The sequence below is a fragment of the Ideonella benzenivorans genome, from assembly GCF_020387415.1.
In the GTDB taxonomy this organism is placed as follows: Bacteria; Pseudomonadota; Gammaproteobacteria; order Burkholderiales; family Burkholderiaceae_C; genus Ideonella; species Ideonella benzenivorans.
The window spans coordinates 111,632-224,429 of sequence record NZ_JAGWCB010000018.1; the positions used below are offsets into that span (position 1 = coordinate 111,632).

General features: G+C 68.9%; 97 protein-coding genes and 1 pseudogene (2 of these 98 cut by a window edge). 54 read left to right on the forward strand and 44 right to left on the reverse strand.

Going from position 1 to position 112,798, the window contains the following annotated elements; genetic code table 11:
• Positions 1 to 237, forward strand: partial view of a hypothetical protein gene (locus tag KGA65_RS16950; RefSeq protein WP_225864305.1) — the 3' portion only. It extends 33 nt beyond the left edge of the window; 237 of the gene's 270 nt are visible here — the last part of the coding sequence; its start codon lies beyond the left edge, outside the window; the stop codon is at positions 235 to 237.
• Between the two features lie 12 nt (positions 238 to 249).
• Here the strand turns inward: KGA65_RS16950 and KGA65_RS16955 are convergent, their stop codons facing one another.
• From KGA65_RS16955 to KGA65_RS16970, 4 genes are all read right to left on the reverse strand, one after another.
• Positions 250 to 1,725, reverse strand: a complete 1,476-nt coding sequence (locus tag KGA65_RS16955; protein ID WP_225864306.1) for an efflux transporter outer membrane subunit — start codon at positions 1,723 to 1,725, stop codon at positions 250 to 252.
• A 19-nt stretch (positions 1,726 to 1,744) separates the two neighbouring features.
• Positions 1,745 to 4,993 (reverse strand): efflux RND transporter permease subunit, encoded by a 3,249-nt coding sequence (locus KGA65_RS16960; RefSeq protein WP_225864307.1) that lies wholly within the window; start codon positions 4,991 to 4,993, stop codon positions 1,745 to 1,747.
• A gap of 53 nt (positions 4,994 to 5,046) precedes the next feature.
• Positions 5,047 to 6,276: an efflux RND transporter periplasmic adaptor subunit gene (locus KGA65_RS16965; protein ID WP_225864308.1), complete on the reverse strand. Its 1,230-nt coding sequence runs from the start codon at positions 6,274 to 6,276 to the stop codon at positions 5,047 to 5,049.
• 122 nt (positions 6,277 to 6,398) lie between these two features.
• A complete protein-coding gene (locus tag KGA65_RS16970) occupies positions 6,399 to 7,292 on the reverse strand; it encodes an alpha/beta hydrolase fold domain-containing protein (RefSeq protein ID WP_225864309.1) in 894 nt (297 codons plus the stop codon).
• A 154-nt stretch (positions 7,293 to 7,446) separates the two neighbouring features.
• Between KGA65_RS16970 and KGA65_RS16975 the strand changes: the two genes are divergently transcribed.
• Positions 7,447 to 8,529 (forward strand): LysR family transcriptional regulator, encoded by a 1,083-nt coding sequence (locus KGA65_RS16975; RefSeq protein WP_310740983.1) that lies wholly within the window; start codon positions 7,447 to 7,449, stop codon positions 8,527 to 8,529.
• 12 nt (positions 8,530 to 8,541) lie between these two features.
• Here KGA65_RS16975 and arfB read toward each other — a convergent pair whose 3' ends face one another.
• The 4 genes from arfB to alr are packed head-to-tail and all read right to left on the reverse strand — an operon-like array spanning position 8,542 to position 11,276.
• On the reverse strand, positions 8,542 to 8,940 hold the full coding sequence (arfB, locus tag KGA65_RS16980; RefSeq protein WP_225864310.1) for an alternative ribosome rescue aminoacyl-tRNA hydrolase ArfB: 399 nt from the start codon (positions 8,938 to 8,940) through the stop codon (positions 8,542 to 8,544).
• A gap of 7 nt (positions 8,941 to 8,947) precedes the next feature.
• Complete coding sequence (locus tag KGA65_RS16985) at positions 8,948 to 9,463, reverse strand: acyl-CoA thioesterase (protein WP_225864311.1); 516 nt, start codon at positions 9,461 to 9,463, stop codon at positions 8,948 to 8,950.
• 46 nt (positions 9,464 to 9,509) lie between these two features.
• A complete protein-coding gene (locus KGA65_RS16990) occupies positions 9,510 to 10,154 on the reverse strand; it encodes a hypothetical protein (RefSeq protein WP_225864312.1) in 645 nt (214 codons plus the stop codon).
• A gap of 3 nt (positions 10,155 to 10,157) precedes the next feature.
• Positions 10,158 to 11,276: an alanine racemase gene (gene alr, locus KGA65_RS16995; RefSeq protein WP_225864313.1), complete on the reverse strand. Its 1,119-nt coding sequence runs from the start codon at positions 11,274 to 11,276 to the stop codon at positions 10,158 to 10,160.
• A gap of 165 nt (positions 11,277 to 11,441) precedes the next feature.
• Between alr and lplT the strand changes: the two genes are divergently transcribed.
• Both lplT and KGA65_RS17005 read left to right on the forward strand, forming a co-directional pair.
• Positions 11,442 to 12,719 (forward strand): lysophospholipid transporter LplT, encoded by a 1,278-nt coding sequence (lplT, locus tag KGA65_RS17000; protein WP_225864314.1) that lies wholly within the window; start codon positions 11,442 to 11,444, stop codon positions 12,717 to 12,719.
• 12 nt (positions 12,720 to 12,731) lie between these two features.
• Positions 12,732 to 13,607 (forward strand): DMT family transporter, encoded by an 876-nt coding sequence (locus KGA65_RS17005; RefSeq protein WP_225864315.1) that lies wholly within the window; start codon positions 12,732 to 12,734, stop codon positions 13,605 to 13,607.
• Here KGA65_RS17005 and KGA65_RS17010 read toward each other — a convergent pair.
• Complete coding sequence (locus tag KGA65_RS17010) at positions 13,597 to 14,301, reverse strand: Crp/Fnr family transcriptional regulator (RefSeq protein ID WP_225864316.1); 705 nt, start codon at positions 14,299 to 14,301, stop codon at positions 13,597 to 13,599. The two genes, KGA65_RS17005 and KGA65_RS17010, sit on opposite strands and share 11 nt — an antisense overlap.
• Before the next feature lie 59 nt (positions 14,302 to 14,360).
• Here KGA65_RS17010 and KGA65_RS17015 point away from each other — a divergent pair, with 59 nt between their 5' ends.
• Entirely contained in the window at positions 14,361 to 15,542 is a 1,182-nt protein-coding gene (locus tag KGA65_RS17015; RefSeq protein ID WP_225864317.1) for a DUF2332 domain-containing protein, read from the forward strand.
• A 40-nt stretch (positions 15,543 to 15,582) separates the two neighbouring features.
• A complete protein-coding gene (locus tag KGA65_RS17020) occupies positions 15,583 to 16,779 on the forward strand; it encodes an amino acid aminotransferase (protein ID WP_225864318.1) in 1,197 nt (398 codons plus the stop codon).
• A gap of 32 nt (positions 16,780 to 16,811) precedes the next feature.
• Here the strand turns inward: KGA65_RS17020 and KGA65_RS17025 are convergent, their stop codons facing one another.
• On the reverse strand, positions 16,812 to 17,006 hold the full coding sequence (locus tag KGA65_RS17025) for a hypothetical protein (RefSeq protein ID WP_225864319.1): 195 nt from the start codon (positions 17,004 to 17,006) through the stop codon (positions 16,812 to 16,814).
• A gap of 141 nt (positions 17,007 to 17,147) precedes the next feature.
• Here KGA65_RS17025 and KGA65_RS17030 point away from each other — a divergent pair, with 141 nt between their 5' ends.
• The 14 genes from KGA65_RS17030 (at position 17,148) to KGA65_RS17100 (ending at position 30,833) form a co-directional block, all read left to right on the forward strand.
• A complete protein-coding gene (locus KGA65_RS17030) occupies positions 17,148 to 17,558 on the forward strand; it encodes a DUF1924 domain-containing protein (protein ID WP_225864320.1) in 411 nt (136 codons plus the stop codon).
• Positions 17,559 to 17,569: 11 nt separating this feature from the next.
• Positions 17,570 to 18,049 carry a diheme cytochrome c gene (locus KGA65_RS17035; protein ID WP_225864321.1) on the forward strand — a complete coding sequence of 160 codons (480 nt, stop codon included), beginning with the start codon at positions 17,570 to 17,572 and terminating at the stop codon, positions 18,047 to 18,049.
• 9 nt (positions 18,050 to 18,058) lie between these two features.
• Positions 18,059 to 18,829: a cytochrome b/b6 domain-containing protein gene (locus KGA65_RS17040; protein ID WP_225864322.1), complete on the forward strand. Its 771-nt coding sequence runs from the start codon at positions 18,059 to 18,061 to the stop codon at positions 18,827 to 18,829.
• A gap of 8 nt (positions 18,830 to 18,837) precedes the next feature.
• Complete coding sequence (locus KGA65_RS17045) at positions 18,838 to 19,509, forward strand: winged helix-turn-helix domain-containing protein (protein WP_225864323.1); 672 nt, start codon at positions 18,838 to 18,840, stop codon at positions 19,507 to 19,509.
• Positions 19,506 to 20,918, forward strand: a complete 1,413-nt coding sequence (locus KGA65_RS17050; RefSeq protein WP_310740984.1) for an ATP-binding protein — start codon at positions 19,506 to 19,508, stop codon at positions 20,916 to 20,918. The genes KGA65_RS17045 and KGA65_RS17050 overlap by 4 nt, the downstream gene beginning before the upstream one ends.
• Before the next feature lie 187 nt (positions 20,919 to 21,105).
• Entirely contained in the window at positions 21,106 to 21,987 is an 882-nt protein-coding gene (epsE, locus tag KGA65_RS17060; protein WP_310740985.1) for a polysaccharide export protein EpsE, read from the forward strand.
• A 26-nt stretch (positions 21,988 to 22,013) separates the two neighbouring features.
• Positions 22,014 to 23,144, forward strand: a complete 1,131-nt coding sequence (gmd, locus tag KGA65_RS17065; RefSeq protein ID WP_225864324.1) for a GDP-mannose 4,6-dehydratase — start codon at positions 22,014 to 22,016, stop codon at positions 23,142 to 23,144.
• Between the two features lie 23 nt (positions 23,145 to 23,167).
• The gene (locus tag KGA65_RS17070) at positions 23,168 to 24,448 is read left to right on the forward strand and encodes a lipopolysaccharide biosynthesis protein (protein WP_225864325.1); all 1,281 of its coding nucleotides are present in this window, start codon (positions 23,168 to 23,170) and stop codon (positions 24,446 to 24,448) included.
• Between the two features lie 164 nt (positions 24,449 to 24,612).
• The gene (locus tag KGA65_RS17075) at positions 24,613 to 25,056 is read left to right on the forward strand and encodes an LbetaH domain-containing protein (RefSeq protein ID WP_225864326.1); all 444 of its coding nucleotides are present in this window, start codon (positions 24,613 to 24,615) and stop codon (positions 25,054 to 25,056) included.
• Complete coding sequence (locus tag KGA65_RS17080) at positions 25,053 to 26,330, forward strand: hypothetical protein (RefSeq protein WP_225864327.1); 1,278 nt, start codon at positions 25,053 to 25,055, stop codon at positions 26,328 to 26,330. The genes KGA65_RS17075 and KGA65_RS17080 overlap by 4 nt, the downstream gene beginning before the upstream one ends.
• A complete protein-coding gene (locus KGA65_RS17085; RefSeq protein ID WP_225864328.1) occupies positions 26,318 to 27,601 on the forward strand; it encodes a glycosyltransferase family 4 protein in 1,284 nt (427 codons plus the stop codon). Before KGA65_RS17080 ends, KGA65_RS17085 begins: the two co-directional genes overlap by 13 nt.
• A gap of 11 nt (positions 27,602 to 27,612) precedes the next feature.
• The gene (locus KGA65_RS17090; protein WP_225864329.1) at positions 27,613 to 28,356 is read left to right on the forward strand and encodes a hypothetical protein; all 744 of its coding nucleotides are present in this window, start codon (positions 27,613 to 27,615) and stop codon (positions 28,354 to 28,356) included.
• A gap of 327 nt (positions 28,357 to 28,683) precedes the next feature.
• Positions 28,684 to 29,433: a glycosyltransferase family 4 protein gene (locus tag KGA65_RS17095; RefSeq protein ID WP_225864330.1), complete on the forward strand. Its 750-nt coding sequence runs from the start codon at positions 28,684 to 28,686 to the stop codon at positions 29,431 to 29,433.
• Positions 29,434 to 29,471: 38 nt separating this feature from the next.
• Positions 29,472 to 30,833 (forward strand): endo-1,3-alpha-glucanase family glycosylhydrolase, encoded by a 1,362-nt coding sequence (locus KGA65_RS17100; protein ID WP_225864331.1) that lies wholly within the window; start codon positions 29,472 to 29,474, stop codon positions 30,831 to 30,833.
• A 15-nt stretch (positions 30,834 to 30,848) separates the two neighbouring features.
• On the opposite strand, the gene KGA65_RS17105 is transcribed toward KGA65_RS17100, so the two are convergent.
• A complete protein-coding gene (locus KGA65_RS17105; protein WP_375142651.1) occupies positions 30,849 to 31,790 on the reverse strand; it encodes a GDP-L-fucose synthase family protein in 942 nt (313 codons plus the stop codon).
• Positions 31,787 to 33,052: a glycosyltransferase WbuB gene (locus tag KGA65_RS17110; protein ID WP_225864332.1), complete on the reverse strand. Its 1,266-nt coding sequence runs from the start codon at positions 33,050 to 33,052 to the stop codon at positions 31,787 to 31,789. The genes KGA65_RS17105 and KGA65_RS17110 overlap by 4 nt, the downstream gene beginning before the upstream one ends.
• Positions 33,053 to 33,361: 309 nt before the next feature.
• Here KGA65_RS17110 and KGA65_RS17115 point away from each other — a divergent pair, with 309 nt between their 5' ends.
• From KGA65_RS17115 to KGA65_RS17150, 8 genes are all read left to right on the forward strand, one after another.
• Positions 33,362 to 33,619 (forward strand): hypothetical protein, encoded by a 258-nt coding sequence (locus tag KGA65_RS17115; protein WP_225864333.1) that lies wholly within the window; start codon positions 33,362 to 33,364, stop codon positions 33,617 to 33,619.
• Positions 33,620 to 33,782: 163 nt separating this feature from the next.
• Positions 33,783 to 35,249: an O-antigen ligase family protein gene (locus KGA65_RS17120; RefSeq protein WP_225864334.1), complete on the forward strand. Its 1,467-nt coding sequence runs from the start codon at positions 33,783 to 33,785 to the stop codon at positions 35,247 to 35,249.
• A gap of 9 nt (positions 35,250 to 35,258) precedes the next feature.
• Positions 35,259 to 37,592, forward strand: coding sequence for a GumC family protein (locus KGA65_RS17125; RefSeq protein ID WP_225864335.1), 2,334 nt, complete (start codon positions 35,259 to 35,261; stop codon positions 37,590 to 37,592).
• The gene (locus KGA65_RS17130; RefSeq protein ID WP_225864336.1) at positions 37,589 to 38,359 is read left to right on the forward strand and encodes a tyrosine-protein phosphatase; all 771 of its coding nucleotides are present in this window, start codon (positions 37,589 to 37,591) and stop codon (positions 38,357 to 38,359) included. The genes KGA65_RS17125 and KGA65_RS17130 overlap by 4 nt, the downstream gene beginning before the upstream one ends.
• Entirely contained in the window at positions 38,352 to 39,146 is a 795-nt protein-coding gene (locus KGA65_RS21105; protein WP_310740986.1) for a hypothetical protein, read from the forward strand. The genes KGA65_RS17130 and KGA65_RS21105 overlap by 8 nt, the downstream gene beginning before the upstream one ends.
• 68 nt (positions 39,147 to 39,214) lie before the next feature.
• Entirely contained in the window at positions 39,215 to 40,609 is a 1,395-nt protein-coding gene (locus tag KGA65_RS17140; RefSeq protein WP_225864337.1) for an undecaprenyl-phosphate glucose phosphotransferase, read from the forward strand.
• A gap of 2 nt (positions 40,610 to 40,611) precedes the next feature.
• Positions 40,612 to 41,868 (forward strand): porin family protein, encoded by a 1,257-nt coding sequence (locus KGA65_RS17145; RefSeq protein WP_225864338.1) that lies wholly within the window; start codon positions 40,612 to 40,614, stop codon positions 41,866 to 41,868.
• Positions 41,869 to 42,301: 433 nt separating this feature from the next.
• Positions 42,302 to 43,669: a tetratricopeptide repeat protein gene (locus KGA65_RS17150; RefSeq protein ID WP_225864339.1), complete on the forward strand. Its 1,368-nt coding sequence runs from the start codon at positions 42,302 to 42,304 to the stop codon at positions 43,667 to 43,669.
• Positions 43,670 to 43,675: 6 nt separating this feature from the next.
• Here the strand turns inward: KGA65_RS17150 and KGA65_RS17155 are convergent, their stop codons facing one another.
• From KGA65_RS17155 to KGA65_RS17170, 4 genes are all read right to left on the reverse strand, one after another.
• Positions 43,676 to 43,960, reverse strand: coding sequence for a hypothetical protein (locus KGA65_RS17155; protein ID WP_225864340.1), 285 nt, complete (start codon positions 43,958 to 43,960; stop codon positions 43,676 to 43,678).
• 63 nt (positions 43,961 to 44,023) lie between these two features.
• Complete coding sequence (locus KGA65_RS17160) at positions 44,024 to 44,905, reverse strand: EamA family transporter (protein ID WP_225864341.1); 882 nt, start codon at positions 44,903 to 44,905, stop codon at positions 44,024 to 44,026.
• 25 nt (positions 44,906 to 44,930) lie between these two features.
• Complete coding sequence (locus KGA65_RS17165) at positions 44,931 to 45,638, reverse strand: helix-turn-helix transcriptional regulator (RefSeq protein ID WP_225864342.1); 708 nt, start codon at positions 45,636 to 45,638, stop codon at positions 44,931 to 44,933.
• Positions 45,639 to 45,652: 14 nt separating this feature from the next.
• Positions 45,653 to 46,033, reverse strand: a complete 381-nt coding sequence (locus KGA65_RS17170; protein WP_225864343.1) for a VOC family protein — start codon at positions 46,031 to 46,033, stop codon at positions 45,653 to 45,655.
• A 168-nt stretch (positions 46,034 to 46,201) separates the two neighbouring features.
• On the opposite strand from KGA65_RS17170, the gene KGA65_RS17175 reads away from it, so the two are divergent.
• Entirely contained in the window at positions 46,202 to 47,566 is a 1,365-nt protein-coding gene (locus KGA65_RS17175) for a M16 family metallopeptidase (protein WP_225864344.1), read from the forward strand.
• A gap of 26 nt (positions 47,567 to 47,592) precedes the next feature.
• Positions 47,593 to 49,077: a M16 family metallopeptidase gene (locus KGA65_RS17180; protein WP_225864345.1), complete on the forward strand. Its 1,485-nt coding sequence runs from the start codon at positions 47,593 to 47,595 to the stop codon at positions 49,075 to 49,077.
• Positions 49,078 to 49,177: 100 nt separating this feature from the next.
• Here the strand turns inward: KGA65_RS17180 and KGA65_RS17185 are convergent, their stop codons facing one another.
• From KGA65_RS17185 to KGA65_RS17225, 9 genes are all read right to left on the reverse strand, one after another.
• Entirely contained in the window at positions 49,178 to 49,678 is a 501-nt protein-coding gene (locus KGA65_RS17185; RefSeq protein ID WP_225864346.1) for a hypothetical protein, read from the reverse strand.
• 267 nt (positions 49,679 to 49,945) lie between these two features.
• Complete coding sequence (locus tag KGA65_RS17190) at positions 49,946 to 50,359, reverse strand: hypothetical protein (RefSeq protein ID WP_225864347.1); 414 nt, start codon at positions 50,357 to 50,359, stop codon at positions 49,946 to 49,948.
• On the reverse strand, positions 50,352 to 52,424 hold the full coding sequence (locus KGA65_RS17195) for a M23 family metallopeptidase (protein WP_225864348.1): 2,073 nt from the start codon (positions 52,422 to 52,424) through the stop codon (positions 50,352 to 50,354). Before KGA65_RS17195 ends, KGA65_RS17190 begins: the two co-directional genes overlap by 8 nt.
• A gap of 137 nt (positions 52,425 to 52,561) precedes the next feature.
• Positions 52,562 to 55,459, reverse strand: a complete 2,898-nt coding sequence (locus tag KGA65_RS17200; protein ID WP_225864349.1) for a type VI secretion system Vgr family protein — start codon at positions 55,457 to 55,459, stop codon at positions 52,562 to 52,564.
• 207 nt (positions 55,460 to 55,666) lie between these two features.
• Positions 55,667 to 57,841 (reverse strand): glucans biosynthesis glucosyltransferase MdoH, encoded by a 2,175-nt coding sequence (mdoH, locus tag KGA65_RS17205; RefSeq protein WP_225864350.1) that lies wholly within the window; start codon positions 57,839 to 57,841, stop codon positions 55,667 to 55,669.
• A gap of 2 nt (positions 57,842 to 57,843) precedes the next feature.
• A complete protein-coding gene (locus KGA65_RS17210; RefSeq protein WP_225864351.1) occupies positions 57,844 to 59,502 on the reverse strand; it encodes a glucan biosynthesis protein G in 1,659 nt (552 codons plus the stop codon).
• Between the two features lie 168 nt (positions 59,503 to 59,670).
• The gene (locus tag KGA65_RS17215; protein WP_225864352.1) at positions 59,671 to 61,080 is read right to left on the reverse strand and encodes a sigma 54-interacting transcriptional regulator; all 1,410 of its coding nucleotides are present in this window, start codon (positions 61,078 to 61,080) and stop codon (positions 59,671 to 59,673) included.
• A gap of 12 nt (positions 61,081 to 61,092) precedes the next feature.
• Positions 61,093 to 61,710, reverse strand: a complete 618-nt coding sequence (locus KGA65_RS17220) for a hypothetical protein (protein ID WP_225864353.1) — start codon at positions 61,708 to 61,710, stop codon at positions 61,093 to 61,095.
• Entirely contained in the window at positions 61,703 to 63,130 is a 1,428-nt protein-coding gene (locus KGA65_RS17225) for a HAMP domain-containing sensor histidine kinase (protein ID WP_225864354.1), read from the reverse strand. The genes KGA65_RS17220 and KGA65_RS17225 overlap by 8 nt, the downstream gene beginning before the upstream one ends.
• 116 nt (positions 63,131 to 63,246) lie before the next feature.
• On the opposite strand from KGA65_RS17225, the gene KGA65_RS17230 reads away from it, so the two are divergent.
• The 4 genes from KGA65_RS17230 to KGA65_RS17245 all read left to right on the forward strand — a co-directional run bounded on the left by KGA65_RS17230 (position 63,247) and on the right by KGA65_RS17245 (position 68,237).
• Complete coding sequence (locus tag KGA65_RS17230) at positions 63,247 to 64,551, forward strand: tryptophan--tRNA ligase (RefSeq protein WP_225864355.1); 1,305 nt, start codon at positions 63,247 to 63,249, stop codon at positions 64,549 to 64,551.
• A 91-nt stretch (positions 64,552 to 64,642) separates the two neighbouring features.
• Positions 64,643 to 65,881, forward strand: coding sequence for a DUF805 domain-containing protein (locus KGA65_RS17235; protein WP_225864356.1), 1,239 nt, complete (start codon positions 64,643 to 64,645; stop codon positions 65,879 to 65,881).
• A gap of 48 nt (positions 65,882 to 65,929) precedes the next feature.
• Entirely contained in the window at positions 65,930 to 67,768 is a 1,839-nt protein-coding gene (locus KGA65_RS17240) for an AMP-dependent synthetase/ligase (RefSeq protein WP_225864357.1), read from the forward strand.
• Positions 67,769 to 67,787: 19 nt separating this feature from the next.
• On the forward strand, positions 67,788 to 68,237 hold the full coding sequence (locus KGA65_RS17245) for a potassium channel family protein (RefSeq protein ID WP_225864358.1): 450 nt from the start codon (positions 67,788 to 67,790) through the stop codon (positions 68,235 to 68,237).
• Between the two features lie 16 nt (positions 68,238 to 68,253).
• Here KGA65_RS17245 and glpK read toward each other — a convergent pair whose 3' ends face one another.
• From glpK to KGA65_RS17265, 4 genes are all read right to left on the reverse strand, one after another.
• The gene (glpK, locus tag KGA65_RS17250; protein WP_225864359.1) at positions 68,254 to 69,750 is read right to left on the reverse strand and encodes a glycerol kinase GlpK; all 1,497 of its coding nucleotides are present in this window, start codon (positions 69,748 to 69,750) and stop codon (positions 68,254 to 68,256) included.
• A gap of 40 nt (positions 69,751 to 69,790) precedes the next feature.
• The gene (trhA, locus tag KGA65_RS17255) at positions 69,791 to 70,450 is read right to left on the reverse strand and encodes a PAQR family membrane homeostasis protein TrhA (protein ID WP_225864360.1); all 660 of its coding nucleotides are present in this window, start codon (positions 70,448 to 70,450) and stop codon (positions 69,791 to 69,793) included.
• A gap of 43 nt (positions 70,451 to 70,493) precedes the next feature.
• A complete protein-coding gene (locus KGA65_RS17260; RefSeq protein WP_225864361.1) occupies positions 70,494 to 71,180 on the reverse strand; it encodes a class I SAM-dependent methyltransferase in 687 nt (228 codons plus the stop codon).
• A 108-nt stretch (positions 71,181 to 71,288) separates the two neighbouring features.
• Positions 71,289 to 72,809: a CoA-acylating methylmalonate-semialdehyde dehydrogenase gene (locus KGA65_RS17265; RefSeq protein WP_225864362.1), complete on the reverse strand. Its 1,521-nt coding sequence runs from the start codon at positions 72,807 to 72,809 to the stop codon at positions 71,289 to 71,291.
• Positions 72,810 to 72,917: 108 nt separating this feature from the next.
• On the opposite strand from KGA65_RS17265, the gene KGA65_RS17270 reads away from it, so the two are divergent.
• Positions 72,918 to 73,880, forward strand: coding sequence for a LysR family transcriptional regulator (locus KGA65_RS17270; RefSeq protein ID WP_225864363.1), 963 nt, complete (start codon positions 72,918 to 72,920; stop codon positions 73,878 to 73,880).
• A 199-nt stretch (positions 73,881 to 74,079) separates the two neighbouring features.
• Positions 74,080 to 74,784: a YecA/YgfB family protein gene (locus KGA65_RS17275; protein WP_225864364.1), complete on the forward strand. Its 705-nt coding sequence runs from the start codon at positions 74,080 to 74,082 to the stop codon at positions 74,782 to 74,784.
• Between the two features lie 40 nt (positions 74,785 to 74,824).
• Here the strand turns inward: KGA65_RS17275 and KGA65_RS17280 are convergent, their stop codons facing one another.
• The 5 genes from KGA65_RS17280 to KGA65_RS17300 all read right to left on the reverse strand — a co-directional run bounded on the left by KGA65_RS17280 (position 74,825) and on the right by KGA65_RS17300 (position 80,868).
• A complete protein-coding gene (locus tag KGA65_RS17280) occupies positions 74,825 to 76,141 on the reverse strand; it encodes an Hsp70 family protein (RefSeq protein WP_225864365.1) in 1,317 nt (438 codons plus the stop codon).
• Between the two features lie 93 nt (positions 76,142 to 76,234).
• A complete protein-coding gene (locus tag KGA65_RS17285; protein WP_225864366.1) occupies positions 76,235 to 77,545 on the reverse strand; it encodes a D-amino acid dehydrogenase in 1,311 nt (436 codons plus the stop codon).
• A 134-nt stretch (positions 77,546 to 77,679) separates the two neighbouring features.
• Positions 77,680 to 78,102, reverse strand: coding sequence for a universal stress protein (locus KGA65_RS17290; protein WP_225864367.1), 423 nt, complete (start codon positions 78,100 to 78,102; stop codon positions 77,680 to 77,682).
• Positions 78,103 to 78,187: 85 nt separating this feature from the next.
• A complete protein-coding gene (locus KGA65_RS17295) occupies positions 78,188 to 78,964 on the reverse strand; it encodes a metallophosphoesterase (protein ID WP_225864368.1) in 777 nt (258 codons plus the stop codon).
• 38 nt (positions 78,965 to 79,002) lie between these two features.
• Positions 79,003 to 80,868, reverse strand: coding sequence for a phosphoenolpyruvate carboxykinase (GTP) (locus tag KGA65_RS17300; RefSeq protein WP_225864369.1), 1,866 nt, complete (start codon positions 80,866 to 80,868; stop codon positions 79,003 to 79,005).
• A gap of 205 nt (positions 80,869 to 81,073) precedes the next feature.
• On the opposite strand from KGA65_RS17300, the gene KGA65_RS17305 reads away from it, so the two are divergent.
• From KGA65_RS17305 to KGA65_RS17330, 6 genes are all read left to right on the forward strand, one after another.
• Positions 81,074 to 81,322, forward strand: a complete 249-nt coding sequence (locus KGA65_RS17305) for a FeoA family protein (RefSeq protein ID WP_225864370.1) — start codon at positions 81,074 to 81,076, stop codon at positions 81,320 to 81,322.
• Positions 81,323 to 81,333: 11 nt separating this feature from the next.
• Entirely contained in the window at positions 81,334 to 83,238 is a 1,905-nt protein-coding gene (gene feoB, locus KGA65_RS17310; protein WP_225864371.1) for a ferrous iron transporter B, read from the forward strand.
• 21 nt (positions 83,239 to 83,259) lie between these two features.
• Positions 83,260 to 83,508: a DUF6587 family protein gene (locus KGA65_RS17315; protein WP_225864372.1), complete on the forward strand. Its 249-nt coding sequence runs from the start codon at positions 83,260 to 83,262 to the stop codon at positions 83,506 to 83,508.
• A gap of 210 nt (positions 83,509 to 83,718) precedes the next feature.
• On the forward strand, positions 83,719 to 84,558 hold the full coding sequence (locus KGA65_RS17320; protein ID WP_225864373.1) for a hypothetical protein: 840 nt from the start codon (positions 83,719 to 83,721) through the stop codon (positions 84,556 to 84,558).
• Between the two features lie 18 nt (positions 84,559 to 84,576).
• Positions 84,577 to 85,767: a hypothetical protein gene (locus tag KGA65_RS17325; RefSeq protein ID WP_225864374.1), complete on the forward strand. Its 1,191-nt coding sequence runs from the start codon at positions 84,577 to 84,579 to the stop codon at positions 85,765 to 85,767.
• A gap of 46 nt (positions 85,768 to 85,813) precedes the next feature.
• A complete protein-coding gene (locus KGA65_RS17330) occupies positions 85,814 to 86,407 on the forward strand; it encodes an MOSC domain-containing protein (protein WP_225864375.1) in 594 nt (197 codons plus the stop codon).
• A 12-nt stretch (positions 86,408 to 86,419) separates the two neighbouring features.
• Here KGA65_RS17330 and KGA65_RS17335 read toward each other — a convergent pair whose 3' ends face one another.
• Positions 86,420 to 87,520 (reverse strand): alkene reductase, encoded by a 1,101-nt coding sequence (locus KGA65_RS17335; RefSeq protein WP_225864376.1) that lies wholly within the window; start codon positions 87,518 to 87,520, stop codon positions 86,420 to 86,422.
• A 62-nt stretch (positions 87,521 to 87,582) separates the two neighbouring features.
• On the opposite strand from KGA65_RS17335, the gene KGA65_RS17340 reads away from it, so the two are divergent.
• Positions 87,583 to 88,470 carry a 23S rRNA (adenine(2030)-N(6))-methyltransferase RlmJ gene (locus KGA65_RS17340; protein ID WP_225864377.1) on the forward strand — a complete coding sequence of 296 codons (888 nt, stop codon included), beginning with the start codon at positions 87,583 to 87,585 and terminating at the stop codon, positions 88,468 to 88,470.
• A 16-nt stretch (positions 88,471 to 88,486) separates the two neighbouring features.
• On the opposite strand, the gene KGA65_RS17345 is transcribed toward KGA65_RS17340, so the two are convergent.
• A complete protein-coding gene (locus KGA65_RS17345) occupies positions 88,487 to 89,260 on the reverse strand; it encodes a hypothetical protein (protein ID WP_225864378.1) in 774 nt (257 codons plus the stop codon).
• Between the two features lie 8 nt (positions 89,261 to 89,268).
• Positions 89,269 to 89,967, reverse strand: coding sequence for an aquaporin Z (gene aqpZ / locus KGA65_RS17350; protein ID WP_225864379.1), 699 nt, complete (start codon positions 89,965 to 89,967; stop codon positions 89,269 to 89,271).
• Positions 89,968 to 90,099: 132 nt separating this feature from the next.
• Here aqpZ and KGA65_RS17355 point away from each other — a divergent pair, with 132 nt between their 5' ends.
• The 5 genes from KGA65_RS17355 (at position 90,100) to KGA65_RS17375 (ending at position 96,588) form a co-directional block, all read left to right on the forward strand.
• Positions 90,100 to 91,299, forward strand: coding sequence for a CaiB/BaiF CoA transferase family protein (locus KGA65_RS17355; protein WP_225864380.1), 1,200 nt, complete (start codon positions 90,100 to 90,102; stop codon positions 91,297 to 91,299).
• Between the two features lie 209 nt (positions 91,300 to 91,508).
• Positions 91,509 to 92,702: a ligand-binding sensor domain-containing protein gene (locus KGA65_RS17360; protein WP_225864381.1), complete on the forward strand. Its 1,194-nt coding sequence runs from the start codon at positions 91,509 to 91,511 to the stop codon at positions 92,700 to 92,702.
• A gap of 48 nt (positions 92,703 to 92,750) precedes the next feature.
• Entirely contained in the window at positions 92,751 to 94,736 is a 1,986-nt protein-coding gene (locus tag KGA65_RS17365; protein ID WP_225864382.1) for a M61 family metallopeptidase, read from the forward strand.
• Positions 94,737 to 94,756: 20 nt separating this feature from the next.
• Positions 94,757 to 95,845: a GSCFA domain-containing protein gene (locus tag KGA65_RS17370; RefSeq protein ID WP_225864383.1), complete on the forward strand. Its 1,089-nt coding sequence runs from the start codon at positions 94,757 to 94,759 to the stop codon at positions 95,843 to 95,845.
• Positions 95,842 to 96,588: a hypothetical protein gene (locus KGA65_RS17375; RefSeq protein WP_225864384.1), complete on the forward strand. Its 747-nt coding sequence runs from the start codon at positions 95,842 to 95,844 to the stop codon at positions 96,586 to 96,588. The genes KGA65_RS17370 and KGA65_RS17375 overlap by 4 nt, the downstream gene beginning before the upstream one ends.
• Positions 96,589 to 96,616: 28 nt before the next feature.
• On the opposite strand, the gene KGA65_RS17380 is transcribed toward KGA65_RS17375, so the two are convergent.
• Positions 96,617 to 98,770 (reverse strand): phosphocholine-specific phospholipase C, encoded by a 2,154-nt coding sequence (locus tag KGA65_RS17380; protein WP_225864385.1) that lies wholly within the window; start codon positions 98,768 to 98,770, stop codon positions 96,617 to 96,619.
• A gap of 139 nt (positions 98,771 to 98,909) precedes the next feature.
• Between KGA65_RS17380 and KGA65_RS17385 the strand changes: the two are divergent.
• Both KGA65_RS17385 and argG read left to right on the forward strand, forming a co-directional pair.
• Positions 98,910 to 100,232 (forward strand): annotated as a pseudogene (locus KGA65_RS17385) (MFS transporter); the annotation flags it as partial.
• Between the two features lie 114 nt (positions 100,233 to 100,346).
• The gene (gene argG / locus KGA65_RS17390) at positions 100,347 to 101,687 is read left to right on the forward strand and encodes an argininosuccinate synthase (protein ID WP_225864386.1); all 1,341 of its coding nucleotides are present in this window, start codon (positions 100,347 to 100,349) and stop codon (positions 101,685 to 101,687) included.
• 97 nt (positions 101,688 to 101,784) lie between these two features.
• Here argG and KGA65_RS17395 read toward each other — a convergent pair whose 3' ends face one another.
• The 3 genes from KGA65_RS17395 to tgt all read right to left on the reverse strand — a co-directional run bounded on the left by KGA65_RS17395 (position 101,785) and on the right by tgt (position 105,815).
• A complete protein-coding gene (locus KGA65_RS17395) occupies positions 101,785 to 102,288 on the reverse strand; it encodes a hypothetical protein (RefSeq protein ID WP_225864387.1) in 504 nt (167 codons plus the stop codon).
• 5 nt (positions 102,289 to 102,293) lie between these two features.
• A complete protein-coding gene (locus tag KGA65_RS17400; RefSeq protein WP_225864646.1) occupies positions 102,294 to 104,591 on the reverse strand; it encodes a hypothetical protein in 2,298 nt (765 codons plus the stop codon).
• Between the two features lie 78 nt (positions 104,592 to 104,669).
• The gene (gene tgt / locus KGA65_RS17405) at positions 104,670 to 105,815 is read right to left on the reverse strand and encodes a tRNA guanosine(34) transglycosylase Tgt (protein ID WP_225864388.1); all 1,146 of its coding nucleotides are present in this window, start codon (positions 105,813 to 105,815) and stop codon (positions 104,670 to 104,672) included.
• A 97-nt stretch (positions 105,816 to 105,912) separates the two neighbouring features.
• Here tgt and KGA65_RS17410 point away from each other — a divergent pair, with 97 nt between their 5' ends.
• Positions 105,913 to 106,509 carry an IMPACT family protein gene (locus KGA65_RS17410; protein WP_225864389.1) on the forward strand — a complete coding sequence of 199 codons (597 nt, stop codon included), beginning with the start codon at positions 105,913 to 105,915 and terminating at the stop codon, positions 106,507 to 106,509.
• A gap of 24 nt (positions 106,510 to 106,533) precedes the next feature.
• On the opposite strand, the gene KGA65_RS17415 is transcribed toward KGA65_RS17410, so the two are convergent.
• The 3 genes from KGA65_RS17415 to KGA65_RS17425 form a co-directional block, all read right to left on the reverse strand.
• The gene (locus tag KGA65_RS17415) at positions 106,534 to 106,992 is read right to left on the reverse strand and encodes a c-type cytochrome (protein WP_225864390.1); all 459 of its coding nucleotides are present in this window, start codon (positions 106,990 to 106,992) and stop codon (positions 106,534 to 106,536) included.
• 52 nt (positions 106,993 to 107,044) lie between these two features.
• The gene (gene queA, locus KGA65_RS17420; protein ID WP_225864391.1) at positions 107,045 to 108,145 is read right to left on the reverse strand and encodes a tRNA preQ1(34) S-adenosylmethionine ribosyltransferase-isomerase QueA; all 1,101 of its coding nucleotides are present in this window, start codon (positions 108,143 to 108,145) and stop codon (positions 107,045 to 107,047) included.
• 87 nt (positions 108,146 to 108,232) lie between these two features.
• Positions 108,233 to 108,556, reverse strand: coding sequence for a hypothetical protein (locus KGA65_RS17425; protein ID WP_225864392.1), 324 nt, complete (start codon positions 108,554 to 108,556; stop codon positions 108,233 to 108,235).
• Here KGA65_RS17425 and recG point away from each other — a divergent pair.
• The 3 genes from recG to KGA65_RS17440 all read left to right on the forward strand — a co-directional run.
• Complete coding sequence (gene recG / locus KGA65_RS17430) at positions 108,555 to 110,666, forward strand: ATP-dependent DNA helicase RecG (RefSeq protein ID WP_225864393.1); 2,112 nt, start codon at positions 108,555 to 108,557, stop codon at positions 110,664 to 110,666. The two genes, KGA65_RS17425 and recG, sit on opposite strands and share 2 nt — an antisense overlap.
• 209 nt (positions 110,667 to 110,875) lie before the next feature.
• Positions 110,876 to 112,438 (forward strand): M4 family metallopeptidase, encoded by a 1,563-nt coding sequence (locus KGA65_RS17435; RefSeq protein WP_225864394.1) that lies wholly within the window; start codon positions 110,876 to 110,878, stop codon positions 112,436 to 112,438.
• A 153-nt stretch (positions 112,439 to 112,591) separates the two neighbouring features.
• Positions 112,592 to 112,798 carry the start of a M4 family metallopeptidase gene (locus tag KGA65_RS17440; protein ID WP_225864395.1) on the forward strand. 1,359 nt of this gene lie beyond the right edge of the window, so only the first 207 of its 1,566 coding nucleotides appear in the window; the start codon lies at positions 112,592 to 112,594; its stop codon lies beyond the right edge, outside the window.

The following is a 112,798-nucleotide window of genomic DNA, read 5'->3' on the forward strand; positions in this document are numbered from 1 at the left end:
CGGCCCACCAGCCGCCGCCAGCGGCTGGTGATCATCGCCATCACCGCGGCCGTGGTGGTGACGCTGTGGATGCTGCTGATCGAGCGGCCGGGCTGGAAGGTCCAGCCCATCCCGGGCAGCCCGCTGGCCCCCTGCCGCACCGGCCAGACCACCGACTGCGTGGGCGGCCAGGCCAATGTGCTGCTGATCCCGGCCGGCACGGCACCGGGCGCCAGCGGGGCCTCCGCCGCCCGCTGACGCCAGGGTGGCTCAGGGCGCGGCGCTGGCCAGCGCGGTCGACACGGCCGGCGCCTCCCAGCCGCCGCCCAGCGCGCGGATCAGCGCCACCGTGGACTGGAACTGCGCGCCCTGCACCTGCACCGCCTGGCGCAGGCTGCGCAGCTCGCTGCGGCGGGCGTCCAGCAGGTCCAGCTGGCTGATCTGGCCGTTGCGGTAGCGGATGTCCGACAGCGCCGTGGCCCGCCGGGCCGAGGCCACGGCCTGGCCCAGCGCGTCGGCCTGGGCCTGCAGCAGCCCCAGGCCGCTGAGCTGGTCTTCCACCTCGCGCAGCGCGGTCAGCACCTGCTGGCGGTAGCCGGCCAGGGCGATCTGGGCCTCGCCCCCGGCGCGCTCTTCCTGGGCCTGGCGCTGGCCGCCGTCGAAGATCGGCATGGACAGCAGCGCACCAAGGGACCAGGCCCGGGCCGACCAGCGGAACACGTCGCCCAGGTCGGTGGAGGCATAGCCGCCGCTGGCGGTCAGGCTCAGGTCCGGCAGCCAGGCCGACTGCGCCACGCCCAGCCGGGCCTGGGCGGCCATCAGGCTGCGCTGGGCCGCGGCCACGTCGGGCCGGCGGGCCAGCATGGCGCTGGGCAGGCCGGCCGGCACCGCGGGCGGGCGGGCGCTGCCGTCCTGCGCGACGGCCGGCAGCGTGAAGCCGCTGGCCGATTCGCCCAGCAGCACGGCCAGAGCGTTCTCCTGCGCGGCGCGCTGGCGGTCCAGCGCCAGGGCGTCGGCCTCGGTGCTGGCCACCTCGGTGCGCAGGCGCTGCACGTCCAGCTCGCCCAGGTCGCCCGCGGCCAGCCGGCGCTCGGACAGGCGCAGGGTGTCGCGGTAGGCGTCCAGGGTCTCGCGCACCAGGCGGCGCTCGGCATCGCTCTCGCGCAGCGCGAAGTAGGCCTGCGCCACCTGGGCCTGCACCATCAGCCGGGTGCTCTGCAGCAGGGCCTCGCTGGCCTGGGCGTCCAGCGTCGCGGCCTGGCTGCCCAGGCCCAGGCGGCCGAACAGGTCGGTCTCCCAGGCCAGGTTGAGGCTGGGAGTGGCCAGATTGGTGACAGGCGCCGGGGTCACACCGGCGTTCTGGTTGGTGCCGCGGGCCACGCCCAGGCTGGCGCCCAGCTGCGGCAGGCGCCGGGCATCGGCCTCGCGCAGGCCGGCGCGGGCCTGCTGCAGCCGGGCCGCGGCCACCTGCAGGTCGGTGTTGCGGGCCTGGGCCCGCTGCATCAGATCGTCCAGCGCCGGGTCCTGGAAGACCGCCCACCAGGCGCCGCGCTCGGCACCGTCGGCCGGCGGCACCACCGCCCAGTGGCCTTCGGGGGCGGCGGCCGGTGTGCTCTTGTAGGCGGCCGGTGTGGCCGGCAGGGCGGACAGGTCCGGCGCCGGGGCGCTGGCGCAACCGGCCAGCACCAGGGCGGCCAGCAAGGGCGCCCACGCGAGGCGCACGGTGGGGGCAGAAGAAGACGTCATCGCGTGCTCCAGTTCAGGTTCAGTCATGCAGACCCCGCGGGGCGGCCGGGTGCGGCGGCAGGACCGCACCACCGGCAGGCATGTCGGGCTCCAGCAGGGGTTCCACGTCGTGCGGCACCACGCCGTGCTGCTTGAGCGGGCGGTTGCCCGCCAGGCGACGCAGCAGCACGTAGAACACCGGGGTCAGGAAGATGCCGAAGGCGGTCACGCCGATCATCCCGGCGAACACGGCCACCCCCATGGCGTGGCGCATCTCGGCACCGGCGCCGGTGGCCAGCACCAGGGGCAGCACGCCCATGATGAAGGCCATGGAGGTCATCAGGATGGGGCGCAGCCGCAGGCGGCTGGCCTCGATGGCGGCCTGCACGGGCGTGCGGCCAGCGAACTCCAGCTCGCGGGCGAACTCGACGATCAGGATCGCGTTCTTGGCGCTCAGCCCCACCAGCACCATCAGGCCGATCTGGGTGAAGACGTTGTTGTCACCCTGGGTGATCCACACGCCAGTCATCGCCGCCAGCAGGCTCATCGGCACGATCAGCAGGATGGCCAGCGGCAGGGTCAGGCTCTCGTACTGGGCGGCCAGCACCAGGAAGACCAGCAGGATGGCCAGCGGGAAGATCAGCGAGGCGGAGTTGCCAGCCAGGATCTCCTGGTAGGTCAGGTCGGTCCACTCGTAGGCGATGCCCGGGGGCAGCGTCTGGGCGGCGATGCGCTTGATGGCGTCCTGCGCCTGGCCGGACGAGTAGCCCGGGGCCGGGCCACCGTTGATGTCGGCGGTCAGGAAGCCGTTGTAGCGCATGGCCCGCTCCGGCCCGAAGGTGGGTTGCACCTTCAGCAGGGCCGACAGCGGCACCATCTCGCCGGTGCTGGCGCGCACCTTCAACGCACCCACGTCCTCCGGCCGGGCACGGTAGGCCGCGTCCGCCTGCACCCGCACCGAGTAGGTCCGGCCAAAGCGATTGAAGTCGTTGGCGTACAGGCTGCCCAGGTAGATCTGCAGGGTGTCGAAGATGTCGGTCACCGACACACCCAGCTGGCGCGCCTTGGTGCGGTCGATGTCGGCGTAGAGCTGCGGCACGTTGACCTGCCAGCTCGAGAACAGGCCAGCCAGTTCGGGCGTCTGGTAGGCCTTGGCCATGAAGGCCTTCTGCGCGGCGTCCAGCGCGTCATAGCCCAGCGAGGCGCGGTCTTCCAGCTGCAGCTTGAAGCCGCCGGTGGTGCCCAGGCCCTGCACCGGCGGGGGCGGGAACATGGCGATGAAGGCGTCCTGGATGCCGCCGAACTTCTGGTTGAGCGACTGCGCGATGGCACCGGCCGACAGCGACGGGTCCTTGCGCTGGTCGAAGTCCTTCAGTGCCACGAAGACGATGCCGGAGTTGGCGCTGTTGGTGAAGCCGTTGATCGACAGGCCGGGGAAGGTGATGGCGTGCTCCACGCCGGGCTGCTGCATCACGATCTGGTCCATGCGCCGGGTCACCGCCTCCGTGCGGTCCAGCGTGGCGCCGTCGGGCAGTTGGGCGAAGCCGATCAGGTACTGCTTGTCCTGCGCTGGCACGAAGCCCTTGGGCACGACCTGGAACAGGCCCACGGTCAGCAGCGCCAGCACGGCGTAGATGGTCAGCATCACCGCCTTGCGCGAGATGGCGCCGCGCACGCCGCCGCTGTAGCGCTCGGCGCCGCGGTGGAACAGGCGGTTGAAGCCGCGGAAGAAGCCACCCAGCACGCGGTCCATGCCGCGGGTGAGCCAGTCCTGCGGCTCGCCATGGCCCTTGAGCAGCAGCGCGGCCAGGGCGGGCGACAGGGTCAGCGAGTTGATGGCCGAGATCACCGTGGAGATGGCGATGGTCAGCGCGAACTGGCGGTAGAACTGCCCCGTCAGGCCGGTGATGAAGGCCAGCGGCACGAACACCGCCACCAGCACCAGGGCGATGGCGATGATGGGGCCCGAGACCTCGCGCATGGCCCGGTACGAAGCCTGGCGCGGCGTGAGGCCGCCCTCGATGTTGCGCTCCACGTTCTCGACCACCACGATGGCGTCGTCCACCACGATGCCGATGGCCAGCACCAGGCCGAACAGCGACAGCGCGTTGATCGAGAAGCCGAACAGCGCCATCACGCCGAAGGTGCCCACCACCGCCACCGGCACCGCCAGCAGCGGGATGATGGAGGCGCGCCAGGTCTGCAGGAACAGGATGACCACCAGCACCACCAGGGCGATGGCCTCCAGCAGGGTGTGCACCACCGACTCAATGGAGGCGCGCACGAACTGCGTGGGGTCGTAGACGATCTCGTACTTCACGCCGTCGGGCATGCTCTTCTGGATGTCGGCCATGGTGGCGCGCACCCCGTCGGAGATGGCGATGGCGTTGGAGCCCGGGGCCGCGAAGATGGGCACGGCCACCGCGTCCTTGCCGTCCAGCATGGAGCGCAGCGCGTAGTCGGCCGCGCCCAGCTCGATGCGGGCGATGTCGCGCAGGCGGGTCACCGCGCCGTCGCTGCCGGTGCGCACGACGATGTCGCCGAACTCGTCCTCGGTCTGCAGCCGGCCCTGGGCGTTGAGCGGCAGCTGCACGTCGATGCCCTGCAGGCCCGGCGAGGCGCCGACGATGCCGGCGGCGGCCTGCACGTTCTGCTCGCGGATGGCGGCCACCACGTCGCTGGCCGACAGGCCGTGGGCGGCCACCTTCTGCGGGTCCAGCCAGATGCGCATGGCGTAGTCGCCCGAGCCGAAGAGCTGCACGTCGCCCACGCCGGGCACGCGCGCCAGCCGGTCCTTGACATTGAGCACCGCGTAGTTGCGCAGGTAGGTCATGTCGTAGCGGCCGGTGGGCGACAGCAGGTGCACCACCATGGTCAGGTCCACCGAGGACTTGACGGTGGTGATGCCCAGGCGGCGCACCTCCTCGGGCAGGCGGGGCTCGGCCCGGGCCACGCGGTTCTGCACCAGCTGCTGGGCCTTGTCGGGGTCGGTGCCGAGCTTGAAGGTGACGGTCAGGGTCATCAGGCCGTCGGTGGTGGCCTGGCTGCTCATGTAGAGCATGCCCTCGACGCCGTTGATCTGCTCCTCAATGGGCGTGGCCACCGTCTCGGCGATCACCTTGGGGTTGGCGCCGGGGTAGTTGGCCCGCACGACGATGGAGGGCGGCACCACCTCGGGGTATTCCGAGATGGGCAGCCCGCGCACCGCGATCAGGCCGCCGAGGAAGATCAGCAGCGAGAGCACGCCGGCGAAGATCGGCCGGTCGATGAAGAACTTGGACAGGTTCATGGGGTGTCCTGGAAGGGGTTCAGGGGCGGGGTGGCAGCGTGGGAGCCCGGGGCTCAGGAGCGCTCACCCGCCTTCTTCTGGTTCTGGGCCTGCAACTCGCCCTTGGCGTCCATGGGCACCACTTGCGGCGCCACCTCGACACCGGGGCGCACTCGCTGCAGGCCGTTGACGACGATCTGCTCGCCGGCCTTCAGGCCCGAGGCCACCACGCGCAGGCCGTTGACCGCCGCCCCCAGCGTGACCTCGCGGTAGACCGTCTTGTGGTCGGCGCCCACCACCCAGACGTAGCGCTTGTTCTGGTCGGTGCCCACTGCACGCTCGTTGATCAGCAGCGCCGGCACCTTCTGGGCCTGGCCCAGCTGCAGCTGGGCGAACTGGCCCGGCATCAGCGCACCGTCGGCGTTGTCGAACACCGCGCGCAGGCGCACCGTGCCGCTCTGGGTGTTGACCTGGTTGTCCACCAGCTGCAGGGCGCCGGTGCGCTCGACACCGCCGCTGTCGCCGGTGCTCATGCGCACGGGGATCTGGCCGAGGCGCCCGCGCTGCCCGGCCCCGCCCGGCAGGCCGGCCAGGGCCTTGGCCACGGTGGATTCGTCGGCATCGAAGCTGGCGTAGATGGGGCTGACCGAGACCAGGGTGGTCAGCCCCGGCGCGCCCGGGCCGGCGGCCACCAGGTTGCCCACGGTGACCTCGCGCCGGCCCACGCGGCCGGACACCGGCGCGCGCACCACGGTGTAGCCGAGGTTCAGCTTGGCGGTCTGCAGCGCGGCCTGGGCGGCGCTGAGGTTGGCCTCGGCCTCGCGGGCGGCGTTGTCGCGCTCGTCCAGGTCACGCTGGGCGATGGCGTGGTCGTCCCACAGACGCTGGGCGCGCTCGCGCTCGCCGCGGGTGTAGTTGACCCGCGCCTGGGCGGCCAGCACCTGGGCATGGGCGCGGTCCACCTCGGCCTGGTAGGGCGCGGGGTCGATGGTGAACAGCGGGTCGCCGGCCTTGACCAGCGCGCCCTCGCGGAAGTGGCTGGCCAGCACGGTGCCGGAGACGCGGGCGCGCAGTTCCACATGGTCGATGGCCTCCAGCCGGCCGGAGAAGGCCGTCCAGGGCGCGACCGCCTGCTGCACCACGGCGGCCACCGAGACGGGCACCGCCGGCGCAGCAGCGGGCGCGCTCTCGGCGCCGGCTTTGTGGGTGACCAGCAGCGCGGCCGCCCCCAGCGCCAGCGCGGCGGTGATGGCCGTCAGCACGAACGGATGGGGACGGCGGGAATAGGTGGTGAAAAAGGACATGGTGGGCTCCTCGAAACGACGAACAGATGCGGGATAGGCAGAACGACAGGGCACAGCCAGCCCGGGCCACCCCAGGGGGCGGCCTCGGTCGGGCCTGGCAGGCCCGTCAAGAAGGGATCACGTCAGGCGGCGCTCGGGCCGGCCTCCGGTGCAGGACGTCCGGCGCAGCGCACCGCGCGCCGGACGGGGGGACAGCGGGCCAGGCCCTCGGCCAGAAAGGCCTGCAGCACCGGCCGCAGCTCGGCCACCCAGGGCGCCTGCAGGCAGCTCAGCCGGCTCAGCGCCTGCGGCCAGCCGGTGGGCCCGGCCAACCGGTGGGTCTGCACCGCCACGCCCGCGGCCTGCAGGGCGTGGGCATAGGCCAACCCCTCGTCGCGCAGCGGATCGTCCTCGCCCACCGCCACCAGGGCCGGGGCCACATGGGCCAGGCGCGCGGCATGCAGCGGTGCGGCATAGGGGTGGTCGCCCTGGCGTCCCAGGTAGGCCGCCCAGCCGCGGGCAATGGCGCAGTCGGCACAGCCCTGCCCCGCCTCGCGCAATGACGCGGTGGCCATGCAGGGGTCCAGCAGGGGCGAGAGCAGCACCTGTCCGGCCAGCGGCAGGCCCTGATCGCGCGCCCACAGGGCCAGGCCGGCGGCCAGGTTGGCGCCGGCCTCCTCGCCGGCCACCCACAGCGCCGTGCCGGCACCGGCCAGCCGGGTGCGCGCCCGGCGCAGCCAGCGCAGCAACGCCCCGGCCGCCTGCAGTGCGGCCGGGAAGGGCTGGGCCGGCGCCTTGGGGTAGTCCAGCGAGACCACCACCGCACCGCTCTGGGCCAGCAGGCGGGCGGTGGGCAGGCCGCTGTCCAGATCCCCATCGGTGAAGGCGCCGCCGGGCAGATGCAGCACCAGGGGCCGTCGGACCGCCGCCCCGCACCCGCCCACGGCCGCATGGATGCGCACCGCCAGCGGCGCATCCAGGCCGGCGTCGACCAGGGTGTCGCGCCAGGCGGCGGTGGGCAGGGTGAGGGCGTTCATGGGGTGGAGGGTGAGAGAAGGCGGATCGGTTTCAGCGTTGGGGTGAACGATAGGTGTTGCACCCGAAGAGATAAACCACCGCCACTCAGACACAGTTTTTCTGGAGATGAAACAATGCGGCGCATTCACCCACCCCACCGCAGGAGTCCCTCCGATGGACAAGCTCAGTGCCATGCAGGCCTTCGCCCGTGTCGTCGAGGCCGGCACCTTCACCAAGGCCGCCGATTCGCTGGGCCTGCCCAAGGCCGCCGTCACCCGGCTGATCCAGTCGCTGGAGGAGCAGCTGCAGATCCGCCTGCTCAACCGCACCACGCGGCGCGTCACCGTCACGCCCGATGGCGCCGCCTATTACGAGCGGGTCAGCCGCCTGCTCAACGACCTGGACGAGCTGGAAGGCTCGCTCAGCCATGCACGGGTCACGCCCAAGGGGCGCATCCGGGTGGATGTCTCGTCCTCGGTGGCGCGGCTGCTGCTGATCCCGGCGCTGCCGCAGTTCCACGCCCAGTACCCGGAGATCCAGATCGACCTGGGGGTGAGCGACCGGCCGGTGGACCTGGTGGGCGACAACGTGGACTGCGTGCTGCGCGCTGGCGAGATCACCGACCCCTCGCTGGTGGCGCGCCGGGTGGGGTTCTGGCGCTATGTCTGCGCCGCCTCGCCCGACTACCTGCGCCGCCACGGCCTGCCGCGGCACCCGCGCGAGCTGGAAACGGGCGAGCACAAGGTGGTGAGCTACTTCTCGGCCCGCACCGGCCGGCACTTCGCCTTCGATTTCCACCGCGACGGCGAACGCATCGAGGTGCAGGGCCGCTACCGCCTCTCGGTCAACGACGGCAATGCCTTCCTGACCGCGGCGCTGCACGGCCTGGGCATCGTGCAGATCCCCTACTTCACGCTGCGCCCGCACATGGACGCGGGCGAGCTGGTGCCGCTCTTGTGCGACTGGGATTCGGACCCGGTGCCGATGTACGTGGTCTACCCGCCCAACCGGCACCTGAGCACCAAGCTGCGCGTCTTCGTGGACTGGGTGGCCGCGCTGTTCTCCCGCCACACCGACGCCGAGGAACAGCTGCTGGCCGCCTGCTGCCTGGATGACGAGGGCAAGCCGCCGGCCAGCTGTCTGATGCTGGAGGCCTGGTACCAGCAGCTGGAGGCCGAGCACGCGGCCCACCTGGCGGCGGAGAGCGCCACCACCCAGGCCCTGGCGCCGCTGCGGCTGCCGACCCCCGCGCGCTGAAGCGCGCCGGGTTCAGAAATCCCCGCGCCGGCCGGCCTTGATGTCGCCTCGGCGCTTCTTGCCTTCCAGGCGGCGCTGCTGCGAGCCCCAGGTGGGGCGGGTGGCGCGGCGTTTCTTCGGCTCGTAGGCCGCGGCGTCCACCAGCGCCTGCAGGCGCGCCAGCGCATCGGCCTGGTTGAGCGGCAGGCTGCGGTGGTCCTGGGCCTTGATGGTGATGACGCCATCGCTGCCGATGCGCTGGTCCGGCCAGGCCCGCAGCCGGGCCTTCAACGCCTCGGGCAGCCGGCTGGCGCCGATGTCAAACCGCAGCTGGGCCGCGTTGGACACCTTGTTGACGTTCTGCCCGCCCGCGCCCTGGGCCCGGATGGCGGTGAACACCACCTCCTTCGGGTCGATGCGGGGCGCGTGCATCGCGGGCTCAGCCTTCCAGCGGATGGTCCGGCGGAGGCGGCGGGGCCTGGCGCACCTCGCGCTGGCGTTGCTCCATCTCGGAGCGCAGCTGGCGCCGCACCTTGGCATTGGCCCAGCGGCGGCGCTCCTCCTGCGTGGTGGGCTTGTGCGGCGGCACCGCCACCGGCTTGCCGTTGTCGTCCACCGCCACCATCGTGAAGAAGCAGCTGTTGGCGTGGCGCACCACCTGGCTGCGGATGTCCTCGGCCACCACCTTGATGCCGATCTCCATCGACGAGGTGCCGGTGTGGTTGACCGAGGCCAGGAAGGTGACCAGCTCGCCCACGTGGATGGGCTGGCGGAACATGACCTGGTCCACGCTGAGCGTGACGACATAGCGCCCCGCGTAGCGGCTGGCACAGGCATAGGCCACCTGGTCGAGGAACTTCAGGACGGTGCCACCGTGCACATTGCCACTGAAGTTGGCCATGTCGGGGGTCATCAGCACCGTCATCGAAAGCTGGTGCGAAGGCAGATGTTCCATGGAATCAGAAACCGTTGACGAAAACCACAAAGAAGAAGACGGCCGCTCAGCCCCGCGGCAGCGGCCGGGCCGGCGGCAGCCAGACGGGCTGGCCCTGCGCATCGAGTTGCAAGACCCGCACCCGTTCGCGCCCGCCGTCGAGCAGCAGGTCCACCGTGTCGCGGCCGTGCATGGCGCTCAAGCGGGCCCAGAGGGCCGCGTCCGCCGCTGACGGCGGCGGCGGTGCCTCGGGCAGCAGCCGCCAGTGCCCGGCCTTGCCACGCAGCTCGACCCGGCCCGCGGGGTAGTGCCACCAGCGGTTCTGCGCGGCCTGGCCCTCGCGCCAGCGCACCGACAAGGTCAGCCCGGCCACCGGCCACTCGCCGATCTGGACCTGCAGCAGGGCATCCTCCACCCCCTCCAGCGGCAGCACGCGCAGCGGCCGCGGCTGGCCGGAGGCCAGGTCCACCAGCCAAGGCTGCAGACGGATGTCGGTCAGGGTCTGCCGCGGGCCGGTCGCACTGGTGAGGTCCGGCCAGCGGGCTTCGCGCAGCGAGGCCTGCGCCACGACCACCCACAGCACCGGCGGACGGGGCGTGCCCACCGCGGCGCTGACGATCCAGCGGGGATGCGCCACCTCGCGACTGCAGGCGCCCAGCCCGCCCACCACACCGGCCAGGGGAGCCGAGATGAGCAGCGCCCGGCGTCGCATGCCTCAGGCGGGTTCGCCCGCCACCTGCACCGGCACCCGCGGGGCGACGGCGCACATCAGTTCATAGCCCAGCGTGCCGGCCGAACGGGCCACCTCGTCGATGGACAGCAGGCTGCCCTGCGGGCCGTGGCCCCACAGCGTCACCTCACTGCCGATGCCGGCCTGGGGCACCGGGGTCAGGTCCACCTCCAGCATGTCCATCGACACCCGGCCGACGGTGCGGGTGCGCACGCCGTCCACCAGGATGGGCGTGCCGGTGGGCGCCACGCGAGGGTAGCCGTCGGCATAGCCGCAGGCCACCACGCCGATGCGCATCGGCTGCTCGGCCACGAACAGGCTGCCGTAGCCCACGCTGTCGCCGGGCTGCAGGTTCTGGGTGGCGATCAGCTTGCTGCGCAGCGTCATCGCCGGCTGCAGGCCCCATTGCTCGGCCGTGTGTTCGGGGAAGTCCGGCGAGCTGCCATACAGCAGGATGCCGGCGCGGATCCAGTCGGCGCGCACGCCGGCCTCGGCCAGATGGCGCAGCGTGGCCGCGCTGTTGGCCAGGCAGCGCTCGCCCGGCAGGTCGTGCGTGGCGGCGTTGAAGGCGGCCATCTGGTGGGCGATGCCGTTCTTGCCGAAGCGGTCGGCGTCGGCGTCGGAGAAGTGGGTGATCAGCGAGATCTCCTCCACCTGCGGCAGCGCGTTCAACCGGGCCCAGGCGCCGCGCACGGCCGCGCCGGTGAAGCCCAGGCGGTTCATGCCGGAGTTCACCTTCAGGAAGACATGGTGGGGCTGGTGCGTCTTGTGCGCGGCCAGCCAGTCGATCTGCTGTTCGCAGTGCACCACATGGGCGATGTTCAGGCGCGAGCAGGTTTCCAGGTCGCGCGGCTCGAAGCAGCCTTCGAGCAGCACGATCGGGCCACGCCAGCCCAGGGCGCGCAGGCGCTCGGCCTCGGCCAGATCCAGCAGGGCGAAGCCATCGGCTCCGCGCAGCGCGTCGAACACGCGCTCAATGCCATGCCCGTAGGCATTGGCCTTGACGACGGCCCAGACCCGGCTGTCAGGGGACTGGGCGCGGGCCCGAGTCAGGTTGTGGCGAACGGCATCGACATGGATCAGGGCTTCAATCGGACGGGGCATGATGACGAGGTTTCCTCTCAACCGGGATTGTGCCAGCCGGGGCGATGCCCTGCCCGCACACCCCGCGCATGCTATAAACCCGCTCGCTTTGCCAAGAGGCCTTGCGTGTCCGGCCCAGCCGCTGCCCCGTGCAGCGCCCGGCCTGCCGCAGTGCCTCGCCCCAGCATGAAAAAAGGTTTTTTCACCATCATGTCAGCGCAGTTCTTCAGCTCGCTGGCAGACAACGCATTGCTGGTCGGCGCGATCGAACTGCTCAAGTCCTCCGGTGCACCGGCCTGGCAGATCCCAGCGCTGACGCCGATGTTTGCGTTGTTCTACGTGATCCTCGCCCCCCTGGTCGGCGCCTTCGCCGACGCGGTCCCCAAGGGCAAGGTCATGCTGTATTCCAACGGCATCAAGGCCATCGGCTGCCTGCTGATGCTGTTCGGCGGCCACCCGCTGCTGGCCTACGCCATCGTCGGCCTGGGCGCGGCGGCCTACTCGCCGGCCAAGTACGGCATCCTCACCGAGCTGCTGCCGCCCTCGCAGCTGGTCAAGGCCAACGGCTGGATCGAAGGCCTGACCATCGCCTCCATCATCCTGGGCGTGCTGCTGGGCGGCCAGTTGGTGGGCCCGCGGCTGTCGCCGCTGCTGCTGGGCATCGACGTGCCGCTGCTCGACACCGGCGTGGACACCCCGGCCGAGGCGGCCATCGCCACGATGATCGTGCTGTACCTGATCGCCGCGGCCTTCAACCTGAAGATCCCCCGCACCGAGGCCCCGCTGCAGCCGCTGTCGTCCAGCGTGCTGGAACTGGTGCGCGACTTCGGGCAGTGCAACACCCGGCTCTGGAAGGACAAGCTCGGCCAGATCTCGCTGGCCACCACCACGCTGTTCTGGGGCGTCTCGGGCAACCTGCGGGTGATCGTGTTCGCCTGGGCGGCGGCCGCGCTGGGCTACAGCACCACCCAGGCCTCCAGCCTGGTCGGGGTGGTGGCCATCGGCACCGCCGCCGGCGCAGTGATCGCCTCCATCTTCATGCGGCTGGACCGGGCCACCAACGTGCTGCCGCTGGGCATCGGCATGGGCATCCTGGTGGTGGGGCTGAACGGGGTGCACCAGGTCTGGCTGGCCGTGCCCTTTCTGATCGTGCTGGGCGCGCTGGGCGGCTACCTGGTGGTGCCGATGAACGCGCTGCTGCAGCACCGCGGCCACAACCTGATGGGCGCCGGCCGCTCGATCGCGGTGCAGAACTTCAACGAACAGACCTGCATCCTGGCCCTGGGCGCCATCTACACCGGCATGACCCGCGTCGGCCTGTCGGCCTTCACCGCCATCGGGGTGTTCGGCCTGGGCGTGGCCGGGCTGATGTGGCTGATCCGCCGCTGGCACCGCCGCAACTGCGTGGTGCACAAAGCCGAAGTCGAGCACCTGCTGGCCATCGCGCGCAGCGACTGCCACTGAACGGGCCCGCCGATGACGGACACCCGTTTCCACGCGGGCCGCGGCCCCGTGCTCGCGCTGCTGGCCAACGCCATGGTCTGGGGCATCAGCTGGTGGCCGCTGCGCCAGCTGCAGGCCCTGGGTCTGCACCCGCTGTGGGCCACCGCCCTCATCTTCGGCCTGTGCGCCACGCTGATCAGCCTGCGCTGGCGCGGCGCCTGGCCAGCCCTGCTGCGCCGCCCGCTGCTGTGGGGCATCGCGGTCGCCGCCGGCATCAACAACGCCTGTTTCAACTGGGGCGTGACCGAGGGCGACGTGGTCAAGGTGGTGCTGCTGTTCTACCTGATGCCGCTGTGGACGGTGCTGCTGGCGCGCTGGGTGCTGCACGAACACGTCAGCCCCGAGGGGCTGGTGCGGGTGGCCCTGTCGGTCGGCGGTGCGGTGCTGGTGCTGTGGCCCCAGCAAGGCCGCAGCCTGCTGGAAGGCACGCGGCCGGTGGACCTGCTGGGCCTGCTGGCGGGCTTCTTCTTCGCGGTGAACAACATCCTGCTGCGCAAGGCCAATGACCGCGACAGCGGCGCGCCCGGGCTGGCCATGTTCCTTGGCGGGCTGGCCGTGGCCCTGCCACTGGCGCTCAGCCTGCCGGACGTGCCCCGCCCGCCCGCCCTGGCGCCGGGCTGGCTGGCCGGCTGCGCCGCGCTGGCCGGGGTCTATGTGGTCAGCAACGTGGCCCTGCAGTACGCGGCCACCCGCATGCCGGCCAATGCCACCTCGGTGTTGATGATCACCGAGGTGCTGTGGGCCTCGGCCTCGGCCCTGCTGCTGGGCGCCGGCACGCTGACGCCGGCGCTGGCCCTGGGCGGCGCGCTGATCCTGGGCTCGGCCCTGCTGGCGGCCCTCAGGCCTTGAGGCCGGTGCCGGCCCGGCCCTCGGGCGGCAGCCACAGCCCGCCATAGGCCCGGCGCAGGCGCCCCTGCGCCACCAGCGTGCCCAGCAGGCTGTTGACGGTCTGGCGCGACAGGCCGGCCAGCGCCGCCAGCTCCGCCTGGGTGGCGCGCAGGCGCTGCCAGCCCTCGGCGTCGCGCTCCCGGCCAGGCTGCTCGCGCCGCATCTGGTCCAGCGCCAGCGTCAGCCGGTCCATGGCGCCGTGGTGGCGGGCCGCCGCCAGCTGGCGCATCGTCGCATCGTGCCGGCGGGCGAACTCGGCCATCAGCGCGCGGGCAAAGCCGGGCACGCCGTCCATCAGCAGCGCGTACGCCGCCGGCCCCAGCACCAGCAGGCGGCTGGGCCGGGTGGTGATGGCCTCGTAGGTGGCCGGCAGGCCGCTGGCAAACGAGGCCAGGCCGAACAGCTGCATCGGCTGCGTGTGCTCCACCACCGAAACCGCGCCATCCACCGTGCCCAGGCGGATCTCCACCTCGCCGGCCAGCACCCCGAACAGGGCCGGCGTGGGCGCGCCCTGGGCAAACACCACCGCATGCGCCGGCAGCCGCCGCACCTGCACCCGGGGCAGCAGCGCCCGCAGCGTGGCCGCGGGCCAGGGCAGCTGCGGAAACTGGTGGGCCAGCAGCAGCGAAAGATCGGTCAGCGCATCGGCAGCCATGGACCCAATTGTCGTCTGCCCGACATTTTCAGGCGCCCGCAGGCTCTACGCTGCGCGCCATGGACTGCCTGAACATGAGCGCCCCGCTGGCCGACCACCGCCACGCCGCCGGCTACGAGCACCACGGCCTGCACGAGTTCGTTGAGGAGCCGCTGTACCAGCGCCTGTGTCGGCTGACCGCGCGCAGCCCCGCGGCCCTGGCCCTGCACGCCGCCCTGCCCCCCGGCCCGCTGCGCCCCACGCTGTGGCTGGCCGCGCTGCACGAGCGGGTGCTGGCCGGCGGCACGGCCCGGCCGGACGCGCTGGCCGGCTGGTTCGCCAGCGTGGGCGGCCCCCGCGCGGTGGAGGACCCCGCCCTGCCCGCCGCCTTCGAGGCCTTCGTCGCCCGCCACGCCGCCGTGCTGCGCCAGCACCTGGCCCAGCGCGCCACCCAGACCAACGAGGTGGGCCGCGGCGCGGTGCTGCGCCCGGCCCTGGCCGAGATCGCCCGGCGCAGCGGCCGCCCGCGTCTGGCCCTGTTCGATTTCGGCGCCAGTGCCGGGTTGAACCTGAACGTGGCGCACCACCGCGCGGTCTACACCTTCGACGACGGCCGGCCCCCGCTGGCCGCCGGCCCGGCAGGGGCTGCGGTGCCCGAGCTGCCCTGCCGCGTGCACGGCCAGCCCCCGGCCGACTCCCTGCTGGGCGGCGGCTGGCAGCTGGCCACGGGCCAGGGCTGCGACCTGCAGCCGGTGGACCTGCACGATGCGCGGGCCCGCGACTGGCTGCTGGCCTGCCTGTGGCCGCGCGACACCCTGCGGGCCGAGCGCCTGCGCCGCGCCTTGGTCGTCGCCCAGGCGCACCCGCCCCATGTCACGGCCCATGCCGACGGGCTGACGCTGCTGGAACGCTGGCTGGACACGCTGCCCCCGGACGTCACCCCGGTGCTCTGGCACAGCTGGGTGCTGGCCTACTTCCAGCCCGAGGCGCTGCGCGACTTCCGCCGCCGGGCCGAGGCCCTGGTGGGCCGGCGCGGGCTGTGGTGGCTGTCGGCCGAGGACGCGGCGCACACCCAGGCCCTGTGCGACCTGCCCCTGCCCACCGATGCGGTGCCCGGCGAGGCCCGGGCCGCGCCCGCCAGCCACACCTTCTGGACCCTGACGGCCCCGGCCCCGCAGGTGGACGATGCGCGGCAAGTCACCCTGCTGGCCCGCGCCCATCCACACGGCCACTGGCTGCAATGGCTGGCCCCGGCGGGATAATGCGCGCCTTTCCCGCGAACCGCCTTTCACAGGATCCTGCATGTTCCAGCACATCGAGCCTTATGCCGGCGACCCCATCCTCACGCTGAACGAGGACTTCCAGAAGGATCCGCGGCCGGACAAGATCAACCTGTCCATCGGCATCTACTTCGACGACGACGGCCAGATCCCGGTGATGGCCGCGGTGCGCGAGGCCGAGGCCCGCATCGCCGCCCATCCCGGCCCCAAGCCCTACCTGCCGATGGAAGGCCTGCCCGCCTTCCGCAGCGCCGTGCAGGCCCTGCTGTTCGGCCTGGGCCACCCGGCACTGACCGAGCACCGCGTCGCCACCATCCAGGCCGTGGGCTCCAGCGGCGGCCTGAAAGTAGGCGCTGACTTCATCCACCGCTGGTTCCCGCAGAGCGAGCTGTGGGTCAGCGACCCGACCTGGGACAACCACAAGGCGGTGTTCGACGGCGCCGGGGTGAAGGTGCACACCTACCCCTACTACAACGCCGAGACCGGCGGCCTGCGCTTTGAGGAGATGCTGCACACGCTGCGCCAGCTGCCCGCCCACAGCGTGGTGCTGCTGCACGCCTGCTGCCACAACCCCACCGGTGTGGACCTGAGCGCCGCCCAGTGGGATGAGCTGATTCCGGTGCTGCGCGAGAAGAAGCTGCTCGCCTTCCTGGACCTGGCCTACCAGGGCTTTGGCGATGGCGTGGATGCCGACGCCTACGCGGTGCGCGCGCTGGCCGCCGCCGGCCTGTCCTTCTTCGTCGCCAACAGCTTCTCCAAGAGCCTGAGCGTCTATGGCGAGCGCTGCGGCGCGCTGAGCGTGGTCTGCCCCGACGCCAAGCAGGCCGACGTGGTGCTGGGCCAGCTCAAGGCCACGGTGCGCCGCAACTACTCCAGCCCCCCGCTGCATGCCGCGCAACTGGTGGCCACCGTGCTGGGCACGCCCGCGCTGCACGCACAGTGGGTGCATGAGCTGGGCGCGATGCGCGAACGCATCCGCGCCATGCGTGCCCGGCTGCACGCCATCATCAGCGCCAAGGTGCCGGGCCGCAACTTCGACTACTTCATCACCCAGCGCGGCATGTTCAGCTACACCGGCCTGAGCCCGGCCCAGGTGGACCGCCTGCGCGAAGAGTTCGGCGTGTACCTGGTGCGCTCGGGCCGCATGTGCGTGGCCGGTTTGAACTCGCGCAACGTCGAGCGCACCGCCGAGGCGATGGCCGCCGTGCTGGCGGGCTGAACCCGTCCCCTGGGCCGGGGCGCGCCCCCGGCTCAGCCCTGGCCGCCGGTCACCCCGCTGGCCACGCCGGCGGCCTGCGCCAGCGTCTCGGCGCCCAGGGACGCCCGCTCGCCGGGGTGGCCGCCCAGGGCCATCGGGATGCACACAAAGGCCAGCAGCACCACCGGTGCCAGCGTGGCCACCACCACGCCCGTGAACTGACGGACAAAGTTTTCGATCTGGGTCATGTCGCGCTCCTGTCGCTTGAATCCATGCCGCTCATGGTGGGGATCCGATCTGAAGCACGGCTGAACCCGGCGCCCTGTTCTTAAGACGGCCTTCAGTCCCCACCGCCACCATGCGGACCATCCCGATACCGGAGGTCCGACATGCCCTTCTCGATCCGCCGCCACGGCCTGGCCGTCTGCGCGGCCGCCCTGTGGGCCGGCCTGAACGCCAGCGCCGCCCTGGCCGCCACCCCCGCCGAGCTGCTGGCCGGCTACAGCGCTGAGGCCGGCGTGCGGGCCGAGCCCGCCCGGGGCCAGGCCTTCTTCACCCAGCGCCACGGCCAGGAATGGGCCTGCGCCAGCTGCCACACCGCCAACCCCACGCAGGCGGGCAAGCATGTCGTCACCGGCAAGAGCATCGCCCCGATGGCGCCGGCCGTGAACGCCCAGCGCTTCACCGACCTGGCCAAGACCGAGAAGTGGTTCCGCCGCAATTGCAAGGACGTGGTCGGGCGGGAGTGCCAGGCCAACGAGAAGGCCGACATCCTGGCCTGGCTGATGACGCTCAAGTGAAGGGGCCGACGATGAAGCAACTCACCGCCGCCCTGCTGCTGCCCTGGCTGGTCCTGGCCAGCGCCGGCCTGCACGCCGAGGAAGAGGAAGAAGGCGGCCACAGCCGCCGCGTGCCGGCCCTGCCCAAGTACCAGCAGGAATGCAGCGCCTGCCACGTGGCCTACCCCGCCTTCGGCCTGCCGGCCGCCTCCTGGGCCCGGCTGATGAACCACCTGCCGCAGCACTTTGGCACCGACGCCTCGCTGGACCCGGCCACCACGCGCGAGATCAGCCAGTGGCTGCAGGCCAACGCCGCCACCGGCCACCGCGCCCAGGACACCCCGCCCGAGGACCGCATCACCCGCAGCCGCTGGTTCGTGCGTGAACACCACGAGATCAGCTCGGCCACCTGGCAGCGCGCCGCCATCGGCAAGCCGTCCAACTGCGCCGCCTGCCACACCGGCGCGCCGCAGGGCCGCTTCAGTGAACACGACGTGCGCATCCCGCGCTGAGGAACCCGCATGACCACCGCAAACCCGAGCGCCGGCGCCAGCGCCGCGCCCACCGCCGAGCAGGAAACCGCCCTCAGCCCCGTGCGGATCTGGGACTGGCCAGTGCGCGTCTTCCACTGGCTGGCCGTGGCCTGCTTTGCCGGCGCCTGGCTGACCTCTGAAAGCGAGCGCCTGCACCTGGTGCACATCACCTGCGGCTACACGCTGGCCGGCCTGGTGGCCTTCCGGGTCGTCTGGGGCCTGCTGGACACCGGCCCGGCGCGCTTCGCCAACTTCGTGCGCAGCCCGGCCGCCGCCTGGCGCTACCTGTGCTCGCTGCTGAGTGAGCGGCCGCTGCACTACACCGGCCACAACCCCGCCGGGGCGCTGGCCATCGTCGCGCTGCTGGGGCTGATCGCCCTGACCGTGGGGCTGGGCTGGGCCACCGAGACCGAGCGCCTGCCCGCCTGGCTGGACGAAGGCCACGAACTGGCCGCCAACGCGCTGATGGCCCTGGTGGTGGTGCACCTGCTGGGCGTGGCCGTGGGCAGCCTGCGCCACCGCGAAAACCTGCCCCGCGCCATGCTGACCGGCTTCAAGCGCGGCCTGCCGGGCGAAGGCCTCAAACGCACCCGCGCCTGGCTGGGCGTGCTGATCCTGGCGGCCGTGCTGGGCTTCTGGGCCTGGCAGTGGCAAAGTGCCCCCCAGGTCACCCCCGGGCTGGGTGATGGTGCGGCCACGCCCCTGGGCGCCCCGCTGGGGCAAGGGGGAGAGGGCGACCGTGACGATGACGACGACTGAACTCCACGATGCGCATCCTGTTGGCTGAAGACGATCCCCTGCTGGGCGACGGCCTGCGCGCCGGCCTGCGGCAGCAGGGCTTTCAAGTGGACTGGGTCCGCGACGGCCTGGCCGCCGAGCGCGAGTTGCGCTCCGGCGTGTACATCGCCGCGGTGCTGGACCTGGGCCTGCCGCAGCGCGATGGCATGGACGTGCTGGCCCAGGTGCGTGGCGCCGGCATCACCACCCCCGTGCTGGTGCTGACCGCCCGCGACGCCCTGCCCGACCGCGTCCGCGGCCTGGACGCCGGCGCCGACGACTATGTCGTCAAGCCCGTGGACCTGCTGGAGCTGGGCGCCCGGCTGCGCGCCCTGGTGCGCCGCGCCCACGGCCAGCCGCAGGAGCGGCTGTGCGCGCTGGACGTGGCGCTGGACCCCGCCGGCCGCAGCGTGACGCTGGCCGGTGAGCCGGTGGCCCTGTCCGCCCGCGAGTTCGACCTGCTGCAGGCGCTGATGCTCAACGCCGGCCGCGTGCTCAGCCGCGAACAGCTGGAACAGCACCTCTACAGCTGGGGCCAGGAGGTGGAAAGCAACGCCGTGGAGGTGCATGTGCACCACCTGCGGCGCAAGCTGCGGCCCGAGCTGATCGTCACCGTGCGCGGCGTGGGTTACATGGTGCCCCGGCCCGAGGGCCTGTCATGACCCTGCGGCGGCCCGGCTCGCTGCAACGCCGGCTGTTGCTGGCGGTCACAGGGGCGGTGGCGGCCCTGTGGCTGGCCACGGCCGTCTTCACCTATTGGGAAGCCCAGCACGAGCTGGACGAACTGCTGGACGCCCACCTGGCGCAGGCCGCCTCGCTGCTGGTGGCCCAGGCCGCGCCGGTGGATGGCGACCTCCGCCACGACGACGCCCAGGACGGCCGGCACCCGGACCCCGACGACGGCCTGGTGGACGCGCCGCGGCTGCACCAGTACGCCCGCCGCGTGGCCTTCCAGGTCTGGCATGAGGGGCAGCTGGTGATGCGCTCGCCCACCGCGCCCGACACCCCGCTGTCCACCCTGGCCAGCGGCTTCGAGAACCGCACACTGGCCGACGAAACCTGGCGCCTGTTCGCCACCCACGGCCGCGAGAACGATGTGCAGGTCTATGTGGCCGAGCGCATCAGCTCCCGCAGCGACATCCTGTGGGGCATGATGCGCGGCCTGCTGGGCCCGCTGCTGCTGGCCCTGCCGCTGATCGCCCTGGCCGTGTGGGGCACGGTGTGGCGCACGCTGCGGCCGCTGGGGCAGCTCAGCCGCGCCCTGGCCGCGCGCCAGCCGGGCGACCTGGCCCCGATCACCCTGCCCGAGGCGCCGCCGGCCGAGCTGGAACCCGCGCTGCGCGAACTCAACGAACTGTTGGCCCGCATCGGCACGCTGATCGACGGCGAACGCCGCTTCACCGCCGACGCCGCCCATGAGCTGCGCACCCCGATTGCCGCCATCCGCGCCCAGGCCCAGGTGGCCCTGGCTGCCACCGCGGACGACGAGCGCCGCCACGCCCTGCAGGCCACGCTGCAGGGCTGCGACCGCGCCAACCACCTGGTGCAGCAGCTGCTGACCCTCTCCCGCGTGGAAGCGGCCCACCACGCCAGCGGGCCCGGCACCCCGCCGCCGCCGCTGGTGGACCTGGCCGGCGTGGCCCGCGCCGTGGTGGGCGAACTGGCCCCCACCGCCGTGGCCCGCCAGCAGACGCTGGCCCTGGAGGCCCCCGACACCCTGCCCCTGCCCGGCAACGACACCCTGCTGCGGGTGCTGCTGCGCAACCTGGTGGACAACGCGCTGCGCTACAGCCCCGAGGGGGCCGAGGTGCAGGTGCGCCTGACGCAGGACAGCGACGGCACCCATCTGGAGGTAGAGGACAGCGGCCCCGGCCTGGAAGAGGCCGAACTCGCCCGCCTGGGCGAACGCTTCTTCCGCAAGCTGGGCACCGGCGTCAGCGGCAGCGGCCTGGGCTGGTCCATCGTGCGGCGCATCGCCGCCGCACAGCACGCGCAGTTACAGGTGACACGCTCCACCCGCCTGGGTGGCCTGTGGGTGCGGGTGGACTGGGCGCCACCATCCCCAATCTGACCGACGTTCTCGTCGCGTTACCGGCACAAAGCATGCACTGGGGCCCTCTAGGGGTTGGTCCCAGGGTCGGTCTTGGCAATAGTGTTCATCTGGCGTGCACCAAGTTGCAACTTGATGCCCCCAGACTGGCGCTCTTGCCTTGCACTACCTCCCTGGTCCACCCAGGGATTCACCCGGTTTGCATGCCATGTCCAACGCTGTCACGTCCGTTCCCGCCCGCCCGGCCCGGCCTTCCCGCCGCTGGCCCCCGGCTCTGCTGCTGAGCCTGGCCCTGCTGGGGGCCGGCGGGCTCCCCTTTCCCTCCGCCCAGGCCGCCGGCGCGCCGGACCTCAGCCAGGCCGTCGAATACAAGCTGGGCCCGGGCGACCAACTCCGCATCCAGGTCTACCAAAGCGATGACCTGACGCTGGAAACCCGGCTGTCGGACCGCGGCGTTCTCTCTTACCCACTGCTGGGCCACCTGCAACTGGGCGGCCGCACCCTGCTGGAGGCCGAAGCCCTGATCGCCGACGGCCTGCGCAAAGGCCAGTACGTGAAGGACCCGCAGGTCACCGTGGTGCTGCTGCAGGTGCGCGGCAACCAGGTGAACGTGCTGGGCCAGGTGGCCAAACCCGGCCGCTACCCGCTGGAAGCCGGCGTCAACCGCCTGAGCGACCTGCTGGCCACGGCCGGCGGCATCACCCCTCTCACCGGCAGCGACATCGTCACCGTGGTGGGCCAGCGCGGCGGCAAGCCGTTTCGCAAGCTCATCGACCTGCCCCAGGTCTTCAGCAGCCCGGACGCCAGCGACGACCTGGTGCTGGCCGCCAACGACGTCGTCTACGTGGACCGCGCCCCGGTCATCTACATCTACGGCGAAGTGCAGAAACCCGGCCAGCTGCGGCTGGAGCGCGGCATGACCCTGCTGCAAGGCCTGGCGGCCGGCGGCGGGTTGACGCTGCGCGGCACCGAGCGCGGCATCCAGGTGCAGCGCCGCGCCGCCCAAGGCAAGGTGGAGATGCTGCAGCCCGACATGCAGGCCCCGTTGCAGGACGGCGACGTCATCTACGTGCGCGAAAGCATCTTCTGAAACAAAAGCCCCAGGAAGGAACACCCATGACCCGCAAAGTGGCCCTGATCACCGGCGTGACCGGCCAAGACGGCTCCTACCTCGCCGAATTCCTGCTGAAGAAGGGCTACGAGGTGCACGGCATCAAGCGCCGCAGCAGCCTGTTCAACACCGACCGCATCGACCACCTGTACCAGGACCCGCACGCCAGCGACCGCAAGTTCATCCTGCACTACGGCGACCTGACGGATTCGACCAGCCTGGTGCGCATCATCCAGAAGGTGCAGCCTGACGAGATCTACAACCTGGCCGCGCAAAGCCACGTGGCCGTCTCGTTCGAAGAGCCCGAATACACCGCCAATGCGGACGGCATCGGCGCGCTGCGCATCCTGGAGGCCATCCGCATCCTGGGGCTGACGAAGAAGACCCGCTTCTACCAGGCCAGCACCAGCGAGCTCTATGGCCTGGTGCAGGAGATCCCCCAGAAGGAAACCACGCCCTTCTACCCGCGCAGCCCGTACGCGGTGGCCAAGCTCTATGCCTACTGGATCACGGTCAACTACCGCGAGGCCTACGGCATCTACGCCTGCAACGGCGTGCTGTTCAACCACGAAAGCCCGCAGCGCGGCGAAACCTTCGTCACTCGCAAGATCACCCGCGCCATCAGCCGCATTGCCCTGGGCCTGCAGGACTGCCTGTACCTGGGCAACCTGAGTGCGCTGCGCGACTGGGGCCACGCCCGCGACTATGTGGAAATGCAATGGCTGATGCTGCAACAGGCCCAGGCGGAAGACTTTGTGATTGCCACCGGCGTGCAGTACAGCGTGCGCCAGTTTGTGGACTTTGCCGCCAAGGAGCTGGGCGTCACCCTGGCCTTTGAGGGCGAAGGCGAGCAGGAAATCGGCATCGTCCAGTCAGTGACCGCTGTGAACGGCAAGATCAAGGCCAAATGCAAGCCGGGCGACGTCGTTGTGAAGGTGGACCCGCGCTACTACCGCCCCACCGAAGTGGAGACGCTGCTGGGCGACCCGAGCAAGGCCAAGGAGAAGCTGGGCTGGACGCCGACGACGAGCTTGGCCGAACTGGTCAAGGAAATGGTGGAGGCGGACTACACCGCCGCGCGCAAGGACAGCCTGGTGAAATTGGCAGGGTTCCAAGCGTTTGATCACCACGAATAAAGGAAATATAGCCAGCCCAGCAGATGAGCACCGCAATATTCAACCGAATTGCCAAAGGGGCCGGTGCCAACGCATTTGGTCAAGCCACCACCATAGTTATACAGATAATATCTGTACCGATATATTTATCATGTTGGAGTAGCGAATACTACGGTGAATGGCTAATGCTATCGGCATTGCCGTGGATTCTATCAATCACGGACGGAGGCGTTGTTGCCGTTTCAGCGAATCTCATGACAATGCAGGTCGCCTCCGGAAAAATAGAGGAAGCCCAAAAAACTTTTTCGACAGCCATTAGCTTCTGCCTATTCACCGTCGCCACCCTATTCCTTATATCCTCTCTGCTGACGTGGGCGATCCCCATCCAAACCAACGAGCAGAGCACAAGAATCACTCTCCAATTCCTGATTATTTGCAGTCTCCTCACCATCACATCAGGCCTCCACGAAGCCCTAATGCGGTCAGAAGGAAACTATCCCTCAGCCGTATTTAGGATCAACTTAATTCGACTAAGCGAATGGGGATCAGGGATATTGGCGCTTCACATATCGCCAAGAATGGAAGTGGTAGCCATGGGTATGGCGATGGGACGCGCCCTCGCTCTCGCCATCTGGCATAGAGAATGCGTTCAAAAGTCAAAATTCAAGTGGGCCGGCAGAAAAATATCCATCAACGAAGTAAAGCACCTCATTCGAGACGCCGCGTCTTTTGCCGCCATCCCAGCTGGAAATCTAATAGCGCTACAGGGCACACTATTGCTCGCCGGAAGCATATACGGAAGCGCAACAGCCGCACTATTCTCAATATACAGAACACTGGCTCGCTCATTGGTTCAACTATGCACCATCTTTTCCAGATCCGCATGGCCTGAAATTTCAAAAATGGCAGGACAGGGAGAGTGGGGAAAACTAAGAGAAACATATAAGACACTCTCCGTGTCCCTTGGTCTAGCATCTCTCTTTGCGGGCCTCTTCATTTACATCTTTTCCGAAAATATAATATCATTTTGGACAAGAAGTAGTATAGGTCAGGACAAAAAATTGCTGCTAGCAACACTAACCTCAGCCATACTGACACCTGCTTGGCAGGTTGGGATGGTTGTACTCACCGCCACCAATAATCACCGAACCTTCGGCCCAATGTATCTTCTATTGGCCGCAACATCCACCTTTATATTCGCATTTCTCAGCCAAATCTTTGGGCTACAGATATCAAATAGTGCTTGGGCACTTGTCTCATTTGATGTGCTTCTCATTGCTCTAGCACGCCATCAGATGCAGAAAATAATATTCAAGATACCATGAAGACACTCAATCATATATTGAGCAATAGACGGCGAAAGTTCGACTCACTGTCGGAGAGACTCAAGTGCTACGCGAAGCGTATATATCACCTTCCGACACTTATCCTCGTGGACCTAAGGATAGTAATCCTATCGAATAGAGGCGCTAACATTTCCCCCAGCGCCATGGTTGAGAAAGCCGTTATTCGCGGAAGGCCGGAGAACCTTTCGATTGGGAGCCACACATTTGTCGGAAGAAGGGTGGAGCTGCAGGCATTAGCCAAAATATCAATCGGAGAGTCCGTAGTAATAAACTCAGATTCAAGAATACTAACAGGGTCCCACGATATAAACTCACCCGACTGGCATCTAGAGACAAGCCCAATCGAAATCGGCGACTACTGCTGGATTGCGACAGGATCAATGCTCCTCCCCGGAACAATTTTGAGCCGCGGCGTAGTGGTCGGAGCTGGCAGCGTAGTAAAAGGCCAATTTCCCGAAAATTCGGTCATAGCGGGAAACCCCGCAAAGATCATAAAAACAAGGAAACCGGGAGGTGAATATAGATATACACCCTCATACAACTCCAGCGCGTATGAAGCGTGGGGGCACAAATTGGTAGAAAAATGAATACTTTTGCGCTCCTATTTTCGACAGCATTTGCAGCCTTTTTCCTGACATCTCCCAACATCGAGACAGGAAAGAGAATGTTTCTATTTGTGCTATACGCGTCAACCGTCTACTACGGGATTCTAGGCCCATGGTACTGGCTCACCTATCAAGATGGCGCATTTCTTGGAGTCGATTGGAACGCCCCCCTCGGATATATTGGTTACTATTTCTGCGCGATATTTATTGGCACCACCTTAATAGTAGCACTCACCTTTCGAACCACCTTCAATTCGCCCATTTCTGCAGATGCCTACCCGATTAGCGAAAGAGAGAACCTCCGAATCCGGATCTTGGCCACCATCGGTGCCTTTAGCTCGATCTACGTGGTACTAGGCGCAGGCACTGGAGATCGAAATACAGGTGCAACCGACGGAGTCATGCTTATTTCGCTTCAATTTTCAGACTTGCTAGTCGCAGTATTCCTATTCCTGTACGCCAGAGAAAGACTAAATCGCATCTGGATAGCCATCCTAGTTCTATTCACCATCTACTCCGTAATAGTAGGTTTGAGGTACAGATTACTCCTTCTCTTTGGGCCCATGTTGCTATCCAGCCTTTGGCAAGGCATCAGAAGAAGTCCACTTCGCGCACTTCTTTCAATTATTGGAGTACTACTGCTAGTAACACTCTTCAGCCTACTCACCATAAGTAGAGAAAAATTCTCCGGCGTAAATTTCGACGCCCTCAGCAGCGTGGATCCTGATCTCTTTCTCTATGGCCTATTTGCAGAAACAAATATTATTTTTGGCCTAGGCGTTTCCCTAGAGATATTTGGCTCGAAGGAGAAATTTGCCGGACTCACTCCACTGCTAGATAGTTTGACTCAATTCATACCCAGGGCGCTGTATCCAGAAAAGCACCTTTACACCCATCTCGAATCCATCCAATACTGGCTCGGAGGAGATTTAATTTCAATGCAATCCGGCACGGCACCTCCATTTTTTGCAGAGTACTTCGCAATGGGAGGATATACCGGGATCGCGATAGGGGTTATTATATTCTCCTTACTGGTTAGCTTTCTGCTCAACGTTGGAATAAACATTTCATCCACGAAGCGCCAAGCCCTGGTTACTCAGTCATTTATTTCAATATACTTTGGATATTACTACTTCTCCAGAGGGTCAGTCGCCCAGATATTCAAGGGTATTACATTCATAATAATTCCATACCTGATACTTCTCGCTACCGAATCGAGAAGAATTTCAAGAGGGAGGACAAGTTGCAAGCAATAGTCATACACAGGGGCAGACGAGATGAATACCAAGTCGCAGATGCCCTAGCAGAAGCAGGATATGAGGTAACCCTCGTCACCTCCGGATATGGCACACCTGCTGTCAAGCTCATAGCAAATCTATTCAAGTTTCACAAGCTAAAAAAGCTCGCAGCAAGACGCGCCAAACAAAACATCACCGTCAGAAGCGGACTGTTAAATGAGCTAGTCGCCTTATTCCTACAAAGGATATTAGGAGAAGGGTTCGCGCACACATTCATCGTCAACAGAATGACAAAGGCGGCGCTACGGGAAATAGGTCCTCAAACCGCCCTTGTGGTCGCATACAACTACTCCGCCTACGAAATATTCGTAGATCCGCGGACTTTCAACACAAAAAAAATACTATTTCAATGTCACCCTCATCCGGGGCTCATTGAACAGATAGTTAGGAACGGGAGCAGACAGGGACTATTCCCGCTAGAAAATGGAGAAAAAGAGTTCTCATATTCAAAATCAGTTTTGTCAAAACTGATTGCTGAACCACACGTAGCTGATCACGTAATATGTGCATCGACTTTCACAAAGTCCAGCCTAATTTATACAGGAATAGGCGACGCATCGATATCAGTCATCCCCTATGGGGTTTCCAGCGCTTTCTCCGGACCACCCTCGCCCCCGAAGAAATCAAGGGAAAACGGGGGGCAACCCTTGAGGGTTATTTTTGTCGGCCAGTTTGTCTATAGGAAAGGCATACTTCTAATACCAAAAATACTTGAAATAATAAGCTTCCCGATTGAAATTACATTTGTCGGCAGAGGAAACAGAGAAAGCTCCCCTGAATTTCTTATCAAGGCCCCAAATGCTCAGGTAAGAACTTTTTGGGACATAAGCCACGATCAACTCGTTAAGCTATATAGCGAATCCGACGTATTCCTATTCCCGTCATTTATTGAAGGTTTCGCACACGTCATCTTGGAGTCTATGCGAGCGGGTTGCATTCCGGTCGTTTCAAGCGCGACCTGCGGACCTGATGTCATTGAGAATTGGATTGATGGCGTCACGATCGCTAAACAGGATCCAGACGATTATGCCGCCGCGCTAGAGAAGATATATGCAGAATGCAATATAGAAGCCATGTCGGCTGCAGCCAGACAGAAGGCCACGAGTTACACCTGGGAGCGATTTCGCAGCACTTTCTCCGAGCGTATCAATTCGATTAGAAATGGCAGCATCAAGAGTCAATCAGAGCTGAATTTCAAGAGATATGAAGATTCTCAATTCCACCCCTAATGGAAATGAAAATGAATATCGGACGAACCATCTTCAGAAACATCAGAATCGGCATCTCTTGCTCTCCAAATTTATACATACCACTAAGAAGGATGGCGGGGAGAACCGACGGGCTGGCTGAAGTAGGCACTCAACTCGTCATTGAAGGATTTCCGCGCTCGGGCAATTCCTATGCCGAAGCAGCCATCAGATGGTCCCAGAGGGATACCTTAAAGCTCGCTCATCACACCCATTCAGCTGCTCACGTCCTCTGGGCCATCAAGAACAGAATACCTGTTTTGGTTGTTTTTAGAAATCCAATTGACGCAATCACATCGCTGGTTCAACACGAGCCGGAAAGATATGCGTTCTCGGACTCGATACGCGAATATATTTCTTTCCACAGCGCTCTATTCAGATCCCAAGACAGCATAGTTTTCTCCCCTTTCCAGCAGACTACCAATGGCTTTCCAGATGTTATTAGAAATATAAATAGAAAATTCAACCTCGATCTCAGAACTTATGAGGATAATAGCAACGAAAACAGGGAGATATTCAACCTCTTAAACAGGCTCAGCCAATCAAGAAAAACAATAGACGGCGACACAGAACCTTATTCTCCGGATGTGGCACTAGAATTAAAGCTACGGAGAAAGGAGACGCGTGAGAGATTGATTGAGGAGCTGACTAGTAGCGGCCGCTATGCATCCATTCTCGCGGAGAGCATGGATGTATATAGACGCCTAGAGAACATATATATTTCAGGCACAGCCTAACAACACAGCGCAGCGGACCGAGAAATGCAAATTGATTTAATTGGCCCCTTCCCTCCTCCGGTTCACGGGCAATCTCTTGTAACTGATAAGCTTTCTGAGAAATTGAGCAACCACGGGTTACTTGTCCAAAGGATTGACGTCGGCGAGTCAGCCAATCGAGGAGCTCTTTCCAGGCTAATTCGGCTTTGGCGGAACCTCAAGGCGGCAGCCATCTCAACAACAAGAAGCTGGCCCATTTATATATCACTCAACTCAAATAGAGGCGTATGGATTTCATTGGCGCTAGTGGCCATCGCTAAGACAAGGGGGCGGCAGATAAGTGTGCACATGCATTCATATGCCACGATCAATAAGAAGCACCTCGCCATGAGCGCTATGGCAAAATTTCTTGGGAAAGAAGATGCCTTTATTTTACTGGGCCCTAAAATGCAAGCCGACTTTTTAAGGGTTTACACCACGAAGGCACACCTATTTCCTATAAACAACTCTGGCTTTATATCTCAGGAGAGAAGCCATTCAGGCCCCGAACCCGCATCAACCTCCATCAGGCTAGGCCACCTCAGCAACCTAACCATAGAAAAGGGTCTAGACCTCTGCATAGATTTGGCCGTCAAATGCAAGGAACAGGGATTGGACGTTACGCTAACGCTGGCGGGGCCAGTTATCACAAGCGCAGCCAGTGCGGCAATAGAAAAGGCAAAGAATGTTCTAGGAGAGTCTCTCATTTACAGAGGACCTCTTTATGGAGCCAAGAAGAACGATTTCTATCAAGAAATTGATTTCTTTATATTTCCAAGCAGCTACGTAAATGAAGCATACCCGCTCGTCATACTAGAATCAATTAGCAATGGAGTCCCCTGCATCAGCCTTAAATGTGGCGGAATAGAGGACATAATTGGCGAGAATGGAGGACTGCTCGTATCCCAAAGGGAAGAATTCATCGGATCAGCATTGAACTATCTAGAGGCCTCGCGGCAGCGCAAAGAAACACTGAAGGATATGGCCCTTTCTCAATTTTCCAAATTGGAGAAAATGCACACCTCCGAACTGCAGTCCTGGTTATCGGCTCTCAAATAGATTCAGCTCTTCTTGGCGCTGATGCGGAAGGTTATTTGATGGCATTTACCATGAAGCTCAGCAGGCAGGTCATTTCTTCTCTCGTTTTCCTGTTAATGCCATTCCATATAATGGCAGCACAGCCACCCTCACCGCACGGACTGGTGATCGCGCATTACCATATGCCATTCGCGCCACACGGTGCGACTCAATCAGGATATCGAGAAGATATAGACGAGGCTCAATCTATTGGAGTCAACGCCTTCGTCCTTAATTTCGGTAGCTGGCTACCTCAGGAATCTTTGTATCAGCGACGCCTTGACGAAATGTTCAAGGCAGCTTTTCCGTGCAAAACCGGATTCCGCCTCGCGCTCTCGTTCGATCTCGCAAGGAGCGGATTAAGTCCTTATGCAGCTGCTGACGCTTTATCCAGATATTTCCGCAGCCCGTGCTATCTTCATATCAATGGGCGACCCGCCATTTTTTCGTGGGGCGGCGAAGCCGAGACAGAAAAAGGAAGCCAATGGCGGCGAGAATTCGCAAGTCGATTTGGCAGCGAGGACAAATTTTTCTTTGTCCCTCATGTAAGAAATGGCGCCCCACAAAAGCCAGAAGAAGGGATCCCAAGAAACGAATCTGAGGCGCATTCATTTCTTGAATATCTAAAGAAAAGAGGAGATGATTCAATATTTTTCTATTCCGGCCCGAACCAGATAAATGGAGTCCAATACGGTAGACTTCTATCCGCATACACAAATATAAATACAGACAGCAAGTCAATTTTTATATCTATATCTCCGGCTTATGTTGGACTACTTCAACCCCAGCGTCGTGCATTTGACTACGGGGGATTGAGGGACTTTTTCGTTCAGTGGGAACCGATATTTAAATCAACCAAGAACGTCAACATTGAATTGTTCACTTGGAATGACATAGGAGAAGGAACATTCTTTTCTCCTAGCAAAGATATCCCAGCCACTGCGAGCGCACAGCTCCAAGAATTGGACTTTGCGAATTTTTCGCCAAGGACAGCCATATACAACATAACAAAGACGCTAATATATAAATTTCACAACGGGATACTTCCTCCTGATATGCCAATATCCATATATGGCTTTCTCCCCCCCATCGAAAATATCAGCGAAAGGCAATTTCTTATAACGGCAGCAAACACGCCCAACGGGAAAATTCTTATTCCTTTCTCCGGGAAGTGGATCTCTCTTAATATTAAACCCGGCATTAATCTTCTGGAAATACCAAAGAGTGTGGCCGCTCGGTCATTGATTCTTCGCCCAAGGAAGGGGGTTTCCTGCTTTTCCATGGAAAATGCCGACCAGAATCGCTCATCCCCGTTTGGGGCCTCATTCGAGATAACAGATTCATCAACGAACTGTGTTAAATCCAATGGAACGCCTGGCTAATTTATAGTCGACTCACTAAAGTGAACTAGATTCATAGGCCGACTTGATCCCGTCGCGCAGTTTCACCTGAGCGCGCCATCCAATCCCGTTAAGGCGCCCAACATCCAAGAGCTTCCTCGGCGTTCCATCCGGCTTGCTGCTGTCAAAGACAATCTCGCCCTCGAAGCCAACCACCTTCATCACCGTCTCGGCCAGTTCGCGGATGGTCACGTCCTCGCCCGTGCCGATGTTCAGCAGCGGCCCGTCATAGCCCTTTTCCATCAGAAACACGCAGGCATCGGCCAGGTCGTCCACGTACAAGAACTCCCGCCGCGGCGTGCCGGTACCCCACACCACATACTGTTTGTCGCCGCGCAGCTTGGCCTCATGGGCCTTGCGGATCAGCGCGGGCAGCACATGGCTGTTGTTGAGGTCGTAGTTGTCGTTGGGCCCGTACAGGTTGGTGGGCATCACGCTGATGTACTGGCGGCCATACTGGGCGTTGTAGGCCTCGCACATCTTGATGCCGGCAATCTTGGCAATGGCGTAGGGCTCGTTGGTGGGCTCCAGCGGGCCGGTCAACAAATACTCTTCCTTGATGGGCTGCGGTGCCAGCTTGGGGTAGATGCAGCTGCTGCCCAGGAACATCAGCCGCTGCACACCCGCCAGGTGTGCGCCGTGGATAAGGTTGTTCTGGATGGTGAGGTTGGTGTGCAGGAACTCAGCCCGGTAGGTGTTGTTGGCCTGAATGCCCCCCACCTTGGCCGCGGCGATGAAGATGTAAGCCGGTTTGTGTTGCGCCAGGTAAGCGTGCACGTCGGCGGTATCCATCAGGTCCAGCTCGGCGCGGCCGGGGGCCAGGATGTGGGTGTAACCACCGGCCTGCAGGCGGCGCACCAGCGCGCTGCCCACCATGCCGCGGGCACCGGCCACCAGAATGGTCGCGTCCTTGGGCATCTGGAAGGGTTCGGTATTCATGGTCGGGCAGTTCCTTGCTGATCGAGATTCTTGGCATCGGCCGCGGCGTTGTCGCCTTGGCCGGTGATGCGCTGGCAGTCGGCCACAAACTGGGCCAGCACGCTGTCTGCGGCCAGGTGGCGTTCGGCATAGGCGCGGGCGGCCTGGCCCAGTTGGGCGCGCAGGGCGGCGTCTGCCGCCAGGGCCTGCACCTGGGCCTGCATGTCGGCCACGTCGCCCGGCTGACACAGCCGGCCGCACTGGCTCACCACCTCGGCAATTTCTGAATGGGGCCGGGCGTTGCTCACCACCGGCCGCCCACTGGAGAGCATGGCCGTCAGTTTGGAGGGCATCACCAGGTCGGCCACGTCCGGGTCTTGCGGCAGCAGGTGCAGCTCGCCCAGGCGCGCCTTGGGCTGCAACGGCAGCAGGCGCACATTGGGCAGGCCGCGGGTGGCTTCTTCCAGCTGGGGTTTCATCACCCCGTCGCCGCAGATGACGAGGGTGACCGGCGCTTGGGCGGCCAGCAGCCGCCGCGCCAGTTCCGGCAACAGGTGCAGGCCCTGCTTGGCGCTGAGCGTGCCGCTGAACAGCGCCACCACCTGCCCGGGGGCGATGTTCAGTTCCTGCCGGTAGGGGCTGGGGGGGGTCAGCGGGGTGATGGCGTTCACATCCACCCAGTTGGGGAAGAAGACAACCCGCTCCGGCGCCACGCCCTTGTCGCGGGCCTTGTCCAGCATGCGCTGGGAGATGGAAGACACCACATCGAAGCGCCGGAACAGCCAGCGCTCCACATTGGTAACCAGTTGGCGCACCAGCTTGCCGCGCAGCAGGCCCATGTCGAAGGCCACATCCACCTCGTAATCCTGTACGTGCAACCAGGCGGGGGCGCCGCTCAGCCGCGCCGCCAGCAGCGCGCCGGGCGTGCAGGCGAACGCAGGCGCGCACACCCACACCACGTCAGGGCGCCAGAAGGCCTGGCGCACCACCACGGGCAGGGACGTGATGGCAAAGCTGATGAGGTGCAGCACCCGCGCCAGGCCCCCGGGGCGACGCGGCACCCACAGCGGGCAGCGCCACACCCGGGCGCCCTCCCACTCTTCACGGCGGTAGGCCCTGGCGCTGTAGCCCGCCCCCACCGCCCAGGCGGGGTAGTAGGGCGGCGCTGTCACCACGCGCACCTGGTGGCCGTGGGCCGCCAGCCAACTGGCCATCTCGCCCGTGTACTTGCCGATGCCCGTGGGCTCGGGCGCGAAGTTGATGCCGTAGAGAAGAATCTTCACCCTGACTGGCTCCCCTGTTGAGACCGCGCCGCGTGCCCGTTCCAAGCAGAACCCACACCCAGGCGATGCGGCCCCACCCCCACGCATGTGGTGGTGTTGCGTTGCAGCAAAATGTGGCATATTTCTCGCAACTGGACCACGGGCAAAAGGTTTTTTTTGGAAGCCTTGCCACAAGACGGTGCGGGACGTGGTAAGGACTGATGACGGCGTCACAGCCGGTCACCAGCTCCGTGGAAACCCCGTGCTAGATTGCAGTAAACCTTTGCAGTGAACTGGCGGTTCTATCCGCCGAAGCTAGGGAGCTAAGCCATGAAGCTGAACCAACTGCCCGCCGCCAGCTTGCTGCTGGTTGCACTGTGTGCCGTGTCGTCCGCGCACGCTGCGGTCACCGTCAAGAAGGTCACGGCCATCTCGGCCACCACCCCTTCGGTCGCGCCCCCCACGGGCACCGATACCCGTGAACCGCGCCACGAGCCGCCCACTGGCGGCGACCGCCTGACGCCCCTGCAGAAGCTGCTGCTGGCCATCTGGTGGAAGAACCACCACGGCGGTCCCAGCCTGTCCTGACAGCCTGCCTGACGCGCCTGCGGCGCGCGGACTGACCTTCTCACACGCAAGCCCTTTGCCGGTGCCAACGCACCGGCAGGGGTTGTCTTTGCCTGCGGGTTTGTAGGGTCGGTTTGTCGGCTTTGTATGGTTTCGCCGCATCCACCCAATTCCCCTCAGGCCCATGCAGCTGCGCTCCCACGATGAACGGACCGACGTGAGGGCGGCTGCAGGCCCGGCCAGCCGCTTGCCTTGGGCCGTGCTGTTGGTCACGCTGGCCTGGGCACCCTGGCCGCTGGGCAGCAACCGCCCCTGGGCCTTGGCCCTGATGGCCTTGCTGCTGAGCCTGACCGTGCTGGGCCTGCCCACGCTGGGCTGGGCCCCCCTGACCCACCGCCTGCAACGCGCCCGCTGGCCACTGGCGGCGCTGCTGGGGCTGGGCGTGCTGGCCGCGGCCCAATGGCTGATCGACACCGGCCCCCTGGCCACGGCGGACGCCTTTGCCACCCAGGCCTATCTGCTGCGCACCCTGGCCTACACGGCGGCATTCACCGCGGTGGTGAGCCTGGCCAGCACCGAGCAGCGCGTGCGCACGCTGCTGGGGCTGCTGCTGGCGGTGGGCGTGCTGCAGGCCTTCGTGGCGGTGCTCGTCATCGGTGCGCAGCAAGGGCACCAAGGCGGCTCCATCCAGTTGTTCTTCACCCCGCTGGGGCAGATGACGGGCCGCGCCTCTGGCACCTTTCCCAATGCGGACCACTTGGCCGGCTACATGGAGCTGTGCCTGGCGGCGGGCCTGGGTCTGATGGTGAGCCAGATGGCGGGCAGCACCGGCAGCCAGCGGCCGCGCTGGCAGGCCAGAGTGCAAGGTTTGTTGCAGTTTGTGCTGTCCACCAAGATGCTGGTGCGGCTGCTGCTGGTGGTGCTGGTGATCGCGCTGGTCATGACCCATTCGCGCATGGGCAACGGGGCCTTCTTCATCACGCTGCTGGTGGTGGGCGGCATCGTGGCCTGGCGCTCGCCCGTGCTGCGCCAACCGGCGCTGTGGCTGGTGGGCAGCATGGTGCTGGTGGATGTGCTGGTGATCGGCCAGTGGGTGGGGCTGGAGAAAGTGGTGAACCGCCTGCAAGGCACGGAACTGAACCAGAGCCAGGCCACCACTGTGGACCCGTTCGCCAACGAGCCCGTCTCGGCCCGCGTGGCCCGGCAGGAAACGCTGGAACAGAGGCTGCGCGCCCCCCGGGCCGCCCTGGGGCTGGTGGCCGTTTCCCCCTGGACGGGCCATGGTGGCGGTGCGTTCGAGGCGGCCTTTCCGCCCTTCAAGACGGAAGACGTCATTCCCTACCACTTTGACTACACCCACAACGACTACGTGCAGCAGGCCACCGAGGTGGGCTTGCTGGGCCTGGTGCTGTGGCTGACGGTGGGCCTGGCCGCAGGCTGGCGTGCCTGGCGCCTGCTGGGGCCGGGCCAGCCGCGGCTGAACCGCGGCGTGGCCGTGGCCACGCTCACCGCCTTGTGCAGCCTGGGTTTCCACAGCCTGGTGGACTTCAACCTGCAGATCCCCGCCAACGCACTGACCATGACGGTGCTGCTGGCCCTCCCGTTTGCGGTGTGCACGCCCTCCGGGCGTTCGCGCACCGCCTCTCCTTGAGCTTTACCCATGCCTGCTGACCCGCGACTGCCCGCTCACCCGCCCACGCCCGGCCCCGCCGTGCTGGAACCGCTGCCGTTCCAGCCGCTGGGCTTTTCGGTGTCGGACGAGCAGAAGGTGGAGCTGCTGGAGCTGTGGCGCAGCATCAGCAAGCGCAAGTGGCCCATCCTGGGCTTGGCGGCTGCCGCGGCGGTGGTCGTGGCCGCGGTGGCGCTGGCACTCACCCCGGTGTACCGCAGCACCAGCACGGTGCTGATCGAGCCGGGCAAGGGCAAGATCCTGTCCATCCAGGATGTGTACGAGGCCTCGGGCGGCCAACAGCAGCGCGAGTACTTCCAGACCCAGGTCGAGATCCTGAAATCGCGCGATGTGGCGGTGCGCACCATCCAGCGCCTCAAGCTGTGGGAGCACCCGGAGTTCGACCCCCGCAAAAACGGCGATGGCTGGAGCACCCGCCTCAAGCGCAGCCTGGGCCTGGGCAAGGCCGAGCCCGAGTGGACCGACGCCACCCTGACCAACGCCGTGATGGACAGCTTCATGGCCGCGCTGACGGTGGAGCCGGTGCGCCTGAGCCAGTTGGTGAAGGTGAGCTTTGACAGCACCGACCCGCGCCTGGCCCCCCGGGTGGCCAATGAACTGGCGCATGCCTACATCGATGCCGACCGCGAATCCAAGTTCGCCGTGTCGCAACAGGCCAGCATCTTCCTGCAGGAGCGGCTGGGCGACCTGCAGGCCAACCTGGCCAAGTCGGAACAGGCCTTGCAGGATTACCGCGAGAGCAAGGGCATCGTGAGCCTGGAGGGCTCGGCCCAGACCCTGGCGAGCCAGCAGGCTGGTGACACCACCACCGCGCTGGTGAGCACCAAGGCGCACCGCCTGAGCCTGCAGGCCGCCTATGACCAGGTGCGTGCCGTGACCAACGGCAACTACGTCGGCGTGCCCTGGGTGATGCGCGACGCGGCGGTATCCGAAGCGCAGCGCCAGGTGAATGACGCCCAGCGCGCGCTGGCCCAGTTGCAGGAAACCCTGGGACCACGCAACCAGAAGGTGCTGCAGGCCCAAGCCCAGCTGGACACCGCCAACACCACGCTGCAGCAGCAGAGCAGCGCCGCCGCCAAGGCACTGGTGCGCGAATACCAGGCCGCGCTGGCCACCGAACAGAGCCTGGACCGCGCACTGGGCAATGTGCGCAGCAATGTGCAGACGGTGAACCGCGAGGAGTTCCAACTGGCCTCCCTGCAGCGGGATGTGGACACCAACCGCCAGCTCTACGACATGTTCATGAGCCGCGCCAAGGAAACCGACCTGGCGGGTGACGTGCAGGCCTCGGTGGGGCGCATCGTGGACCCGGCCGTGGTGTCGGATGTGCCCGTGAAGCCGAAGAAGGCCCAGATGGTCAGCGTGGCCTTTGTGCTGGCCCTGCTGGGCGGCGCGCTGGTGTCCATGCTGCTGGACAAGCTGGACAACACAGTGAAGGGGGGCGAAGACGCCGAGACCCGGCTTCGCCTGCCGCTGCTGACCGCACTGCCGGTGCTGGACAAGCTGGACCACGACCACACCGCCCGCCTGTTCCTGGACCAACCGGATTCGCACCATGCCGAGGCCATCCGCACCGCGCGCACCGGGGTGCTGCTGAGCCACATCGACCTGCCACACAAGTCGCTGCTGGTGACCTCCACCGTGCCGGGCGAAGGCAAGACGACCCTCGCCATCAACCTGGCACTGGCCCACGCCGCGGCCAAGCGCACGCTGCTGGTGGATGTGGACATGCGCCGCCCGCAGGTGGGCCCACGCCTGAACCTGCCGGCCGGCTGCAAGGGCTTGTCCAACCTGGTGGCGGGCACCGCCACGCTGCAGGAATGCCTGCACACCGTGGAGGGTAGCCCGCTGCTGGTGCTGCCGGTGGGGGACATTCCCCCCAACCCGCTGGAGCTGCTGCTGTCGCAGCGCTTCAAGGATGTACTCAAGGAGCTGGGCGAGCAGTTTGAGATCGTCGTGCTGGATTCCCCGCCGGTGGAGCTGGTGTCGGAAGCCCTGGTGCTGGCGCCACTGGCCACCAGCACCATCCTGGTGGTGAAGGCCTTGTCCACCCCGGCGCCGCTGGTGCGCAAGAGCATCGCCCGCTTGCAGCGGGCCGGCGCCAGCATGCTGGGCGTGGTGGTGAACCACCTGGACTTCGGCAAGGCCCAGCGCTACCACGGCCAGTACGGTGCCGACAGCTACGGCTACGGTGGCTATGGCGGCTACGGCACGAAGGCGGGCACCCCAGGCAAGCCCCAGCCCAAGATGGGCTACCGCAACAGCCCTCCTGAGGCGGCGACGGAGCCGCGCGTGCTGCCATGATCGACATCCACTGCCACCTGCTGCCCGGGCTGGACGACGGCCCCGCCACACCGGCCGACGCCCTGGCCCTGGCCCAGGCGCTGGTGGCCGATGGCATCACCCATGTGGTGGCCACGCCGCATGTGTTCCCGGGCCGCTTCGACAACCGCCGCAGCGGTGTGCAGGCCGCCCGGGCGGGCTTTGCCGCCTTGCTGGCCGCGCGCGGTGTGCCGCTGCAGCTGCGCTGCGCCGGCGAGGTGCGCCTGACCCCCGAGGTGCTGGACCTGTTGTCGCTGAACGAGCTGCCCTGGCTGGGCGACCGCCCGGGCCTGCGCACCATGCTGCTGGAAATGCCCGATGACCAGGTGCCGCTGGGCGCGCTGGCCTTTGTGCACGCGCTGCAGCGCGAAGGCATCACGCCGGTGCTCGCCCACCCGGAACGCAACCGGGGCGTGATGGCCCAGCCCGAACGGCTGCGCCCCTTCCTGGAGACGGGCTGCAGGGTGCAGGTCACCGCGGGCTCATTGGTGGGGCAGTTTGGCGCCAAGGCCCAGGCCGCGGCCGAAGCGCTGCTGGAACAGGGCTGGGTGCACGCCGTGGCCTCGGACGCACACAACCTGCGCGGGCGGGTGCCGCGCATGGCGGACGCCCGCCGCTGGCTGATGGAACAGGCCGGTGAGGACTTCGCCCGCGAGCTGACGGTAGCGGGCCCGGCTCGCTTGTGCGGCTGGCCAGCCGCCGATCAGGAAGCCACGGCCGCGTTGGTGGGGGGGCTGGCCCATGCCTGACCTGGACAGCACCGCGAACCGGCGCTTTCGCAGCGCCTGGACGGCCGGAACGGACCCCTCCCCTGCGGCCACGAGGACACCGCCCACCCCTGTCGCGGCGCGCGTGGAGGCCACATCGGCACCGCTGCCCCTGCTGCTGGTGGAGCCGGCCCGCTGGCGGGTGGCGCTGGCGGGCGCCCTGGTGGCCGTGGCGGTGCTGTGGGTGGGCTGGCAAGCCGGGCGCACCTTCCTGGCGGACGTGGGCTCGGCCCGGGCCCGCAGCGCGGTGCAGCAATGGGCGGCCCACACCCTGGCGCCGGATGCGCAGGCCATGGCCAACGCCCAGACGGACCTGGAGGACGCGCTGCGCTGGACGCCCGACAACCCCGCGCTGCACGAACAGCTGGGCGACCTGTTCACCGCGCAGGCCCAGGCCAGTTTCACCCAGCAGCAGCCGGACGCGGCACAGCGCGTGCCCGCCTTGTTGCAGCAGGCCCGCGCGGCCTACCTCCAGGCGGCCGCCCTGCGCCCGGCCTGGCCCATCGTGTGGTCCAGCCTGGCCACGGTGTACTACGGCCTGGGCGACCGCCCGGCCTACCTGGCCGCCTGGCAGCAGGCCCTGCGCCTGGGGCCCAATGAACCCGGCGTGCAAAGCGCCCTGCTGGACCTGACGCTGCTGGACTGGGCCCAGGCCACGCCGGCGCAGCAGGCCTGGGCGGTGCAACTGTTTGAAAAAGGCGATGCCGGACGGCGCGCCGCCATCAACCGACGGGCCCGGGTGTTCGGCCTGGAGTTCGCGGACGAATGAAGGATGAGCAACAACAACGTGTCACAGCCCGTGGCATGGATGTTGATACGGTTCCCCCGGGAGGCACCATGTTTGAGGAGCGTAAGGCCCACAAGCAGTTCCTGAATGCGCCACCTTCGGTGCCCGCGCTGGTGGCGGCGTTCCTGGAGCCGACGGTGGCCGGCGTCATGCTGGTGGCCTTGCACGACGCCTTTGGCCAGGGGTTCGGCGGTGCCTCGGTGGCGCTGCTCATCCTGACGATGGTGCTGATGTTCCCGGGCATCAACCGCTTCGGCCGCACGGGCGTGGGCGTGGTGATCGAGATCGTGCTGTCCTGGGCCGGGGTGGTGCTGGTGCTGGTGCTGGTGGGTTACCTCTCGCGCGGCTTCCACCAGTTCAGCCACCCGATGCTGATCGCCTGGGTGCTGCTGACGCCGTTGGTGCAGTGGGGCTGCGTGCGCTATGGCACCCGCATCCTGCTGCACCGACTGCGCCAGGCCGACATGCGCCGGCCCGCCGTGGTGGTGGGGGCCAACAGCATGGGCGTGCGGGTGGCCGGGGTGCTGCGTTCGCTGCGCCAGCGCGGGCATGACTTCATGGGCTACTTCGACGACCGCTCGGAGGACCGTTCCAACCTGCCGGAAGACGAGCACCTGACCGGCACGCTGGCTCAGCTGCCGGGCTTCATCGACCTGCACAGCGTGAAGGACGTCTACATCACACTGCCGCTGACCTCGCAGCCACGCATCCTGGCGCTGATGGAGTCGCTGCAGAACACGACCGCCTCGCTGCATTTCGTGCCGGACATCTTCGGCGTGTCCATCATCCAGGGTCGGTTGGAGGACATGGGCGGCGTGCCGGTGGTGGGCCTGACGGTGACGCCTTTCACCGGTGTGAACGGTCTGGTCAAACGGGTCAGCGACGTGGTGCTGGCCTCCCTGATCCTGGTTCTGATCTCGCCCGTGATGCTGGCGGTGGCAATCGGGGTCAAGCTGAGCTCGCCCGGCCCGGTCATCTTCCGCCAGCGGCGCACCGGGCTGGATGGCGAGATCATCGAGGTCTACAAGTTCCGCTCGATGACCACACAGGACAACGGCGCGGTGGTGAAGCAGGCCACGCGGGGCGATGCGCGCATCACGCCGTTTGGCGCCTTCATCCGCCGCACCTCGCTGGACGAGCTGCCGCAGTTCGTCAACGTGCTGCAGGGGCGCATGAGCATCGTGGGGCCGCGCCCGCACGCAGTGGCCCACAACGACCAATACCGCGCCCTGGTGAAGGCCTACATGGCGCGCCACAAGGTGAAGCCGGGCATCACCGGCTGGGCCCAGATCAACGGCCTGCGCGGCGAGACCGACACCCTGGACAAGATGGCGCGGCGCGTGGAGTTCGACCTGGAGTACCTGCGCAACTGGTCGCTGAGCCTGGATCTGCTCATCATCGCCCGCACGGCCAAGCAGATGTTCTTCGACCGCGGAGCGTACTGAGCATGGTGGGTGGCAAGCGCATACCGCAGTGGGGCGGCTGTCTGGCCGCGGTGCTGGGGCTGCATCTGTCGGCCACGGCGGCCACGCCCTGGGGCCTGGCCGTCTCGGAAGAGGTGACCCATGACAGCAACGTGTTCCGCAGCACCAACGCCAATGCGACGGCGGACACCCTGTCCAGCACCGGCCTGCGGCTGACCCTGGCCCAGCCGCTGGGCCGCCAGCAGTGGCACACCCGTCTGGAGGGAAGTCTGGAACGCTATGTGGACCACGACGAATGGAACCACGTGGCCTACGACCTGGGCAGCGAGCTCGCCTGGAGCGCCCCCGACCTGTGGCAGGGCGAGCTGGGGGCCAGCGCCAACCAGCAGCTCTACCGCTGGGACCAGAACGTGGCCACCCCGCAGCGCAACCTGGAACGCGCACGGCGGGCCTGGCTGCGGGTGCGCAAGGGCGTGGTCACGGACTGGACCTTCCTGCTGGCCCTGAACGGCTACGACCGGGATCTCTCGCTGGCCAGCTTCGACGACTGGGACCAGCGCCAGGCGGCCCTGGAAGGGGGCCTGCGCTTTGCCCCCAGCCCGGACCTGAACACCCGCCTGCTGCTGCGGCGCACCGTGGGCGAGTACCCCCACCTGGGCACCGACCTGCGCGACCACTACACCCGCAACGATCTGGAGCTGGGCCTGAACTGGCAACCCAGCGGCGCCAGCACGCTGGAAGGCCGCGTGGCCTGGGGCCGAGAGGATCACAGCGTGAGCTCCCAGCGCGCGGCGAATGTCTGGGGCGGCAGTCTGACCTGGCGCTGGCGCCCCACGGGCAAGCTGAACTTCGAGACCCGGCTGCAACGCGACAACGACACCGGCAGCAGCCACTTCCAATCCAGCAGCGGCACCGACACCGCCACCGGCGGTGGCACCGGAACGACCAGCACCCAGCAGTCCAACGACGCCAAGCTGACCACCAGCGCCAGCGTCGGCGCCCAGTGGGCCGCCTCGGCGCTGTGGCGCTTCGACGCCCGCGCCAGCCTGACCCACCGCCAGCTCGACAGCCGTTCGACCGGCGCCGATGGCACGCAGGGTACCGATGACGTGCGGGCCTTGAGCCTGGGCTTCACCTACAGCCCGACCCGGCGCATCGACCTGGGCTGCGCGGTGATGCGGGAGCACCGCTCGGTGTCCTCCACCGTGGGGGGGTTGAGCTTCCCGTATGACGCCAAGAGCGCCAGCTGCAACGTGCGCTGGTGGCTGGGCCAGCGCTGATGTGCCCGACCGGATCCGGCCTGCTTCTTGCTGCTGTCATTGCGACGACCGAGCATCGTCAATCAGACGATTGTGCAGCGCACCAAAACGGGGGACAAACATCCCATCTGGTGCTGTCTTCAGGGGGCTGACATGAAACGCACGACAAGTTTGTGGGCGGGTTTGTTGGTACTGGGGCATTCCGCTGCCGCGACGGCAGCCGAGGGTCCAGAAGGCGCCACCAGCCTTCAGGGTCTGGACTTGCTGGCCATGGGCGGTGTGGGCTTGCTGGCCTTGCTGTTGCTGCTACGCCGGCGCCCTCCCCGCTGACCTCCGCGGCCGGCCAGGCCGCCGGTACGGCTTGCCTTACAGTTGACGCTTTCGTTGGCCCAGGTTGCCGCATCGCACGGTGCGGCCGCCCGGGTTGTGTCATGCGTCGCATGGAGGTCCTGCCGTGAGTTCGCCGCCTGCCCCGTCCCCCTGCCTGCGGGATGTGCGCAACCAGCGCATGGGCACGGCCTCGCGCGTGGCGGCCGACCATGCCGAGTCCGCGCTGGCGCGGATGATGGCCTACCAGGGCTCGCCGCTGCCGGACCTGGAAGCCGCCCAGGCCGCCGACCCGGCCTGGGGCCTGCCCCTGTTGATGCAGGCTGGCCACTGGCTGTGCCAGAACGAAGCCGCCCACCTGCCCCGCGCGTTGGCCCTGCTCGAAGCCGCCACGCCGCTGTGCACCCAGGCCCCCGAGCGCGAGCAGGCCCACCTGACCGCGCTGCGCGCCGCCGCCGAGGGCCGCTGGCAGCAGGCCTGCCGGCTGTGGGACGAACTGCTGCTGGAACACCCGCGCGACGCCCTGGCCCTGCTGTGGGCCCACCACTGGGACCTGTGCCTGGGCGACACGGCCAGCCTGCGCCTGCGCCCGGCGCGCAGCCTGCCCGAATGGGACGAAGGCGACCCGCTGTTCCCGCAGGTGCTGGGCCTGTATGCCTTCGGGCTGGAGGAGAACAACCTCTACCCGCAGGCCGAGGATGTGGGCCGGCGCGCGGTGGGGGCCAGCCCCTGCGCGCCCTGGGCGGTGCACGCGGTGGCCCATGCGCTGGACATGCAGGGCCGCTTCGAGGACGGCACAGCCTGGCTGCGCCAGCATCAGCCGCGCTGGGCCGAGGACAACGCCTTTGCCGCCCACCTGTGGTGGCACATGGCCCTGTTCCGCCTGGAGGCCTTGGACCTGCCGGGCGTGCACCGGCTGATGGACGCCCACCTGTCCGGGGCGGCCACGCCCACGCAGTCCCAGCGGCTGGATGCGGCGGGCCTGCTGTGGCGCATGCACCTGCTGGGCGAGGATGTGGGCGCCCGCTTTGTCGAGCTGCTGCGGGAAGCCCCGCCCGACCTGAGCGAGGCCGGCCACTGGGCCTTCAACGACGTGCACCTGATGCTGGCTTTTCTGGGCGCCGGCGAGCTGGTGCAGGCCGAGAACTGGCTGGCCCGTTGCGCCGCCCGGGCCATGCAGCCCGAAGAGGCGCGCCGCAGCAACCACGCGGTGGCGCGCGAGGTGGGTCTGCCGGTGATGCGCGGCCTGCTGGCCCTGGCCCGCGGCGAGGCCGAACAGGCCGTGGCCACACTGCAGGCAGTGCGGCCACTGGCCCGCCGGCTGGGCGGCAGCCATGTGCAGCGCGACCTGATCGACCAAAGCCTGATGGCCGCCGCGGCACAGGCGCCCCACGCGCCAGTGGGCCGGGCGCTGCTCAACGAGCGGCTGATGGCCAAGCCCGCCACGCCGCTGACCCGTCGCTGGGCCGAGCGGCTGCGGCTGAGCCTGTCCTGAAGGCGGTCAGTGGCGGGGCAGGCGCTCCGCGTGCTCCAGCCACTGTTCCAGGGCCAGGGCCAGGTCGGGGCGGCTGAAGCCGCAGCCTTCATCACCCAGCATGGCCGCGGTGTCCAGCGGCTGCAGCAGACGTTCGAGCACGCTTTCGTAGCGCTCGGGCAGGCCGTTCCATTCGAGTGCAGCCAGGCGGAAGCGAGCGCAGACCACGTCGGGCTCCAGGACACCGCTGGACCATTGGTCCAGCGTGGTGCGCAGACGGTGCACGGTACGGGTCGGGTCATGCAACATCATGGTGGTCTCCTCAAGGCGCGGCACACCAGAACAGGGCAGGCCTGGGCCGCCTCAGGCCGTGGATCAAGCCCTGGAGCGCGTCGCCAGCAGGTTCAATGCCAGCCCGCCCAGCACCAGCGCAGCCGCCCCCAGTTTCCAGGGAGGCAAGGGCTCGCCCAGCAGGGCGCTGGAGGACAGCATGCCGAACACCGGCACCAGCAACGCCGTGGGGGCCACAGTAGCAGCCGGATGGCGTGCCAGCAACCAGTTCCAGCCCCCATAACCGAACAAGGTGTTGCCCACGGCCTGCCAGACCACCGCCGCCCAGGCCACGGCACTGGCGGCCCCCAGCTGCTGCAGCAGGTGGGTCGGCCCGCCTTCGGTGGCCAGGCTGATGCCGGTGAGCGGCAACACCGCCGTCAGGCTGGACCAGACCATGAAGCCGATCGGATCGACCCGGCCCGCCGAGCGGGCCACCAGATTGGCCACCGCCCAGCTCAGCGCGGCCCCCAACACCAGCATCAGGCCCAGCGCACTGACCCCGGCCGCCCCGGCCGCGCCCGTGACGTGCAGGCCGATCAGGCCCATGCCCGCCAGAGCCAGCGCAAAGCCCAGCCCCTGCAGCGGCCGCAGCCCCTCGCCGCGCAGCAGCATCGCCAGCCCGATGGTGAAGAAGACCTGGGTCTGGATGACCAGCGAGGCCAGGCCGGGCGAGATGTCCGAGCGCATGGCCAGGTACAGCAGGCCGAACTGCCCCGCCCCCAGCAGCAGGCCGAAGCTGGCCAGCGTGCGCCAGGGCGTGGCCGGCCGAGCGATGAAGGGCAGGAACGGCAGCGAGGACAAGGCAAACCGCAGCGCCGCGAAGGCAAAGGGCGGCAATTCGGCCAGCCCCCAGCGGATGACCACGAAGTTGGTGCCCCAGACCGCGACGACGGCCAGGGCGAGCAGCAGGTGACGCAAGGGCATAGGCGCGCCAGTGTAGGCGCGGCGCTCAGCCCCCCCGACTGGTCAGGGCATGCGCCGGCGCGCCCGCGTGGCGCAGGTAGTCGGCCAGGCCGCGGCCGGGCTCATGGCGGAAGCGGCTGTCCTGCACGCTGAGCGCGTCGATGCGGTCCAGCCGGAAGCTGCGGAAGTCCTGCCGCAGCTCGCACCAGGCGCCCAGGGTCCAGACCTGGCCCCAGAAAAAGCAGCCCAGCGGGCGCACGCTGCGCTGGCTGGGCTGGGCGCCCGCATCGCGGTAGCGGAACTGCACCCGCTGGCGCCCGGCGATGGCCTGGCGCAGCAGGCCCAGGTGCTGCAGGGTGGCAGCGTCCGGGCCATCGGCTGGCACCCACAGGGCCAGCCCCTCGGCCTGGGCCCGCACACCGGACGGCAGCACCGACAGGATGCGACCCAGCGCCAGCTCGCCCTGGGCGGCCAGGGCCGGGTCCATCTGCGGCTGGGACAGCCTCAGCGCGGCCACCAGGGCGCAGGCCTCGTCGGCGCTGAACATGAGCGGCGGCAGGTCGAAACCTGCGCCCATGCGGTAGCCCACACCGGCCTCGCCCTCGATGGGCACGCCCTGGGCCTGGAGGTCGGCCACGTCGCGGTAGACGGTGCGCAGCGAGACCTCCAAGCGGTCCGACAGCCAGGCGGCTGTGGAGCGGCGGCGGCCCCGGATCAGCTGGGTCAGGCGGAAGAGGCGGTCGGCACGGCGCATGGGCCGATGATGGCTCAGCCCGCGGCGTGCAGGCCCACGCGGTTGCCTTCGCTGTCCTGGAAGTGCACGAAGCTGCCCATGCCGTCGGGCAGGTCCACCCGAGGGGTGAGGAGCTGGCCGCCGGCCTGGGCCAGGCGAGCCAGGCCCTCTTCCAGCCGGGCGCCGCCATCCAGGTAGATCACCACGCCCTGGGCGCCAGGCTGGGCCGCCGGGCCGGCCAGCAGCGCGCCACCCACGCCGGGCTGGGTGTAGGGCAGCACGGCCAGGGTCTGCGGGCCCATGGCTTCACGCCGCAGGGGCGTGGCCAGCAGAGTTTCGTAGAAGCGCTGGGCGCGGTCGATGTCCGCCACGGGAATTTCAAACCAGTGGAGAGCGGATTGGGGAACTGAAGACATGGCGGGAAACTCCTTTGAAGACCGGCAAGCCGGTGTGGAACATGCCCGCCATGGTGCGCAAGGGCTGCTGCCAGCGTGCTGTCAGCAGAGGCCCACCCCCATTCGTGGGGGGCGTGCACACCGCCGACTTTGTATCCTTGCCGGCCTGTCTTTCAGGAGCTGTGTTTGATGACTTCCTCGATGTGTCGGCGCGACTGGCTGCGGCTGGGTGGCGCGCTGGCCGCCAGCGCCGGCCTGCCCGGTTGGGCCCTGGCCGCTTCCACCTTGACGGTGGCCCCGATGACCTTGCAACAACGCACCCTGGCCAACGGCCTGCAGGTGCTGTCCCAGCCCGGTGGGGGCGGGGGCCGCGTGAGCGTGCAGGTGTGGTACCGCGTGGGCGGCAAGGACGACCCGCAGGGCCGCTCGGGCTTTGCCCACCTGTTTGAACACCTGATGTTCAAGAGCACGGCCCACCTGAAGGCCGAACAGTTCGACCGGCTGACCGAGGACGTGGGCGGCGAGAACAACGCCTTCACCGCCGAGGACACCACCGCCTACTTTGAGACGGTGCCCTCGCACCACCTGGAACGCCTGCTCTGGGCCGAGGCCGAGCGCATGTCCACCCTGAACGTGGACGAAGCGAACTTCAAGAGCGAGCGCGCCGTGGTGGAGGAGGAATTCCGCCAGCGCGTGCTGGCCAACCCCTACGGCCGGCTGTTCGAGGCCATTGCGCCCAACGGCTACCTGCAGCACCCGTACAAGCGGCCGGTGATCGGCAGCATCGAGGACCTGGAGGCCGCCTCGCTGGACGATGTGCGCGCCTTCCACACCACCTACTACCGGCCCGACAACGCGGTGCTGATCGTCACCGGCGACTTCGACCCCGCCGAACTGAACCGCTGGGTGGACAAGTACTTCGGCCCGCTGACCCACCCGGCCACGCCCATTCCGCGCGTCCAGGTGCAGGAGCCGGCGCGCACCCAGGCCGCGCGCGTGAGCCTGAGTGCCCCCAACGTGCCGCTGCCGGCCACCCTGCTGATCTGGCAGGGGCCGAAGGTGACCTCTGCCGACGCGCCGGCGCTGCAAGTGGCCCAGGGCCTGCTGAGCGCCGGAGAGTCCTCGCGCCTGAACGAGGCGCTGGTCTACCGCATGCGGGTGGCGCAATCGGCCGGCTTCCAGGCCGATCTGCACAACGACGCCGGCCTGCTGACCGCCTATGCCATCGCCTCGGGCCAGCGCCAGCCGCAAACGCTGGTGCTGCCACTGGTGCGCGAGATCGAGCGCCTGGCGCGCGGCCCCATTGCCGCCGCCGAGCTGGACAAGATCAAGACCCAACTGCTGACGGCGGCCCTGAACGAGCGCCAGACCGCGCTGGGCCGCGGCCAGGCCCTGGGCTGGGCCATGATCCATTACAACGACCCGGCCGCGGTGGACCGCGAGCTGCAGCAACTCCAGGCGGTGACCGCGGCCGACGTGCAGCGCGTGCTGCGCCAGTACGTGATCGGCCAGCCAGCCGTCACCCTCACCTACACCCAGGAGGCCCAGGGATGAACCGCGCGGCCTCAACGACAACAATGATGCGTTCCCTGTTCACGCGGCGCCGGGCCAGCCTGGCCGCCGCTTCTCTGACGGCCCTGTTGGCCGGTGGTGCGGCCCTGGCCGCGACCCCGGGCGTGGACGAGCCGCCGCTGCCCGGCACGCCGCGCGCGCTGGAGGTGCCCAGTTTTCAGGAGGCCCGGCTGCCCAACGGCGTGCGGGTCATCGTGGCCGAGCGCCACGCCCTGCCGCTGGTCTCGGTCGCCCTGTACCTGCACCTGGGCGCTGCGGCGGACCCGAGCGGCCGCGCCGGCCTGGCCGCCCTGACCAATGACCTGCGCACCAAGGGCGCGGTGGTGGACGGCCAGCGGCTCGACGCCACCCAGATCGCCCGCCAGGCCGAGGCTCTGGGCAGCTCTCTGGACTCGGCCACCGACTGGCGTGGCAGCGCGTTGACCATGACCGTGGCCAAGCCCAAGTTGGACGCCGCCACCGCGCTGATGGCGGGCAGCCTGCTGCACCCGACGCTGGCGGCTGGCGAACTGGACCGCCTGAAGCAACAGACCTCTGACAGCCTGAAGTTGAGCCTGTCCGACCCAATGGCGCTGGCCGGCCTGACCGCACGCCGCGCCTGGTGGGGCGGCAGCGTGTACGGCGGCGCGGTGACCCCGGCCAGCCTGGCCCGCATCGGCCGAACCGATGTGCAAGCCTTCGCCCGGCAACAACTGCGCCCCGAGCTGGCCACGCTGGTCATCACCGGCGACGTGACGCTGGCCCAGGCCAAGGCCTTGGCCCAACGCCACCTGGGCAGCTGGAAGCCCAACCGCATGGCCCTGCCCCAGCCCCGCAACGAAGCGGCCGCCCCGCAGACCCCGACTACCGTGCTGATCAACCTGCCCGGCGCCGGCCAGAGCGGCGTGGTGGTGATGGCCCCGGCCGTGCCCTACGACAGCCCGGACCGGCGCGTGGCCCAGGTGGCCGGCGCGGTGCTGGGCGGCGGCTACTCGGCCCGCCTGAACCAGGAAGTGCGCATCAAGCGCGGCCTGAGCTACGGCGCTGGCGCCGGGCTGGACTTCCAGCCCGTGGGTGGCGTGCTGAGCGCCCGCACTCAGACCAACAACACCACCGCCGGCCAGGTGGTGCAGCTCATGCGCGACGAAATCGTCCGCATGGGGCAGGAACTGCCCGCGGACGAGGAACTGGAAGCCCGCAAGGCTGCGCTGGTGGGCGGCTACGGCCGCCAGGTGGAAACCACCGGTGGCCTGGCCGCCGTCGCGCTGGACCTGATCGGCCGCGACCGCCCGCTGAGCGACGCCCAGACCCACGTGCCCGAAATCCAGGCCGTGACCGCCGTGCAGGTGCGCGACTACGCCGCCAAGCAGTGGTCCCTCATGGCCCTGCGCACGGTGGTGGTGGGCGACATGGCCAAGGCCGCCGAAGGCCTCAAACCGGTGGCCGACAAGCCGCTGACGCTGGATGCCAAGGACTTGGATCTGGAATCAGCGACGCTGGTGAAGGCACGCTGAGGGCGATCTTCTTCGTGCCAGCGGAGGCTGGAAATGACAAGGGGCACGCCGGGAGGCGTGCCCCTTGTTCCTTGGCGAGTCACCTGGCGATCAGATCAACTCAAGGCCCCTGCTCAATGGCGAACTGAAGGTAAAGCAAGGAAGGATCCTTACGGCCGGGCGACACGTTCACATAGGCATGCTGTACACGCTTGCCCAGGGTCCATCTCGCGTAGCACGTGCTGCCCTTTTCCTGCTGCCCCTTGCCAAAACGCTGGCGGAGGATGTCATAGAGCGCATCGCAGGTCGCAGGCTGCTTCAAAACGATGTCGATGATGCCCAAGGGACCTGGGACCACCGATATCCTCACCACGCCCGCCATGGGTGGGCAATCCACCTGGCTGCTGCTGGCGTTCCGGAAGCACCCGACCGGAAGCAAGGAACGGATGGCCGACCAATCCTGGGTCAACACCTCAGGATGATCGGCCAGCGGCTCGACCAGCGCCCGCCAATCGGCGCGCACCGCCGGCACCGCCATGGGAGTCCGCTCGGCTGGAGAGCCAGCATCCGACGCAGCAGCTGATGGCATGGCCGCGGCGACGTACAGCAGGGCGATGGCCATCAGCCGCTTGTTCCGTGTTTTCACAATCAAATACTTCCAGGCTTCAGGCGTATCTGCTTGGGGATGGCATCTGCAAGGCGAGGCTTTGCTCCTCCTTCGCGCCGGCATCGACTTCCTCTCACGCCCAAACAAGCCGACCTCGCCACGCCCCTGGTACAGGCCACACGCAATAAATTCTTATTACCAATTCTCGCTGGCCAATACACGCTGACATTCCATTCCATGGAATTCTCCAGTCAGTTTTTGCCGCGCCCATTCAGTTAAAAATCACTTCTCCCATGAACATCGATTGCCCTCATAGCTCCCCTGATCATCCGAAAAAACAAAAACTTTCCGACTTCCAGAACGACGATATCGGACTTCTCCGATGGCCGCCCCCTGACTAATTACAAAGTAATGCCCATTCAGTTTCCCATTGATAATTTCTTCATAGGTTGACTTTACAACAGCAGGAACCTCCTTACCCAACGTCACTTCCCTTACACGAACAACGGGAATATCAGCCACCCCCCCCTCATACCGGACATAACTTCCTTTACCCCCCTCATCCGGCAGAACAAACTTCACCCTAATCTTTGCATCCCCATTATTATCCGCAGACAAACAAAGAGGCTGCGCCACCGCTGGCCACTGCCCAAAAAGAAAGAGAGATAAAAAACAACCAAAAATAAATCTAAACATCCGATCTGACCTTTTCAGAAAAATCAAACGCGACGGAATCTAAAAGTACATAACCGGTGACTTTCAGGTGCGAGCGCCTTGCGACCAAACCGGTCCACAGCGCATCCTCCGCTCCGTTAACGTTTTTCGTTACACGCCGAATCTCTGTTTCCCCAACGCCTTCATCTGCCGCGCGTGATATATTCGAAAAACCACCGCCAACAATGCGACCAACCCAATAGAGCCCAGCGGCATCCGCAGAATAGTATTTATTTTCAGATATAAGTCGATTATTTGGCTCAACAATAAAACTTGACATCCCGCCGCGGCCATGATAGTTTGAAAAACCTTGGTAGTTTTTTCGACCCGTAGTCTGAATCAAGCCTCGTCCTTTAAACCTAATCCCATCGCCCTTCTCAGTATTTCCCAAATCCGTCCGCCCCTCGTACTCCTTCCCCGATGCAATCTCCTCCGTCAACCGCAATACTCCAGTCTCCTGATAAACCTGCGCCAAGAAATGAGCCAACCGCCCCCTACGAAGACCGTATTTCAAGAACATCCGCATCATCACACCATTCCCTCTCTCGGAGAGCCGCCGCCTAGCCTCCGCCGTTGACACAGATGCCTTAATTATTTGAGAATTCTTATTTGTCTTGTTTGTTTGGAATGTAAGCGGAATGCAGCGCAACATCTCTCGCTCGCATAACCAAGAGCAATTCCTCAATAGTGAAACAAATACCTTTGGATGAAATCGCCAATGACTTGCACTCATCCCCATACCTCCTGGGGAAAACGCCAGCGCCTGGATATGCGCCTTTAGTAGCGAAAAGTCGGCTTCAGTGAAGGGCGACGAGTTTTCCTCCGTCTGCGTCTTGAGCCAGCCCCAACGCTGCTCGATGGTTGAAGCTTCCCACTCAGTGGGAAATTTGCAGATAGCATGCGCCAACTTTGGCACCATCGATGCATCTGAAAGCCGTACTGCCGCCTCGATCGGATCCACTTGGCCGTCGCCGCTGATATCCAACCAGCTCTTGAGGGTTTTGGAGTCGCAGCGGCTGTCCTGATCTTCGCTGTCATCGATCAGACTCCAGCGGCGCCAATGGGGGAAATCGGCATCACTGTACTTGTGTACACCCCTCGCATTGAGATTGACCCAGCCCTGCCCTCCTGAAAAGCAGACCTTGCGCCAATGCGGCACATCCGAGGGCGTGAGCGTCTCATGGTCGGTGTTGATCACTCGGCCAAAGCGAAGCAATTCATAAACGGCGCTTGGCGCGGGACGCGCACCCGAAGGGTAGGCCTTGCTGATCTCGTTGGCTCGCTTGTAGATGTCGTACTCGCCGTCCACCTCTTCCAGCGGTTCGGCGATGCGGGAACCATCCAGCCGCAGGCTTTCGAGATAGGCACTGCCACGATGGCCAGCAACCCCTTCGCCCCCTGCAAAGCGCAACGCCACCACAAAGGGCTCGACACTGGTATGCACCGGTTGCAGGGATCTTGTAGCGGGCAGCGGAGCCCTCTTGTTAGGCTTGGGCGGTTGAACGTGCGCCTGCACCATGTGATCCAGGGGCTTCTCCTCGAAGAACTGTGTGCCCCCGGGCAATAGAAAGTAAATCTGACCATACACAGCGTCCGTCCGGCCATCCTTGCTGGTGTCCAAATCTCCGCTGCTCCGCCCCACCAGACGCTTGAGATTGGCGTCGTCGCAGACGATTTCGAAATGGATGCGGCGTTCAAGAGCCCCGTAGATCTGTCCGGCCGTGCCCAAGGCCGCCTTGCGATACACCGTTCGCCCTTGTGCCACGGCGGGGTCAATGGCGCTCAGGTGCATGTAGATCGAGAAGAACACCACCTTGGCGTCGGCTCCTTCGCCAATCTCGGTTTCGTGCTTGAGCACAACCACACCGTTGTCTGTCCAACCACCACGATAGGCCAAGGGTTCGCTCTCCGACAGAGTTCCTGCCGGCTGTGGCTTGGGAGTACGCACGAATACGACCGCCCCATCGGCAATCGCCCGCACTGCTTCGGCTTGGCCATTGGTCTGCGGCGCGATCAGATGCATGCCGCCATGCCAGCCCAAGTTCATGCTGAGAGGAAAGGCACCATCCCCCGGCTGCCCGCCCTGCATGCAGCGATCCAGCCAGGCGTCCTCGGTTTCGTTGGCCTGCCGTGCTGGGAGGAATGGAGGGCTGATGAGCATTGTCCTGACTCGCAAATGGACAGTTACAGAGAAAACGGATAACGCGCCTTGAAGACAAGCGTGCCTTTGGGAAGGATGGGCATGGTGTGACTCACGCTCTCCCCTCCCTCGAAGCTCTTGCTGGCCGCCTTGACCGTGATGGTCCCCGGGCATTCGAAGGTGATGTTGCCGCCCTCCAGGGTGATGCTGGCCCCGCCCGCGGTGGCCAGGGTGATCTTCTTGGCCGCGGCCCAGTTGACGCTGGCGCTCTGGCTCTGGATGGCCAGCTGCTTTTGCGCGGCCAACTGGGCGGTGCCGGCCTGGGCCTGGATGGTCAGCGGGTCCTGTCCGGCGATCAGGGTCACGCCGGTGCCCGCGGCTTGGCTGCCGGGTTGGATGGCTCCGCCCAGGATGCCGATGGCCTGGCCGGTGTGCAGGCGCCAGGCGCCGGCTACGGCCTGGTCGATGTCCTGCGCGCTGGTCTGGTGGATGTTCTCGCCAGCGGCGTAGACGATGTCGGCCGCCGCGGTTTGCAGCAGGCCGCCACGGGCGCTGACGGCGGCGATGGCGTCAGTGCTGTGGGGCAGCTTGTCGTCGGCGGTCTGGGTGTTCTTGCCAGCCGCGTCGGCCTGGGCCTGGTCCACGTCCTGGGCACTGACCATGCCGCTGACCTGGGTGAGCCAGGCGGGGATGGGCGCGGCCTTCGGGTCGGCCTGGCTTTGCCCGGCCTGGGTGCTGCCCAGTTGGCCGGAGAAGGCCACGGTCTGGTGGGTGGCCGCGGCCTGGCTGAAGGTCTGGCTCAGGGTGCCCAGCTGCCGGGCCAGGGCGATGCCGGCAGCGTTGTCGCCCGCGGGCTCGGCGGCCTGGGTGCCGAAGGTGCTGATGAGCAGGCCCTGGCGGGCGCGCACGGCGCCGTAGGCGTCGGTGCGCAGCTCCCAGCCGGTGCCGCGGAAGCTGCCGCGGTGGTTGTCGGCCTGGTGGATGAGGTGACCCAGGTTGAGCTGGCTGGCGTGCTGGGTGCTGGCCAGTTGCACCCGCAGCTGGCCGTCGCTGTCGTCGAACACGAGCTGGTTGTAGCCGCTGCCGCCGAATTCCTTGCTCTTGTAGCCGGACAGGGCCGCGGCGTTGCGCTGGCCGCCCTGGCTGAGCTCGGCCGGGGCCGCGCCGTGCCAGGCCGGGCTATGGCCGCCGGTCAGGTTGCTCTGGGCCGAGGGGTTGGCGTCGCTGCTGTTGGCAAAGCTGCTGGTGTCGGCTTCAGCCCCTTGGCCCCCCGGCGTGGCGGGCACGCCACCCTCACCCCGGCCGTGGTACAGGCCGCACAGGATGATGGGCTGCTCCAGGTCGTCGTCCACATGGCCCACCAGCACCTCGTGGCCGATGCGCGGGGTCCACTGCAGGCCCTGGCCTTCGCCGGCCAGCGGTTGCAGCACCCGCACCCAGGGGCTGGCCAGCGCCGTGCCCGGTGCGTTGTCTTCCTGGCCCTGGAACTCGTAGCGGATGCGCACCCGACCCAGGCGGTCGGTGTGCACTTCCTGGTCGCCCTGCGGGGTGATGCTGCCGTCGGGGCCCACCACGGTGGCCAGCAGCGGTCCCGGCGCCACCGCGCGCGGGTACAGGCATTGGCCGTGCTCATCCACCCACAGCGGCCGCCAGGGGATGTGGGCGCGGAGGGCGGCAAAGGCGTTGGCGTAGCCGCGGGCCTGGGCCTGGCGGATCAGCGCGGGCTCCAGCCACTCGGGCCAGAACTCGGCCAGCGGGTCGTGGCGGCGCCGCCCGCCCCAGGGCTGGAACTGGCGCGCCAGGGTCTCGGCCAGGTCCTTGGGCAGGTTGTTCAGGCCAGCGTGGGTGACGTCGGTCAGCAGGAACTGCTTGTCTTCCTCGGGGCGCAGGTCGTCCAGCGCGTCCAGCGGGGAGTCGGTCAGCGCAAAGCGCTGGCCGGCCATGAAGCTGCGCACCACCGAGCGGCCCAGCCAGGCCTTGTGGCGGGCTTCGATGGCCTGCTGGGCCAGGGTGAGGCTGCGCTGGAGCTGGCCGCTGTCGGCCAGCAGGGCACCGTGGCCACTCTCGCCCAGGCTCTCGTAGGTTTCCAGCCAGGGCGCGTTCTCGCCGCCCACGCTGCCGACAGTGGCCACCTCGGCGGCCACCAGGCGGGCCTGTTCGGGGTCGTAACGGGTGGCGCTGAGCACGGCCACGGCCTGCTGGCGTTGGCCGCCAAAGGCCTGGATCGTGTCCTGGCCTTCCTGCACGCCGTCGCGGTGGAAGCGCACGCCGCCCCAGGCGGCCGAGCCCGCGTCTTCCGGGCAGCTCTGGCTGGACGTGCTGTCGGCGAAGAAGACGACGGTGGGGCCCGGTTGGCCGCCATCGGCCTCCTCGAAGCGGTAGGCCAGGCCTTCGCGCGCCAAGAGGCGTTGCAGAAAGGCCAGATCGGTCTCGCGGTACTGCACGGTGTAGGGCCGCACGCCGGCCTGGGCCGAGGCCTGCAGGTGCTCGCCCACGCAGGGGGCCCAGCGCCAGCTGGCCCATCCGGCGTAGCGGTTGAGCACGCTGTCGATCAGGTCGGTCAGCAGGGTGTCCTGCCAGACCTGGCTGCGCAGGGTCTGGCCCAGAAAGCCCAGCCAGGGCTGGACGGTGAACTGGTAGCGCGAGAGGCCGCCGTCGCTGTCTTCGGCCGCGGCCTGCAGCACCTGGCCGGTGCGGCGCGCCTCGCTGCCGTCGGCCAGGCGGGTGACCAGGGTGAGGGGCTGGCCCAGCAGAGTCTGCAGGGCCAGGCCGGGGGTTTCGCTGACGGCCAGCAGCTGCAGCTCCCAGGGGCGGCTGAGCGCTTCGCGCAGGGCCCAGGCCTGCACGTGCAGGCCAGCCAGCGCAGCGCAGGGCGAATCGAGCCGGTACAGGCGCTGCTCATCGTCGAAGAGCCCCAAGGTGCTCGCCAGGCTGCTGATCATGGTGTGCCGCCCTCCCTGGCCGGCTGTTGTATGAACCTCTCAGCACACGGCCACATGCCGTCCACGCTGGGGTCGCGCGGATTCTAGGAAGGCGGTTGGGCCACTTCGTCACCCATCCGGGGGAGTTTCCACACGGGCTGTCATGCTTGTCACCAACAGCAACAAAAAAGGGCCCCGAAGGGCCCTTTGGAAGGATGGTGACGCAGCTCAGCGCGGCATGGCCTGGCCGGCCGTGGCGGCATGCAGCAGGCGCAGGCTGTGCGGCTCGTTCAGAAAGTGCAGCTGCTCGGCGGCGGCAGCCCCCTGGGCGTTGCGGCTCAGTTGCAGCATGCGCTGACGACGGGCCTCACCGCGCAGACCGCGGCCGGTGTGGCGCGGGCCCACGGCCTTCATGGCCAGGGCCGCCAGGCGCGGCAGGTCCGACAGCAGCGCGGTGGCCAGGGCCGGCAGGTTGGCGTAGAGCTGGGCGTAGTGCCAGGCCTGGCGCAGCACAGCGGGCGAACGGGCTTCCTCGGGGATGGTCAGCCAGCCGGCGTCGCGCAGGCGCTGGCCCAGCGCGCCCTGGCTGCTCAGCACCGTGAACGGCACCGAGAACAGCAGCGGCAGGCCCATGGGCAGCAGCCACAGCGTGGTGGCGGGCGACACGCTGGAGACGGCCACCAGCACGGCGGCCACCACGGCGGTCAGCGGGCCGAAGCGGCGCAGGGCCTCGGTCCAGGCCACGTCGCTGGCTTCCCGCGGGGGCGACTTCCATTCCAGCGTCCAGCCGGTCAGGCCGCCGATGACGAACAGGCTGTGCGCGGCCATGCGGATGGGGGCCTGGATGGCCGACATCAGCGCTTCCAGCGCCGAGCTGGCGATCAGCTGCACGGTGCCGCCGAAGGCGGCCTGCTCGCCGCGGCGCAGCACGGCCCACACGCCCAGCACGCGCGGCAGGGCCAGCATCAGGCCGGTGGTGATCCACAGCGTGACCACGCTGCGGTGGGTCAGCAGGGTCGGCACGGTGTCGTCGTTGCTGTTCATCCAGATGCCGGCACCCAGCACCACATAGGCCAGCCACAGCGGGGCCGACACATAGGACATGGCGCCGGTGGCCAGCATGGCGCGGTGCACGCCCTTCAGGCCCGGCTCAGCGATCAGGCGGGCGTTCTGCAGGTTGCCCTGGCACCAGCGGCGGTCGCGTTGCAGCTCGGCCAGCAGGTGCGGCGGCTGTTGCTCGTAGCTGCCTTCCAGGTCGCCCACCAGCCAGACTTCATAGCCGGCGCGGCGCATCAGCGCGGCCTCGACGAAGTCGTGCGAGAGGATCTCGCCGGCCAGCGCCCCGGTGCCCGGCAGGGTGCCCAGGCCGCAGTGCTTCATGAAGGGTTCGACGCGGATGATGGCGTTGTGGCCCCAGTAGTGGGCCTCGCCCAGCTGCCAGAACTGCATGCCCAGCGTGAACAGGCGGCCGGTCACGCGGCTGGCGAACTGTTGCGAGCGGGCGTGCAGCGTGGCCTGGCCGCAGGCGCGCGGGGCGGTCTGCAGGATGCCGGCGCGCGGGTTCTTCTCCATCAGGCGGGCCAGCGTCACCAGGGTGTCGCCGCTCATCACGCTGTCGGCGTCCATCACCACCATGTAGCGGTAGTCACGGCCCCAGCGGCGGCAGAAGTCGGCCACGTTGCCAGCCTTGCGGCGGGTGCGCAGTTGGCGCCAGCGGTAGTACACGCGGATGTCGCTGCCGGCGGCGGCCAGCTGCTCGCGCAGGGCCTGCCAGGCGCGCAGCTCGGCGGCGCGCACTTCCGGGCGGTTGGTGTCCGACAGCACGAAGACGTCGAACAGGCGCTGCGCGCCGACGGCGGTCAGCGATTCGCAGGTGGCGCGCAGGCCGGCGAAGACGGTGCTCACGTCCTCGTTGCAGATCGGCATGATGACCGCGGTGCGGGCATCGGCCGGCAGCGTCACGCCTTCGGCGTCCTTCGCCGACAGGGTGTGCGGGTCGCCCTTGAGCGTGACCCAGAAGCCCATCACCGCGGTGATGGCACCCGCGGCCACCCAGGCGAACAGCAGCGTGAACAAGGCCACCTGACCCAGTTCCAGCAGGCTGGAGCCGGCACCGGGCTGGATGCTCCAGAGCAGGCCAGCCGACAGCAGCGTGGCCGACAGGACCCAGAACAGCAGCCAGCGGCGGCGGGTCTTGGCCGCGGCTTCCCAGGCGGCGGGGGCGGCGGCGCTGCGCGCGGCGCTCTCGCGCCAGGGCGCATCGGCCGGCGCGGTCTCGCCGCGCAGGCGGCGCATCACGCCCAGCCAGGGCTGGGGCTTCATGCTGCCGCGGTGGATGGCGGGCATGCCCGGCGCCGCGGTGGCGCCCGACAGGGTGGTGCTCGGAGTGCGGGTGGGGGTCATGGTCATTGCGGAGGAAGGATCTGAGTCCATGTTTCGCTCACGGTGTCAGCACCGGAGGTGAGGTACGCGCGCAGCTCGACCGGGCGAACCGGGTCCAGGGTCTGCACGCGCAGGGTCAGTCGCCAGGCGCCAGTGGCGTCCACGCGATAGATGTTCTGTTCGGTGATGCGGCCGGCGTCGTTGCTGCTGACCACGGCCTTGACGGCGGCGTTGTCGGGCAGCTTGGCGCCGGTGAAGTCGATGACGAACTGGCGCTCGCCGTCGGCCAGGGCGGCAAAGCCGCGGCCGGCGCGGGTCTGGGCCACCCACAGCGCGGGCGGGCGCTGTTGCTGGGCGCCCTGCCAGTCGATGCGCCAGGCCAGGTCCAGCGGCTGGCCCACGGCGGGCAGGCGGGCTGGCACCCAGTAGGCGACGATGTTGTCGTTGGTCTCGTCGGGCGTGGGCAGCTGCATCAGCTCGACCCGGCCGGCGCCCCAGTCGCCCACCGGCGTCACCCAGGCGGAGGGGCGCTGCTCATAGCGGGCTTCGGTGTCTTCGTAGCTGGCGAAGCTGCGGTCGCGCTGCATCAGGCCAAAGCCACGCAGCGAGGGCATCGCGAACGAGGTGACCAGCGGCCAGCGCGGGTTCTGCAGCGGACGCCACAGCCATTCGCCGGTGCCGCTGGCGATCATCAGGCCGTCGCTGTCATGCACCTCGGGGCGGAAGTCGTCCCGGTTGGGCTGGTTCTCGCCGAACTGGAACATGCTGGTCAGCGGCGCGATGCCCAGGGTGCGGATGGGCCGGGGGGTCTGGCGCAGGTAGACGCGGGCCTTGACGTTCACCGCGGTGGTCTGGCCGGGCTGGATGTCGAAGCGGTAGGCGCCAGCCACGCGCGGCGAATCCAGCAACGCGAAGACGGTCAGCGCCTGGGCGCCGGCATCGGGCCGCACCACCCAGAAGTCGGTGAAGCGGGGGAACTCCTCGGGGCCGTTGCCACCGGCCGAATCGACCGCCAGACCGCGGGCCGACAGGCCGTAGTGCTGGCCGGCACCCAGGGCGCGGAAGTAGCTGGCGCCCTGGAAGACGATCAGCTCGTCCTTGTAGGCCGCGTTGTTGAGCGGGTAGTGCACCCGGAAGCCGGCATGGCCGATGTCGCCCCAGTTGGCGGGCTGCAGCGTGCTGTTGGCGCCGTAGTCGAAGTCCTCCGGCCGGTAGGGCAGCGCGCGTTCGCCATCTGGCGACAACTCGTGCATGCGCACCGGCTCGGTCTGGTACTTGCCCAGGTGGAAGAACATCAGCTCGAAGGGCCGGCCCAGGCTGCGCCAGACCGCGCGGTCGGGGCGGAAGCGGATGTCGCGGGCCTGGTCGTAGCTCAGGTCCTTCAGCGCCTGGGGGGTGCGGCTGGGCGCCGGCGCATAGGGCTGCGCCGCCAGACCGCGGGCACGTCGCGCCAGCCGGTCGAAGAACGGGGCGGCCACGGCGCTCGCGCTGGGCGTGGCGGCCGGGGTCGAAGCGGTGGAGGCGGCCGCAGCGGCCACCAGCGTCGCCGGGGTCTCAGGGGCCTCGGCGGCCACCCCCAGCGTGGTCTGGGTGGCGACCAGCGCCGCCAGCGCCAGCAACCGGCGGGCCGGATGGCCTGCGGCGCGGGGAGCGGCGAAAGGGCGGCGGACAGAGACAGTCATGCCTGCTCTATGGCAAGGCCCGTGCCACGCCAAAAAGCCTTTACCAATCAACCACTTGCAAAAACGCCCAGGCCCACGCCCCGGCGGGACGACGGAAAAGCGTCGCCGATCAGCGACAGGCTTTTTCGCTGCGGCGCAACAATTCAGCCAAGTACTTGATACACAAGATTATTTTTCCTGTCGCTCGTCAGCGACAGGGGCGCCGCCCTCGTCGCCATCCGGCGACTCCCCGCGGAACAGACCGGGGGTCAGGCCATGCTTTTGCAGCAGGCGGTAGAACTCGGTGCGGTTGCGCTCGGCCAGCCGGGCGGCATCGGCCACCTGGCCATCGGTCAGCTTGAGCAGGCCCACCAGGTAGTCGTGCTCGAAGCGGCGCTTGGCCTCGGCAAAGGGCAGCACCTCCACCGTGGGCACCCGCAGCGCACGCTGCACCAGGCTCAGCGGGATCAGCGGCGCGGTGGCCAGCGCGCAGACCTGCTCCACCACGTTGTGCAGCTGGCGCACATTGCCCGGCCACGCAGCGGTGGTCAGCGCGCTCAGCGCGTCCGGGGCAAAGCCGTTCAGGCGCTTCTGGTACTTGGCGGCCAGGCGCTGCAGGAAGTGCTGGGCCAGCAGCGGGATGTCCTCGCGCCGCTCGGCCAGGGTGGGCAGGGTCAGCGTGACCACGTTGAGGCGGTAATAGAGGTCCTCTCGGAACTCGCCGGCCGCCATCGCAGCCTCCAGGTCGCGGTGGGTGGCCGAGAGGATGCGCACATCCACCGGCACCGACTGCTGGGCGCCCACCGGCCGCACCTGGCGTTCCTGCAGCACCCGCAGCAGCTTGACCTGCAGCGCAGGCGGCATGTCGCCGATCTCGTCGAGGAACAGCGTGCCGCCGTCGGCGCTCTGGAACAGGCCGCGGTGGTTGGCGACCGCACCGGTGAAGGCCCCCTTGACGTGGCCGAACAGCTCGGACTCCAGCAGCGCCTCGGGGATGGCACTGCAGTTGACCGCGACGAACGGCCCCTTGGCCCGGCGGCTGGCACGGTGGATCGCATTGGCCAGCAGCTCCTTGCCGCTGCCGCTTTCGCCGCGGATCAGCACCGAGGCATCGCCCGCGGCCACCAGCCGGGCCTCGGCCAGCACCTCGTCCATCACCGCCGAGCGGCTGACGATCTCGCTGCGCCAGGCCTCGCCCGCGTCGGCCTGCGAGGCCGCACTGGCGGACGCGGCCAGCGCGCGGTCCACCGCGGCCATCAGCTCCTGGCCGTCAAACGGCTTGGTCAGGTAGCTGAAGACGCCGCGCATGGTGGCGTCCACCGCGTCGGGGATGGTGCCGTGGGCGGTCAGCAGAATGACCGGCAGGCCGGGATAGCGGGCCTGGATGGCGTCGAACAGCGCCAGCCCGTCCATGCCCGGCAGGCGCACGTCGCTGACCACCAGTCGGGGCCGGCTCAGCTCCAGCCGGGCCAGGGCCTCCTCGGCACTGCCCACCGAGGTCACGGCATGCCCTGCCGCACTCAGGCGCAGCGACAGCAGCCGCAGCATGTCGGGATCGTCGTCGACGACCAGGATGGGGAGCTTGTCGCTGTGGGGCATGGGCGCCTCGGTTCAACGGGACGAGGGGGGCGGCGCGGCCGCCGGGCGGCGCGGCACCAGCGAACGCTCGATGGCCTTCAGGGCCTCCAGCTTTTCGCTCAGCTGCTCAATGCGGCGCTGGTTCTCGCGCAGCTGCTGGTTCTGGCGGTCGGCCTGCTCTTCCAGCCGGCGCTGCTCGGCCGCCCGGCCGGCCAGCAGCCGGGCCCAGTCGGCCCAGGGCGCGGCCTCCGGGGTGCCGGCCCGGGCCACACCGTCCAGCAGGGTCTGGGCACGGGCGGCGTCGCCGGGGTTGCGGGTGTGCAGCAGGGCCAGGCCCAGCTCCACGCCGTGGGCCGGCGTGGCCGGCGCCGCAGTGAGCCGCACGATGCGCGCCGCCAGCGGTTCCCCCCCGGCGCTGCGCAGTTCCTCCTGCCAGTGCAGCAACTGACGGCCCGCCAGGTCGCGGTCGTCACGGGTCGGCGTCGCCGCCACCGGCTCGCAACTGGCGGCCGGTGCGCTGGCGGCCGAGGCGGGTGGCGCCGGCTCGGTCGGTTCGGGCGGCGGCAGCTGGGTGCAGCCGGCCAGGATCAGCAGCCCGGCCGGCGCCAGCCCCCAGGCGCGGCGGAGAGAGGGAAAAGTCGCGTCAAACATGATGGGTGCCCAAGGGCAACAGGATACGGAAGGTGGCGCCGCCGGGACCGGGCTGCAGCGTGACGCTGCCACCGTGCGCGGCCACCTGTTCGCGCACGATGGACAGGCCGATGCCGCTGCCGCGGGGCTGGTCCTCGGGCTGCAGGGCGCCGCGGAAGAAGGGGTCGAAGATGTGCTCACGGTCCGCCTCGGGCACGCCGGGGCCGCTGTCGCGGATCTCCAGTGCGGCCTGCTCGCCCTCGCGCCAGATCCGCCAGCCGATCGTGCCGCCCGGCGGGGTGAAGCGGATCGCGTTGATCATCAGGTTGGCCAGGGCCATGCCCAGGCGTTCCGGGTCCACCGGCAGCTCCAGCCGCTCGCCCCCGTCCACCGTCACGGTGATGCGGCGGGCCTGGGCGCTCAGGCGCTGGGCCTCGACCACGCCCTCGACCAGGGTGCGCAGCCGGGTGGGGCGACGCTGCAGCCGCTGGGCGTCGAAGGCGGCGGCGTTGTAGCGCAGCAGGTCCTCGATCTGCTGCTGCAGCACCGCGGTGTTGTGGCGCAGGATGCCGACGATCTCGGCCTGGCCCGGGCTGAGCGGCCCGCCCACCCCCTCCTGCAGCAGCGAGGTGCCTTCCCGCAGTGCCGCCAGCGGGGTCTTCAGCTCGTGCGAGGTGTGCCGCAGGAAGCGGTCCTTGTCGGCATCGGACTCGAGCAGGCGCAGGCGCAGCCAGTCCAACTGCTCGCCCAGGCTGGCCAGGTCGGAGGGGCCGGCGATCTCGACCGGCTCGGCCATGCGCCCCTGGCCCAGGGCCTGGATGGCGCGCCCGAGCTGGCGCAGCGGCCGGGTCAGCCACAGGCCGAAGGCCAGCGCCGCCAGCGCCACGACCACGATGGCCACCGCCACCTGTCGCACCAGGCGGGCCCGCTGGGCCTCCAGGGCATCCTGCACGGCCTGGTTGCGCTCGGCGATGCTGCGCTGGACCTGCACGGTGAGCTTGCGCGTGCCCTCGCCCAGCTGGTCGAAGCTGCGGCCCAGCGCCTGGTCGCGCTCAGGCGCGGCCAGGCCGGGGTTGTCCAGCTGACGGCGGATGGCGCTGGCCGCGCCCAGCCAGTGGCGCGCCAGTGCCGCGGTGGGCTCGAAATCGGCCAGCGGCTGCAGCGCGCTGCGGGCGTCGCGCACCGCCACGTCGTAGCGCTGACGCAGCGCCGGGTCGCCCAGCACCAGGTACTGGCGGGCGGCGCGTTCCATGTCGGTGGCGCGGTCGCCCAGGCCGCTCACGGCCAGGTTCAGCGCCACCGCCTGCTGGGCCGCCTCGCGGCTCTTGGCCATCAGGCCCTGCAGCGCCTGCAGGCCGCTGAGCGAAACGGCACCCAGCGCGGCGGCGATCAGCACGAAGGCCAGCAGCAGCAGTTGACGAAACGAGGTTCGCAGGACCAAGGAAAGCACTCTCGCGGATAGGCAGCCGGCAGTGTAGGCCGACGTGACGGCCCGCAGACCGGCAGGGGCGACGCCAACTTGCGACAATGCGTCAAACCGCATCCACGTTCCGCACCATGCATCAGCGCGTCCTCACCGGCATCACCACCACCGGTACCCTGCACCTCGGCAACTTCGTCGGCGCCATCCGCCCGGCCATCGCGGCCAGCCGCGAGCCCGGTGTCGACAGCTTCTTCTTCATGGCGGACTACCACGCGCTGATCAAGTGCGACGACCCCGACCGCATCGAGCGCTCGCGCCTGCAGATCGCCGCGACTTGGCTGGCCGCCGGCCTGGACACCGAGCGGGTGGTCTTCTACCGCCAGAGCGACATCCCCGAGATCCCCGAGCTGTGCTGGCTGCTGACCTGCGTGACCAGCAAGGGCCAGATGAACCGGGCCCATGCCTACAAGGCCTCGGTCGACGCCAACAACGCCGCCGGCGAGGACCCGGACGCCGGCGTCACGATGGGCCTGTACTGCTACCCCATCCTGATGGCGGCCGACATCCTGATGTTCAACGCCCACCGGGTGCCGGTCGGCAAGGACCAGATCCAGCACATCGAGATGGCGCGCGACGTGGCCACCCGTTTCAACCACCTGTTCGGCCGGGGCGAGGACTTCTTCGTGCTGCCCGAGGCCCAGGTGGACGAGACGATGGAACTGCTGCCCGGCCTGGACGGCCGCAAGATGAGCAAGAGCTACGACAACGTCGTGCCGCTGTTCGAAGGCGGCGAGAAGGCGCTGCGCGAGGCGATTGCCCGCATCGTCACCGACAGCAAGCTGCCTGGCGAGCCCAAGGAACCCGAAGGCACGCCGCTGGTCGCCATCTATGACGCCTTCGCGACCGCCGAAGAGCGCGCCGCCTTCCGCGCCGCGCTGCGCGGCGGCCTGGCCTGGGGCGAGGCCAAGCAGCAGCTGTTCGAACAGATCAACCGCCAGATCGGCCCGATGCGCGCCCGCTACGAGGCCTTGATGGCCCACCCGGAAGAGATCGAGGCCATTCTGCAGAAGGGTGCCGCCCGCGCCCGCGCCCTGGCCGGCCCGACGCTGGCCCGGCTGCGCCAGGCCGTGGGCCTGCGGCCCTTCCAGGCCCTGGCCACCCCGGCGACCACCCAGACCAAGGCCAAGGCGGCGCTGCCGGTGTTCAAGCAGTACCGCGAGGCCGACGGCCAGTTCTACTTCAAGCTGAGCAGCCACGACGGCCGCGTGCTGCTGCAAAGCCAGGGCTTCGCGGGCGGCCGCGAGGCCGGCGAATGGGTCAAGCGTCTGAAGCTGGAGGGCGCGGCCGCGCTGGCCGGCGCCCCGGTCGCCCTGGGTGAGGGCGTGCAGGCCGACGAGGTGGGCCAGGCGCTGACCACCCTGCAACAGGCCGATTCCTGACCGGCGCGCGGGGGCACCCCCGCTCAGGGGATTGCCGGCGGCGGCGCCTGCCCCTAGCCTGCGCGTCGCCTCAACCCCTTTTGCAGTTCCCATGGAGACACCGGTTCGGCTGGTTTTTGCCGGCAGCGTGCGCGAAGGCTTCGATCGCGACACCGTCAAGCAGCGCCTGGGCCAGTGGCTCAAGCTGGAGCCTGCCCGGCTGGAGACCCTGTTCTCCGGCCGGCCCGTGGTTCTCAAGCGCGGCCTGCCGGCCGACCAGGCCGCGGCCTGGGTGCAGCGCTTCGCTGCCCTGGGCGCCGAGCTGAAGGTCGAGCCCGACGCACCACCGCCTGCCGCCCCCGCACCGGCCGCAGCGCCCCTGGCGGCCGAGCCGCCAATGCGCCTGGCCCCGGACCCGGCGCTGGACGAGGTCACCTGCCCGAACTGCGGCGAGAAGCAGCCCCGACGCATCCTGTGCCGGGCCTGCGCCACCGACATCCCGCGCGCCCAGGCCGCCGCCGAGGAACGCCGCGCCGCCGAGCGGGCCGAACGGGTGGCCGCCGCCCGCGCCCGGCGGGGCCTGAAACCGCCGCCCGACCCGGCCGCGCACACCTTCGAGACCGACACCACGCCGCTGTTCGGCCGCAGCTTCGAGGGCCGCCTGGGCCGCATGAGCTACCTGGCCGGCAACCTCGTCTGCTGGGCCGGCCTGGCGCTGTGCCTGATGCTGCTGCTGCGCCTGCCGGGCTGGTCGACCGGCCTGCTGATGGTGCTGGCCTTCCTGGTGGTGATGGTGTTCAGCTGGCGCCTGACCACGCTGCGCATGCACGATTTCAACCGCAGCGGCTGGTGGGCCTTGCTGTTCGGCCTGCCCATCATCGGCCCCATCCTGAGCATCGTGATCATGCTGGTGCCAGGCGACGACCACCCGAACGATTTTGGCGACCCGCAGCCCGAGCGCCACGCCGGGCTGGCCATCGGCGCGGTGGTGGCGCTGGGCCTGGGCGTGAGCCTGAGCCTGCACATGGCCGAGCGCTGGGCCGAACGCATCGGCGAAGAGCGGGCCGAAGCCGCCCGCCAGGACAGCGGCACGCCGCAGGCCACGCTGCAATCGGTGCTGGGCAGCGCCGAAGCGGTGACCGCCTTCCAGCGCGAGTACCTGCCCCAACAAGGTCACCGGGCCTTCGCCCGCTCCCCCAGTGGCGCGGCCTACGGGCTGCAGACCCGGGCCAGTTCGGTCGAGCTGGCCGCCACCGAGGCCCTGGGCCAGTGCAACCGCCGGCGCCCGGAAGGCGGCGTGGCCTGCCAGCTGGTGCATCTGGACGACGCCTGGGTGCTGCCGGAAAACTGAGCACCGCCCCCGCCCAGGGCCGTGCCCAGCAGTGACAATCGGCGGGCTATGAGTGCTCCCGACGATTCCCCGGTCACCGATGCCCTGACCCTGCCAGCCCTGCTGGCAGCCCGCATCGCCCGCACGCCCGATCGCGAGGCTTACCGCGCCTTCGACCCGACCACGCGGCGCTGGCAATCACTCAGTTGGGCCGAGGCCGGCACGCGCGTGGCCCGCTGGCGCGACGCCCTGGCCGCCATGGACCTGCCCGAAGCGGGGCGCGTGGCCATCCTGCAGCCCAACGGGCTGAACGCGATGTGCATCGACCAGGCGGCCATGGCGCTGGGCCGGGTGCCGGTGCCACTGCACGCGATCGACAACCCCGGCAGCATCGGCTACATCCTGGCCGACAGCGCGGCCTCGCTGCTGGTGCTGGAAACCCGCCGCCAGTGGGAGGCCATCCTGCACACGGGCGCCATCCTGCCGGCCCTGCGGGCGGTGGTGGTGACCGGCGACCCGACGGCCAGCCCGGAAGACCTGTCACGCCTGCCCTCGGCCCATGTGCCGGTGCTGGGCCTGGCCGACTGGCTGGCCGCCGGCGTGCCCGCGGGCGACCACCCCGGCCCCGGCCCCGAGGACCTGGCGACCATCGTCTACACCTCCGGCACCACCGGCCGGCCCAAGGGCGTCAAGCTCAGCCACCGCAACGTGGTGGCCAACCTGATGGCCGTGCTGCAATGCGTCGCCCCGACGCCGCGCGACCTGTTCCTGTCCTTCCTGCCGCTGTCCCACACCTTCGAGCGCACGGTGGGCTACTACCTGCCCATCGCCAGCGGCAGCTGCGTGGCCTATGCCCGCTCCGTGGCCGAGCTGCCGCAGGACATGCTGACGCAGCGGCCCACGGTGCTGGTCTCGGTGCCGCGCATCTACGAGCGGGTCTATGCCCGGCTGCAGGAGGTGCTGAGCGCCTCGCCGCTGAAGGCCTGGCTGATGGACTGGACCGTGGCCGTGGGCTGGCGGCGCTTTCGGGCCCGCCACGAGCTGCCGCCGGACGCCGACGGCGCCCCGCGCCTGTGGGACGCGCTGGTCTGGCCGTTCCTCTCGCTGCTGGTGGCGCGGCCGGTGCTGGCCCGCTTTGGCGGCCGCATCCGGGTCGCGGTCAGCGGCGGCGCGGCCCTGCCGGCCGCGGTGGCCCGCACCTTCCTGGGCCTGGGCCTGCCCATCGTGCAGGGCTACGGCATGACCGAGACCGCGCCCATCGTCTCGGCCAACACGCTGGACAGCAACGACCCGATGAGCGTGGGCCGCCCGCTGCCGGGGGTGATGGTGCGCATCGGCGAGAACCGCGAGCTGCAGGTCAAGGGCCCGTCGGTGATGCAGGGCTACTGGCACCGCGACGAGGACACCGCCAAGGTGCTGACCCCGGACGGCTGGCTGGGCACCGGCGACCAGGCCGAGATCCTCGACGGCCGCATCTACATCCGCGGCCGCATCAAGGACATCATCGTCACCTCCACCGGCGAGAAGATCCCGCCGGTGGACCTGGAACAGTCGCTGTGCGAGGACCCGCTGATCGCCCAGGTCTGCGTGGTGGGCGAGAACAAGCCCTTCATCGGCGCGCTGGTGGTGCTGCACGAGGAGGAATGGCGCCGCCTGGCCTTCAGCCTGGGGCTGGACTGGCAGGACCCGGCCAGCCTGCGCAGTGCCGTGGCCCACGAGGCGGTGCTCAAGCGCCTGGCCCAGCGGGCTGCGAGCTTCCCGCGCTACGCGGTGCCGCGCGCGGTGGTGCTGAGCCTGGAGCCCTGGACCATCGAGAACACGATGCTCACGCCCACGCTCAAGCTCAAGCGGCCCAACCTGATGGCCCGTTTCGAGAACGAGCTGCGAACCATGTACGCGCCGCGCTGAGCTCGCGCGTTCAGCCAGGATGCTGATCGTCACGCTCTCCGTCCTGGCCCTGTTGGCCCTGACCACGCTGCTGCACTACGAGGTGCTCAGCCGCGTGGACCGCCTGCTGCCTCGGCTGGTCATTCCGCACCGCACCCAGTTGCTGGTGGTGATGTTCGCGGTGCTCCTGGCGCATGCGCTGGAAATCCTGCTCTACGGGGTGACGCTCTATGGCTTGCAGTGGCTGCACCTGGGCAGCCTCACTGCGGCGGGCCTGCCGCACCTGGTCAACAGCCTGTACTTCTCGGCCGAGACCTTCACCTCACTGGGCTTTGGCGACCTGGTGCCGGTGGGGCCGCTGCGCCTGCTGGCCGGCACGGAGGCGCTCAACGGCCTGGTGCTGATCGGCTGGTCGGCCTCCTACACCTACCTGGCGATGGAGCGCTTCTGGAACGAGATCCGCCTGCCGGTGGACGCCAGCGACCGCTGAGCCGACCGCCGGCAGATCAGCCGGCCCGCGCCTGGCGCACCGCGCGCGCCCAGCGGGCCAGGCGTTCCTCGGCCTGGTCGCGCGGCAACGTGGGCTCGAAACGGCGTTCGACCTGCCACTGCGCCGCCAAGGCCGACGGTCCGCTCCACAGGCCCGTGGCCAGGCCGGCGAGGTAGGCCGCGCCCAGCGCCGTGGTCTCCACCACCGCCGGGCGCACAACCGGAATGCCCAGCAGATCGGCCTGGAACTGCATCAGCAGGTCGTTGACGCTGGCGCCGCCGTCCACCCGCAGCTCGCTGACCGGCGTGCCGCCCGCCGCCAGCGCATCCTGCCCCATGGCCTGCAGCAGCGCGGCGCTCTGGAAGGCGATGCTCTCCAACGCGGCGCGGGCGATGTGGGCCACGGTGCTGCCGCGCGTGAGGCCGACGACGGTGCCGCGCGCGTCCGGGTCCCAGTAGGGCGCGCCCAGCCCGGTGAAGGCCGGCACGAACATGACCCCACCGGCATCGGGCACGCTTTCGGCCAGGGCTTGCACCTCGGAGCTGGCACGGATGGCCCGCAGGCCGTCGCGCAGCCACTGCACCACCGCGCCGCCGATGAACACGCTGCCTTCCAGCGCGAACTGGGGCGGCTGGCCCGGCGCTGCCGCCGCCGCGGTGGTCAGCAGGCCGTGCTGGCTGGGCCGGGCCTGGGCGCCGGTGTGCATCAGCAGGAAGCAGCCGGTGCCGTAGGTGTTCTTGGCGATGCCCGGGGTCCAGCCGGCTTGGCCGAACAGCGCGGCCTGCTGGTCGCCGGCAATGCCGGCCACCGGCACCGGGGCGCCCAGCACCTCGGCCTCGGTCTCGCCGAACAGGTGGCTGCTGGGGTGCACCGCCGGCAAGGCCTCGGCCGGCAGGTCCAGGCCCTGCAGCAGCTCGGCATCCCAGCCGCCGGCCTGCAGGCTGTAGAGCAGCGTGCGGGAGGCGTTGGTCACGTCGGTGGCATGCACCCGCCCGCCGGTGAGTTGCCACAGCAGCCAGCTGTCCACGGTGCCGAAGGCCAGCTCGCCCCGGGCCGCGGCCTCGCGCACCGCCGGCACCTCGTCGATCAGCCAGCGCAGCTTGCTGGCCGAGAAGTACGGATCCAGCCGCAAACCGGTGCGCTCGCGCACCAGCGGTTCCAGCCCGGCGGCGCGCCAGCGGGCGCACAACGGCTCGGTGCGCCGGTCCTGCCAGACGATGGCCCGGTGCAGCGGCGCGCCGGTGCGGCGGTTCCAGACCACGGTGGTCTCGCGCTGGTTGGCGATGCCGATGGCCCGCAGGTCGCGGGCAGCCAGACCGGCCTGGGCCAGGGCTTCGCGGGCGGTGTCGCGCTGCGTCTGCCAGATCTCCAGCGGGTCGTGCTCGACCCAGCCGGGCTGCGGAAAGTGCTGGCGGAACTCGCGTTGCGCGTGGGCGCGGATGCGGCCCTGGTCGTCGAACACGATGCTGCGTGAACTGGAGGTGCCCTGGTCCAGGGCCAGCAGGAAGCTCATGGCCCGACCTTACCGCGCCACGGGACGGGCGCCCAGCGGGTCAGACCGCGTGCCAGAGCGCTGCGAAGAAGTGGCAGGTGCTGCCACCCAGCACGAACAGGTGCCAGACGAAATGGGCGTAGCGCACGCGGTTGTCCAGCATGAAGACCACCGCGCCCAGCGTGTAGCTCAGGCCGCCCACCACCAGCCAGACCAGGCCGGCAACGCTCATCTGCTCGACCATCGGCTTGACGGCGAACAGCGCCAGCCAGCCCATGGCCACATACAGCCCGGTGGACCACCAGGGATGGCGCAGCCGGTCCAGCAGCTTGACGGTGACGCCGGCCACGGCCAGGGCCCAGATGACCGCGAACAGCCACCAGCCGCCATGCTCGCGCAACGCGCCCAGCGCGAACGGCGTGTAGCTGCCGGCGATGAAGAGGTAGATGGCGGCGTGGTCGGCCCGGTTCATCCACAGCTTGGCCCGGCCCTGGGGCAGCGCGTGGTAGACCGCGGAGACCAGGTACAACAGCATCATCGTGCCTGAGAACACGCTGACCGCGATGAGGTTGAGCGCCCCTGCGCCCTGGTGTCGAACCTGCCAGAGCAGGATGGGCAGGGATGCCACGGCCAGCAAGAAGCCCAGGCCATGGCTGATCGCGTTGGCGATCTCCTCCCCCAGTGTCTGGGGGCGGTCGGCAGTGAGCGCGAGGGTGTTCATGGCCTCATTGTGCGCCGCAATAAAAGACTGGCAAGCCCCCGGCTCAAACTGGGGAGACCGGCGCGTCAGGCACGTGGCCGACCGCGAAATAGATGCAGCCCATCCAGGTGCTGTGCACCTGCAGATCGGGCAGCCAGTCGGCCAGCAGATGCCAGGGCTGGTGCATCTGCCGCAGGTCGGTGACCGAATAGAGCGCCGCGCTGAGCACCCAGGCATTGACCGTCCAGGCCCAGGCAGGCGCCCATTCCAGCCCGCAGGAGACCACGGTGGCGCCCGGGCGCAAACGGGCCATCACGGCGGCCAGCGCCTCGGGCTGCTGCAGGATGTCGTGCGAGAACTGGAACAGCGCCGCATCGGCCTGCAGATCCTTCGGCCAGACCGTCGCCGCCCTGGCGTCGCCCTGACAAACCTGCACCTGGGGCCAGCCCGCCTGGGCGCAGCGCTGCCGGGCCCGGCGGGCCATCTCGGGACAGGGCTCCAGCCCCCAGACCCGCCCGGTCAGGCCGACTTTCTCGGCCAGCAGCGGCAGACTCAGCCCCGTGCCGCAGCCCAGGTCCAGCACCTGCTGGCCGGGCCGCAGGTCCAGCAGGTCGACCGCCTGCCGGCGCAAGGGCTCGAACGGCACCAGCTCGGCGTCGTAACCCGCCGCGCGCTGGCGATAGAGCGACTGGGCCCGCGCCAAGTCAGGCGCAGCCTCGACCGATGGGGATGAAGCGTCTGCAGCCGACATGGCGGATCCTCCCGAAGCCACAGCTTCGGGCCGATCCCCCCGCCTTGTCCAGCGTGTGGGCTGATCTGCATCAACCCCCTGGAGTATGCCGAGGGTTTCCCCCGGGGCTTATTTGGCCGTGGGCATCACGAACTCGGCGCCCTTGGCGATGCTGTTGGACCAGCGCTGCATGATGCTCTTCTGCTTGGTGTAGAAGCGCACGCCCTCTTCGCCGTAGGCGTGCATGTCACCGAACAGGCTCTTCTTCCAGCCGCCAAAGCCGTGCCAGGCCATGGGCACCGGGATGGGCACGTTGATGCCCACCATGCCCACCTGGACGCGGCGGCCGAACTCGCGCGCCACCTGGCCATCGCTGGTGAAGCAGGCCACGCCGTTGCCGAACTCGTGGGCGTTGATCAGGTCCAGCGCCTCGGTGAAGTCCTTGACCCGCACGCAGGCCAGCACCGGGCCGAAGATCTCTTCCTTGTAGATGCGCATGGCCGGGGTGACGTGGTCGAACAGCGTGCCCCCCGTCCAAAAGCCCTTCTCGTGGCCGGCCACCGTGGTGCCGCGGCCGTCCACCACCAGGGTGGCGCCCTCGGCCACGCCGGCGGCGATGTAGCCCTCGATGCGGTCGCGCGCCTCGCGGGTGACGATCGGGCCCATCTCGGCATCGAGCGCCATGCCGTTCTTGATCTTCAGCGTCTTGGCGCGCTCGGCCAGCATCGGAATGATCTTGTCGGCCACGTCGCCCACCAGCAGGGCCACCGAGATGGCCATGCAGCGCTCGCCGGCCGAGCCGTAGGCCGCGCCGATCAGCGCATCCACCGCCTGCTCCAGGTTGGCGTCGGGCATCACCACCATGTGGTTCTTGGCGCCCCCCAGGGCCTGCACGCGCTTGCCGTTCTTCGCGCCGGTCTCGTAGATGTACTGGGCGATGGGGGTGGAGCCGACGAAGCTCACCGCCTTCACGTCCGGGTGGGCCAGCAGCGTGTCCACCGCCAGCTTGTCACCCTGCACCACGTTGAAGACGCCATCGGGCAGGCCGGCCTGCTGGAGCAGCTCGGCGATGAACAGGCTGGGGCTCGGGTCGCGCTCGCTGGGCTTCAGGACGAAGGTGTTGCCGGTGGCCAGGGCCACCGGGAACATCCACATCGGCACCATGCAGGGGAAGTTGAACGGCGTGATGCCGGCCACCACGCCCAGCGGCTGGCGCAGGGTCCAGTTGTCGATGCCGGTGCCCACCTGGTCGGTGAAGTCGGTCTTGAGCAGCTGCGGCGCACCGCAGGCGAATTCGACGATCTCGATGCCGCGGGTCACTTCGCCCTGGGCGTCGGTGAAGACCTTGCCATGCTCGGCGGTGATCATCGCGGCCAGGGTGTCGCGGTGCTCGTTGAGCAGGCCCAGGAACTTGTTGAGCACGCGGGCGCGGCGGATCGGCGGCGTGTCGGCCCAGGCGGGAAAGGCGGCGGCGGCAGCGGCCACGGCGGCGTTCACATCCTCGGCGCTGGCCAGCTGCACCTGGCAGCTCACCGCCCCGGTGGCGGGGTTGTAGACGGCCTGGCTGCGGCCGCTGGTGGCGGGCACCGGCTGGCCGCCGATGAAGTGGCCGATGTCGGTGCTGCGGGTGAAGGCTTCGGGGGCGCCCATGGTTGTCTCCTGGATGAGGGGTGAGTGGGCCGCAGTCTAGGCAGACGCGGCCCTGGCGCCAATGCCCAGATTCTGGAATCATTGTTTGTCAAACTGAACAATAAGCCCATGGACGATGCCCTGCCGCCTGCTCCGCGCCCCCTGCCCGCGCTGTGGGCCCACGTGCATGCGCTGACCGTGCTGGGGGAAGCCGGCAGCTACACCGCCGCCGCCCGCCGCCTGGGCCTGAGCAAGGCGGCGATGAGCCTGCGCATCAGCGAGCTGGAGGCCGCCGCCGGCGTGCCGCTGGTGCGCCGCACCACCCGCAGCGTGCGGCTGACCGAGGCCGGCCGCCGGCTGGCCGACAGCAGCCGCCCGGCCTTTGCCAGCATCGCCGAGGCCTTTGCCGGCGTGCACGACCTGGCCGGCCAGCCGCGCGGCCTGCTGCGCCTGACCGCCCCGGTGGCACTGGCCCGCCAGCAGCTGCTGCCGCGGCTGCCCCGCTTCCTGCAGCAGTACCCCGAGGTGCGGGTGGAGCTGGACCTGTCCGACCGGCTGGCCGCGCTGGCGCCCGAAGGGTTCGACCTGGCGCTGCGGCACACCACCCACCCACCGGAGACCCACGTCGCCTGGGCCCTGTGCCCCACCGAGACCCTGCTGGTGGCCAGCCCGGGCTACCTGGCGGCCCACGGGGCCCCGCAGCACCCGCGCGACCTGGCCCGGCACCGCTGCCTGTACTACCTGCGCGAGAGCGAGGCCCCGGGTTGGAGCTTCGAGCCGGTGGACGGCGACGAGCGGGTGACGGTGGGCATCGCCGGTCCGCTGGCCGCCAACAACAGCGAGGCCCTGCGGGAGGCGGCGCTGGCCGACCTGGGCATTGCCCTGCTGCCGGATTTCAGCGCCCAGGCCGCCCTGCGCAGCGGACGCCTGGTGCCGGTGCTGACCGGCTGGCGGCCGGCCGGTGTGTTCGGCAGCCACCTCTGGGCCATCCGGCCCCGTACCGCCCAGGTGCCCCGGCCGGTGCAGTTGCTGGTGACCTTCCTGCAGGCGGAGTTCCGCGCGGGCTTCCGGGGGGAGGCACCGGCGGGCTGAGGCCCCTGGCCCCGCCCACACAAAAAAAAGACGGCCTGTCCCTTGCAGGACAGGCCGGTCAAGTCCTCCAAGAGGACGTCGTTGGGACTGGCGGAACTGACCGGCACAGGTCAGCATCCATGGTCGCCACTGTAAGGAAATTCCGGCGTCCTGTTATCCCCCTGAAGAGGGACAAGGCACTTGCCGCGACAATGTCACCATGGCTGCTTCCCCTTCCCTCGCCCCGCTGACCGACGCCGAGATGTCGGCCTTGGAAACCGCGCTCGACGCCGTGCCGGCGCCCCTCGAGCCGCTGGATCTGTCGATGCTGGATGGTTTTCTCTGCGGCGTGCTGCTGCAACCCGCCCCGGTGCCAGAGGCCGACTGGCTGCGCCACGTGTTCGATGCCGACGGCCGGCCCCTGCCCAAGGGCTTCGACCCCGCCCCCATCGCCGCGCTGGCTCGGCGGCGCCATGCCGAGCTCAACCGCGCCATCCACGGCCGCCAGTGGTTCGACCCCTGGGTGTTCGAGCTGGAGGACGAAGACGGCGACGAGATGGACCCGCTGGCCACGGTGATGCCCTGGGCCGCCGGCTTCGCGCTGGCGATGGAGTTCTTTCCGCAGCTGATGCGGCAGGACCCGCAGCAGGTGATGGAGCCGCTGGCCGCGATCTACCGCGCCTTCGATCCGGACGATCTGGAGGATGCCGACGAGCTGCTGGCGGCCATCGAGGAACTGGAGCCGCCGTCCGACCTGGGCGAGGCGGTGGAAGCCCTGGTCAGCAGCACGCTGCTGCTGGCTGACGTGACACGCCCCCAGTCCGGCGCCTCCCGGCCCGCCGGCACCCGCCGCCCCGGCCCGCGGCCAGGCGGCGCCGGGGCGCGGCCGGCCGGTGGCAAGAAGCAGCCGCGCCGCACCCACTGACCCGTCCTTCGGCGCAGCGCGGGGCCAAGGCCCCACCGCGTCACAGACCGCGGAACACCCGCTGCGCGTGCAGGCCCAGGCCCTGGGCCACGGACGCCAGCCGGTCGCCCCGCACGGTGCGGGCATTCGGGTACGGCGCGGCAATGCGCTGCGCCAGCGGCGCCAGCCCGGTGGAGCCGCCGGTCAGGTAGACGGCGTCGATCTGGTCCGGGCGCACGCCGGCCAACCGCACGGTTTCCAGCCCGGTCTGGACGATGCGCTCCAGATCCACCTCGATCGCCTCCAGCGCCTGGCCCTCGCCCAGCACCGACTGCAGGCCGGCCTCGACGGCATCCAGCGCGATCGCCGCCTCGCGGCCCTCGGCCACCGCGATCTTCGCCGCCTCGGCCTTGGACAGCAGCGCATGGCCCAGGCGCCGGTCGACGATGGCCATCAGCCGCTGGTGCAGGCGCGCATCGGCATAGAAGCTGCGCATGCCACGCAGTTCCAGCACGCGCGGCAGCGCATAGACGGCGTTGATCAGGTGCCAGGTGGCCAGGTCGAAATAGACGCCGCTGGGCACCTCGCGCCCGACCGGCGCCGGGCCCTTGGCCTTGTAGCCGGCCAGCGGCAGGATGGCGGCCAGCTCCACATGGCGGTCGAAATCGGTGCCGGCCACATGCAGGCCGTGGCTGGCCAGGATGTCGTCGGCGCGGTCGATGCGGTCACGCCGCTCTGGGCCCACCCGCACCACGGAGAAGTCGGAGGTGCCGCCGCCGATGTCGGCCACCAGCACCAGCTGCTCATGGGCCACCGTGGCCTCGTAGTCCAGCGCCGCGGCGATCGGTTCGAACTGGAAGCCGATCTCGGTGAAGCCGACCTGGCGTGCGGCGCTCTCCAGCGCGGCCTGGGCCTGCGCGTCGCGCACCGGGTCGTCGTCGACGAAGAACACGGGACGGCCCAGCACCGCGCGGGTGAGGGCATGGCCGGCTTCACGCTCGGCCAGGGATTTGAGGTGGCGCAGGTAGCCGGCGATCACCTCCAGAAAGGTGACCGCGTGGCCCTCGCCCAGGTCGGTGCTCTGCTCGATCAGCGAGGAGCCCAGCACGCTCTTCATCGAGCGCATCAGCCGGCCCTCGACACCTTCCACATAGGCGCCCAGCGCGGCCCGGCCATACAGGCGCTGAGGCGCCTCGTCGGGCGCCAGGTCCTCCAGCGCGTAGAAGACCGCGGTCGGCATGGTGCGCTGACCGGGCTCCACCTCGACCAGATTCACCCGCTGCCCGGCCACAGGCAGCGCGATGGCGGAATTGGAGGTGCCGAAGTCGATGGCACAGAAGCCGGGAACAGGATGGCCAGAGGCAGGGACGTTCGTCATGACAAGGCAGGCACAGTCGGGCGGGGATTGTGGCACGCAGCCTGTGCCTGCCCCGGTGCCGCCCGGACGGTGCGACTGCCGCCGCGGGCCGCGTCAGCCCGCCAGCGCGACCTGCGGCTTGCCCGCGGGCAAGGCCTCACCGCAGAAACCGTAGGCCAGCTGCGGGCGCTTGCCGGTGATCAGCTCAGCCATGGCCTTGCCGGAGCCAGCGCCGTGGGTCCAGCCCAGGGTGCCGTGGCCGGCGTTGAGCCACAGGTTGCTGATCTTGCTGCGGCCGATGTAGGGCAGGTTGTTCGGCGTGCTGGGGCGCAGACCGGCCCAGAAGTTGGGCTCGCTGGTGTCGGCCACGCCGGGGAACAGCTGCTCGTAGCGGCGCACCAGCGCCGCGCAGCGGGCCTGCGAGGTGGCGCTGTCCAGACTGGTGTCCAAGCCGGCCATTTCGGCGGTGCCGGCCACGCGGATGTGATCACCCAGGCGCGAGATCGCCACCTTGGCACCGTCGTCCAGCAGGCTGACCATGCTGGCGGCCTCGGGCTTCTTCAGACGCATGGTGGCCGAGTAACCCTTGGCCGGGTAGATGTCCAGGTCAATGCCCAGCGGGCGCAGCATCGGCGCGGTGAACGAGCCCATGGCCGCCACCACCTGATCGCCCGTCACGGTACGGGTCTGGCCGGTGGTGCGGTCCTTCAGGCGCACGCCAGCCACCGCATTGCCGCGCACATCGAAGCCCAGCACATCGTGTTCCCACAGGAACTTCACGCCGCGCTCGGCGCAACGCTGGGCCAGCTGCTGGGTGAAGACCTTGGCATCGCCGGATTCGTCGCTGGGCGTGTAGGTACCGCCAAAGATCTTCTGGCTCGAGTGGGCCAGGGCCGGCTCGATCTGGAGCACTTCCTCGGGGTTCAGCACGCGGCGGTCCACGCCGTAGTTGCGCATCAGCTCGCAGGCGGCGGCACCGGCCTCGAAGTCGTGCTGCGACGAGAAGAAGTGCAGGATGCCCTTCTCCAGGCGGTTGTATTCGATCTCGGTGGAGGCGAGGATTTCCTTCAGCGCGGCATGGCTGTACATGCCCAGCGAGACCAGCTGCTTGACGTTGCGGGCAAAGGCCGCGTCGTTGCACTGGGTCAGGAACTTCAGGCCCCAGCGCCATTGGTACGGGTCCAGGTGGGGGCGGAACAGCAGCGGCGCGTCGTCCTTGAACAGCCACTTGGCCACCTTCCAGGGCGCCTCGGCATTGGCCCAGGGCTCGCAGAAGCAGACCGAGATCTGCGCGCCATTGGCGTAGGTGGTCTCCAGCCCGGCATCGGGTTGGCGGTCCACGACCGTGACCTCATGGCCTTCCTTGGACAGGAACCAGGCGGTGGCCGTGCCAATGATGCCGGCGCCGAGAACAGTGACCTTCATGCCGCAACCTCGCGAAAAAATGAGTCCTGACGCCAGAGCGGCGCCTTGGGACCCATTCTGCGCAAAGCCGGGCCGGCAATGAAGATACTTTAATTAAATTCAGAGTCGATCTGAATTTCTAATGTTTCGCCCGCTCAGCGGATCAGCAGCACCGGGGCGTCGCAGCCGGCCATGACCTTGGTGGCCACCGAGCCCAGCACCAGGTTGCCGAACGAGCCGTGCCCGTGCGAGCCCATGATCAACAGCTCATAGCCGCCCTTCTTGGCCTGGGCGGCGATCTGCTCCGCCGCCTGACCCACCTTGGCCACGAACTCGGCCTCGATCTTCTGCCGGTTGAAGAAGGTGCGGATGGGCTTGAAGATCTTCTCGGCCTCGTCCTCGTAATGGGACTTCAGCATGGCCTTGTCCAGCACCGCGGCGGCCCGCGGCGGCACAGCCGGCACCACGGTGATGACGGTGTATTGCTGCTGCCCCCCCAGCCACTCGTCGTGCGCGGCCAGGTAGGCCAGCATGCGCTTGGTGTAGGGGCTGCCGTCGACGGGCACGAGGATCTTCATCGTCATCTCCTGTGAAGGGGTGAATGGTCAGTGTGGCAGGGCCACCTTGGGCATTCTTGCCCAGGATCAAGCCAGTGCCCAGGGCTCAGACCTCGATCAGCCGCCCAGGTTCAAAGCCATCGGCCTCGCCCTTGGCGGCCAGGCCGCGCGCCTGGCAGACCACCCGCGCCGGGGCGCGGCCGGGGCGTTCGATGCGGTAGTCGTGCCGGCAGTGCAGGTGGCCGTGCAGCCACAGGTCGGCGCGCGGGATCAGGTCGTCGTCGGCATTGCAGAAGCTCGCCGTCCCCGGCTGCCGGCCGTAACGCGGATCGGCGCTGCGCAGGCTGGGCGCAAAGTGAGTGATCACCACCGTGGCCTCCCAGGCCCCTGGCGCCGGGCGCATCAGCGCGGCCTCCAGCCAGGCCCGGTCGGCCAGGCCGGCAGCGCGCACCGCCTCGGGGTCGAAGACCGCACCGCCGCGGGTGCTCTGCTGCACCCGGGTGAAGTAGCTGGCCGCACGCATCGCGCGCTCGCGCTGGGCCGGGCCGAAGAGCTCGAAGTCGCTCCAGCGCACCGTGCCCAGGAAACGCACGCGCCGGCCGTCCGCGCCGGTGCGCACCGTCTCGTCGTGCTCCAGCAGGGTGATGCCCAGCTCGGCGCAGCGCGCACGCAGGCCCGCCAGGGCCTCGTCCACGTCGCGGCGGTCGAACTCATGGTTGCCGGGCACGAAGAGCACCGGCACCGGCCAGTCGGCAAAACGCGCCAGCCCGTCCCAGGTGGCATCCACATCGCCGGCCAACACCAGCAGCTCCGCGCCGGGGGCCGGCGTGGGGTCGAAGGTCTCGGTTTCGAGGTGCAGGTCGGACAGGAGCTGGAGGCGCATGGGCGGCAAGTGTCGCCCATGCCGGCTCGGTCGCGGCTTCAGCGGACCAGCGCAGCTTCCAGCTTCAGCTTGGTGGCGCTCAGCTCGGCCGGCAGGTGGTAGGCCAGCTTGTCGAACAGCTCCTGGTGCAGGGCCAGCTCGTCCTTCCAGGCGGCCGGGTCGGCGTCGATGATGCTGTCGAACTGGGCCTTGGAGAAGTCCAGGCCGGTCCAGTCCAGGTCCTCGTAGCGCGGGCTGATGCCGAAGAAGTGGCCTTCGCCCTGGGCCTGGCCCTCGATGCGGCCGATCATCCACTTCAGCACGCGGGCGTTGTCGCCATAGCCCGGCCAGACGAACTTGCCGTCGGCGCCCTTGCGGAACCAGTTGACGCAGAAGATCTTGGGCAGTTGGGCGCCCTCGCCCTCCAGCTTGTGCTCGATGTCGAGCCAGTGCTGGAAGTAGTCGCTCATGTTGTAGCCGCAGAAGGGCAGCATGGCGAAAGGGTCGCGGCGCACCACGCCCTGGGCGCCGAAGGCGGCGGCGGTGGTCTCCGAGCCCATGGTGGCGGCCATGTAGACGCCCTCGGTCCAGGTGCGGGCCTGGGTCACCAGCGGCACCGTCGTGCTGCGGCGGCCGCCGAAGATGAAGGCGTCGATGGCCACGCCCTTGGCGTCGTCCCAGGCCGGGTCCAGCGCCGGGTTGTTGGTGGCGGCCACGGTGAAGCGCGAGTTCGGGTGGGCGGCCTTGGCGCCGGTTTCCTTGGCGATCTGCGGCGTCCAGTCCTGGCCCTGCCAGTCGATGGCGTGGGCCGGCGGCTCGCCGTCCATGCCTTCCCACCAGACGTCGCCATCGTCGGTCAGCGCGACGTTGGTGAAGATCACGTCCTTCTTCAGCGACTCCATGCAGTTCGGGTTTGTCTTGAAGTTGGTGCCCGGGGCGACGCCGAAGTAGCCGGCTTCCGGGTTGATGGCGTACAGGCGGCCATCCTTGCCCGGCTTGATCCAGGCGATGTCGTCACCGATGGTGGTGACGGTCCAGCCGCCCAGGGCCGCCGGCGGGATCAGCATGGCGAAGTTGGTCTTGCCGCAGGCGCTGGGGAAAGCCGCGGCGACGTGGTACATCTTGCCCTCGGGACTGGTCACGCCCAGGATCAGCATGTGCTCGGCCAGCCAGCCCTGGGTGCGGCCCATGGTGGAGGCGATGCGCAGCGCGAAGCACTTCTTGCCCAGCAGCGCGTTGCCGCCGTAGCCCGAGCCATAGGACCAGATCTCCTGGGTCTCGGGGTAGTGGACGATGTACTTGGTGGTCGGGTTGCAGGGCCAGGCGGTGCTGTCCTTCGCCCCCTCGGCCAGCGGCGCGCCCACCGTGTGCACGCAGGGCACGAAGTCGCCATCTGTGCCCAGCAGGTCGATCACGGCCTTGCCCATGCGGGTCATCAGCTTCATGTTGACGGCCACATAGGCCGAGTCGGACAGCTCCACGCCGATGTGGGCGATGGGCGAGCCCAGCGGGCCCATGCTGAAGGGAATGACATACAGCGTGCGGCCGGCCATGCAGCCCTTGAACAGGGCCTGCTCACCGGTCTGCAGCAGCGCGCGCATCTCGGCCGGGGCCATCCAGTTGTTGGTGGGGCCGGCGTCTTCCTGCTTCTGGCTGCAGATGAAGGTGCGGTCCTCGACCCGCGCCACGTCAGACGGGTCGGAGCAGGCCAGGAAGCTGCCCGGCCGCTTGGGCAGGGCCTTGAAGGTGCCCGCGTCCACCAGGTGCTGGCACAGGCGGTCGTACTCGTCCTGGCTGCCGTCGCACCAGTAGACATCCCGCGCCTGTGTCAGGGCCGCGATCTCGCGCACCCAGGCCAACAGGCGGGCATTCTTGACGTAGGCCGGAGCGTTCAGCGACACACCGGAAGCGGCAGGATGGTTCATGGGCAGTCCAGGCAAGGGGGGAATGGGAATCCCGGGGTCGGGCGGGCCAGTGTACTGAGCGGGCAGCGCGTGCGAATCGGGGGAATCATGCAAAGCAAGCATGGCGGCATGCGGGCCATTTCCCGACCGACCCCCAAAGCGCTGCAGGCTGGATCTAAATGAGACATAATCTCATTCACGTTCCACCAGCATTGGATCTTGCGCCATGTTGTTGTCCCAATTGCCCACGGGCACCCGCGCCGTGGTTGACCGCCTGGAAGCGGCCAGCCCGGTGATCGATGACGGCACGCTGCTGCGGCTGGCCGAGCTCGGCTTCCTGCCGGGCGAGCCGGTGCAGATCGTGCAGCGGGGCCCGGGCGGCCGCGAACCGCTGGCGGTGCAGGTGGGCGACACGCTGTTCGCCCTGCGTCTGGTGGAAGCCGGCTGCGTGGCGGTGACGCCCGCAGCGGCCTGAGGAGCGTGGCGATGAGCGAGACCGTGGCCGCCACCCTGGGCGAACTCAAGGGCCGCGCCCCCAGCGTCGCGCTGGTGGGCAACCCGAACTGCGGCAAGACCGCGCTGTTCAACCTGCTGACCGGCGCACGCCAGAAGGTGGCCAACTACGCTGGCGTAACCGTCGAGCGCAAGATGGGCCTGCTGCGCTTGGCCGATGGCCGTTCGGTGTCGGTGATCGACCTGCCGGGCACCTACAGCCTGCGCCCGGCCACGCTGGACGAGCAGGTCACGCTGGAGGTCATCGAAGGCCGGCGCGCCGGCGAGGACGTGCCCGACCTGATCGTGGCCGTGGTGGATGCGACCAACCTGCGCATGAACCTGCGCCTGGTGCTGGAGCTGCGCGCGCTGGGCCGGCCCATGCTGCTGGCCCTGAACATGGCCGACGTGGCCCGGGCCCGCGGCCTGGCCATCGACACCAAGGCCCTGGCCGAAGAGCTGGGTTGCCCGGTGGTGGAAACGGTGGGCGTGCGCAACGATGGCCATGCCCAGTTGCTGGCCCAGCTGGGCCCCAGCCTGGACGCGGCCGCCCGCCAGCACACCCCGGCCTGCATCAACGTCAGCGAGACCTCGCTGAACAACGTGCTGGCCTTGCAGCAGCAGGTGCGCCGCATCCTGGAGCGCGTGCTGCCGCCCACGCCGGCGCAGCCCCGGTTGGACGCCCGGCTGGACCGCTGGGTGATGCACCCGGTCGCCGGCCCCATCCTGCTGGCCGTGCTGCTGTTCATCGTCTTCCAGGCGGTGTTCTCCTGGGCCAGCGTGCCGACCGACCTGATCGACAACGGCATGAAGACCCTGGGCGGCTGGGCCAGCGAGCACCTGAGCGCCGGCCCGCTGCGCAGCCTGATCGTGGACGGCGTCATCGCCGGTGCGGGCAGCGTGCTGGTCTTCCTGCCGCAGATCCTGATCCTGTTCGCCTTCATCCTGGTGCTGGAGGATTCGGGCTACCTGCCACGCGCGGCCTTCCTGCTGGACACCCTGATGGGCAAGGTGGGCCTCTCGGGCCGGGCCTTCATCCCGCTGCTGTCGTCCTTCGCCTGCGCAGTGCCGGGCATCATGGCCACGCGCACCATCACCAACTGGCGGGACCGGCTGGCCACCATCATGATCGCGCCAATGATGACCTGCTCGGCCCGGCTGCCGGTCTATGCGCTGCTGATCGGTGCCTTCGTGCCCGACCGCTCGGTGGGCCTGTTCAACCTGCGCGGCCTGACGCTGTTCGCGCTGTACGCCGCGGGCGTGCTGGGCTCGCTGGTCGTGGCCTGGGTCTTCAAGCGCCTGTGGCTCAAGAGCCGCTACCAGCCGCTGATGCTGGAGCTGCCGCCCTACCGCCTGCCTAGCCTGCGCAACCTGGCACTGGGGCTGTGGGAGCGGGCTCGCATCTTCGTGCACCGCGTGGGCACGATCATCTTCGCGCTGACCGTGGTGCTGTGGTTCCTGGCCACCTACCCGGCCCCGCCGGACGGGGCCACCGGCGCCGCCATCCAGTACAGCTTCGCCGGCCAGCTGGGCCGCCTGCTCGAAGTCATCTTCGAGCCCATCGGCTTCAACTGGCAGATCGCGATCGCCCTGGTGCCCGGCATGGCCGCCCGCGAGGTGGTGGTGGGCGCGCTGGGCACGGTCTACGCCCTGTCGGCCGCCGACGATGCGGTGGCCCAGGCGCTGAGCCCGGTCATCGCCCACAGCTGGTCGCTGGCCACCGCGCTGTCGCTGCTGGCCTGGTTTGTCTTCGCCCCGCAGTGCATCTCGACGCTGGCCACCGTGCGGCGCGAGACCAACTCCTGGCGCTACCCGGTGATCATGGCCATCTACCTGTTCGCGCTGGCCTATCTGGCGGCGTTCATCACCTACCACGTGACGGTCGCGCTGACCGCCTGATCTGCCTTGGGAGAAGCTGCCATGCTGCAACATGTGATCGTGGCCCTGATCGTGCTCGGAGCTGGTCTGTACGCCAGCTGGACCCTGCTGCCGGCGGCCCTGCGCCGCCCCCTGGCCCGTCGGCTGCTGCGTGTTGCCCCCAATGCGGGCTGGCTGCGCAAGGCCGCCCGCAGCGCCGGGGGTTGCGGCGGCGGAGATGGCTGCTGCGGCTGCAGCAGCGACCCTGCGCAAGCCAAGCCGGTGACGCTGCACCGCCTGCCTCGGCACTGACCCGGCCTGGCCTGCACGGGCCATGGGGCCCGTCATCGGGCTGCCCTGCCCGCCCTTCAGACTTGGGGGTTTCTCGTGATGGCGCGCTCCTGCGGGACACGCGAGCATCACACCGCACGATCGTTCGTGTACACAAGAAACCTCCAGGGAAGGGGAAACACCGTGAAGCAGGCACGCCGAGGGAGATGGGCATTCGCTGTCCTGGCCGCGATGGCCGTCGGGGGCGCCGCCCTGGCCACCAACCATTCGCTCTGGGTCAATGGCCGTGGCGGCGGCGGGTTGGCCGGCAACTACGCCGACTTCACCTACTGGGGCCCGTCTTCCACCGCTGCAGGTGTGAACAAGAAGGCCGTCAATTGGGACGGCTACAACCACATCTCGGACCAGAACTACCTGATCCGCAACGCGCTGGACTGCTACTGCACCGGCAGCAACTGGTGCTACATCGCCGCCCACAGCGCCGGTGACCTGATGATCGGCTACACGCTGGCGATGTACGGCGGCAGCAGCCGCACCATCACCAATGCCAGCCCCAACAGCTCGGGCGTCTGTGGCGCCAGCGGCGCCGGCACCCAGACCGGCTGGAATATCAAATGGGTGGACATCGCCGCCGGGGCCGCTGGCGGCAGCGAGCTGTCCGATCTGGGGGACTGGGCGACCTCCGAGCCGCTGGTGTCGGACCTGAAGACCACCACCGCCCGCGCCCTGTACGACCACAGCAGCACCCGTGCCACCTGGTTCTACATGTACGCCGGCGCTTCCGGCACGCTGTACTCGGCCGCGCTGCCTGGCCAAGACGACGAGGCGGTGGCCTACCACTCCTCGGGCGGCGTCTCGGGCAGCAGTGGGGCCTCGTTCTGCAACCCCAGCGACTGGCTCTGCAACGACCTGACGTTGGGCACGGCGGCCAACGAGGGAGGCCGTGCCAAATGGGGCTACCACTCGGTCAAGTTCCGCGACGACAACGAGGCCTACAACCACTACACCAACGGCAACTGGGCCGGCGTGGTGTCGCTGGTGCGCACTGACATGGTCAACAACGCGCGCTGAGCGCCCCAGGGTCTGGCGATGCGCGCACGTGTCTGGATGGCGCTGGGGGCGGGCCTGCTGGCCGGTGGCCTGGGCTGGTGGTCGGCGGGTGCGGCGCCGGGGCCGGGCGAGCCCACGCCCTCCGCCGTGGCCGCGGCGCCCGCCCTGCCCGCCTCCAGCGCGTCCCGAGCGCCCTACAGCGCCACGGGGCTCAGGCAACGCGACCGCCGTCTGGCCCTGGCCCAGGAGCGGCTGGAACGGGCCCAGGAGACGTTGGCCAGCTACCGCCAGGCCACGGTCTACCCGCCGGAGTCGCGCCCGCTGCGCGAGCACCCGGACCAACTGCGGCCCTTCGCCCCCATCCAGCAGAGCCTGCCGCTGCGCCGCCCCGGCCAGAACCCGGCCTCCGGTGTGCACATCGTCACCACCCAGGAAAAGGTCTTCGCCAGCGGGGCCGAGACGGTGAAGCTGACCGTGGCCGCGGTGGACGACAACGGCCAGCGCCTGGCGCTGACCATCCCCCGCGCGGTGGCCTTCGACCTGCCCGACCCACGCCAGGCCGCCGGCCGCCCGCAGGTGGCGATCGACTTCAACGACGCCGGCCTGGGCGCCGACCTGCTGGCCGGGGACGGCACCCACAGCGCCCTTCTGGCACCGTCGCTGCAGGGCTTTGCCGACTACGCCGGCACCGTGCGCGTGCAGGTGGAGCTCAACCAGGACGGCCGCAGCGGGATGGTGTCCTTCGACGTGGTCTACCAGCCGCTGGTGCCCGCTGAATGGAGCGGCATCCGCGAATCGGTGCTGAACGGCTCGCTGGTCTTCGACCTGCAGGCGCAGGTGCGCCAGGCCGGGCGCTACGTGGTCAACGCGCGGGTGGTGGACGCCCGCGGTCAGCCCCTGGCCCTGCTCACCTTCAACGATGAGGTCGGCACGGGCGCCCAGCGCTTTCGTCTGACGCTGTTCGGCCGACTGATCCGCGATGCCCAGCCCGGCTTCCCGCTGCGGCTGCAGGACGTGGAAGGCTTTCTGCTGCTGCCCGATCAATTCCCCGACCGGGCCATGCTGCCGCGGCGCGCCGGCGTGGTGTACACCTCGCAGCGCTACGCGCTGGACCGCTTTTCCGATGCCGAGTGGCAGAGCGAGGAACGCAGCCGCTACCTGACCGAGTACCAGAGCGACGTGGACCGGGCCAGCCAGGACCTGGCCGGGCTGGGCGGCAGCGGGCCCTGACACCCCATTGCCGCCGGGGCCGGGCCCGCACCCGCACAATGCGGGCATGAGAGTCCTGAGCGTGAACGTGGGCACCGCGCGGCCGGTGCAGATCGGCGGCCGCACCGTGATGACGGCGATCGTCAAACAGCCCCAGCCCGGCCCGGTGGCCATCGGCCCGATGGGGTTGGCCGGCGACGAGCAGGCCGACCCCACGGTGCACGGCGGCCTGTCCAAGGCCGTCTACGCCTACCCCAGCGAGCACCTGCCCTTCTGGCGCACCGTGCGGGCCCAGGCCCGCGTGGCCGGCTGGGACGCCGAGGTGCCGCCCGGCCTGGTGGGCGAGAACCTGACGCTCGAAGGCCTGACCGAGCGCCAGCTGTGGATCGGCGACCGGCTGCACCTGCCCGAGCGCGAGGGCCAGCGTGCGGTGCTGGTGGTCAGCGAGCCGCGCCAGCCCTGCTTCAAGTTCAACGCGGTGATGGGCTTTGCCCAGGCCACCAAGATGATGGCCCAGTCGGGCTTCTGCGGCAGCTACTTCGCGGTGCTGCAGCCGGGCTGGGTGCAGGCCGGGGATGCCATTGAGCTGGAACCCGGCCCGCGCGAGCTGGCCCTGCCCGACCTGTTCCGGGCCAAGATGCACCGCAACAAGGTCGATTGAGCCGATGCGCGCTCAGCCCAGGGTCGGGTAGTCGGTGTAGCCGTGGGCGCCACCGCCATAGAGCGTGCTGGCGTCCAGCGGGTTCAGCGGCGCGTCTTCGCGCAGGCGCCGGCCCAGGTCCGGGTTGGCGATGGCCGGCTTGCCGAAGGCCACCAGGTCGGCCGCACCGCTTTCCACCGCTGCGATCGCCATCGCCCGGTCATAGCCGTTGTTGACCATCCAGGCCACGCCGCCGAAGGCCGCCCGCAGCGCGGCATAGTCGAAGGTGATGCCCTGGTCGGACAGGTCGCGCGGGCCGCCGGTGGCGCCCTCGACCACGTGCACATAGGCCAGCTTCAGCGGGGCCAGCACGCCGGCCACCGCGCCGAACAGGGCCTGGGCGTTGCTGTCCTGGCCGATGTCGTTGGCCGGGGTGACCGGCGACAGGCGGATGCCGGTGCGGTCGGCGCCGATCTCGGCCACGATGGCTTCGGCCACCTCGCGCAGGAAGCGCACCCGGTTCTCGATCGAGCCGCCGTAGGCGTCGCTGCGGTCATTGCAGCTGTCGCGCAGGAACTGCTCGATCAGGTAGCCGTTGGCGGCATGGATCTCCACGCCGTCGAAGCCGGCCTCAATGGCGCAGCGCGCGGCGTGGCGGTAGTCCTGCACCGTGGCGGCGATTTCTTCCACCGTCAGCGCGCGCGGCGCCGAGGTGGGCGCGAAGCCCCCGGCGATGTAGGTCTTGCTGTTGGCCGGCTTGCGGGTGGAGGACACCGGCGCCGCGCCGCCGGGCAGCAGCGAGCTGTGCGAGATGCGGCCCACATGCCAGAGCTGCACGACGATCTTGCCGCCCTCGGCGTGCACCGCGTCGGTCACCTTCTTCCACGCGGCCACCTGCTCGGGGGTGTAGATGCCCGGGGTGTCGAGGTAGCCATGGGCCATCGGGCTGATCGGCGTGGCCTCGGTGATGATCAGGCCCATGCCGGTGGCCGGCTTGGCGCGCTGGCGGTAGTACGCGACCATCAGGTCGGTGGGCACCTGGTTCGTCGCCCGGTTGCGGGTGAGCGGCGCCATCACGACGCGGGTGTCCAGCGCGATCGCGCCGGCTTGGAAGGGGGTGAAGAGCTTTTGCATGCCGGCAAGCGTAGCGACACCGGTACAGTGCGGGATTGATCTGATCCGAAAGAACCCACCCGATGCTGGCCTATCGACACGGCTTCCACGCTGGCAACCATGCAGATGTGCTAAAGCACCTGGTGCTCACGCGCGTGCTGCGCTACCTGCGCGAGAAGGACAAGCCCTTCCGCTACATCGACACCCATGCGGGTGCCGGCGGCTACCTGCTCAAGGGTGCCCAGGCCCAGAAGACGGCCGAGTACCGCGAGGGCATTGGCCGGCTGTGGAGCCGTGCCGACCTGCCGCCGCTGACCGCGGACTATGTGCGCCTGGTGCAGGAGTTCAACCTGCAGCCCGGCGAGGACGGCCAAGCCCCGGTGCTGGAGAAGGGCATGACGCCGCCGCTGGCGCTCTACCCCGGTTCGCCCTCGATCGCCCGGCAGCTGATGCGCAGGGGCGATTCGATGCGCCTGTTTGAGCTGCACCCGTCCGACGCGCGCACGCTCAGCGCCCACTTCGGCGGCAACAAGCATGTGCAGGTGCTCAACGAGGATGGGTTTGCCGGCCTCAAGGGTCAGGTGCCCCCCACACCGCGCCGGGCGCTGGTGCTGATGGACCCCTCCTACGAGCTGGTGCAGGACTACGGCAAGGTGGTGACCAGCCTGCGGGAGGCGGTGCAGCGCTTCGCCGAAGGCGTCTACATGGTCTGGTATCCGCAGGTCAGCCGGGTGGAGGCGGTGCAGTTGCCCAAGCGCCTGACCGCCCTGGCCCCCAAGGGCTGGCTGCATGTGCGGCTGACGGTGGCCCAGCCCGATCCGCAAGGCTTCGGCCTGGTGGGCAGCGGGGTGTTCATCCTGAACCCGCCCTGGACGCTGCACCAGGAGCTGGCCGCCGAACTGCCCTTCCTGGTGGATGCCCTGGCGCAGTTCGATGGCGCCAGCTACCTGATCGAGGAACAGCCAGCCTGAGGCGGCCCGGGCTGCCTCAGCTCGGATGGCGCCAGCGGGCGCGCAGCCGCGCCAGCCAACCGGTGGCGCTCGGTGTGGCCGAGGCTGGTGCCGCATCCGGCTCAGCCCCGGTCGGCACGGGATCGTCCTCCGGCAGGCGCCTCAGCAGGCCCTGGCGGTCCATCTCGGCCAGAAAGGCGCCACACTCCGCCTCGCTCACGTTGCTCAGGGCCGCCAACGCCGACAGGCGCAGCGAACGCGACATCAGCAAACTGGCCAGGCGCGGCAGGTAACGGTGTCCCGTCAGGCTGTCTGGCTTGGGCCAACGCTGCAGGCGGTAGAGCTGGCCCGTGTCCGTCCAGGCGCCGTGCATGCTCTGCGGAGGCCGGGACGATGGGCGGTGGGTGGGCGAAGGGGCAGCCACACGGGTGTCCGTTCGTGCGTCCTGGGCACGGTGCCAGGCGGGTGGGCCGGCAGGCCGCCGCCGTGGCGGCTGACGCCGTTCCACCTCGCACAGCAGCGCCAGCAAGGCCTCCGGCTGCAGCGGTTGCGCCAGCGACAAGCCCACGCCGGGCGACGCGCCGGGGGCGTCCAGCCAGACCAGGCTCACCGGCGGCGCCACGGCCGGCAGGGGCAGGCCCCGCGGCAGCAGCAGCACATCGGCCTCCTGGGCCGGCCCGAGGATCCAGTGCGCCTCGGTGCGCCCGGCCAGCCGCTCCAGCAGCTGGCGCAGCTGCGCCAGCACGGTGTGGGACACGGCATGCCCCGCCAGCACGCAAAACCGGGGCGGCGTGACACGCGGCCGTTCCATGGAGGTCCTCAATCGGCCAACACCCCGCGGTACACCAGCCCCCCCAGCACGGCCCCCGCCAGCGGGGCAACGAAGAACAGCCAGAGCTGCTGCAGGGCCCACGGCGCGGCGAACAGCGCAACCCCCAGCGAACGGGCCGGGTTGACCGAAGTGTTGGTCACCGGGATGCTGACCAGGTGGATCAGCGTCAGTGCCAGCCCGATCGCAATCGGTGCGAAGCCGGCCGGTGCACGGGCATCGGTCGCCCCCAGGATCACCAGCAGGAACATCGCCGTCAGCACGACCTCCGTCACCAGTGCCGCCGCCAGAGAATAACCGCCGGGGGAATGCTCGCCATAGCCATTGGAGGCAAAGCCCCCCAGGCTGCCGACATCCGCCTTGCCACTGGCGATGAAGTACAGCACCGCCCCCGCCAGCACGGCGCCGACCAGTTGGGCCACGATGTAGGACTGGAGCCGCCCCACCGGGAAGCGGCCCGCCACCCACAGCCCGACCGAGACCGCCGGGTTGAAATGCCCGCCCGACACATGGCCCACTGCGTAGGCCATGGTGAGCACCGTCAGGCCGAAGGCCAGCGCCACACCGGTGAAGCCGATGCCCAGGCCGGGAAAGGCGGCGGCCAGCACCGCACTGCCACAGCCACCCAGCACCAGCCAGAATGTTCCCAGGCATTCGGCGCCCAGGGCTTTGTAAAGAGGGGTCGTCACAGTCCTTGCTCCCAGCAGTTGATTGCGGGCCGCAGCCTAGGGACCGGGCGGGCCAAGGGCCATCCCTCACCGGAGCGGGCCGTGATCGATGTCACCATCGGGTCTGTCACGCTTGGCAACACTGCAACAGAGATGAGAACTCCGCACATCCCTCCGCCACAGGATGGTGGCCCACTGAGCGGCCTGAGGGTCGTTGAACTGGGCCAGCTGATCGCCGGCCCCTTCGCCGGCAAGACCCTGGGCGATTTCGGCGCCGAGGTCATCAAGGTGGAGCCCCCGGGCAGCGGCGACCCGTTGCGCCAGTGGCGGGTGGTGCAGGACGGCACGAGCGTCTGGTGGCAGGTGCAGAGCCGCAACAAGGCCAGCGTGGTGCTGGACCTGCGCACCGAGGCCGGCCGGGCCGACGTGCGCCGCCTGATCGACGAAGCCGACGTGCTGATCGAGAACTTCAAGCCCGGCACGCTGGAGAGGTGGGGCCTGGGTTACGACGAACTGGCCACCACCAACCCCGGGCTGATCATGCTGCGCATCAGCGGTTACGGCCAGGACGGTCCCTACCGCGACCTGCCCGGCTTCGCCGTGGTGGCCGAGGCCATGGGCGGCCTGCGCCATCTGATGGGCGAGCCCGGCCGCCCGCCGGTGCGCGCCGGCGTCAGCCTGGGCGACACCCTGGCCGCGCTGCACGGCGTGATCGGCGTGCTGCTGGCCCTGCAGGCCCGTGCCAAGTCCGTCAACGCCGAGGCGTCCAAGGGCCGCGGCCAGGTGGTGGACGTGGCCCTCTACGAGGCCGTCTTCAACTGCATGGAGAGCCTGCTGCCCGAGTACAGCGCCGCCGGCGTGGTGCGCCAGCCCGCGGGCACGGCCCTGCCGGGCATCGCCCCCAGCAACGCCTACCGCTGCGCCGACGGCCAGGTCGTCATCGGTGGCAACGGCGACAGCATCTACAAGCGCCTGATGGCCGCCATCGGCCGCAGCGACCTGGGCGAAGCCCCCGACCTGGCCCACAACGCCGGCCGCGCCGCCCGGGTGGATGAGATCGACGCGGCCATCACCGCCTGGACGGTGCAGCGCCCGGTGGCCGAGGTGGTGGCCACGCTGCAGGCGGTGAGCGTGCCGGTGGGCCGCATCTACACGGTGCAGGACATCGCCGCCGACCCGCACTACCAGGCTCGCGGCATGATCCAGCAGATCGTCACCGCCAGCGGCCAGACATTGGACGTGCCTGGCATCGTGCCCAAGCTCTCTGCCACGCCGGGGGCCATCCGCACGCTGGCGCCGGCGTTGGGGGAGCGTCACCCGGCCGCCGCCCACCGCGCCCCTTTCGCGGACTGAAGTCTCCACCCGGGGGCTCCCTCGCCGGAGGGATGACCGACCGGACTGAAGCTGGAACAGTCGCAGTCCGCATCGGTCGTGCGGCCTCCGTGACCGCCCGGACCTGCGTCGTACCCGCCCGATCCTGCTTCGTGCAGGCTCGCCCCCGCCCCCGCAGTACGCACGAGCCTGCTCTCGACACCGAGACCGCGCTCCAGGAGATGACCGTGATGCCCTCGTTCCACACCGCCACCCAGCTCGCCCGTGGTCTGCTGAGGGCCACCGTCCTGGCCACGCTGGGCATGCTCTCGGTGGCCCAGGCGGCGCCGGTCAGCCAGTTCAACGACCTGACGGCCGCCGTCGGCGCCGGCTTTGGCAACCCCTCCAACCGCTATGTGTGGAGCCTGACGCGCACGGACAGCGGCGCCCTGCTGGTCGGCACCAAAAACGTGGGCCCGGCGCGCGACAGCGCCGGCAAGCTCGTGGCCGGCGGTGGTGAACTCTGGCGCCGCGATGCCGGCACCGGCCCATGGCGCAAGGTCCTGAAGGCCCCCAAGGACACCAGTGGCTTCCGGGGCCAGGCAATCTACCAGGGGCAGCTCTATGCCGCCACCGAAGGTGATGCCGGCCTTCTCCTCTACCGCAGCGCCAACGACGGCCTGACCTGGTCCTTGGTGAACAGTGGCCCGGGAAGTGACCCCCAGAACACCTCGATCCGCACCTTTGCCGAGCTCAATGGCCTGCTCTACGCCGGCACCGAGAATGCCAGCGGCGGCCAGCTGTGGCAGTACGACGGCACGACCTGGACCCGGGTGACCACGGTGACGGACACCTCGATCGCGGTGCTGAGCGTTTTCCAAGGCCAGCTCTATGCCGGCACCTGGAACAGTTCATCCGCCTTGGACCTCTACCTGCTGAGCGGGAGCGCCCTGGTCAACATCACGCCCACCAACCCGCTGCCCAGGGGCAATGCCGGTGTGATGCGCCTGCAGGAGTTCAACGGCCAGTTCTACCTGACCACGTCGAACTACTGGAACGGCTTCGCCATCCTGCGCTCGGCCACGCCTGCGGTCCCCGGCGCCTGGCAGCTGATCACCGACGATGGGTTCGGGAACCCCGAGAACACCTATGGCTGGTCCACGGCCATCCACAACGGCGTGCTGTACCTGGGCACCTACACCGACGACACGGTGCGCACCAACGACGTCCAGGGGAAGGGCAGCCTGTACTACACGACCACCGGGAACCCAGGGGACTGGCACCTGCAGGTCTCGGACGGCTTCGGCTTCCCTTACACCTGGGGCGTGCGCAACCTGCTGAGCACGCCGGAGGGCCTGCTGCTGGGCACCGCCACCGACTTCTACGTGAGCAACGGCGAGGCCGAGCCCTACGGCATCGGCTGCCGTCTGCTGCTGGGCCAATGACCCCGCGCCGATCGGCTCGCGGCGGCAGGATCGGCTATCTTCAGGGACGTGCACCACCTTCCACGCCCTTTTTCCATCCCCCCCTGGGCCGCCAGCGGCCTGCTGGCGTTCTGTCTGCTGACGGCAGGCTGCCTGCCCGGGGCGGCCCGGGCCGCCCCTGAACGGGCGCCAATCCAACTGGCGGTGGACGCCACCGACCTGGCCCACCGCGTGCTGCAGGCCCAGGAACAGCTGCCCCTGCCCCCTGCCCCCGAAGCCCGGCAACTGAAGCTGTCCTATCCGCGCTTCCTGCCGGGTGCGCACGGCCCTTATGGCGACGTGAGCCGGCTGGCCGGGCTGACCATCACCGCGGCCGGCCAGCCGCTGCGCTGGCAGCGGGACACAGTGGACACCCACGCCTTTCTGGTGGACGTGCCGGCCGGCGTGGATCGGCTGGACCTGCGGCTGCAGTACATCGCGCCGACCCGGCGCAGCAACGAGCGGGTCTCCATCACCCGCAGCCTGTTGAACGTGGAGTGGGAGACCGTGCTGCTCTACCCGGCGGACACTGCCGCCAGCACGCTGCGGGTGCACAGCCGGCTGAAGCTGCCCCCCGGCTGGCAGCAGGCCAGCGCCCTGCGTGGCCCCCATGGCCACGCCGCCCCGGCGGCCGATGCGCAGGGCTGGTGGGACTATGGCGAAACCTCGCTGGAGACGCTGGTCGATTCGCCCGTGTTCGCCGGTGCGGTGCTGCGCCGCGTGGCGCTGGATGCTCCCGGCACCGCTGCACCGGTGACACTCAACCTGCTGGGCGACGACCCGGCCGCGGTGGCGGCCAGCCCGGCCCAGCTGGAGGCCCACCGGGCGCTGGTGCGCCAGGCCGACCGGCTCTTTGGCAGCCGGCCCTTCCGGCACTACGACTTCCTGCTGGCCCTCTCGGACGAGTTCGGCGGCATCGGGCTGGAGCACCACGAGTCCAGCGAAAACGGCGCCGAGGCCAGCTACTTCACCGACGACTGGGACCGCGCCATCCGCGCCCGCGAGCTGCTGCCGCACGAGTACGTGCACGCCTGGAACGGCAAGTTCCGGCGCCCGGCCGATCTGTGGACCGCCCACTACAACCAGCCCATGCGCAACAGCCTGCTGTGGGTGTACGAAGGGCTGACCCAGTACTGGGGCCATGTGCTGAGTGCCCGGGCCGGTCTGTCCACGCCGGAGCAGGCGCGCGACCGCCTGGCCGGACTGGCCGCCGAGCTGCAGGCGCGCTGCGGCCGGTCCTGGCGCAACCTGCAGGACACCACGCTGGACCCGACCGTCGGCCCCGGCCACGACCCGGAATGGGAGGACTGGCAACGCAGCAGCGACTACTACGACGAGGGCCTGCTGCTGTGGCTGGACGTGGACACGCTGATCCAGGACCTGAGCCACCACCAACGCTCGCTGGACCACTTCGCCCGGTCCTTCTTTGGCAGCCCGCCCACCCCCCATGCCGACGGCAGCATCCGACCCTCGGTCTACGATGTCGAGACGCTGGTGCAGGCACTCAACACGGTGCAGCCGCACGACTGGGCCGGCTTCTTCCGCGACCGACTGGAGGGCCATGATGGCCGCCACCTGCTCGACGGGGTGGAGCGCAGCGGCTGGCGGCTGGTCTGGTCGCCCGAGGAAAGCCGCTATGCGCAGAACGAGCGCGGCGGGAGCGGCCCCGAGGGGGATGAGCGACCGCAGGATCTCGCCTTCTCGCTGGGCCTGCGGGTGACCAGCGACGGCAAACTCGACCAGGTGTACTGGGACAGCCCGGCGTTTCGCGCCGGGCTGGCACCGGGCATGACCCTGGTGGCCGTCAACGACCGGGCCTACAAGCCCGAGCGCCTGGCCGCCGCCGTCACCGCCAACCGCCAGGGCCAGGGCCAGGCCCCACTGCATCTGCTGGTGCGCGATGGCGACCTGTTCCTGCACCCGGTGATCGACTGGCAGGGCGGCCTGCGCTACCCGCGGCTGGAACGCCTGGGCAGCAAGCCGGACCGGCTCGCTATCATCTACCGAGCACGTTGATCTTCGAAGCCCCCTGCACCATGACAACTGCAACGCCACCGGCCACCGAACATCCCTATCGGGCCCAGCCCGCCAGCGCGTTCTGGCGCCAAACGGTGCAGCAGCATCACTTTCTCGAGATCCCCTCCTGGTATCGGAAGAAATGGCCCATCGGCCAGGCTGCAGTGGCCACGGCGGGCAGTTGCTTCGCGCAGCACATTGGCCGACATCTTCGTCGACAGGGCTTCAACTTCCTCGATGCCGAACCAGCCCCTCCGGCACTCCCGGAAGCTCGGACTGCGGACTATGGGTACGGCATCTATTCAGCCCGGTATGGCAACGTCTACACAACGCGCCAGTTGCTGCAACTGTTGCAGCGGGCCTTGGGCGAGTTCCACCCCCACGACCTCTCTTGGCAGCAAGCCTCGGGCGCAGCATCCGGATTCGTAGACCCCTTCCGACCGACGATCGAGCCTCCGTTGCCCTCGCCAGAGGCGGTGCATGCCAGCCGGACATCCCATCTCTACCAGGTGGCGCGCCTGCTGGAGAAGACCGAGGTCTTTGTCTTCACGTTGGGACTGACCGAAGCCTGGCTGGACCGTCGTGACGGCGCGGTGTTCCCGATCTGCCCTGGCACGCATGGTGGTCAATTCGATCCGGCCCTCCACCGATTCGAGAACTTCGGCTTTTCGGAGGTACTGAGCGATCTGCAGGGCTTCATGGATCGGGCCCGCAGCATCCGGCCAGGCATGCGCTTTCTTCTGACGGTGAGCCCCGTCCCACTGGCGGCGACCGCCACCGATCAGCAGGTGGCCGTGGCGACCAGCTATTCGAAATCCGTCTTGCGCGCCGTGGCCGGCCAACTGGCCCAGACCCATGACTATGTCGACTATTTCCCCTCCTACGAAATCATTGCGTCGCCTGTGATGCGGGGGAACTTCTATGGACCGGATGCACGGACGGTTGTGAGCGCGGGCGTGGAGCATGTGATGCGCGCGTTCTTTGCCGAGCACGAACCACCGGCCGCACCCAATACTTCCTCGGAAGTGCCGGCGCCAGAGGAGAAGGAGGAAAAAGTCATCTGCGAAGAAGCCCTGCTGGCCGCTTTTGGCCCTGGAAGCCAGCCATGACCAAGACGCGGATCCTGATCAGTGGCGACAGCCACACTGGCCCCCTGGCGATGGGACTGGCTCAGTGGCGGGGCAGGGAGGACCTGACGGCGCTGGACCTGCGCATCCAGGCGCTGGGCAGCGGACACCTCCTCCCCGGCCCTTTCTTTGAAGACCGGGGCGACCATGTAGAGATCGTCCAGGCAGAGTACAAGGACCGATGCCCGCGCCTGCCACCCCTGCCAGCCCATTTTGACTGGATCGGTTTCAGTGGCCCACTGCACAGCATGCGACTGTGGAGCAAAGACTGGACCCGCCACAAGCCCATCGGCCTCCCCGTGGGTGATGAACCCGACGACCCTGCACTGCACCGCGTGTCGATCGGCCTGATTCAGCAGATCATCGACGATGACGTGGCACAGCAACTGGCCATGCTCAGCGCGCTGCGCCGCCACCATCGCGTGTTCGTGATGGAGGCGCCGGCCCCGTTTCGGGCCCACCCCGCCGTCAACAGGAATGGGGCCAGCACGGTGCTGTGTCTCAACCAGCTTTACCGTGCCCGGGTCACCCAGCAGCTGGAGGCACGGGACATCCCTGTCGTCTCAATGGAACCAGACTGGCTGACCCCTGAGGGTTTTCTGCGGCCCCGGTTCAAATCCACGGCAGCCGGAGACCACCACCACGGCAACGCAGACTTTGGTGAAGCCATGCTGAAGCGCATGGCGCAGGTTCTCGGTCTGCGCACCAGCACCCCCTCCCCTTGAGGCCCATCGGGGCCACACCGCCAGCCGTTCAGCCCAGCCCCATCATCGGATCGCTGACACTGTGCTGGCCGTTCTCCAAACGGCCGGCGGCACGCCGGCTCCAGCCGTCCAGCTGCTCGACGGTGAACTGCAGGTCATACCAGCCCTGGGAGCCGGCCAGGCCCGGGTTCCAGCTGACGCGGCCACCGGGCGGCACCGAGAACAGCCAAGGCCCGTCCGTGCGGTAGGCCAGCGCGGTGATGCGCACGGTGGCTGCCACGCTGCCCAAGTTCTGCAGCGTGACCTGCAGGATCTTGCCACTGCTGGGCCGCGGGGCCACCCGGGCCTCCACCACCGGCACGCTGGCGCGGCGGGCCAGGCTGCCCACGAAGGCCCGGTGCCAGCCGTTCGGGCCCAGCACCCACAGGTCGTAACGGCCAGCGCTGCTGCGCAGGTCCCACTGGCCCTGCAGGCGCTGACCGGCGCCCACGGTGTAGCGGCGCGGCTTGCGGTTCAGGTGCAAGCGGTCGTAGACGTGGAACACCGCGCCCACATCCCCCGCGTTGACAAAGTCCAGCAGCAGACGGTGGCCAGCGGCATCGGGCGTGGCGTCCGCCGCCAGGGCGTAGGGCAGCGCGCGCGAGGGCCGGGTGCCGGCCGGCTGCACCGGCAGGGTCTGCTGCTCCACGCCGGGCACCTTGACCTTGGGCATCGCCTCCTGCTGGGCGCGCAGCGCGTCCACCGCCTCCTTGGTCAGCACCGGCAGGCTGGGCAGGGCCTCGTTGTTCGGGTTGACGAAGTTGAAGGCCGAGCTCAGGTCGCCGCTGACCGTGCGGCGCCAGGGGCTGATGTTGGTCTCCACCACGCCAAAGCGGGTCTCCAGGAAGCGGATCACCGAGGTGTGGTCGAAGACCTGCGAGTTGACCCAGCCGCCCCGGCTCCAGGGCGAGAGCACCAACATCGGCACGCGCGGGCCCAGGCCGTAGACGCCGCCGTCGGGCTGCGGCTGGCCACTGGTGCCGGCCGGCGCCGGGTGGGTGAAACGCTCGGCGCTGACGTCGCAGGTGCTGGCGCCCGCTTCGCTGCCGTTGCGGTTGAGCGAGGGGGCGGCCGGCGGCGGCAGGTGGTCGAAGAAGCCGTCGTTCTCGTCGAACATCACCAGCAGCACGGTCTGGCTCCAGATCGCCGGGTTGGCGGTCAATGCGTTGAGCGTCTGCTCCACGTACCAGGCGCCCTGGGCCGGGCAGGAGGGGCCGGGGTGCTCGCTGTAGGTGGCCGGCGCCACCACCCAGGACACCTGCGGCAGCGTGCCGGCGGCAATGTCGTCGCGCAGCGCCTGCAGAAAGCCGCCGTCGGGCATGGTGTTGGCGATGCCCTTGCCCAGCGGGTTCAAGCTCTCCATGGCCGGGGTGTAGGGCAGGTAGGGGGAGCCGTCGGCGTTGTTGCCGATGTCCAGGTTGGCCTGGCGGAAGGCCACGAAACCGGCCAGCGGGTTGTCGGTGAAGTTGTCCGGCAGGTTCTGGTAGAGCTTCCAGCGCACGCCCGCGGCCTGCAGGCGCTCGGCATAGCTGGTCCAGTTGTAGCCACTGCTGGGCGCGGCCATGCCATCCCATTCGTTGACCACCGCCACCACGCCGGCCGCGCTGGCGCCATTGCTGCCGGTCCACAGGAACAGGCGGTTCGGGTTGGTGCCGCCAGTCAGGCTGCAGTGGTAGGCGTCACAGACGGTGAAGGCATTGGCCAGCGCGAACTGGAAGGGCAGCTCGGCCTGGGTGTAGTAGCCCATGGCCGTGTTGGTCTTGAACAGCGGCCAGTGGGTCATGCGGCCGTGGTCCCAGGCCCACTGCGCATCCTTCCAGGAATGCGGCGTGCCACCGGCGCGCTGGGCGTTGCCGCTGCTGCTGTCCAGGTGGTAGGGCAGCACGGTGCGCGCCCCGTTGCTCTGCTGCCAGACGCTCTGGCCATCGGGCAGCGGGATGGTGAAACGATCGCCAAAGCCGCGCACGCCCGGCAAGGTGCCAAAGTAGTGGTCGAAGCTGCGGTTCTCCTGCATCAGGATGACCACGTGGGCCACGTCCTGGATGCTCTTGGCCACGTTGCGGGCCGGGATGGCCAGCGCGCGGGCGATGGCGGGCGGCAGCGCAGCGGTGCCGGCCGCAGCGGCGGCCCCTTGCAGAAACTGGCGACGGTCGACGGTGCTCATGACATTCCCCTGGTGTGTGTCGGCATCGGAAGCGTCCGCAGCATGCCCGCGCCGCAGGTCAGTTTTGTGGCGGCCCCGCCTGCAGACTAGGGGGTCAGCCTGCCGCTACAGTGGGGCCTCCCTCGCCCACCCCCACCCCATGCCCCGCACGCCCTCCAGCCAGTTCGACCTGCTGCGCCAGCGCCGCTTCGCGCCCTTCTTCTGGACCCAGTTCCTGGGCGCGATGAACGACAACGTGCTGAAGTTCGCCTTCACGGTGCTGGTGACCTACCGGGTCGCGGTGGACTGGCTGCCCCCCGCGCTGGCCGGGCTGGCCATTGGCGCGGTGTTCATCCTGCCCTTTCTGCTGTTCTCCGCCACCGCCGGCCAACTGGCCGACCGGCTGGACAAGGCCCGCGTGATGCGCATGGTGAAGAACCTGGAGCTGGCCATCATGGCGCTGGCGGCCTGGGGCCTGTGGCAGGGCTGGATCGCGCTGCTGCTGGGCTGCATCTTCCTGATGGGCCTGCACAGCACGGTGTTCGGCCCGGTGAAGTACGCCTACCTGCCCCAGCACCTGGACGAGCGCGAGCTGACCGGCGGCAACGGCCTGGTGGAGATGGGCACCTTCGTGGCCATCCTGCTGGGCAATGTGCTGGGCGGGGTGCTGGCCAGCCTGCCCGAGGGCAGCGTGCCCAGCAGTGCCCAGGCGGTGGCGCTGGCCGGCCTGGCCCTGGCCGCGCTGGGCCGCTGGGCGGTGCAGCATGTGCCGACCAGCCCGCCCGACGAGGCGGGCCTGCGGCTGAACTGGAACCCCTTCTCCGAGACCTGGCGCAACCTGCGGCTGGCCCACCAGCAGCCCACGGTGTTCCGCGCCCTGCTGGGCATCTCCTGGCTGTGGTTCTTCGGCGCGGTCTTCCTGGCGCAGTTCCCGGCCTATGCCAAGGACGTGCTGCATGGCGACGAGCAGGTGGCCTCGCTGCTGCTGGTGGTGTTCTCGGTCGGCGTGGGCACTGGCTCGCTGCTGTGCGAGCGGCTGAGCCACCGTCACGTCGAGATCGGCCTGGTGCCGCTGGGCGCGCTGGGCATGGCGCTGTTCGCCGCGCTGCTGGCCTGGGCCTCGGCCCATGCCCCCCTGCCCGCGCTGCGGTGGGGCCTGGCGGACTTCCTGGCCCAGCCCCGGCATGACCTGCTGCTGGTGCTGCTGTTCGGGCTCTCGCTCTCGGCCGGGCTCTACAGCGTGCCGCTGTACGCGCTGGTGCAGTGGCGCGCGCCGGCCACGCACCGGGCCCGCATCATCGCGGCCAACAACATCCTCAACGCCCTCTACATGATCGCCAGCGCCCTGATCGTCGGCGCGCTGCGCTCGGCCGGCGCGACGATCCCGCAGGTCTTCGGTCTGCTGGCCCTGGCCAGTGTGGCGGTGACACTGGCCCTGTTCCTGCGCGAACCGGACTACCTGCGCCACACCGGGCGCTGGCTGCGCACCGGGCGCGGTCCAGCGGAATAGGCGACCCCGAGGGCGTGGCGCGCGGAGCAGCCGGGCAAGCCGGCCTAAAATCGGCGATCCTCCCGTCGGCTTCAACGAGAACACACCGTGTCCGCCACCATCCTGCAACAACTTCCCGCCGGCGAACGCGTCGGCATCGCCTTCTCCGGTGGCCTGGACACCAGCGCCGCCGTGCACTGGATGCGCTCCAAGGGCGCCATCCCCTGCGCCTACACCGCCAACCTGGGCCAGCCCGACGAGAGCGACTACGAGGAGATCCCCCGCAAGGCCAAGGCCTACGGTGCCGAGATCGCCCGCCTGATCGACTGCCGCGCGCAACTGGTGGCCGAAGGCATCGCCGCCATCCAGTCCGGTGCCTTCCACATCAGCACCGGTGGCGCCACCTACTTCAACACCACCCCGCTGGGCCGCGCCGTGACCGGCACCATGCTGGTGGCCGCGATGAAGGAGGACGGCGTCCACATCTGGGGCGACGGCTCGACCTACAAGGGCAACGACATCGAGCGCTTCTACCGCTACGGCCTGCTGGTCAACCCCTCGCTGAAGATCTACAAGCCCTGGCTGGACCAGCGCTTCATCGACGAGCTGGGCGGCCGCAAGGAGATGAGCGAGTACCTGATCGCCAACGGCTTCGACTACAAGATGAGCGTGGAGAAGGCCTACTCGACCGACTCCAACATGCTGGGCGCCACCCACGAGGCCAAGGACCTGGAGTTCCTGAACGCCGGCATGCACATCGTCAAGCCCATCATGGGCGTGGCCTTCTGGAAGCCCGAGGTCGAGGTGAAGGCCGAGACCGTGACGGTGCGCTTCGAAGAAGGCGTGCCGGTCGCGCTGAACGGCCAGACCTTCGCCAGCCAGGTGGCCTTGTTCGAGGAAGCCAACCGCATCGGCGGCCGCCACGGCCTGGGCATGTGCGACCAGATCGAGAACCGCATCATCGAGGCCAAGAGCCGCGGCATCTACGAAGCCCCGGGCATGGCGCTGCTGCACATCGCCTACGAGCGCCTGGTGACCGGCATCCACAACGAGGACTCGATCGAGCAGTACCGCATGAACGGCCGCAAGCTCGGCCGCCTGCTGTACCAGGGCCGCTGGTTCGACCCGCAGTGCATGATGCTGCGCGAATCGGCCCAGCGCTGGATCGCCTGCGCCGTGACTGGCGAGGTGACGCTGGAGCTGCGCCGCGGCAACGACTACACGATCATGAACACCGAGAGCCCCAACCTGACCTACAAGCCGGAACGCTTGTCGATGGAGAAGGTGGAGAACGCGGCGTTCACCCCGGCCGACCGCATCGGCCAGCTGACCATGCGCAACCTGGACATCGCCGACACCCGCGACAAGCTGGGCGTCTACAGCGCCGCCGGCCTGCTGGGCCGGCCGGACAGCAGCATCGGCCTGATCACCGCGCCTGAAAAGGACTGATCGGTCTGCACCCGGTTGACAGTGGTTGTGTCCGGCCCCCGTGGCCGGCCCTCCACCTTTCAGGGGCCCTTCGGGGCCCCTCTTTTTTGAGCGCCGCTCAGCGGCGGCGCCACCCGGCCTTCACCTGGGCCACCAGCGCCCGTGCCAGGCGCCATGGCGCGCTGGCGCGCACCCTCTGCAGCAGCGCGGCCTTCCAGGGCACCCAGCGGTCGTGCCAGCGCGCGAACCAGGCCAGCTGCATCAGCGCGGGCCGGGTCAGCGTGAAGAGCCGGGCCACCAGGGCCGTGCCGCCCAGCTTGGCGGCCACGATCACCATCAGCCCCAACACCGCATGGCCACGACCCACAGCCCATAGCGCCAGCAGCTTGACAGGCAGCAACGCCAGCGTGGGCAGGGCGAACAAGGCCAGCGCCCCGTAGGGCGGCAGACGCCGCACCCAGGCCTCCAGCTGCCGGAAGCCCGGCCAGGCCCCGAGCCAGGCCAGCAGCCGTTGCAGCGTGTCCCAACCCCATTCCTCGAACAGGATCAGCAGCGCCAGCGGCCACTGCCACAGCGCGCGCAGCAGGGCCCGCAGCGCCGAGGGGTTCTGGGACTCGGGCATGCGGCTCAGACCGCGGCGGCCTCCGCTGCCGGCGTGGCGTCAGGCGTGGCGCTGGGCAGCTGCAGGCAGGCGGCCAGGTCGGCCAGCCAGGTCTGCAGCGCCGCCCCGTGGCGCAGGCGCCCCGTGCTCACTGGGGCAGCCGGGGCCTCGCTCAGGCCCGCCGTGGCGGCCCGGGCGGCCAGCTGGGCCTGCCGCCGGGCGGCCAGGCCGTCCTCGGGCAGAAGCTGCCAGACCGGCACCGCGCGCTGGCCACGCGGCAGGCGCAGGCGCTGCAGCCGGCGCTCACGCAGGGCCTCGTCCCAGGGACGGTCCAGGTGGATCACCAGCGGCGCCTGCGGCCCGGTGGGGATGCGCGGCTCGCTGCCGGGCAGGCCGTCGGCCACCAGCAGCAGGCTGGGGCCCTCGGCGTCGCGGAAGGCACGCAGCACCGGGTCGGCCTCGCGGTGGGCCGTGGGCAGCACCTGGGCCTGCCAGCCGCCCTCGGCCAGCCACTCGGCCCAGGCCGGCATGTCCTCGGCGGCCTCGGGCTGGGCGAACAGCACGACCCGCGTGCGGCCCGCGGCGCGGGCCTCGCTCAGCAGGTCGGGCAGCACAACCAGCGCGGCCTCGCGCTCGGCCGCCTCGGCCTGGGTCAGGCTGGTCTTGAGCAGCAGCTGATCGCTGTCGGACAGGAAGCCGCTGCGCTGCCAGCGCACCAGCAGCGGGCTGAGCGCCGCCAGCGCCTGGTCGTGCCGGGCCCGGCTTTCCTCGTGCCAGGGGCAGCTGCGGTCCTGCGGTGCCCAGGCCGGCCATTGCTCGGCCACCTCGGCCCAGTGGCGTTGCAGCAGCAAGGGGCCCAGTGCCTCGGGCGTGGCCTCGGCCAGGCCCTGGGCCAGCGCGCCGCTGCCCAGGCGGTCCAGCCGGGTCAGCCAGGCTTCGGCGGCGGCCGGCTCGGCCTGCAGCGCGTCCTCGGCCGCCAGCACCCACAGCCAGGGGCTGTCGGTGGCGGACTCGGCCGGCAGCGGCTGCCAGCCGTCGCGCTGGTCGACGATCAGCACCTCCACGCCGGCGGTCGGCCAGGGGTCGGTGGGCGCCAGCAGCTGCACCTGGGCGTCCTCGCCCAGCGGGGCCAGCAGCGCCTGCCAGCGGGCCCGCCGGGCCTCGTCGGTCGAGGCGCCCAGGCGCAGCGCCAGGCTGCGGGCGCCAAAGTGACGTTGCACCAGCTGCCAGGCCAGCGCCAGCTCCCGGTCGGGCGCCAGCTCGGCGGCATCGGCCAGCAGGCAGGCGCCCGCGCAGGCGGCGAAGAAGGCCGCTTCCAGCTGGGCCGGACGCGGTGTCAGCGGGCCGGCCGCGGCACCAGCGAAATGGGCGGCCTCCAACCCCTGCGGGAAGCAGGCCTCCAGGTGGGTGATGCGCTGGCGCAGATCACCCTTGAGGGCCAGCTGGCGCCAGACGGCATCCTCCACCACCAGCGGGTGGCCGCAGCGGGCGGCCAGCGCCAGCAGTTCGTCCAGCGCCTCAGGGCCGCCCGGCGTCAGGCGGCCGTCCGCCCCCTGCCAGCGGGCCACCGCCTGGCGCAAGGTGTCCGGGCAGCCCCGGCCGGCCGTCCACTGCAGGCGGCGGGGGCCGCCCTCGGCGACTGCCACCAGCGCCAGCGTGCTGGGCGTGGGCGGCAGCGGCGCCGCCGCAGGGGTGGGTGCCGGAGACGCGGCCTCGACCGGCGCGGCAGGCAGGTCCTGCGCCGGCGGGGCCTCGACCACCACCGGGGTCGGCTCAGCCTCGGTCGGCACGGGCGATGTGGCGGGTGCGGCCGCGCTGGGCACTTCAGGCGCCACCGGGACCGGTGCGGTCGCTTCCGCCGCCACGGCAGCCGGGGCCGGGGTCTCGGTTGGCAGCGCGACCAGCTCGGCGGCAGGCGTCTCGGTCGCCGGCGCGGCGGCCCGCGCCCGGGTGCCGCGGGTGCTTTTGCGCGCGGCCGGGCGGGCCGGCTTGGGTGCCGGTGCGGCGACATCGGCCACGGCGTCCGCAGGCGTCACGGCCTCGGCCACCGCCTCGGGCTCGGCCACCGGGACGGCTGCTGGCTTGGCGCGGGTGGACTTCTTCGCCGCCACACGCGGCTTGCGGGCGGCCGGAGTGGTCGCCTCAGCCTCCACCGCGGGTGGGGCGGCGGCCGTCTTGCGCTTGCGTACCGGGGCGGGGGTCGCCTCGGGGGTGGGCGTGGTTTCAGGAGGGGTATCGGGGGTCGAGGCCGCGGTGGGCGCGGCCGTCAGCGGCGCGTCGTCGGCCGGTGCGGCGGCGCGGCGGCGCCGGGAGGTGGTCGCCATGGGGCGAGAGCTTCCGTGGTTGGTGAAAAAAACACCCGCGCGGGCCCGGTCGGGCCGGCGGCGGGCGGGGCGGGTTCGTCAGACGCCGCGGGCGCGGTCGGTGGCGAACTGCCGGCGGAATTCGTCGAAGCGGTCGGCGTCCAGCGCCTCGCGCACTTCGCGCATCAGGTTCAGGTAGTAGTGCAGGTTGTGAATGGTGGCCAGCATGGGGCCCAGCATCTCGCCGCAGCGGTCCAGGTGGTGCAGATAGGCCCGGCTGAAGCCGCCGTTGGCCGCGTCGCCAGTGCAGGCGTAGCAGCTGCAGGTCTCGTCGATGGGCCGGTGGTCGCTCTTGTGGCGGGCGTTGCGGATCTTCAGGTCGCCGAAGCGGGTGAACAGGTGGCCGTTGCGCGCGTTGCGGGTGGGCATGACGCAGTCGAACATGTCCACGCCACAGGCCACGCCGGCCACCAGATCCTCGGGCGTGCCCACGCCCATCAGGTAGCGCGGCTTGTTCGCCGGCAGCCGGTGCGGGGTGTGGGCCATGATGCGCAGCATGTCCTCCTTGGGCTCGCCCACGCTGACGCCGCCGATGGCGTAGCCGGGCAGGTCCATCTCGACCAGGGCCTGCAGGGATTCCTCGCGCAGCGACTCGAACATGCCGCCCTGGACGATGCCGAACAGGGCGTTGGGGTTCTGCAGGCGCTCGAACTCGGCGATGCAACGCTTCGCCCAGCGGCGGCTCAGCTCCATCGAGAAACGGGCTTCCTGCTCAGTCGTGATGTGACCCTTGGTCTCGTAGGGCGTGCACTCGTCGAACTGCATCACGATGTCCGAGTTCAGCACGGTCTGGATCTGCATGCTGACCTCGGGCGTGAGGAACAGACGGTCGCCGTTGACCGGCGAGGCGAACTTGACGCCCTCCTCGCTGATCTTGCGCATCTCGCCCAGGCTCCAGACCTGGAAGCCGCCAGAGTCGGTCAGGATGGGCTTGGTCCAGCGCTCGAAGCCGTGCAGACCGCCGAAGCTCTGCATCACGTCCAGGCCAGGCCGCATCCAGAGGTGGAAGGTGTTGCCCAGGATGATCTGCGCGCCCATGTCGTAGAGCGACTTGGGCAGCACGCCCTTGACGGTGCCGTAGGTGCCCACGGGCATGAAGATCGGCGTTTCGACGACGCCGTGGTTCAGGGTCAGGCGGCCGCGGCGGGCCAGGCCGTCGGTCTTGAGCAATTCAAACTGGAGCATGGGACGGATTGTCGCCGAGCCGGGCGGGCTGGCGCCGCTCGGGGCCGGATGTGCGACAGTGCTGGTTTGCCCGCCCCGTCGCCCCCGCACGCCGTTCATGGCCTTCACCCTCGCCCACCCCATCCACAGCGAACTGCTGATCAAGAAGAGCCGTTTTCTCGGCTGTGTCGAGCCGATGGCCGACCGCGCCGCGGCCCAGGCGCGGGTGGCTGCGCTGCGGGCCGAGCACCCCGGCGCCACGCATGTCTGCTGGGCCCTGCTGGCCGGCGGCCAGTCGGCCGCCAATGACGATGGTGAACCGGGCGGCACGGCCGGCCGGCCGATGCTGGACGTGCTGCGCCACCAGGAGCTCGAGGGCGTGCTGGCCACCGTGGTGCGCTATTTCGGCGGGGTGAAGCTGGGCGCCGGCGGGCTGGTGCGGGCCTACACCGACAGCGTGGCCCAGGCCCTGCTGCAGGCCGAGCGGGTGCCGCTGCAGAAGCGGCTGACGCTGGCCTGCCTGGTGCCCTATGCGCTGGAAGGCCGGGTGCGCCGCACGCTGGAGGCCGCGCAGGCCGAGCTGCTGGACGCCCAGCACGGCGCGCTGGTGACCTTGCGCTTCAGCGTGGTCGAAGGGGCGCGCGAGGCGCTGGTGGCCCAGCTGGGCGAGGTCGGCCAGGGCCAGCTGGGCTGGCTGGCCCCCCCGGAGGGCTGAGCCCGCCGACCGGGTCGGCGGACCTCAGTTCGCGTCGTCCAGCGACAGGATCCAGCGCACCACCAGGCGGGCGTCGTCCTCGCTGATGGCGATGCGGTTGGCCGGCATGGCCAGACCGGTGACCTGGTACTTCCAGTGCGGGTCGTAGGGGTTGGAGCCGCCCAGCACGGTGCGGGTCAGCCGGGCCAGCGCGCCCTCGTCGTGGCGGTACTTGGTGGCCACGTTGCGCCAGGCCGGCGCGATCGGCGGGCGCGGCGCGGCGGTGGTGGCGGCCGCCTCGTCGTCCCCTTCGTCCTCATCTTCCGGCCGCGGGTCGATCTGGTGGCAGCTGAAGCAGCCCGAGGCCTGGGCCACGCGCTCGGCCTTGGCCGCGTCGACGGCCGGGCCTGCCGCCTGGGCCGCGCCCATCCACAGCGCGGCCGTCAGCACACTCAGGCGCAGCAGCGGGAGGGTGTGGGTCGGGCGGGTGGCAGCAGCAGTCATGGCGGTGGGCAGGGTCGGCAGTGGAACAGCAGGCCGCAAGCTTACCCCGGGCTCAGCGGCGGTCCAGCAGCATGGCGTCGCCGTAGCTGAAGAAGCGGTAGCGGGCCTCCACCGCGTGGCGGTAGAGCGCCATGATGTGGTCGTGGCCGGAGAAGGCGCTCACCAGCATCATCAGCGTGCTCTTGGGCAGGTGGAAGTTGGTGACCAGCCGGTCCACCACCCGGAAGCGGAAGCCCGGGGTGATGAAGATGTCGGTCTCGCCCCGGCAGGCCCGGTCCAGGCCCTCGCGGCTGCCGGTCTGCACCGCGGCCGACTCCAGCGCGCGCAGCGTGGTGGTGCCCACCGAAACGATGCGCCCGCCCGCGGCGCGGGTGCGGGCGATGGCGTCCACCGTGGCCTGCGGCACCTCGAACCATTCGCTGTGCATCTTGTGCTCGGCGATGTTCTCGGTGCGCACCGGCTGGAAGGTGCCGGCGCCCACGTGCAGGGTGACCTGGGTGCGTTCAATGCCGCGGGCGGCCAGCGCATCGAGCACGCCCTGGTCGAAGTGCAGCGCGGCGGTGGGTGCCGCCACGGCGCCGGGTCGGGCGGCGAAGACGGTCTGGTAGCGGGTCTCGTCCTCGGGCGCGTCGTCGTGCGTGATGTAGGGCGGCAGCGGCACGTGGCCGTAGTCCTCCAGCAGCGTGAAGGGGTTGCCCGGCACGCGCAGGTGGAACAGCGAGCCGTCCGGGCCGCCGCGGCCCAGCACCTCGGCCTCGAAGCCCTCGCCATGGTCGGTGCCCAGGCGCACGGTGCTGCCGGGCTTGGGCGACTTGCTGGCGCGCACATGGGCCAGCAGCTCGCCGGGCTCGTCGGTGGCCGTGGGCAGCACGCGCTCCACCAGGGCCTCCACGCTGCCGCCGGTGGCCTTCTCGCCATGCAGGCGGGCCTTGATGACGCGGGTGTCGTTGAACACCAGCAGGTCGCCGGGGTTGAGCAGCGCGGGCAGTTCGCGGAAGACGCGATCGACCGGCCGGTCGCCGCGGCCATCCAGCAGGCGTGCGGCGCTGCGTTCGGCCGCCGGCTGCTGGGCGATCAGTTCGGGGGGGAGGGGGAAATCGAAATCGGCCAGGGTGTAGGCCGAGGCCCGGACGGGCTGGGAATCAACAGGCATGGCTTGCAGGCTTGACCGGCCTTCAAGAGTGAACGGGCCCGTATTGTTCCACGCGGGCGGGAAGCCCTGCGTCCACCCGGGGGAGTGTCAGGCGGTCGGCGGCGCCACCGCCGGCGTGCTGTCCTCCGGGCCGGCGGCCGACCGCTTGTCGGAACGGTCCCAGGCCCAGGCCAGCGCCAGCGCGACCAGCACCACCAGAGACAACCAGAACATCAAACGGCCAAAGACCCGCAGCGCGATCACCATGAACATCCATTTCTGCAGCGGTGCATCCGGCGCCCGCTGTTGGGTGCGCGATTGTCGCCCCAGCCTGTGACGGAAGGCCGCAGCGCACCGCCGACAAGTGAAAAAAAGTGTCAGGGGCTGTGGCGCCGCGACCCCAATCCGGCGGCGCGGCGAGAATTCGTTCATGCCCGAGGCCTCTCTTCCCGCCACGCCCGCCGCCCCTGCGAAGCCGCGCTCCGGCCCGGTCAAGGCCCTGGAACGGCTGGGCCTGACCACCCCACTGGCCCTGGCCCTGCACCTGCCGCTGCGCTACGAGGACGAAACCCGCCTGACGCCGCTGCGCGAGGGCCGGCTGGGCCTGCCGCTGCAGACCGAGGGCGTGGTGACCGAATGCAAGGTGGAGCTGCGCCCGCGCCGCCAACTGGTGGTGCGGCTGCAGGACGAGGCCGGCGACGAGCTGGTGCTGCGCTTCATCCACTTCTACCCCTCGCACCAGAAGACGCTGGCCCCGGGCGCGCGGGTGCGGGTGCGCGGCGAGCTGCGCGGCGGCTTCTTCGGCCGCGAGATGGTGCACCCCACCTTCAAGGCGGTGCAGGACGGCACGCCGCTGGCCGCCTCGCTCACCCCCGTCTACCCCACCACCGCCCAGCTGCCCCAGGCTTATCTGCGCAAGGCGGTGGCCGCCGGCCTGGCCCGCGCGCCGCTGGACGAGGTGCTGCCCGCCGGCAGCGTGCCCGCGGGCCTGCCCACGCTGCGCGATGCGCTGCACTTCCTGCACCACCCGCCGCCCAAGGCCCAGTTGGCCACGCTGGAAGACCACAGCCACCCGGCCTGGCAGCGCCTGAAGTTCGAGGAACTGCTGGCCCAGCAGCTCTCGCAGATGCAGTCGCGCCGCGAGAGGGCCCTGCTGGCCGCCCCCGCCCTGCCCGCCCGCCCCGGCGGCCTGCACGAGCGCCTGCTGGCCCAGCTGCCCTGGGGCCTGACCCGGGCCCAGCACCGCGTGTGCGAGGAGATTGCCGCCGACCTGGCCCAGCCCCAGCCCATGCACCGGCTGCTGCAGGGCGATGTGGGCGCGGGCAAGACGGTGGTGGCCGCGCTGTGCGCCGCCATCGCCATGGACCAGGGCTGGCAGTGCGCGCTGATGGCGCCCACCGAGATCCTGGCCGAGCAGCACTTTGCCAAGCTGGTGCAGTGGCTGGAGCCGCTGGGCATCACCGTGGCCTGGCTGACCGGCAGCCGCAAGGGCAAGGCGCGCCAGGCCATGCTGGCCAAGGTGGCCAGCGGCGAGGCCCTGCTGGTGGTGGGCACGCACGCGGTGATCCAGGACGACGTGGTGTTCTCCAAGCTGGGCCTGGCCATCGTGGACGAGCAGCACCGCTTCGGCGTGGCGCAGCGGCTGGAGCTGCGGCGCAAGCTGCGCGCGCAGACCGACGACGGCCGGCCGCTGGAGCCGCACCTGCTGATGATGAGCGCCACGCCCATCCCGCGCACCCTGGCCATGACCTACTACGCCGACCTGGAGGTCTCCACCATCGACGAGCTGCCGCCCGGGCGCACGCCCATCGTCACCAAGGTGTTCGCCGACAGCCGGCGCCACGAGGTGATGGAGCGCATTGGCGAGGAGGTGGCGCGCGGCCGGCAGGTCTACTGGGTCTGCCCGCTGATCGAGGAGAGCGAGAACGACGACGACAGCCGCGGCACGCCGCTGTCGGAGCTGAGCAACGCCACCGCCACCCGCGAGGACCTGGCCCAGGCTCTGCCCGGCGTGGAGGTGGGCCTGCTGCACGGCCGCATGCCGCCCGCCGAGAAGGCCGCGGTGATGGCGCGCTTCTCGGCCGGCGAGCTGCAGGTGCTGGTGGCCACCACGGTGATTGAGGTGGGCGTGGACGTGCCCAATGCCAGCCTGATGGTGATCGAGCATGCCGAGCGCTTCGGCCTGGCCCAGCTGCACCAGCTGCGCGGGCGGGTGGGCCGCGGCAGCGTGGCCAGCGTCTGCGTGCTGCTCTACGGCACGCCGCTGTCGGACAGCGGCAAGCAGCGCCTGAAGGCCATGGTGGAGACCACCGACGGCTTCGAGATCGCCCGGCGCGACCTGGAGATCCGCGGGCCGGGCGAGTTCATGGGGGCGCGCCAATCGGGCGATGCGCTGCTGCGCTTTGCCGACCTGGCCGAGGACGCGCCGCTGCTGGCCCGCGCCCGCAGCCTGGCCAGCCAGCTGCTGGACCGCCACCCCGCGGCGGCCCGCGCCCAGGTGGCGCGCTGGCTGGGCGCCCGCGCCGAATTCCTGAAGGCCTGAGCACAGGCTCACGGGACGATCCGGGTTTTCACCCGGGCTTCGTTACGCCCATACACACCTTCCTGTCAGCTCTGACAGGTCCCCCCCTGTGTAGGGGATGCCTCGCCGGGTGGCCAGCCTCTGACACTGCGCATCGGCCATCCGCCGTGATCCGGACGTGGTGGCCGAAGCGCACAACACCACCCACACCCACAAGGACATTCCACTCCATGACGAACTTTGCCCTTCGCGCCGTGGCCGCCGCGGCCCTGGCCCTCACCTTGGGCGCGCCCGCCCTGGCCGCCGTCCCGGCCGCCGATCACCCGGCCGTGCAGCGCGCGCTGGCCCACCTGGGCGGCACCGCCTTCCAGGCCGCCCACAACTCCGGCCGGGACAGTTTCGTCGCCCGTGACCTGGTGGTCGACGCCGACGGCACCGAGCATGTGCGCTTCGAACGCACCCACGCCGGCCTGCGTGTGATCGGGGGCGATCTGGTGGTGCACAGCCAGGCCGACGGCCGCTTCAACGGCGTCAGCCAGACCCTGCGCAACCTGATCCAGATCGACCTGAAGCCGGTGGTGCTGGCCAAGGCCGCCAAGGGCGAGGCCCTGGCCCAGTTCGGCGCCCAAAACGGCGCGGTGCAGTCGGCCGAGCTGGTGGTCTACGCCCGCGAAGGCAAGCCCCAGCTGGCCTGGGACGTGCGCGTCAACGGCGTGCGCACCGATGGCACGCCCAGCCAGGCCCACCTGATCGTGGCCGCTGCTGACAAGACGCTGCTGGACCGCTGGGACGACATCCAGACCATCGACGACGTCGGCACTGGCAAGACCCTGTACTCGGGCAACGTGAGCCTGCACGACCAGCTCAGCGGCTCGACCTACACCCTCAAGGACAGCACCCGCGGCAACCACTATGTGGTGACCATGAACAACGGCACCAGCACCGAAACCACGCTGACCGGTGCCGACAACATCTGGGGCAACAACGCCGAGTCGAGCAGCGAGACCGTCGCCGCCGACGCCGCCTACGGTCAGAACATGACCTGGGACTACTTCCTGAACACCTTCGGCCGCAACGGCATCGCCAACGACGGCAAGGGCGCGTACTCGCGCGTGCACTACAGCAGCAACTACGACAACGCCTACTGGAGCGACAGCTGCTTCTGCATGACCTACGGTGACGGCAGCACGCTCAACCCGCTGGTGTCGCTGGATGTGGCCGGCCATGAGATGACCCACGGCGTCACCTCGCGCACCGCCAACCTGACCTACTCGCGCGAGTCGGGCGGCCTGAACGAGGCCACCTCTGACATCATGGGCACCATGGTGGAGTACTACGCCAACAACGCCAGCGACACGCCCGACTACCTGATCGGCGAGGAGCTCTACAGCACCGCCGGCAAGGCCCTGCGCTACATGGCCCAGCCCAACAAGGACGGTGCCTCGGCCGACTGCTGGTACTCTGGACTGCGGCTGCTGGACGTGCACTATTCGTCCGGCCCGGCCAACCACTTCTTCTACCTGCTGGCCGAGGGCACCACCGCCGGTTCGCCATCCAAGACCTGCGTCTCGGGCAACAAGAAGACGGCCTCTGGCACGGGCACGCTGACCGGCATCGGCCGCGACAAGGCGGCCAAGATCTGGTACCGCGCGCTGACGGTCTACATGACCTCCAGCACCACCTACGCCGGCGCCCGCACGGCCACCATCTCGGCCGCCACCGACCTGTACGGCGCCTCGTCGACGACCGTGGCCGCGGTGAAGGCCGCCTGGTCGGCCGTGCTGGTGAACTGACCCGTCCCTGCGGGTTGTCCTCATCCCCTGGGGTAGGGATGGGCCGGTGCGGACCCCGGTCCGACACTGGCCCGCACCCCACCCCGGGGACCTTCCACCAGAGGCCGCCCTCCGCGGCCTCTGGCGCTCCATGATTCCTTTCGTCGATTCACCATGAAACCCACCGTCCTGCACCTGGCCGCGCTGGCCACCCTGACCGCCTGCCTGGCCCCCGCGGCCCTGGCGGCCCAGCCTGCCGCCGGCCATCCCGCCGTGGCCCGCGCGCTGGCCCATCTGAAGGCCCAGGCCGGTCTGGTGGCCGGGCAGGACGACTTTGTCGCCCGTGACCTGGTGGTCGACGCCGACGGCACGGAGCACGTG

What these genes read in the sequence shown, in the direction of transcription:
- KGA65_RS17340 (WP_225864377.1), top strand. Translation starts at nt 87,583, where the DNA reads ATGCTGGCCTATCGACACGGCTTCCACGCTGGCAACCATGCAGATGTG.
- KGA65_RS17230 (WP_225864355.1), top strand. Translation starts at nt 63,247, where the DNA reads ATGCATCAGCGCGTCCTCACCGGCATCACCACCACCGGTACCCTGCAC.
- KGA65_RS17105 (WP_375142651.1), bottom strand. Translation starts at nt 31,790, where the DNA reads ATGAATACCGAACCCTTCCAGATGCCCAAGGACGCGACCATTCTGGTG.
- KGA65_RS17270 (WP_225864363.1), top strand. Translation starts at nt 72,918, where the DNA reads ATGGACGATGCCCTGCCGCCTGCTCCGCGCCCCCTGCCCGCGCTGTGG.
- KGA65_RS17160 (WP_225864341.1), bottom strand. Translation starts at nt 44,905, where the DNA reads ATGCCCTTGCGTCACCTGCTGCTCGCCCTGGCCGTCGTCGCGGTCTGG.
- KGA65_RS17025 (WP_225864319.1), bottom strand. Translation starts at nt 17,006, where the DNA reads ATGACCCAGATCGAAAACTTTGTCCGTCAGTTCACGGGCGTGGTGGTG.
- KGA65_RS16990 (WP_225864312.1), bottom strand. Translation starts at nt 10,154, where the DNA reads ATGCGACGCCGGGCGCTGCTCATCTCGGCTCCCCTGGCCGGTGTGGTG.
- KGA65_RS21105 (WP_310740986.1), top strand. Translation starts at nt 38,352, where the DNA reads ATGCCTGACCTGGACAGCACCGCGAACCGGCGCTTTCGCAGCGCCTGG.
- KGA65_RS17315 (WP_225864372.1), top strand. Translation starts at nt 83,260, where the DNA reads ATGCTGCAACATGTGATCGTGGCCCTGATCGTGCTCGGAGCTGGTCTG.
- KGA65_RS17330 (WP_225864375.1), top strand. Translation starts at nt 85,814, where the DNA reads ATGAGAGTCCTGAGCGTGAACGTGGGCACCGCGCGGCCGGTGCAGATC.
- mdoH (WP_225864350.1), bottom strand. Translation starts at nt 57,841, where the DNA reads ATGACCCCCACCCGCACTCCGAGCACCACCCTGTCGGGCGCCACCGCG.
- KGA65_RS16955 (WP_225864306.1), bottom strand. Translation starts at nt 1,725, where the DNA reads ATGACGTCTTCTTCTGCCCCCACCGTGCGCCTCGCGTGGGCGCCCTTG.
- KGA65_RS17145 (WP_225864338.1), top strand. Translation starts at nt 40,612, where the DNA reads ATGGTGGGTGGCAAGCGCATACCGCAGTGGGGCGGCTGTCTGGCCGCG.
- KGA65_RS17320 (WP_225864373.1), top strand. Translation starts at nt 83,719, where the DNA reads ATGGCCGTCGGGGGCGCCGCCCTGGCCACCAACCATTCGCTCTGGGTC.
- gmd (WP_225864324.1), top strand. Translation starts at nt 22,014, where the DNA reads ATGACCCGCAAAGTGGCCCTGATCACCGGCGTGACCGGCCAAGACGGC.
- KGA65_RS17040 (WP_225864322.1), top strand. Translation starts at nt 18,059, where the DNA reads ATGACCACCGCAAACCCGAGCGCCGGCGCCAGCGCCGCGCCCACCGCC.
- queA (WP_225864391.1), bottom strand. Translation starts at nt 108,145, where the DNA reads ATGCCTGTTGATTCCCAGCCCGTCCGGGCCTCGGCCTACACCCTGGCC.
- KGA65_RS17300 (WP_225864369.1), bottom strand. Translation starts at nt 80,868, where the DNA reads ATGAACCATCCTGCCGCTTCCGGTGTGTCGCTGAACGCTCCGGCCTAC.
- KGA65_RS16970 (WP_225864309.1), bottom strand. Translation starts at nt 7,292, where the DNA reads ATGAACGCCCTCACCCTGCCCACCGCCGCCTGGCGCGACACCCTGGTC.
- KGA65_RS17265 (WP_225864362.1), bottom strand. Translation starts at nt 72,809, where the DNA reads ATGGGCGCCCCCGAAGCCTTCACCCGCAGCACCGACATCGGCCACTTC.
- KGA65_RS17240 (WP_225864357.1), top strand. Translation starts at nt 65,930, where the DNA reads ATGAGTGCTCCCGACGATTCCCCGGTCACCGATGCCCTGACCCTGCCA.
- KGA65_RS17245 (WP_225864358.1), top strand. Translation starts at nt 67,788, where the DNA reads ATGCTGATCGTCACGCTCTCCGTCCTGGCCCTGTTGGCCCTGACCACG.
- KGA65_RS17410 (WP_225864389.1), top strand. Translation starts at nt 105,913, where the DNA reads ATGGCCTTCACCCTCGCCCACCCCATCCACAGCGAACTGCTGATCAAG.
- KGA65_RS17435 (WP_225864394.1), top strand. Translation starts at nt 110,876, where the DNA reads ATGACGAACTTTGCCCTTCGCGCCGTGGCCGCCGCGGCCCTGGCCCTC.
- KGA65_RS17195 (WP_225864348.1), bottom strand. Translation starts at nt 52,424, where the DNA reads ATGAACTTGGGCTGGCATGGCGGCATGCATCTGATCGCGCCGCAGACC.
- tgt (WP_225864388.1), bottom strand. Translation starts at nt 105,815, where the DNA reads ATGCTCCAGTTTGAATTGCTCAAGACCGACGGCCTGGCCCGCCGCGGC.
- KGA65_RS16960 (WP_225864307.1), bottom strand. Translation starts at nt 4,993, where the DNA reads ATGAACCTGTCCAAGTTCTTCATCGACCGGCCGATCTTCGCCGGCGTG.
- KGA65_RS17360 (WP_225864381.1), top strand. Translation starts at nt 91,509, where the DNA reads ATGCCCTCGTTCCACACCGCCACCCAGCTCGCCCGTGGTCTGCTGAGG.
- KGA65_RS17215 (WP_225864352.1), bottom strand. Translation starts at nt 61,080, where the DNA reads ATGCCCCACAGCGACAAGCTCCCCATCCTGGTCGTCGACGACGATCCC.
- KGA65_RS17220 (WP_225864353.1), bottom strand. Translation starts at nt 61,710, where the DNA reads ATGTTTGACGCGACTTTTCCCTCTCTCCGCCGCGCCTGGGGGCTGGCG.
- KGA65_RS17005 (WP_225864315.1), top strand. Translation starts at nt 12,732, where the DNA reads ATGACGGACACCCGTTTCCACGCGGGCCGCGGCCCCGTGCTCGCGCTG.
- KGA65_RS17140 (WP_225864337.1), top strand. Translation starts at nt 39,215, where the DNA reads ATGTTTGAGGAGCGTAAGGCCCACAAGCAGTTCCTGAATGCGCCACCT.
- KGA65_RS17045 (WP_225864323.1), top strand. Translation starts at nt 18,838, where the DNA reads ATGCGCATCCTGTTGGCTGAAGACGATCCCCTGCTGGGCGACGGCCTG.
- glpK (WP_225864359.1), bottom strand. Translation starts at nt 69,750, where the DNA reads ATGAGCTTCCTGCTGGCCCTGGACCAGGGCACCTCCAGTTCACGCAGC.
- KGA65_RS17100 (WP_225864331.1), top strand. Translation starts at nt 29,472, where the DNA reads ATGGCATTTACCATGAAGCTCAGCAGGCAGGTCATTTCTTCTCTCGTT.
- KGA65_RS17260 (WP_225864361.1), bottom strand. Translation starts at nt 71,180, where the DNA reads ATGTCGGCTGCAGACGCTTCATCCCCATCGGTCGAGGCTGCGCCTGAC.
- KGA65_RS17010 (WP_225864316.1), bottom strand. Translation starts at nt 14,301, where the DNA reads ATGGCTGCCGATGCGCTGACCGATCTTTCGCTGCTGCTGGCCCACCAG.
- KGA65_RS17075 (WP_225864326.1), top strand. Translation starts at nt 24,613, where the DNA reads ATGGTTGAGAAAGCCGTTATTCGCGGAAGGCCGGAGAACCTTTCGATT.
- feoB (WP_225864371.1), top strand. Translation starts at nt 81,334, where the DNA reads ATGAGCGAGACCGTGGCCGCCACCCTGGGCGAACTCAAGGGCCGCGCC.
- KGA65_RS17020 (WP_225864318.1), top strand. Translation starts at nt 15,583, where the DNA reads ATGTTCCAGCACATCGAGCCTTATGCCGGCGACCCCATCCTCACGCTG.
- KGA65_RS17285 (WP_225864366.1), bottom strand. Translation starts at nt 77,545, where the DNA reads ATGAAGGTCACTGTTCTCGGCGCCGGCATCATTGGCACGGCCACCGCC.
- KGA65_RS16985 (WP_225864311.1), bottom strand. Translation starts at nt 9,463, where the DNA reads ATGGAACATCTGCCTTCGCACCAGCTTTCGATGACGGTGCTGATGACC.
- KGA65_RS17165 (WP_225864342.1), bottom strand. Translation starts at nt 45,638, where the DNA reads ATGCGCCGTGCCGACCGCCTCTTCCGCCTGACCCAGCTGATCCGGGGC.
- KGA65_RS17030 (WP_225864320.1), top strand. Translation starts at nt 17,148, where the DNA reads ATGCCCTTCTCGATCCGCCGCCACGGCCTGGCCGTCTGCGCGGCCGCC.
- KGA65_RS17050 (WP_310740984.1), top strand. Translation starts at nt 19,506, where the DNA reads ATGACCCTGCGGCGGCCCGGCTCGCTGCAACGCCGGCTGTTGCTGGCG.
- KGA65_RS16975 (WP_310740983.1), top strand. Translation starts at nt 7,447, where the DNA reads ATGGACAAGCTCAGTGCCATGCAGGCCTTCGCCCGTGTCGTCGAGGCC.
- lplT (WP_225864314.1), top strand. Translation starts at nt 11,442, where the DNA reads ATGAAAAAAGGTTTTTTCACCATCATGTCAGCGCAGTTCTTCAGCTCG.
- KGA65_RS17175 (WP_225864344.1), top strand. Translation starts at nt 46,202, where the DNA reads ATGACTTCCTCGATGTGTCGGCGCGACTGGCTGCGGCTGGGTGGCGCG.
- KGA65_RS17180 (WP_225864345.1), top strand. Translation starts at nt 47,593, where the DNA reads ATGCGTTCCCTGTTCACGCGGCGCCGGGCCAGCCTGGCCGCCGCTTCT.
- KGA65_RS17325 (WP_225864374.1), top strand. Translation starts at nt 84,577, where the DNA reads ATGCGCGCACGTGTCTGGATGGCGCTGGGGGCGGGCCTGCTGGCCGGT.
- KGA65_RS17210 (WP_225864351.1), bottom strand. Translation starts at nt 59,502, where the DNA reads ATGACTGTCTCTGTCCGCCGCCCTTTCGCCGCTCCCCGCGCCGCAGGC.
- epsE (WP_310740985.1), top strand. Translation starts at nt 21,106, where the DNA reads ATGTCCAACGCTGTCACGTCCGTTCCCGCCCGCCCGGCCCGGCCTTCC.
- KGA65_RS17115 (WP_225864333.1), top strand. Translation starts at nt 33,362, where the DNA reads ATGAAGCTGAACCAACTGCCCGCCGCCAGCTTGCTGCTGGTTGCACTG.
- KGA65_RS16965 (WP_225864308.1), bottom strand. Translation starts at nt 6,276, where the DNA reads ATGTCCTTTTTCACCACCTATTCCCGCCGTCCCCATCCGTTCGTGCTG.
- KGA65_RS17070 (WP_225864325.1), top strand. Translation starts at nt 23,168, where the DNA reads ATGAGCACCGCAATATTCAACCGAATTGCCAAAGGGGCCGGTGCCAAC.
- KGA65_RS17290 (WP_225864367.1), bottom strand. Translation starts at nt 78,102, where the DNA reads ATGAAGATCCTCGTGCCCGTCGACGGCAGCCCCTACACCAAGCGCATG.
- KGA65_RS17035 (WP_225864321.1), top strand. Translation starts at nt 17,570, where the DNA reads ATGAAGCAACTCACCGCCGCCCTGCTGCTGCCCTGGCTGGTCCTGGCC.
- KGA65_RS17275 (WP_225864364.1), top strand. Translation starts at nt 74,080, where the DNA reads ATGGCTGCTTCCCCTTCCCTCGCCCCGCTGACCGACGCCGAGATGTCG.
- KGA65_RS17130 (WP_225864336.1), top strand. Translation starts at nt 37,589, where the DNA reads ATGATCGACATCCACTGCCACCTGCTGCCCGGGCTGGACGACGGCCCC.
- KGA65_RS17185 (WP_225864346.1), bottom strand. Translation starts at nt 49,678, where the DNA reads ATGGCCATCGCCCTGCTGTACGTCGCCGCGGCCATGCCATCAGCTGCT.
- KGA65_RS17235 (WP_225864356.1), top strand. Translation starts at nt 64,643, where the DNA reads ATGGAGACACCGGTTCGGCTGGTTTTTGCCGGCAGCGTGCGCGAAGGC.
- KGA65_RS17395 (WP_225864387.1), bottom strand. Translation starts at nt 102,288, where the DNA reads ATGCCCGAGTCCCAGAACCCCTCGGCGCTGCGGGCCCTGCTGCGCGCG.
- alr (WP_225864313.1), bottom strand. Translation starts at nt 11,276, where the DNA reads ATGCCCCGTCCGATTGAAGCCCTGATCCATGTCGATGCCGTTCGCCAC.
- KGA65_RS17125 (WP_225864335.1), top strand. Translation starts at nt 35,259, where the DNA reads ATGCCTGCTGACCCGCGACTGCCCGCTCACCCGCCCACGCCCGGCCCC.
- KGA65_RS17380 (WP_225864385.1), bottom strand. Translation starts at nt 98,770, where the DNA reads ATGAGCACCGTCGACCGTCGCCAGTTTCTGCAAGGGGCCGCCGCTGCG.
- KGA65_RS17120 (WP_225864334.1), top strand. Translation starts at nt 33,783, where the DNA reads ATGCAGCTGCGCTCCCACGATGAACGGACCGACGTGAGGGCGGCTGCA.
- KGA65_RS17090 (WP_225864329.1), top strand. Translation starts at nt 27,613, where the DNA reads ATGAATATCGGACGAACCATCTTCAGAAACATCAGAATCGGCATCTCT.
- KGA65_RS17400 (WP_225864646.1), bottom strand. Translation starts at nt 104,591, where the DNA reads ATGGCGACCACCTCCCGGCGCCGCCGCGCCGCCGCACCGGCCGACGAC.
- KGA65_RS17295 (WP_225864368.1), bottom strand. Translation starts at nt 78,964, where the DNA reads ATGCGCCTCCAGCTCCTGTCCGACCTGCACCTCGAAACCGAGACCTTC.
- recG (WP_225864393.1), top strand. Translation starts at nt 108,555, where the DNA reads ATGCCCGAGGCCTCTCTTCCCGCCACGCCCGCCGCCCCTGCGAAGCCG.
- KGA65_RS17015 (WP_225864317.1), top strand. Translation starts at nt 14,361, where the DNA reads ATGGACTGCCTGAACATGAGCGCCCCGCTGGCCGACCACCGCCACGCC.
- arfB (WP_225864310.1), bottom strand. Translation starts at nt 8,940, where the DNA reads ATGCACGCGCCCCGCATCGACCCGAAGGAGGTGGTGTTCACCGCCATC.
- KGA65_RS17355 (WP_225864380.1), top strand. Translation starts at nt 90,100, where the DNA reads ATGAGAACTCCGCACATCCCTCCGCCACAGGATGGTGGCCCACTGAGC.
- KGA65_RS17095 (WP_225864330.1), top strand. Translation starts at nt 28,684, where the DNA reads ATGCATTCATATGCCACGATCAATAAGAAGCACCTCGCCATGAGCGCT.
- KGA65_RS17335 (WP_225864376.1), bottom strand. Translation starts at nt 87,520, where the DNA reads ATGCAAAAGCTCTTCACCCCCTTCCAAGCCGGCGCGATCGCGCTGGAC.
- KGA65_RS17415 (WP_225864390.1), bottom strand. Translation starts at nt 106,992, where the DNA reads ATGACTGCTGCTGCCACCCGCCCGACCCACACCCTCCCGCTGCTGCGC.
- KGA65_RS17200 (WP_225864349.1), bottom strand. Translation starts at nt 55,459, where the DNA reads ATGATCAGCAGCCTGGCGAGCACCTTGGGGCTCTTCGACGATGAGCAG.
- trhA (WP_225864360.1), bottom strand. Translation starts at nt 70,450, where the DNA reads ATGAACACCCTCGCGCTCACTGCCGACCGCCCCCAGACACTGGGGGAG.
- KGA65_RS17425 (WP_225864392.1), bottom strand. Translation starts at nt 108,556, where the DNA reads ATGAACGAATTCTCGCCGCGCCGCCGGATTGGGGTCGCGGCGCCACAG.
- KGA65_RS17370 (WP_225864383.1), top strand. Translation starts at nt 94,757, where the DNA reads ATGACAACTGCAACGCCACCGGCCACCGAACATCCCTATCGGGCCCAG.
- KGA65_RS17375 (WP_225864384.1), top strand. Translation starts at nt 95,842, where the DNA reads ATGACCAAGACGCGGATCCTGATCAGTGGCGACAGCCACACTGGCCCC.
- KGA65_RS17170 (WP_225864343.1), bottom strand. Translation starts at nt 46,033, where the DNA reads ATGTCTTCAGTTCCCCAATCCGCTCTCCACTGGTTTGAAATTCCCGTG.
- KGA65_RS17280 (WP_225864365.1), bottom strand. Translation starts at nt 76,141, where the DNA reads ATGACGAACGTCCCTGCCTCTGGCCATCCTGTTCCCGGCTTCTGTGCC.
- KGA65_RS17080 (WP_225864327.1), top strand. Translation starts at nt 25,053, where the DNA reads ATGAATACTTTTGCGCTCCTATTTTCGACAGCATTTGCAGCCTTTTTC.
- KGA65_RS17190 (WP_225864347.1), bottom strand. Translation starts at nt 50,359, where the DNA reads ATGTTTAGATTTATTTTTGGTTGTTTTTTATCTCTCTTTCTTTTTGGG.
- KGA65_RS17345 (WP_225864378.1), bottom strand. Translation starts at nt 89,260, where the DNA reads ATGGAACGGCCGCGTGTCACGCCGCCCCGGTTTTGCGTGCTGGCGGGG.
- KGA65_RS17305 (WP_225864370.1), top strand. Translation starts at nt 81,074, where the DNA reads ATGTTGTTGTCCCAATTGCCCACGGGCACCCGCGCCGTGGTTGACCGC.
- KGA65_RS17155 (WP_225864340.1), bottom strand. Translation starts at nt 43,960, where the DNA reads ATGATGTTGCATGACCCGACCCGTACCGTGCACCGTCTGCGCACCACG.